At 66.2% G+C, this 115,343-nt stretch carries 82 protein-coding genes, 1 tRNA gene and 2 pseudogenes (1 of these 85 cut by a window edge); 62 read left to right on the top strand and 23 right to left on the bottom strand.

Features of this window, described 5'->3' with window-relative positions:
* The first annotated feature begins 281 nt into the window (after nucleotides 1-281).
* Together AB0C34_RS01740 and AB0C34_RS01745 are read left to right on the top strand one after the other, a co-directional pair.
* The gene (locus AB0C34_RS01740; RefSeq protein WP_357066426.1) at nucleotides 282-797 is read left to right on the top strand and encodes a hypothetical protein; all 516 of its coding nucleotides are present in this window, start codon (nucleotides 282-284) and stop codon (nucleotides 795-797) included.
* A 230-nt stretch (nucleotides 798-1,027) separates the two neighbouring features.
* Nucleotides 1,028-1,744 carry a helix-turn-helix transcriptional regulator gene (locus tag AB0C34_RS01745; RefSeq protein WP_357066428.1) on the top strand — a complete coding sequence of 239 codons (717 nt, stop codon included), beginning with the start codon at nucleotides 1,028-1,030 and terminating at the stop codon, nucleotides 1,742-1,744.
* A 74-nt stretch (nucleotides 1,745-1,818) separates the two neighbouring features.
* On the opposite strand, the gene AB0C34_RS01750 is transcribed toward AB0C34_RS01745, so the two are convergent.
* From AB0C34_RS01750 to AB0C34_RS01760, 3 genes are all read right to left on the bottom strand, one after another.
* Nucleotides 1,819-2,223: a VOC family protein gene (locus tag AB0C34_RS01750; RefSeq protein ID WP_357066430.1), complete on the bottom strand. Its 405-nt coding sequence runs from the start codon at nucleotides 2,221-2,223 to the stop codon at nucleotides 1,819-1,821.
* A 56-nt stretch (nucleotides 2,224-2,279) separates the two neighbouring features.
* Nucleotides 2,280-2,693, bottom strand: coding sequence for an arsenate reductase ArsC (locus tag AB0C34_RS01755; protein WP_357066432.1), 414 nt, complete (start codon nucleotides 2,691-2,693; stop codon nucleotides 2,280-2,282).
* 430 nt (nucleotides 2,694-3,123) lie between these two features.
* Nucleotides 3,124-4,035 (bottom strand): oxygenase MpaB family protein, encoded by a 912-nt coding sequence (locus tag AB0C34_RS01760; protein ID WP_357066434.1) that lies wholly within the window; start codon nucleotides 4,033-4,035, stop codon nucleotides 3,124-3,126.
* Nucleotides 4,036-4,144: 109 nt separating this feature from the next.
* Between AB0C34_RS01760 and AB0C34_RS01765 the strand changes: the two genes are divergently transcribed.
* Complete coding sequence (locus AB0C34_RS01765) at nucleotides 4,145-4,891, top strand: Sir2 family NAD-dependent protein deacetylase (protein ID WP_357066435.1); 747 nt, start codon at nucleotides 4,145-4,147, stop codon at nucleotides 4,889-4,891.
* A gap of 34 nt (nucleotides 4,892-4,925) precedes the next feature.
* Here AB0C34_RS01765 and AB0C34_RS01770 read toward each other — a convergent pair whose 3' ends face one another.
* Entirely contained in the window at nucleotides 4,926-6,224 is a 1,299-nt protein-coding gene (locus AB0C34_RS01770) for a D-arabinono-1,4-lactone oxidase (protein ID WP_357066437.1), read from the bottom strand.
* Nucleotides 6,225-6,277: 53 nt separating this feature from the next.
* Nucleotides 6,278-6,955, bottom strand: coding sequence for a TetR/AcrR family transcriptional regulator (locus tag AB0C34_RS01775; RefSeq protein WP_357066439.1), 678 nt, complete (start codon nucleotides 6,953-6,955; stop codon nucleotides 6,278-6,280).
* Nucleotides 6,956-7,072: 117 nt separating this feature from the next.
* Between AB0C34_RS01775 and AB0C34_RS01780 the strand changes: the two genes are divergently transcribed.
* The 6 genes and pseudogenes from AB0C34_RS01780 to AB0C34_RS01805 all read left to right on the top strand — a co-directional run bounded on the left by AB0C34_RS01780 (nucleotide 7,073) and on the right by AB0C34_RS01805 (nucleotide 13,650).
* The gene (locus AB0C34_RS01780; RefSeq protein WP_357066441.1) at nucleotides 7,073-8,572 is read left to right on the top strand and encodes an MFS transporter; all 1,500 of its coding nucleotides are present in this window, start codon (nucleotides 7,073-7,075) and stop codon (nucleotides 8,570-8,572) included.
* 595 nt (nucleotides 8,573-9,167) lie between these two features.
* A complete protein-coding gene (locus AB0C34_RS01785; RefSeq protein ID WP_357066443.1) occupies nucleotides 9,168-9,365 on the top strand; it encodes a hypothetical protein in 198 nt (65 codons plus the stop codon).
* Nucleotides 9,362-9,706, top strand: a complete 345-nt coding sequence (locus AB0C34_RS01790) for a fluoride efflux transporter CrcB (RefSeq protein ID WP_357066445.1) — start codon at nucleotides 9,362-9,364, stop codon at nucleotides 9,704-9,706. The genes AB0C34_RS01785 and AB0C34_RS01790 overlap by 4 nt, the downstream gene beginning before the upstream one ends.
* 47 nt (nucleotides 9,707-9,753) lie before the next feature.
* The gene (gene pgm, locus AB0C34_RS01795; RefSeq protein ID WP_357066447.1) at nucleotides 9,754-11,394 is read left to right on the top strand and encodes a phosphoglucomutase (alpha-D-glucose-1,6-bisphosphate-dependent); all 1,641 of its coding nucleotides are present in this window, start codon (nucleotides 9,754-9,756) and stop codon (nucleotides 11,392-11,394) included.
* Nucleotides 11,387-12,715 (top strand): annotated as a pseudogene (locus AB0C34_RS01800) (MFS transporter); the annotation flags it as partial. The gene pgm and the pseudogene AB0C34_RS01800, both read left to right, overlap by 8 nt.
* Before the next feature lie 233 nt (nucleotides 12,716-12,948).
* Nucleotides 12,949-13,650 (top strand): thioredoxin domain-containing protein, encoded by a 702-nt coding sequence (locus AB0C34_RS01805; RefSeq protein WP_357066449.1) that lies wholly within the window; start codon nucleotides 12,949-12,951, stop codon nucleotides 13,648-13,650.
* A 122-nt stretch (nucleotides 13,651-13,772) separates the two neighbouring features.
* On the opposite strand, the gene AB0C34_RS01810 is transcribed toward AB0C34_RS01805, so the two are convergent.
* On the bottom strand, nucleotides 13,773-14,693 hold the full coding sequence (locus tag AB0C34_RS01810; protein ID WP_357066451.1) for an NADP-dependent oxidoreductase: 921 nt from the start codon (nucleotides 14,691-14,693) through the stop codon (nucleotides 13,773-13,775).
* A 560-nt stretch (nucleotides 14,694-15,253) separates the two neighbouring features.
* On the opposite strand from AB0C34_RS01810, the gene AB0C34_RS01815 reads away from it, so the two are divergent.
* Nucleotides 15,254-15,326 (top strand) — tRNA-Ala (locus tag AB0C34_RS01815).
* Nucleotides 15,327-15,612: 286 nt separating this feature from the next.
* Here the strand turns inward: AB0C34_RS01815 and AB0C34_RS01820 are convergent.
* A complete protein-coding gene (locus AB0C34_RS01820) occupies nucleotides 15,613-15,879 on the bottom strand; it encodes a hypothetical protein (protein ID WP_357066453.1) in 267 nt (88 codons plus the stop codon).
* 284 nt (nucleotides 15,880-16,163) lie between these two features.
* Here AB0C34_RS01820 and AB0C34_RS01825 point away from each other — a divergent pair, with 284 nt between their 5' ends.
* The gene (locus AB0C34_RS01825; protein WP_357066455.1) at nucleotides 16,164-16,553 is read left to right on the top strand and encodes a transglycosylase SLT domain-containing protein; all 390 of its coding nucleotides are present in this window, start codon (nucleotides 16,164-16,166) and stop codon (nucleotides 16,551-16,553) included.
* A 406-nt stretch (nucleotides 16,554-16,959) separates the two neighbouring features.
* On the opposite strand, the gene AB0C34_RS01830 is transcribed toward AB0C34_RS01825, so the two are convergent.
* Genes AB0C34_RS01830 through AB0C34_RS01840 form a run of 3 tightly spaced genes read right to left on the bottom strand, consistent with a single transcriptional unit; the run spans nucleotide 16,960 to nucleotide 20,176 of the window.
* On the bottom strand, nucleotides 16,960-17,832 hold the full coding sequence (locus tag AB0C34_RS01830) for a sugar phosphate isomerase/epimerase family protein (protein ID WP_357066457.1): 873 nt from the start codon (nucleotides 17,830-17,832) through the stop codon (nucleotides 16,960-16,962).
* Nucleotides 17,829-18,989: a dihydrodipicolinate synthase family protein gene (locus tag AB0C34_RS01835; protein ID WP_357068395.1), complete on the bottom strand. Its 1,161-nt coding sequence runs from the start codon at nucleotides 18,987-18,989 to the stop codon at nucleotides 17,829-17,831. Before AB0C34_RS01835 ends, AB0C34_RS01830 begins: the two co-directional genes overlap by 4 nt.
* Before the next feature lie 23 nt (nucleotides 18,990-19,012).
* On the bottom strand, nucleotides 19,013-20,176 hold the full coding sequence (locus AB0C34_RS01840; protein ID WP_357066459.1) for a Gfo/Idh/MocA family oxidoreductase: 1,164 nt from the start codon (nucleotides 20,174-20,176) through the stop codon (nucleotides 19,013-19,015).
* Between the two features lie 175 nt (nucleotides 20,177-20,351).
* Here AB0C34_RS01840 and AB0C34_RS01845 point away from each other — a divergent pair, with 175 nt between their 5' ends.
* From AB0C34_RS01845 to AB0C34_RS01865, 5 genes are all read left to right on the top strand, one after another.
* Complete coding sequence (locus tag AB0C34_RS01845; protein ID WP_357066461.1) at nucleotides 20,352-21,392, top strand: LacI family DNA-binding transcriptional regulator; 1,041 nt, start codon at nucleotides 20,352-20,354, stop codon at nucleotides 21,390-21,392.
* Nucleotides 21,393-21,518: 126 nt separating this feature from the next.
* Nucleotides 21,519-22,391 carry an ABC transporter permease gene (locus AB0C34_RS01850; protein ID WP_357066463.1) on the top strand — a complete coding sequence of 291 codons (873 nt, stop codon included), beginning with the start codon at nucleotides 21,519-21,521 and terminating at the stop codon, nucleotides 22,389-22,391.
* Nucleotides 22,392-22,435: 44 nt separating this feature from the next.
* The gene (locus AB0C34_RS01855) at nucleotides 22,436-23,476 is read left to right on the top strand and encodes an ABC transporter substrate-binding protein (protein WP_357066465.1); all 1,041 of its coding nucleotides are present in this window, start codon (nucleotides 22,436-22,438) and stop codon (nucleotides 23,474-23,476) included.
* A 17-nt stretch (nucleotides 23,477-23,493) separates the two neighbouring features.
* A complete protein-coding gene (locus AB0C34_RS01860; protein WP_357066466.1) occupies nucleotides 23,494-24,297 on the top strand; it encodes an ABC transporter ATP-binding protein in 804 nt (267 codons plus the stop codon).
* Nucleotides 24,298-24,346: 49 nt separating this feature from the next.
* The gene (locus tag AB0C34_RS01865; protein WP_357066468.1) at nucleotides 24,347-25,510 is read left to right on the top strand and encodes a glycerate kinase; all 1,164 of its coding nucleotides are present in this window, start codon (nucleotides 24,347-24,349) and stop codon (nucleotides 25,508-25,510) included.
* A gap of 89 nt (nucleotides 25,511-25,599) precedes the next feature.
* Here the strand turns inward: AB0C34_RS01865 and AB0C34_RS01870 are convergent, their stop codons facing one another.
* From AB0C34_RS01870 to AB0C34_RS01880, 3 genes are all read right to left on the bottom strand, one after another.
* The gene (locus AB0C34_RS01870) at nucleotides 25,600-27,624 is read right to left on the bottom strand and encodes a polyprenyl synthetase family protein (RefSeq protein ID WP_357066470.1); all 2,025 of its coding nucleotides are present in this window, start codon (nucleotides 27,622-27,624) and stop codon (nucleotides 25,600-25,602) included.
* A gap of 205 nt (nucleotides 27,625-27,829) precedes the next feature.
* Entirely contained in the window at nucleotides 27,830-28,432 is a 603-nt protein-coding gene (locus AB0C34_RS01875) for a DUF2510 domain-containing protein (protein WP_357066472.1), read from the bottom strand.
* 247 nt (nucleotides 28,433-28,679) lie between these two features.
* Nucleotides 28,680-29,312, bottom strand: coding sequence for a glyoxalase (locus tag AB0C34_RS01880; protein ID WP_357066474.1), 633 nt, complete (start codon nucleotides 29,310-29,312; stop codon nucleotides 28,680-28,682).
* Between the two features lie 181 nt (nucleotides 29,313-29,493).
* Here AB0C34_RS01880 and AB0C34_RS01885 point away from each other — a divergent pair, with 181 nt between their 5' ends.
* The 4 genes and pseudogenes from AB0C34_RS01885 to AB0C34_RS01900 all read left to right on the top strand — a co-directional run bounded on the left by AB0C34_RS01885 (nucleotide 29,494) and on the right by AB0C34_RS01900 (nucleotide 34,635).
* On the top strand, nucleotides 29,494-30,879 hold the full coding sequence (locus tag AB0C34_RS01885) for a hypothetical protein (RefSeq protein ID WP_357066476.1): 1,386 nt from the start codon (nucleotides 29,494-29,496) through the stop codon (nucleotides 30,877-30,879).
* A 109-nt stretch (nucleotides 30,880-30,988) separates the two neighbouring features.
* Nucleotides 30,989-32,236 (top strand): MoxR family ATPase, encoded by a 1,248-nt coding sequence (locus AB0C34_RS01890; RefSeq protein WP_357066477.1) that lies wholly within the window; start codon nucleotides 30,989-30,991, stop codon nucleotides 32,234-32,236.
* Nucleotides 32,233-33,486: pseudogene (locus AB0C34_RS01895) on the top strand (VWA-like domain-containing protein). The gene AB0C34_RS01890 and the pseudogene AB0C34_RS01895 overlap by 4 nt, the downstream one beginning before the upstream one ends.
* A gap of 204 nt (nucleotides 33,487-33,690) precedes the next feature.
* The gene (locus tag AB0C34_RS01900; protein WP_357066479.1) at nucleotides 33,691-34,635 is read left to right on the top strand and encodes a YihY/virulence factor BrkB family protein; all 945 of its coding nucleotides are present in this window, start codon (nucleotides 33,691-33,693) and stop codon (nucleotides 34,633-34,635) included.
* 87 nt (nucleotides 34,636-34,722) lie between these two features.
* On the opposite strand, the gene AB0C34_RS01905 is transcribed toward AB0C34_RS01900, so the two are convergent.
* Entirely contained in the window at nucleotides 34,723-34,926 is a 204-nt protein-coding gene (locus AB0C34_RS01905; RefSeq protein WP_357066481.1) for a cold-shock protein, read from the bottom strand.
* Nucleotides 34,927-35,254: 328 nt separating this feature from the next.
* On the opposite strand from AB0C34_RS01905, the gene AB0C34_RS01910 reads away from it, so the two are divergent.
* The 27 genes from AB0C34_RS01910 (at nucleotide 35,255) to AB0C34_RS02040 (ending at nucleotide 88,771) form a co-directional block, all read left to right on the top strand.
* The gene (locus tag AB0C34_RS01910) at nucleotides 35,255-35,653 is read left to right on the top strand and encodes a hypothetical protein (protein WP_357066483.1); all 399 of its coding nucleotides are present in this window, start codon (nucleotides 35,255-35,257) and stop codon (nucleotides 35,651-35,653) included.
* A 22-nt stretch (nucleotides 35,654-35,675) separates the two neighbouring features.
* Complete coding sequence (locus tag AB0C34_RS01915) at nucleotides 35,676-36,212, top strand: DUF6301 family protein (protein WP_357066485.1); 537 nt, start codon at nucleotides 35,676-35,678, stop codon at nucleotides 36,210-36,212.
* A gap of 82 nt (nucleotides 36,213-36,294) precedes the next feature.
* The gene (locus tag AB0C34_RS01920; protein WP_357066487.1) at nucleotides 36,295-36,633 is read left to right on the top strand and encodes a hypothetical protein; all 339 of its coding nucleotides are present in this window, start codon (nucleotides 36,295-36,297) and stop codon (nucleotides 36,631-36,633) included.
* Between the two features lie 10 nt (nucleotides 36,634-36,643).
* The gene (locus AB0C34_RS01925) at nucleotides 36,644-38,092 is read left to right on the top strand and encodes a hypothetical protein (RefSeq protein ID WP_357066489.1); all 1,449 of its coding nucleotides are present in this window, start codon (nucleotides 36,644-36,646) and stop codon (nucleotides 38,090-38,092) included.
* Nucleotides 38,093-38,095: 3 nt separating this feature from the next.
* On the top strand, nucleotides 38,096-38,593 hold the full coding sequence (locus AB0C34_RS01930; RefSeq protein WP_357066491.1) for a YbaB/EbfC family nucleoid-associated protein: 498 nt from the start codon (nucleotides 38,096-38,098) through the stop codon (nucleotides 38,591-38,593).
* 39 nt (nucleotides 38,594-38,632) lie between these two features.
* On the top strand, nucleotides 38,633-62,050 hold the full coding sequence (locus tag AB0C34_RS01935) for a helix-turn-helix domain-containing protein (protein ID WP_357066493.1): 23,418 nt from the start codon (nucleotides 38,633-38,635) through the stop codon (nucleotides 62,048-62,050).
* A 162-nt stretch (nucleotides 62,051-62,212) separates the two neighbouring features.
* Nucleotides 62,213-63,877, top strand: a complete 1,665-nt coding sequence (locus AB0C34_RS01940; protein WP_357066495.1) for a hypothetical protein — start codon at nucleotides 62,213-62,215, stop codon at nucleotides 63,875-63,877.
* Complete coding sequence (locus tag AB0C34_RS01945) at nucleotides 63,874-64,611, top strand: ESX secretion-associated protein EspG (protein WP_357066497.1); 738 nt, start codon at nucleotides 63,874-63,876, stop codon at nucleotides 64,609-64,611. The genes AB0C34_RS01940 and AB0C34_RS01945 overlap by 4 nt, the downstream gene beginning before the upstream one ends.
* 191 nt (nucleotides 64,612-64,802) lie before the next feature.
* Nucleotides 64,803-67,109, top strand: coding sequence for a hypothetical protein (locus AB0C34_RS01950; RefSeq protein WP_357066499.1), 2,307 nt, complete (start codon nucleotides 64,803-64,805; stop codon nucleotides 67,107-67,109).
* Nucleotides 67,102-68,967: a hypothetical protein gene (locus tag AB0C34_RS01955; RefSeq protein WP_357066501.1), complete on the top strand. Its 1,866-nt coding sequence runs from the start codon at nucleotides 67,102-67,104 to the stop codon at nucleotides 68,965-68,967. Before AB0C34_RS01950 ends, AB0C34_RS01955 begins: the two co-directional genes overlap by 8 nt.
* Nucleotides 68,964-69,776: an ESX secretion-associated protein EspG gene (locus AB0C34_RS01960; protein ID WP_357066503.1), complete on the top strand. Its 813-nt coding sequence runs from the start codon at nucleotides 68,964-68,966 to the stop codon at nucleotides 69,774-69,776. The genes AB0C34_RS01955 and AB0C34_RS01960 overlap by 4 nt, the downstream gene beginning before the upstream one ends.
* Nucleotides 69,773-70,126 (top strand): hypothetical protein, encoded by a 354-nt coding sequence (locus AB0C34_RS01965; protein WP_357066504.1) that lies wholly within the window; start codon nucleotides 69,773-69,775, stop codon nucleotides 70,124-70,126. The genes AB0C34_RS01960 and AB0C34_RS01965 overlap by 4 nt, the downstream gene beginning before the upstream one ends.
* Entirely contained in the window at nucleotides 70,119-70,421 is a 303-nt protein-coding gene (locus AB0C34_RS01970) for a YbaB/EbfC family nucleoid-associated protein (RefSeq protein WP_357066506.1), read from the top strand. Before AB0C34_RS01965 ends, AB0C34_RS01970 begins: the two co-directional genes overlap by 8 nt.
* Before the next feature lie 439 nt (nucleotides 70,422-70,860).
* Entirely contained in the window at nucleotides 70,861-71,172 is a 312-nt protein-coding gene (locus tag AB0C34_RS01975) for a type VII secretion target (RefSeq protein WP_357066508.1), read from the top strand.
* On the top strand, nucleotides 71,169-72,428 hold the full coding sequence (locus tag AB0C34_RS01980; protein WP_357066510.1) for a hypothetical protein: 1,260 nt from the start codon (nucleotides 71,169-71,171) through the stop codon (nucleotides 72,426-72,428). The genes AB0C34_RS01975 and AB0C34_RS01980 overlap by 4 nt, the downstream gene beginning before the upstream one ends.
* Nucleotides 72,429-72,459: 31 nt before the next feature.
* On the top strand, nucleotides 72,460-72,777 hold the full coding sequence (locus tag AB0C34_RS01985; protein WP_357066512.1) for a PE family protein: 318 nt from the start codon (nucleotides 72,460-72,462) through the stop codon (nucleotides 72,775-72,777).
* 36 nt (nucleotides 72,778-72,813) lie between these two features.
* A complete protein-coding gene (locus AB0C34_RS01990) occupies nucleotides 72,814-73,794 on the top strand; it encodes a PPE domain-containing protein (RefSeq protein WP_357066514.1) in 981 nt (326 codons plus the stop codon).
* Nucleotides 73,791-74,579 (top strand): ESX secretion-associated protein EspG, encoded by a 789-nt coding sequence (locus tag AB0C34_RS01995; RefSeq protein ID WP_357066516.1) that lies wholly within the window; start codon nucleotides 73,791-73,793, stop codon nucleotides 74,577-74,579. The genes AB0C34_RS01990 and AB0C34_RS01995 overlap by 4 nt, the downstream gene beginning before the upstream one ends.
* Before the next feature lie 60 nt (nucleotides 74,580-74,639).
* Nucleotides 74,640-74,963 (top strand): WXG100 family type VII secretion target, encoded by a 324-nt coding sequence (locus AB0C34_RS02000; protein ID WP_357066518.1) that lies wholly within the window; start codon nucleotides 74,640-74,642, stop codon nucleotides 74,961-74,963.
* 39 nt (nucleotides 74,964-75,002) lie between these two features.
* Complete coding sequence (locus AB0C34_RS02005) at nucleotides 75,003-75,302, top strand: hypothetical protein (protein ID WP_357066520.1); 300 nt, start codon at nucleotides 75,003-75,005, stop codon at nucleotides 75,300-75,302.
* A 138-nt stretch (nucleotides 75,303-75,440) separates the two neighbouring features.
* Nucleotides 75,441-76,856, top strand: coding sequence for a type VII secretion protein EccB (gene eccB / locus AB0C34_RS02010; protein WP_357066522.1), 1,416 nt, complete (start codon nucleotides 75,441-75,443; stop codon nucleotides 76,854-76,856).
* 53 nt (nucleotides 76,857-76,909) lie between these two features.
* Nucleotides 76,910-78,370: a type VII secretion integral membrane protein EccD gene (gene eccD / locus AB0C34_RS02015; protein ID WP_357066524.1), complete on the top strand. Its 1,461-nt coding sequence runs from the start codon at nucleotides 76,910-76,912 to the stop codon at nucleotides 78,368-78,370.
* A complete protein-coding gene (gene mycP, locus AB0C34_RS02020; RefSeq protein ID WP_357066526.1) occupies nucleotides 78,367-79,842 on the top strand; it encodes a type VII secretion-associated serine protease mycosin in 1,476 nt (491 codons plus the stop codon). The genes eccD and mycP overlap by 4 nt, the downstream gene beginning before the upstream one ends.
* Nucleotides 79,843-79,865: 23 nt before the next feature.
* On the top strand, nucleotides 79,866-83,912 hold the full coding sequence (eccCa, locus tag AB0C34_RS02025; protein ID WP_357066528.1) for a type VII secretion protein EccCa: 4,047 nt from the start codon (nucleotides 79,866-79,868) through the stop codon (nucleotides 83,910-83,912).
* A 391-nt stretch (nucleotides 83,913-84,303) separates the two neighbouring features.
* Complete coding sequence (locus AB0C34_RS02030) at nucleotides 84,304-87,246, top strand: AAA family ATPase (protein WP_357066530.1); 2,943 nt, start codon at nucleotides 84,304-84,306, stop codon at nucleotides 87,244-87,246.
* Between the two features lie 60 nt (nucleotides 87,247-87,306).
* Complete coding sequence (locus AB0C34_RS02035) at nucleotides 87,307-87,912, top strand: TetR/AcrR family transcriptional regulator (RefSeq protein WP_357066532.1); 606 nt, start codon at nucleotides 87,307-87,309, stop codon at nucleotides 87,910-87,912.
* Between the two features lie 88 nt (nucleotides 87,913-88,000).
* Nucleotides 88,001-88,771, top strand: a complete 771-nt coding sequence (locus tag AB0C34_RS02040; RefSeq protein ID WP_357066534.1) for a glucose 1-dehydrogenase — start codon at nucleotides 88,001-88,003, stop codon at nucleotides 88,769-88,771.
* A 59-nt stretch (nucleotides 88,772-88,830) separates the two neighbouring features.
* Here the strand turns inward: AB0C34_RS02040 and AB0C34_RS02045 are convergent, their stop codons facing one another.
* Genes AB0C34_RS02045 through AB0C34_RS02055 form a run of 3 tightly spaced genes read right to left on the bottom strand, consistent with a single transcriptional unit; the run spans nucleotide 88,831 to nucleotide 91,598 of the window.
* Nucleotides 88,831-90,042 (bottom strand): hypothetical protein, encoded by a 1,212-nt coding sequence (locus AB0C34_RS02045; RefSeq protein WP_357066536.1) that lies wholly within the window; start codon nucleotides 90,040-90,042, stop codon nucleotides 88,831-88,833.
* A 49-nt stretch (nucleotides 90,043-90,091) separates the two neighbouring features.
* Nucleotides 90,092-91,342, bottom strand: a complete 1,251-nt coding sequence (locus tag AB0C34_RS02050; RefSeq protein ID WP_357066538.1) for an MFS transporter — start codon at nucleotides 91,340-91,342, stop codon at nucleotides 90,092-90,094.
* Between the two features lie 28 nt (nucleotides 91,343-91,370).
* The gene (locus AB0C34_RS02055) at nucleotides 91,371-91,598 is read right to left on the bottom strand and encodes a hypothetical protein (protein WP_357066540.1); all 228 of its coding nucleotides are present in this window, start codon (nucleotides 91,596-91,598) and stop codon (nucleotides 91,371-91,373) included.
* Between the two features lie 213 nt (nucleotides 91,599-91,811).
* On the opposite strand from AB0C34_RS02055, the gene AB0C34_RS02060 reads away from it, so the two are divergent.
* Nucleotides 91,812-94,616 carry an AAA family ATPase gene (locus tag AB0C34_RS02060; RefSeq protein WP_357066542.1) on the top strand — a complete coding sequence of 935 codons (2,805 nt, stop codon included), beginning with the start codon at nucleotides 91,812-91,814 and terminating at the stop codon, nucleotides 94,614-94,616.
* A 120-nt stretch (nucleotides 94,617-94,736) separates the two neighbouring features.
* Here AB0C34_RS02060 and AB0C34_RS02065 read toward each other — a convergent pair whose 3' ends face one another.
* Together AB0C34_RS02065 and AB0C34_RS02070 are read right to left on the bottom strand one after the other, a co-directional pair.
* The gene (locus AB0C34_RS02065; protein WP_357066544.1) at nucleotides 94,737-95,189 is read right to left on the bottom strand and encodes a hypothetical protein; all 453 of its coding nucleotides are present in this window, start codon (nucleotides 95,187-95,189) and stop codon (nucleotides 94,737-94,739) included.
* A 586-nt stretch (nucleotides 95,190-95,775) separates the two neighbouring features.
* Nucleotides 95,776-96,558, bottom strand: a complete 783-nt coding sequence (locus tag AB0C34_RS02070) for a serine/threonine protein phosphatase (RefSeq protein WP_357066546.1) — start codon at nucleotides 96,556-96,558, stop codon at nucleotides 95,776-95,778.
* Nucleotides 96,559-99,315: 2,757 nt separating this feature from the next.
* On the opposite strand from AB0C34_RS02070, the gene AB0C34_RS02075 reads away from it, so the two are divergent.
* The 7 genes from AB0C34_RS02075 to AB0C34_RS02105 all read left to right on the top strand — a co-directional run bounded on the left by AB0C34_RS02075 (nucleotide 99,316) and on the right by AB0C34_RS02105 (nucleotide 104,958).
* Complete coding sequence (locus AB0C34_RS02075) at nucleotides 99,316-100,386, top strand: N-acetylmuramoyl-L-alanine amidase (protein ID WP_357066548.1); 1,071 nt, start codon at nucleotides 99,316-99,318, stop codon at nucleotides 100,384-100,386.
* Between the two features lie 15 nt (nucleotides 100,387-100,401).
* Nucleotides 100,402-100,623 carry a hypothetical protein gene (locus AB0C34_RS02080; RefSeq protein WP_357066550.1) on the top strand — a complete coding sequence of 74 codons (222 nt, stop codon included), beginning with the start codon at nucleotides 100,402-100,404 and terminating at the stop codon, nucleotides 100,621-100,623.
* Nucleotides 100,620-101,060 (top strand): hypothetical protein, encoded by a 441-nt coding sequence (locus tag AB0C34_RS02085; RefSeq protein ID WP_357066552.1) that lies wholly within the window; start codon nucleotides 100,620-100,622, stop codon nucleotides 101,058-101,060. The genes AB0C34_RS02080 and AB0C34_RS02085 overlap by 4 nt, the downstream gene beginning before the upstream one ends.
* A complete protein-coding gene (locus AB0C34_RS02090; RefSeq protein WP_357066554.1) occupies nucleotides 101,057-101,362 on the top strand; it encodes a hypothetical protein in 306 nt (101 codons plus the stop codon). The genes AB0C34_RS02085 and AB0C34_RS02090 overlap by 4 nt, the downstream gene beginning before the upstream one ends.
* A gap of 420 nt (nucleotides 101,363-101,782) precedes the next feature.
* Nucleotides 101,783-103,009: an IPT/TIG domain-containing protein gene (locus AB0C34_RS02095; protein ID WP_357066556.1), complete on the top strand. Its 1,227-nt coding sequence runs from the start codon at nucleotides 101,783-101,785 to the stop codon at nucleotides 103,007-103,009.
* 124 nt (nucleotides 103,010-103,133) lie between these two features.
* Complete coding sequence (locus AB0C34_RS02100; protein ID WP_357066558.1) at nucleotides 103,134-104,144, top strand: hypothetical protein; 1,011 nt, start codon at nucleotides 103,134-103,136, stop codon at nucleotides 104,142-104,144.
* Between the two features lie 190 nt (nucleotides 104,145-104,334).
* Nucleotides 104,335-104,958 (top strand): hypothetical protein, encoded by a 624-nt coding sequence (locus AB0C34_RS02105; protein WP_357066560.1) that lies wholly within the window; start codon nucleotides 104,335-104,337, stop codon nucleotides 104,956-104,958.
* A 197-nt stretch (nucleotides 104,959-105,155) separates the two neighbouring features.
* Here the strand turns inward: AB0C34_RS02105 and AB0C34_RS02110 are convergent, their stop codons facing one another.
* Nucleotides 105,156-106,082, bottom strand: coding sequence for an alpha/beta hydrolase family protein (locus tag AB0C34_RS02110; RefSeq protein ID WP_357066562.1), 927 nt, complete (start codon nucleotides 106,080-106,082; stop codon nucleotides 105,156-105,158).
* 309 nt (nucleotides 106,083-106,391) lie between these two features.
* Between AB0C34_RS02110 and ilvD the strand changes: the two genes are divergently transcribed.
* Nucleotides 106,392-108,098, top strand: coding sequence for a dihydroxy-acid dehydratase (gene ilvD / locus AB0C34_RS02115; protein ID WP_357066564.1), 1,707 nt, complete (start codon nucleotides 106,392-106,394; stop codon nucleotides 108,096-108,098).
* Here ilvD and AB0C34_RS02120 read toward each other — a convergent pair.
* On the bottom strand, nucleotides 108,077-108,712 hold the full coding sequence (locus AB0C34_RS02120) for a hypothetical protein (protein WP_357066566.1): 636 nt from the start codon (nucleotides 108,710-108,712) through the stop codon (nucleotides 108,077-108,079). The two genes, ilvD and AB0C34_RS02120, sit on opposite strands and share 22 nt — an antisense overlap.
* Before the next feature lie 211 nt (nucleotides 108,713-108,923).
* Between AB0C34_RS02120 and AB0C34_RS02125 the strand changes: the two genes are divergently transcribed.
* The 6 genes from AB0C34_RS02125 to AB0C34_RS02150 all read left to right on the top strand — a co-directional run bounded on the left by AB0C34_RS02125 (nucleotide 108,924) and on the right by AB0C34_RS02150 (nucleotide 113,060).
* A complete protein-coding gene (locus tag AB0C34_RS02125) occupies nucleotides 108,924-109,562 on the top strand; it encodes a MerR family transcriptional regulator (RefSeq protein ID WP_357066567.1) in 639 nt (212 codons plus the stop codon).
* A 135-nt stretch (nucleotides 109,563-109,697) separates the two neighbouring features.
* Nucleotides 109,698-110,261, top strand: a complete 564-nt coding sequence (locus AB0C34_RS02130) for a type 1 glutamine amidotransferase domain-containing protein (RefSeq protein ID WP_357066569.1) — start codon at nucleotides 109,698-109,700, stop codon at nucleotides 110,259-110,261.
* A gap of 95 nt (nucleotides 110,262-110,356) precedes the next feature.
* Entirely contained in the window at nucleotides 110,357-110,599 is a 243-nt protein-coding gene (locus AB0C34_RS02135) for a hypothetical protein (protein WP_357066571.1), read from the top strand.
* An 81-nt stretch (nucleotides 110,600-110,680) separates the two neighbouring features.
* Nucleotides 110,681-111,400: a hypothetical protein gene (locus AB0C34_RS02140; RefSeq protein ID WP_357066572.1), complete on the top strand. Its 720-nt coding sequence runs from the start codon at nucleotides 110,681-110,683 to the stop codon at nucleotides 111,398-111,400.
* A 218-nt stretch (nucleotides 111,401-111,618) separates the two neighbouring features.
* A complete protein-coding gene (locus AB0C34_RS02145) occupies nucleotides 111,619-112,086 on the top strand; it encodes a YiiD C-terminal domain-containing protein (protein WP_357066574.1) in 468 nt (155 codons plus the stop codon).
* A gap of 644 nt (nucleotides 112,087-112,730) precedes the next feature.
* Nucleotides 112,731-113,060 carry a transglycosylase family protein gene (locus AB0C34_RS02150; RefSeq protein WP_357066576.1) on the top strand — a complete coding sequence of 110 codons (330 nt, stop codon included), beginning with the start codon at nucleotides 112,731-112,733 and terminating at the stop codon, nucleotides 113,058-113,060.
* Between the two features lie 441 nt (nucleotides 113,061-113,501).
* Here the strand turns inward: AB0C34_RS02150 and AB0C34_RS02155 are convergent, their stop codons facing one another.
* Both AB0C34_RS02155 and modB read right to left on the bottom strand, forming a co-directional pair.
* A complete protein-coding gene (locus AB0C34_RS02155) occupies nucleotides 113,502-114,551 on the bottom strand; it encodes an ABC transporter ATP-binding protein (RefSeq protein WP_357066578.1) in 1,050 nt (349 codons plus the stop codon).
* On the bottom strand, nucleotides 114,548-115,343 hold the 3' portion of the coding sequence (gene modB, locus AB0C34_RS02160; RefSeq protein ID WP_357066580.1) for a molybdate ABC transporter permease subunit. Its footprint extends 14 nt past the window's final position; 796 of the gene's 810 nt are visible here — the last part of the coding sequence; its start codon lies beyond the right edge, outside the window; its stop codon occupies nucleotides 114,548-114,550. The genes AB0C34_RS02155 and modB overlap by 4 nt, the downstream gene beginning before the upstream one ends.

Genomic DNA, 115,343 nt, shown 5'->3' on the forward strand with positions numbered 1-115,343 from the left:
GATCCTAGTCAGCCCGACCCGTCGAAGCGCGAGCCGTACGGAAACGTGGCGAGAATCGTTCGGTCGCACACCAATTGCCCGAGGTCGAGACATGGCCTCGGGAAGGGTTCGCGATTCGAGCTGAAAATTCCGCCATATCGGGCTTGTTCGGTCAGTTGCGGTCGAATTGCCGATTTCTACGGCGTGTGGCCACCATTTTCCACTTCGACGTTGTCATGCTCAGGTCGATCGCTGATTCGTACCCATCGCCCGGTGCGTGGGCGTGACGAGAGGTCTGACCTGTGAAAGTGATCTGGATGGCGGTTCCCGCGCTGGTCGCTGTCATCGTGACGGGGTGTTCTGACGACCCGTCGGCAAGCCGGGAAACGACATCGACGAGTGCCGTCGTCGCCGCGAGTTCGGTGAGCGCGCCGCCGGACACGCACGACGACGGTGCCGAGGTGAGTGGTGTCGTACGGATTTTGCTGGGCGAGACGAAACAAGTCCCGGTGCCGCCCGATGTGGTGTTGGATATCCGGGTGCCGGTCGCATGGGGCGAGGCGGCCAACGATATTCGCTGCACGGCGATCGAAAGTTCCGGGCGGAACGAAGATCTGCGGTCCTCGGACGTGCGGAAGACCGAGACTGTCGGTGGCACGGAGTGGATGACATTGTGGACGTTTTCCTCCGCGCCGATCGGTGATGTGACCGTCGGGTGCAACGATATGGAATCGAGAATCGCTGCGGCGCATCCCGATTCGTACATTCGGGTCGTCGCGCGCGGTGTCGCACCGGCAGCGCCGCAGCCCGTCGGCTGAGGTGTTCGCCGGCGATCGGCCGCCCGCCGCGAACAGCCGGACCGAGTCGGGCCGCACTGGCGTCGGTCGGTAGCCGCGGGGCGTGACTGCGCTGCCGCACGATCAGGCGGGTCCAGTTCGGCTGGAGCGTAGCCGGCTGCGGAGACACGGCGCAGCCGCACAGCGTCCCGGATGCCCGCGCGGCCCGACGAGGGGAAGGTTTGTCGGTCGCCGAGAGTAGCGTCGGCGAGGTGGACGAGGTCGATGCCGCGAGCGGGTACCGCGAGCGACCGTCGCGATTCGGCGGCGCCGTGTTGTGGACCAGGACTGTCGATGGTTCGGACGGGGGGTTCCCGGTTCTGCCCGACGGGTGCATGGATCTGATCTGGATGGGTGGGCGCTTGGTGGTCGCCGGGCCGGATACGCGCGCCCATCACCCTCCGGCGGCGAATGGCGCCCGGTACGTCGGCGTTCGGTTCTACCCCGGTACGGCTCCCGCCCTCCTCGGCCTCCCCGCGGACGAAATGCGCGATCAGCGGGTCGATCTCGCGCAGCTGTGGTCCGCGTCGGTGGTTCGGCGGTTTGTCGAGCAACTCGAGGACGCCGTCGATCGAGCCGCGGCCTTGGACGAGGTGGTTATGTGGCGTGCCGCCGAGGCCGAACCGGTTGATCCGCTCGTGCGGCGGGTGGTCGTCGCCCTGGACAATGGTTGGTCGGTAGCGTCGATCGCCGCCGCGTCGGGTGTGGGCGAGCGGACCCTGCGTCGCCGTTGTTCGGCCGCGTTCGGCTACGGCCCCAAAACCCTTGCCAGAGTGCTGCGCCTGCAGCGCGCCCTGGCGGCGGCGCGCGGTGGTATGCCGCTCGCCGAGACGGCGGCGCTGGCCGGCTTCGCCGACCAGCCGCATTTGTCCCGTGAGGTACGCACTCTGACCGGAATGTCGTTGGGAGAGTTGCTCGCCGGGGCGTAGCCATGCTCCGTGCGTCCGCGTCGGCCGCGTTCGGTCACGGAAGCGGTGCCCGTCGCGCCTCGACGACAGCCGGGCTACTTCGCGGCGGTCGGGAGCGCGGCGTAGAGGTCGACCCCATTGCCGTCCGGGTCGTTCACCACCGCGTAGCGCTGTCCCCAGAAGGCGTCCCATGGTTTCAGCTCACCGTGGTAGCCGGCATCCACGAGATCGGCGTAAACGGTGTCGACGTCGGCTGGATCGGCGCAGCGGAAGGCGATGCCGACCCGACCCCCACGTTGTGGCGGCGTCCAACCCGGGTGGAACGACGCGATGACGGCCTCGGTGTCGAGCGCAATCCGCAGGCCGTTGGGCAGCACGGCCTGCGCGTGCGCCTGCTGCTCGGAACCCGCGGGGAAGTCGATGCCGAGACGGCGGTAGAAGGCCACCGCGGCGGCCATATCGGTGACAACGATGCCGATGACGTCGAGTTGTGGAGTCATAACCGGCAGCGTAGTCAGCATCGGGCGGCTCGGTCTTGAACGAATCGGACAGACGCTCAGCGCGCGAGCACCGGGACCAGCTCGGCGATCAGGTTCTCCACCAGGATGCGGATTCGGTCGCGGATGGTGCGCACCACGTCGAGCGTTTGGGCGGAGGGGTCTGGCAGCACCCAGTCGCGATAACTGATGCCGGGGAAGTACGGACACGCGTCACCGCAGCCCATCGTGACCACGACGTCGGAAATGCCGATGGCGTCCATCGTGAGCGGCTTGGGGGTGTGCTCGGAGATATCGATGCCGATCTCGGCCATGGCGTCGACCACGGTGGGGTTCAGCGTCTCAGCGGGCGCGCTGCCTGCCGACCGCACGTCGATCCGGTCACCGGCGAGCGCGGCGAGTAGCCCGGCGGCCATCTGCGATCTGCCTGCGTTGTGCACGCAGACGAACAGCACACTGGGCTTGTGGGCCATGAGAACGCCTTTCGATGAGCAGAGCAGAGCATGAAGTGTGCTGTCCGCCGGGGCCTGCCGCCCGGCGTGGGTAGAGCTGAAACGCTGTCGTAGCGTACGAGATACGTATACCAGCGTGCCGCGGATCGTTACCGCTGACCGTGCGTTCGCCTTCTGGCGGATGTCGGCGCCACAGAGCAATCCCCAGGTCACGGGCGCAAAGCCAGTGTCACACAGCGAACGCGGCGGTCCGGGCGCCGGTCTGATAAGAGCGGACTGGACAGTATTGCCGCATCGTGCCCAGTGTTGTTCGGGCCGCCGGGAAGAGCCCATCGGGTCGAAGTCCTCGACTCGCCTTCTGCTGGAAGCCGTTGCCGTGCGGTAAGTTTCAGCACACGCGGCGCAACCAGCGAGCGCACTACCGTACTCGACAGCCCGGACCCGGCGCCGCTCAGATCGGGCGCATATCGATCACCTTGCGCAGCCGCCGGCGGTCGCGCTCGAGGCGGCGTGCTTCGTAGGCGATCGGGAAGTAGCGCAGCCGTTCCGGCAGCAGCGGGACGATCCGTGCGATCATCCAGCCGAGGCGGCGGAGCTTGCGTTCATCGGATGATGTCCAGGTCAGGCCCAGCTTCTGCCGGGCGATGTCGGGCGTGGTGCCGACCGTCACGAAGTGCTGGAGCCGGCCGATCGGCGCAACTGCCACTTTCCAGGCTGGTCGCAGCGCTCGCGGCAGCTGCTTCGGCGGGGCGACGGAGCGGATCACGCGCAGGTAGTCGCTGGCGGTGTCGGTGGCGATCAGGTGGTTGGCCACAGTGTCGGCGAAGAACGTCTCGAACTCGGCGTAGTTCGCCGGAATCTCCTTGGGTGCCACGGAGAAATTGCGCATCAGCTGTAAGGTCTCCTGAAAGTACGCTTCCTTGTCTTCCGCGCTGAGTGGACGGCGGGCGAAGTACTTGGCACTCTCGGTGAACGCGAAGGTGCCGGTGTGTAGCACCCAGGCCCACGGTCCGCTGGACAGTGCGGTGTGCCGGACGCCGTCGGTACCGGTGGTGCGCAACGTCGCGTGCAGTCGCCGAAGTCGATCGGCCTCGGCGAGTGCCTCGTCCCCGCCGTAGATCCACATCATCACCGAGGCGAGACTGCGCATCGCACGACCCATCGGATCGGTCCGGAAAGTGGAGTGCTCGTCTACCACCGCGGAGATGGTCGGCTCCATGGTTTGCAGCAGGAAGGCCGAACCGGCGGTGAGCGAGAAGGTGATCAGCCCGGTCTCGTCCCACATCCGGGTGCCCGGTTCGATCGGGCGACGGGACGGAAGGGGTCGTTCGCCGGCGGATTCGAGTGCGCCAGACGCGGTCATCGTGATCTCCCTTGATCGGCCGAGCTCAGTGCAATGAGATGATAACCTTAAAATTCTCTCATCGTCTAACTGCGCTGGCACGCGGCCGTTGCCTCTAGGCTTGGCGGGCATGACGAGTCAGTGGCGCACCCGCACCGGCCGGATCACGGTGCTCAGCGGCGCGGGCATCTCGACCGATTCCGGAATTCCGGATTTCCGCGGCCCGCGCGGCGTGTGGACGAAAGATCCGATCGCCGAATTGCTCTCGACCTATCAGAGTTACGTGTCCGACGCGGGACTCCGGGAGCGCTCCTGGCTGGCTCGGCGCGACAATCCGGCCTGGGAGGCGGTCCCCAATGCCGCGCACAACGCCCTTGCCGACCTGGAACGCGCCGGGCGAGCAGTCACCATCATCACGCAGAACATCGACCGCCTGCACCAGCGCGCGGGGTCCTCGCCGGACCGGGTGATCGAAATCCACGGCAATATGTTCGACGTGGTCTGTATCGGATGCGACTACCGGGCCACGATGGCAGCCACCCTGGCGCGGGTGGCCGCCGGCGAACCCGATCCGCCCTGCCCCGATTGTGGCGGCATTCTCAAGGCCGCCACCGTGATGTTCGGCCAGCAGATGGACCGATGCACCATCTCCGCTGCCGTGCTCGCCGCGGAGACGAGCGAGATATTCCTGGCCATCGGTACCTCGCTGCAGGTAGAACCGGCCGCATCGATGTGTGCGCTCGCTGTCCGGAGCGGCGCCGACCTGGTCATCGTCAACGCCGAGCCCACGCCCTATGACGTCATGGCGACCGAGATCATCCGCGAACCCATCGGGACGGCCGTGCCCCGGCTGGTCGCGGAAATCCTTGCCGCGTGACGGGTTTGTCCCTTGTTGTCGGAGCGGTTTGTCGTCAGCCGACCGGGCCGAGCACCCGATCGAGGTAGGCGTTGGTGAAACGGCCCTTCGGGTCGAAGCGGCGACGCACCTGCGCGAAGCGGTCCCAGTCGGGATAACGGTCGCGCAGCGTATCGGCGGTCTGGAAGTGGCGCTTGCCCCAGTGTGGGCGCCCGTTGTAGCGGTTGAACACCGCTTCGCACGCGCGGAAGTACGGCTCGAAATGCATGCCGCGGTATTGGTGTACCGCGATGTAGCAGGTCTCGCGGCCGCCCGCGGGGGAGAGGAAGGCGTCGTCGGGCGCGACCCACCGCACCTCGATCGGCAATGGAGTGTCGAATTTCTTGGCCAGTTCTTTGATCTCGCGGATCGCGTCGATCGAATGCTCGCGCGCGATGGCGTACTCCATCTCGGTGAAGCGGATCAAGCGCGGCGACGCGAACACCCGGTAGGAACGGTCGACCTGGCGTCGGTAGCTGCCGGCATAGGCGGCAGCGCGGTGCATCAACGGCACCAAGCGTGGTTGTCGACTGGTCAGCTTGCACATCGCATCGAGTAGGTAGTTCGACACCAGAATGTCGGCGAACCAGTCCATTGCCTTGCCGCGCGGTTGCTCCGGCAGTGCCACCCGGTTGTTGCGCTTGGTCATGGCCACTGGGCTGTGCGCGAACATGTAGAACTCGAAGTGCTCGTTGTCATCGATGAGCGAATCCAAGTCGGCGAGCACATCGTCCACCTGGACCGGTCGCTCGATGCCTTCCAGGACGAACGAGGGCACCATCCGTAGCGTTGCCGCGGTGACCACACCCAAGGCGCCGATGCTGACTCGCGCCGCCCGCCAGCCGTCGGGATCGGTCTGTGCGTTGAGCTCGACCCGGCTCCCGTCGGCAAGCATCAGCTCGATCGAATCCAGTGCGGCGGAAAGGTTTTGCCACTGGACACCGGTGCCGTGGGTGGCTGTCGCGGTGGCGCCGGCGACGGTCTGCGCGTCGATATCGCCGAGATTCGGGAAAGCGAGCCCGTGCTCGTGCAGTGCGTCGCTCGCGGCGCGCAAGGTGATGCCTGCTTCGAGTCGGACCGATCCGGTGGTGCGGTCGACATCGAGGATTCGATTCAGCTTCGTCAGGTTCAGTAGAATGCCATCGGTCAGAACGGCATCGGTGAAGGAATGACCCGTGCCGACGACGCGCACCGGTTGCCCGTGGGTCTCGGCGCTGCCGAGCAATTCACGCACTTCGTCGGTGGAGTGCGGCGTGGCGAGCGTCGACGGCGCGCAGCGCTGATCGCCGGCCCAGTTCACCCACGAGTTGGTCATGTGACCAAATCTACGGGAGTGAGCGAGATACGCGCTACATACACGAACTTTCGCTATCGCCGGCGGCCCGCGCAGGTGAGATGTTTCGCCTTCTCGACCTCATCGTCGGCCAACGGCGGGACTTCGAGATGCCGGCGGGGTGTGCCGTCCGCGCGGACGCCGTTGAGCGCGATGGCCATATACCGCTGCCAGATATCGGGATTGACCGGCTTCGCGAACTCGGCGATGCCGTCGACCATGTGCACCAGCGCGAAGAAGTCCGACGGTTCGATGCCTTCGGCGAGGGCTCCCGCGTCGCGCGCGCGCTCGCAGATGGCGGTGACGGTGGGCTTGATGCGATTACCGACGACGGCGAATCGGTTCGTCTCGACGTCTTCGAGCTCGAGGATCACCTCGCTGAAGCCGCGGTTGGTGGCCAGATGTCTGCACGCGTACTCGAAGAATTCGACGAGGCCGAACCAGGGGTCCGGGTGCTGGAGTGCGGCCTCGGCCGCGTCGGCGAACTCGTTCAGATTCTGGTCGAAGACTTCGACGATCAGTTCCTTCTTGTTCGCGAAGCGGCGGTAGACCGTGCCCACGCCCACGCCTGCGCGTTCGGCGACGTCGTCGAGGGTGATCTCGAGTCCGTGGTCGGCGAACAGTTCGCGCGCCGCGGCGATGATCCGCTGCTGATTGCGGGCGGCATCGGCACGCAGACGCCGAGGCGGGGGGACGACCGTGGCGTGATTCACACCGTCATCGTAGCAACGTGCGGGATTAACCGGAGGCCTTGACTCCGTTATTGTGATAGGTTCTTGCGGTAAGCGGAGGTGATATCTCCGCATCAGAGCTCGAGACAAAGGGGAAATATGACTACCGCGATCGAGCGTGGGGCGCCGGCCCTCGACAAGACCGGGGATGGGCGCCGCGGATCACACGCGCAGCGCTGGTGGGTACTGGCCGTGCTCGGCGTCGCACAACTCATGGTGGTGCTCGACGCGACCGTGGTGAACATCGCCCTGCCCGCCGCGCAACAGGACCTCGGCTTCGACGACGGTGACCGCTCCTGGGTGGTCACCGGGTACGCGCTGGCGTTCGGCAGCCTCCTGCTGCTCGGTGGACGCCTGAGCGATCTGTTCGGCAGGCGCAACACGTTCATCATCGGCCTGATCGGCTTCGCGGGCGCCTCTGCTGTCGGCGGTGCGGCCACCAGCTTCGAGATGCTCGTCGCGGCGCGCGTCGGACAGGGCGTTTTCGGCGCGCTGCTCGCACCTGCCGCGCTGTCGCTGCTCACCGTGACCTTCACCCAGCCATCCGAACGCGCCAAAGCGTTCGGCATCTTCGGTGCGGTCGCAGGCGCCGGCGGCGCGATCGGCCTGCTACTCGGTGGCGCGCTCACCGAGTGGGTTTCCTGGCGTTGGGTGATGTTCGTGAATCTGGCCTTCGCCGCCGTCGCCCTGGTCGGTGCGGTGCTGCTGCTGGCCAAGCACGCCAGTACCGAGCGGCCCAAGCTCGACATTCCGGGCACCCTCGTGGTCACCGCGGCGCTGTTCGGCATCGTGTACGGGTTCTCGCACGCCGAGTCGAACGGCTGGACCAACGGTGTGACCCTCGCTTTCCTGGTCGGCGGTGCGGTGCTGCTCGCGGCATTCGCCTGGCTGGAGACCAAGGTCGCGCACCCGCTGCTTCCGGTCCGGATCGTGCTCGACCGCATGCGCGGCGCCTCGTACCTGACGGTGTTCGTGATGGGCATCGGGATGTTCGCGATCTTCCTGTTCCTCACCTACTACATGCAGCTGACCCTCGGGTATTCGCCGATCATGACCGGCGTCGCGTTCTTGCCGATGGTTGCCGCGATGGTCGTCTCCTCGACCACCGTTCCCTCGCTGCTGCTGCCGAAGATCGGACCGAAGATCGTGGTCAGTGGCGGCTTCCTGGTCGCAGCGGCCGGCATGGCCTGGTTGACCCGAATCGGCCTGGACACCGGCTACGCCACGCACATTCTGCCCGCCCTGATCTTGCTCGGCCTCGGCCTCGGCGGTGCGATGTCGACCGCCTTCCAGGGTGCGACCGCCGGGGTGCGACACGAAGACGCCGGCGTGGCCTCGGCCATGATCAATACCAGCCAACAGGTCGGTGGCTCGATCGGTACCGCGCTGCTCAGTACGATCGCCGCGTCGGCCGCCGCCGACTATCTGTCCACCCGCAAGCCGGACCCGCTCATCGTCGCCCAGTCCGCGATCGAGAGTTACACCACCAGCTTCTGGTGGGCTACCGCGATCTTCGTGGTAGGCGCGGCGATCACCGCGGCCCTGATGCCGAGCACCGCGCCGGTACCGGCCGAGGGCGAGCCGGTACTCGCCCACTGAGATATTCGGTGTGCGGCGCTACGGCGGCGGCGCACCATCCCGACCTTGACGGGCACGCGGCCGAGCGGCCGCCGCAACCGCGACACAGTCGCGTGCGGCGGCCGCTGGGCCGTTGCCGCGACTCGAGCGAACCGAGTCCGGTCAAAGGCAAACGGCCGAACGGACTGGCGGCGCCGTAGTCGGTAGGCGTGGCACAACCTGCTCGGTCGATCGGGTCCGCCACCTGCGAACAGGAGTCGCGTTGGCGCGTTCCAGACGGCAGGAGGGTGCCCTAACTGCGGCCCACGGCAAATATCATGGAATGCTGTGCGATCGAAATGTCGATGGTTCCAGCCACCAGAGCATGGGTAGCCAACAGGCTGCTGCATTCACTTTTCGGGCTCGGCGTGCTCGGCGACAGCACCACCTTCTCCACCCGCATCCTCGAGGTTCGTAGACTCCTCGGATCAGGCGCGGCGGTCCACGCGCTCGGCCGCCTCAGGGAGGGGCGGTGCCGCCGCCGGGACAACCGCGCCCAGCGCGGGCATGGCACGGTGGAAACACGGCACGGCTCGGCGGTCAACCGAAATGGCACGCGACGGAAGGGGGTCAGGCGTTGGATGGTTCACCAGTAGGACACTGGCAGCCCGCGGCACGCCGCGCCGTGCTGCTCGACGAGGACGACAACTGGCGGCACGCTGCGGTCGACGAACTCGACCGGCCGCGCGCTTCGGTCGAGCAGAACGCCGAACTGTTCACCTCGAACCACCGCACGCTCGAGCCGCTCGAGCTGTGGCAGGGAGCCGCCCGATGACAGTGCTGCCCGTCGCCCGCGGAATGCTCGACACCTCCGCTCGGCATCCGCTAGACCGTGCGGTGCCAGCATGTTTCGATTCTCCGCTGCCGTCGTGCACGTCGACCGTTAATATTGTCGGTTCGGTGCGGCTCGACTATCCGAGTGGCGCGGGGGCGGGTGATCGGCAGTTCGCCACCGCGAGAAGCGGCTTGCACGGTGTGCCGATCACGTTCGCTCCGTTCGGCTGTGACATGCTCCGGCCGGTGGCCGCGGACGTCGGGCCCGGCGCCGAAGGCACCGTCATGATCGACGTGGCGGCAGGGTGGATCGTGGTCGGCGCGACCGGGCGGTGGCCATGATCCTGATGACGAGCCGGGCGCAGCCGATACGGAAGGGAGACCCGAGCATGGCCCACGATCGAGCTGGGCGTGCCGCGCGTCCTACCGATCTGGAAGACATCGCACGCCTGGTAACGGCGTACTACAGTCGCATCCCGGATCCGCAGGACCCGGCCCAGCAGGTAGCCTTCGGCACCTCGGGGCATCGCGGCTCCAGTCTGGACAGCGCGTTCAACGAGGCGCACATTCTCGCGGTCACCCAGTCGATCGTCGAGTATCGCGCCACTCGCGGCATCACCGGACCGGTCTATCTCGCCAGAGACACCCACGCCTTGTCCGAGCCCGCCTGGACCACCGCGCTGGAGGTACTCGCCGCCAACGAGGTGACCGCGGTCATCGACGCGCGCGATCGATACACCCCGACCCCGGCACTGAGTCACGCTGTGCTTCGCCACAATCGAGGCGGTGCCAAGCACCAGGCAGACGGCATCGTGGTCACCCCGTCGCACAACCCGCCGCGCGACGGTGGCTTCAAATACAACCCGCCGCACGGCGGCCCGGCCGACAACACCGCGACCGACACGATCGCCGCCCGCGCCAACGAACTGCTGCGCGGCGGGCTCGCCGAGGTCAAGCGGACCACGCTGCGGCAAGCGCTGCAGACCGGCGTGGAACGCTACGACTACCTCGACCATTACATCGGGGACCTCCCGAACGTGCTGAACCTGGACGCGATTCGCGGCGCGGGCATCAGGCTCGGCGCGGACCCGATGGGCGGGGCCAGCGTCGACTATTGGGAAGAGATCGGCCAGCGCTACGATCTCGAGCTCGAGGTCGTCAATCCGGTAGTGGATCCGACCTGGCGGTTCATGACGCTCGACAGCGACGGCAAGATTCGGATGGACCCGTCTTCGCGCTATGCGATGGCCGGACTGATCGCGATCAAGGACGACTACGACATCTCCACCGGTAACGACGCCGACGCCGACCGGCACGGCATCGTCACGCCCGACGGCGGACTGATGAACCCCAATCACTTTCTCGCGGTGGCCATCGAATACCTGGTCGCCAACCGGATGGGCTGGGACGCGCTGACCAAGATCGGCAAGACCGCGGTGACCTCGTCCATGATCGACCGAGTTGTCTCGGTACTCGGCCGGGACGTGCACGAGGTACCGGTGGGGTTCAAGTTCTTCGTGCCCGGATTGTTCAGCGGCAGCCTGGCATTCGGAGGCGAGGAGAGCGCGGGGGCGTCGTTCCTGCGCATGGACGGCACCGTGTGGACGACCGACAAGGACGGGATTCTGCTCGCGCTGCTCGCCGCGGAGATCGCCGCGGTGACCGGCCAGAGCCCCTCGGCGCGCTATGTCGAACTGGAACGCCGTTACGGCAGCCCCGCCTACGCCCGAATCGACGCACCCGCGACGGCGGAACAGAAACAGCTGCTCGCGCAGTTGACTCCGGACATGATCACCACCAAGGAGATCGCGGGCGAACCGGTCACCGCCGTGCTCACCAGGGCGCGGGGCAACGGCGCCCCACTGGGCGGGCTCAAGGTGACCACCGAGAACGCGTGGTTCGCCGCCCGCCCCTCCGGCACCGAGAACAAGTACAAGATCTACGCGGAGTCGTTCCACGGTGCCGAGCACCTGACCGAGGTGCAGACCGCCGCGGAGGAATTGGTAGGGCAGGCGCTATCCGGTGAGTAGTAGATCCAAGCCCCTGCCCACCGAAATCTGGGTGCTGGTCGGGGGCGCGTTTGTCATAGCCATCGGTTTCGGTTTGGTCGCCCCAGTACTGCCGCAGTTCGCGCGCGGGTTCGGCGTGGGCGTAGCCGCCGCCTCGGCGATCGTCTCCGCGTTCGCGTTGATGCGCCTGCTGTTCGCGCCGTTGAGCGGACGACTGGTGCAGCGGCTGGGGGAGCGGTCGGTCTACCTCGGCGGGTTGTTGATCGTCGCGCTGTCCACGGGTGCCAGCGCGCTGGCCCAGAGCTATTGGCAGTTGATGGTCTTGCGGTCACTCGGCGGGATCGGGTCGACCATGTTCACGGTGTCGTCGCTGGCGCTGGTCATCCGGATCTCACCACCGGAACAACGCGGGCGGGTGTCCGGACTGTGGTCGACCAGCTTCCTCGTCGGGTCGGTGAGCGGGCCGCTGGTGGGTGGCGCACTGTCGGGGCTCGGGCTGCGCTGGCCGTTCGGGATCTACGCGATCGCGCTGCTCGTCGTCAGCGTCGTCGTGCACGTGAGCCTGCGCAACTCGCAGCTGGCCGCGCCCGAGCCAGTCGGTGTGGTGCGGATGATGTCGCTGCGGGAGGCGGTGGCGCGGCCGGAGTACCGAGCGGTGCTGGTGTCGAACTTCGCCAACGGCGCCGCGGTCTTCGGTGTGCGCATGGCGCTGGTGCCGCTGCTCGTCGTCGAGGTGCTGCACCAGGAACCGGGCATGGCGGGTGTCGCGCTCACGGTATTCGCGGCAGGCAACGTCGCGGTCCTGTTCGCCTCTGGACGACTATCCGACCGCTGGGGACGCAAACCCTTCGTGATCGTCGGCTCGCTCGTGTGCGCGGCGGGCACCGCCGGACTCGGCATGGCGACCAGCGTGCCGTGGCTGCTGGCGACCTCCTTCGTCGCCGGCCTCGGCTCCGGCCTTTTCACCCCGACCCAACAGGCCGCCGTCGCCGACATCATCGGCCCCAAGGCCCGCGGCGGCCCCGTTCTGGCCGGCTTTCAGATGGCCGCCGACCTCGGCACCGTCCTCGGCCCGCTCGCCGTCGGCGCGCTCGCCCAACAGGCGTCCTACGGTCTGGCGCTCGGCGTGACCGGCGGCCTGCTCGCCCTCGCCGCGGCCGTCTGGGCGGTCGTCCCCGAACCGCTACGTCGACGGGGCTCCGGTGCCGACCCGGAGTGCGCGATCGACCGCCACCGCGGTGCGGACGGCACCGAACATGAAGTGAAGCGGGTCGATCACGTGGGGCGTGAAGTGATCGGCGCGCGGGTGGTCGATAGTCCGGTGCCGGTCGAGGCCGAGCCGTCGGCTGCGACGGGTGAACCGACTGCCGTCGAGGGCGAGCCCGAGGTGGTGGTGGGCGAGTCAGGTGCGGTCGGGGCAGCAGCCGGCGCGGCCGCGGCAGCTGCGCGATGCGATCGGGTAGGTGGGTAACCGCTGCTGAGCGGCCGACTCCGGGCCCGAAGGTGGCGGGGGCGGCAGGTTGGGGCAAAGTGTCGGGTGTGAGCGAATCGCGTTCGAAATACACTCCGCGACCGATGTCCAGCATGACCACCTACGCGCTCGGCGGGGTCGCTCTCGCGGTGATCGTGTTGATCGTCATCGCGGCGGTCCGCTGGGGTCGGGAGGACACGACCGTCCGCAACGACGGTTACGGTCCGGTGCGCGACCCAGGGGTGCACACGGTTCTGGAGCAGGACGGCTCGATTCTGCTCGCTCGTCCGGATGCGAAGAAGACCATCGATATCTTCGAAGACCCGCTTTGCCCCGGCTGTGGCAACCTCGAGCACATCTATGGCCAGGAGATCGCCCAGAAGATCGATGAGGGCACCCTCGCCGTGCGCTACCGACTCGTGAACTTCCTCGACGCCCGTTCCGGCAGCAAGGATTACTCCACCCGGGCGGTCGCGGCGAATCGATGTGTCGCCGAAGCGGGTTCCGGTCCGATCTACTCCACGTTCCATACCAAGTTGTTCACCGTCAAGCGTCCGAGTGAGGGCGGCACCGACCTGAACAACGACGATCTGGCCGGGATAGCCAGGGACGCCGGGGCGCCGGATTCGGTGCTGCGGTGCATCTCCACCGGCGCCAAATTCGACGTCGCACGTACCCTCGCCAAGGCGCAAACCGATGCCCTGGGCACTGCCCTCGGCGGTTCCGCGGCCACACCCGCGGTCTTCGACGGCACGACGAAAGTAGACGTCGACAACCAGGACTGGGTGGTCACGCTCACCCACTGATCGGCTGGTGCCGGCTGCTGCGCTGGAGCCGGCACCACCTTCGCCGCATCATCGCGGACGATCCCGGTCGGTACCCCATTTCGGCGTACTCGGTATTCGGTTTCGATCAACCAGTGCTTTCGTCAGTCCTCGGCGACTTGGATGATCGTCTTGCCTGGGCCACGGCTGCCGGACGCGAACGCCACGGGCGCGTCGGCCAGTGACCGCACCGCCCCGACCAGGGGGCGGATCCGCCCGTCTCGGGTCCGTTGCGCGAGTTCGGTCAGCTGAGCGCGATCGGTCTCGACGACGAAGAAGACTGCCCGCCCGTCCTCAGGCTGCGTCGACGGTGGGGCGGCGATGGTGACCAGCGTGCCACCGGGACGTACCAGCGCGATCGAACGGTCGAAGACCTCCCCGCCGATCCCGTCGAGTACGACATCGACCTGACCTGCCGCCTCGAGCTGGTCGGATTGCAGGTCCAGGAACACCCCCACGCCCAGGCCGAGCGCGATGTCCCGATCGCGGGCTCGACCGGTACCGATCACCCGAGCACCCACTTCGCGCGCGAGCTGCACCGCCAGCGACCCGACACTCCCCGCGGCGCCGTGGATCAAGACGGTCTGCCCCGGCGCGAGGTCGGCGTGCACGAACAGCGCCTGCCAGGCGGTCAGCCCCGAGATCGGCAGGGCGGCCGCTGTGGTGTAGTCGATATCGGCCGGAAGCGGTGCGAGATTGCGGACCTCGATCGCGGTGTACTCGGCCAACGAGCCGTCGCGGGTCCAGTCGCTCAATCCGAACACCCGCTGGCCGACGCTCAAACCAGTGGTTCCGTATCCCAGGTCCACGACGACACCGGACAGTTCGTGCCCGAGCACGCTGGGCGTGCGGTCACGCCCGACCCGGTCGGTCCACGTGCCCGGCCAGTCCAGCTCCCCGCGGGTGAACCCCGCCGCGTGGACCCGCACGATGACGTCGTTCTCGGCGGCATGCGGGTACGGCTTGTCCGATAGGGAAACGCCGTCGACACCGGCGGCGCGATCGCTCACGGTGATGGCGCGCATACCAATCCTCTCTGTGATCGGAGATATCGACGTGTGTACGGATCGGGGAAGTTCCAGCACAGTCGCAACGGCAGCGCCGGCCCGACATGACTCACCCGGTGACGGAGAGATCGCCTGTCGGTGACCTCGACTTGTGTTCTTCTTCATCAGGTAGACGAGAAGGCGCCCCCGACTGTGACAGCCTCTGAGGTGCGCGACCATGCCCGGATCGAGAACCCGCTGGCAGTGCTGACCGGACCGTCGGCGATCCGCACGGTATCGACGGTAGACCCGAACGTCACCTGTTCCGCTCGGCGCGCCGCGGATGATCGTTCGCATGGCCGACGCAGGGTTGCAAACCCCGAGAGCGACTCGGGCGGGCAACAAAGCCGTGCGCGGCACGGACGCGGGGGATGTTTTGCGCGAAGATCTGGGCAGGTCGACTGGCGATCGGGCCGCATCTTCCGCAGCTACCGTTTGGCGTGGGGCCATCACCCCCGAATCGAGGCGATTTGGTGGCCGATACACCGGTGGTGTAACTTCATTCAGGCGCACGGGGAAGCTCGGAGCGCAACCAACCAGGGGCTATGGCGCAGCTGGTAGCGCACCACACTGGCAGTGTGGGGGTCAGGGGTTCGAGTCCCCTTAGCTCCACTGGAAATGTCAAGGTCAGGACCGGTATTACACCAGTCCTGACCTGTTTCGTTATGGCCAAGCCTCACAAAACCCCACGTTTCGGTCTCATGTTTCGTTTCGGCCGGGTCCGTGCATCGGCCGGCGTGGGTTCTGTTACTGCGCCATGCGTGTATGACCACCCCAGATGTAGGTGCTGGCCTCCGTTTCCTCCCCGGTTCCTTGGCATTGCCGGGGACTGCGTGCGGTTTTCAGGTGGCGGTTGGTAATCGAAGCCGATTACCTGCTGTTGGGGGTAGTGCCAATGTCATGGCGGGCCGCCTATCATCGCGTCGCCCGGTAACGGCCGTGTCGAGCCCCGAATCGTCGACCATGATCCGGGCCATACTTCTGCCGCGTGATCAGTTCGCACGGCTGAACGGCGTGGTGAAATGATCGTCACGCCGCTCAGTGCCATGTCCACCAGCTCGGTTAGCACCGGCTTGCCATCGACCACAAGCACGGCGACGCGACTGCCGTCGACGTCCAGATGATCTGGCGTTGCCTCGATGTAGTGGCCACGCGCCGTGGCCACCTGGTCATCATCCGTGTAGTCGCTCCAGATCCGGTGCCTTGGTCTGTGAACTCACCGTTAGTCGATGTGGCGGATCTGCCGTTTCTCGGCAGCGCCTCCGACACTATTTGCAATTGTTCGGCTACTTTCGTTCTGCGGCGTTCGAAAACAGGTGTTGTCGAATGCGAAAGGACGAACAACCGATGCCGAATCGAACTCGCTCCGGTATATGCAGAGTCCTCCGAAAACTGACATTCCCCGTTCTCTTGTCCGCCTCGGTGGCGTCACTCTGTGTTGTCGCCCCGATGGCCGTGGCCACACCGGAAATCTACGGCGGCCCGCCGACAGTCGACACGGTGTCCACCCGCGTGCCGCTCGAACGGACGGTGGGTTCGATAGCGATAATACCGCTTGCCCTTCGGGGCATCGCCCTGACCATCGTCCCGCTCCATCAATTCGACTCGTTCGACAAAGTCATCACGCACGAAAGCAGCTGGAACGTATTCGCCACCAACCCGGATAGCGGCGCGTACGGACTGGGCCAGGCACTACCGCCGGAAAAGATGGCCACCCACGGCGTCGACTGGCGATTCAATCCGGTGACACAGATCCGCTGGACCTACGACTATATGAACAGGCGTTACGGCGGCCCGGACGGCGCGTGGAAATTCTGGCAAGCCAATCACTGGTATTGAGAGCGTGCGATCCTCTGCCCGCTGGTCGGGGGCCACACCGCTGACCTTGCCACTGTCAATACGAGATCGCTTTCACCGCAGGTACTGTCGCCGCCATGGTCCATTGCCCGGTGCGCGCACCCGAAGGACTGCCCGCCGAGTATCGGTGGATTCGCTCATCTGTTCCCGCTGGAGCACGACATGCGCCAAAGCGACCGCTGACCGGATGGGGGTACGCCAGCAGGCCTGTCGGACTCGTGCGCGACCGGCTCGAAGTGCCGTCGACCGGCAGATTTATCAGGGTGCGCGCCCCGACAGAGTCGCCCTATCGCTTTGCCTGGCCTCTGGTCGATCTAAGGCGGCAAGCAGGGATGCCCGGTCGGTCCCGGCCGAGGACGATCCTCGGCCGGGTAGACACGCGTCCCGCTCAGTCCACGAGGGACGGGAGAACCAGATCGCGGTAGCGCTGCTTCATCGTCTCGATCACCTCATGGCCGTCGCTGGACCATATTGCCGCATTGAAGATTTCGACTTCGACATCACCGCGATAACCGGCGTCGCGAACCCACTCGCCGATGGTCGCGAAGTCGACGACGCCGTCGCCCATCATGCCCCGGGAAAGCAGTGGATCGGCGGTCATCGGGTTCAACCAGTCACATACCTGGTACGAGCTGATCCGACCGGACGCACCGGCCTGCGCGATCTGTTCTTCCAGGGTCGGATCCCACCAGAGATGGAAGGTGTCGACCACGACACCCACGGTCTCCGCCGGATGCGGCTGCGCCATCGACAACGCCTGTGCCAGTGTGGAAATCACCGCACGGTCGGCACAGAACATCGGGTGCAGCGGCTCGAGCGCAAGGCGGACACCACGCTCGGCCGCATACGGGACCAGAAGTGCGAGCCGCTCGTGCACCCGTGCCCGCGTGGCGGCGAGGTTTCGGTCCGGCATACCGCCCACCACCATCACCAGTTCTCGCGTGTTCAGTGTGGCCGCGTCATCGATAGCACGGCGGTTGTCGTCGAATGCCGCCTGTCCGTCGCCCGGCTCGGTCAAGAATCCGCCACGGCACAGACTGGAGACGCGCAACCCGGCATCGGCGACAATCTTCGCCGCGGTGGCGGCACCGACCTCGTCGACCCGATCGCGCCACAGGCCAACCGCGCCGAGCCCGGCGCGGGCAGCGCCATCTACCGCCTCGGCGAGCGTCCATCTTTTGGTCGTTGCCGTGTTCAGCGACAGCGACCGGTACGGATCGGCGAGATCGAATGGTGTCTGCTGCGCCGCGACCGAAGTCATGAACTCAATCCGTTCAGTTCGAGGTAGACCCGCATGCGGTGTGCGGCCAGTTCCGGATCGGAGAGCAGCCCGGCCTTGTCCGCGAGCTGGAACAGTTCGGCCATATGCGGCACGGAACGGCCCGTGGACAGGCCCGCGACCATCGAGAAGCCGGGTTGTTTGCCGTTGAGCCAGGACAGGAAAGCGATACCCGTTTTGTAGTAGTACGTCGGTGCCGCGAAGATATGCCGTCCGAGTTCCTGCGTGGAACTGAGGATTTCCGACGCGCGCGCGATGTTCCCGTTGTCGAGTTCTTGTAGCGCCGTCGACGCGGCGGGATAGATCGCCGCGAAGATGCCCAGTAGCGCATCCGAATGACCTTGCGCATCACCGATGATCAACTCGGGATAGTTGAAATCGTCGCCCGTATACAGCCGTACCCCGTCGGGTAGTGCGCGGCGCAGCGTGACCTCGTGGGCGGCGTCGAGCAGGGAGACCTTGACCCCGTCGATCTTCGATCTGTTGTTCTCGATGAGCGCACGGAACGTCTCGGTGGCGGTCTCGATGTCGGCACTGCCCCAATATCCGTGCAGCGCAGGGTCGAACATGGTGCCGAGCCAGTGCAGGATCACCGGTCGATCGACACCGGCGAGCAACTTCTCGTAGACATTCACATAGTCGGCGGCCGACTGCGCGACCTGAACGAGTGCGCGCGACGCCATCAGAATCACCTGTGCGCCAGCGCCGGTCACCACGTCGATCTGCTCGCGATACGCATCGACGATTCTGGCGAGTCCGGCCGGTCCGGAGGGGAGTCCGGCGAGGTCGAGCTGATCGGTTCCGGCACCGCAGGCGAGCTTGCCACCGACCGATGCCGCCTCGGCGCCGGATCGCCGGATCAATTCCGCTGTCGCCGGCCAATCGAGGCCCATTCCGCGCTGTGCGGTGTCCATGGCATCGGCGACACCGAGCCCGTAGGACCACAATTCGTGTCGGTAGGCCAGGGTCGCTTCCCAGTCGATGGCGGCGGCAGCGCCCGGTGTGTTGTCCGCAGACACTCGCGGAATGATATGTGCGGCAGCGAATGCCACTCGGGAGGCGATCGGCCGTGTCGGCCGCGTCCAGACGCCGGGGTTACCGAGAACGTACGGTTCGAGTCTGCCATCGACGGGCAGCATGACCGACACGCCGGTGGCCGCGGTCACAGCGTGATCTCCGGAATCTCGATCCGACGGCCCTCCGCGGAGCTGCGCAGTCCCAGTTCGGCCAGCTGAACACCGCGTGCGGCGGAGAGTAGCCCATAACGGTGCGGCCGTTCGTTCACCACGTCGGTGAGGAACTCCTCCCACTGCAACTTGAAACCGTTGTCCAAATCCGCGTTCGCGGGGACTTCCAGCCATTGATCGCGAAACGGCTCGGTGACCGGGAGATCCGGATTCCAGACCGGCTTGGGCGTGTGCGAGCGATGCTGCGCGACGCATTTGCGCAATCCGGCGACGGCGGAGCCGTGCGTGCCGTCGATCTGGAATTCGACGAGTTCATCGCGGTACACGCGCACCGCCCACGACGAGTTGATTTGCGCGACGACCCCGTTCTCCATCTCGAAGATCCCGTAGGCGGCGTCGTCGGCGGTTGCCGGGTATGGCTCGCCTTGTTCGTCCCATCGGGTCGGGATATGAGTCGTTGCCTTCGCGGTGACCGTCTCGACCTTGCCGAGCAGCCCCTCGAGCACGTAGTTCCAGTGGCAGAACATGTCGACCACGATGCCGCCGCCGTCCTCGGCGCGATAGTTCCAGCTGGGACGCTGAGCGGGCTGGCTGTCGCCCTCGAATACCCAGTAACCGAATTCACCACGCAGCGAAAGGATCCGGCCGAAGAAGCCTTCGTCGATGAGCCTGCGCAACTTCACCAAGCCGGGCAGGTAGAGCTTGTCGTGCACGACGCCCGCGGTGACGCCGGAGTTCGCGGCCACCCTGGCGAGTTCGACGGCCTCCGCCAGCGTCTCGGCGGTCGGCTTCTCGGTGAAGACGTGCTTACCCGCCTTCATCGCAGCGGCGAGTGCCTCGGCGCGACGTGAGGTGACCTGCGCATCGAAGTAGATGTCGACCGACGGGTCGGCGATGACGGCGGCGGCATCGGTACTCCATTCGGCGATGCCGTGTTGTTCGGCCAGTTCGGCGAGCTTGGCGGCATCGCGGCCCACCAGGATCGGCTCCACCTGGACGCGGGTGCCGTCCTGGAGCAGCAGCCCACCGGCGTCGCGGATCGGCAGGATTGATCGCATCAGGTGCTGGCGGTAGCCCATGCGACCGGTGACGCCGTTCATGGCGATACGGAGCGTGCGCAGGGGTGTGGAATCGGGCATTGGTATGTGCCTCTTCTGATTTGCGTGGCTGACGACCGCAGAATGGGTCGTTGACGGTGTGGATGGACCCCCACACGGCGAGTGGACAAGACAGCGTCGGAATGCGCTTTCCAAGCTATGCTAGTCCCGGTGTCCGGTCAACCCCACGCGTACCGAAAGAACGAGGCACGAAGTTATGGCGGCTGTGAGATTGCAAGACGTCGCGATCCGGGCGGGTGTCTCCCAGGCGACCGCGTCACGCGTGCTCAACGGATCGTCGCGGATCCCGGGCGAGGGCGTCGCCGACCGAGTTCGCGCCGCCGCCGCCGAATTGGGTTATGTGGCAAATGCCCAGGCCCAGGCCCTGGCGCGGGCTTCGACCGGGCTCATCGGCCTCATCGTGCACGATATCGCCGACCCCTACTTCTCCTCGATCGCCCACGGCGTCCAGACGGCGGCGCACCAGGCGGGCAAACTCGTACTGCTGGCCAGTACGCAACGCGATTTCGATATCGAGCGCGAATCGGTGAGCACCTTCATCTCCCACCGCGCCGACGCGATCATCCTGGCGGGCTCACGCCAGAGCGGGGGTCTCGACCGCGACCTCGAGAAGGAGTGTGCGCGGTATCTGGACAACAACGGCAAGGTAGTCGTGATCGGACAGCCGCTGTCCTTCGGCGCCGCCGTAGAGCTCGAAAACCATGCGGCATCAGCGCAATTGGCACATGCCCTAGTCGGGCAGGGCCACCGCGATTTCGCTGTCATCGGCGGGCCGGGCACTATCAGGACCGCCGTCGACCGGCGCAACGGCTTCGTCGAAGCTCTCGCGTCGCGAGGCGTGACACCGCTGGTAGAGATCGCGGGGGACTTCTCCCGGGACGGTGGTTTCAGTGCCGCGCGCCGGCTTGCCGCCGCTTTGGATCTGCGTCCTGGACGCGCCGAAAGCAGCCCACCCTGCGTATTCGCTGTGACGGATGTCATGGCGATCGGGGCGATCGCGGCCTGGCGTGAACTCGGCCTTTCGGTCCCCGACGACGTCTGCGTCGCCGGATTCGACGATATCCCGACGCTGCGTGACCACGTGCCGAGTCTTTCGACGGTAGCGCTGTCGCTGGTCGATATCGGCGAGCGTGCCGTCCGGCTCGCGCTCGACGACTCCGCCACGGCATCGCACGCCCACGAACTGGTGCCGGGGCGGGTGATCCTGCGCGACAGCAGCGCGATACGCTGCCCCTGACCAGCGACAATTCTGAACCCTTGACACTGTGGACCCGGTCACACTAGCCTCGGTCCCAGCTTCGGAAAGCGCATTCCCAGCGGGTGCAGTTCGAACCCCGCTCCACTACTAGCTTTAGGACTCCAGATGGCGGTAGTCACGTCCGTCGAGGCCAGTTCCTCCGCACGGAAAGCGAACCAGCCCGTTCGCGTCCGGCGCCGGAAGCTCCCATCCCTATCCACCCTGTGGTCGACCATATGGCGCCCGCTCGCACTGGTGGTGGTGCTCGTCGTCGCATGGTGGGCCGTCACGAAGTTCGAGCTCGTCGAGCCGTACATCTTGCCGTCGCCGGCGGATACCTGGCGAACCGCTGCCGACAACTCGACATATCTGCTGCAGAACACGTGGGTCACCACCTACGAGACGGTGGTCGGTTTCATCATCGCCGCGCTGATCGGCGAAGTTGTCGCACTGGTGATGATCTACTCCCGCGGTGTCGAACGAACGATGTACCCCCTCATCCTCTTCGCGCAGGTCATCCCGAAAATCGCGATCGCACCGCTGTTCATCGTGTGGCTCGGTTTCGGCACCAGCCCCAAGATCCTCGTCGCTGTGCTGATGGCCTTCTTCCCGATCGTCATCTCCGGTATGGCCGGGCTGCGCTCGGTGGATCCCGAGATCCTCGAACTCACCTCCACCATGGGCGCGAGCAATTGGAAGACGTTCGTGAAGGTTCGGTTTCCCGCGTCGCTGCCACAGTTGATGTCCGGCCTCAAGATCGCCGCCACCCTCGCGGTCACCGGCGCTGTCGTCGGAGAATTCGTCGGCGCCAATGAAGGGCTCGGCTATGTGATTCTGCAGGCCAACGGAAATATCGACACGGCGATGCTGTTCGCTGCCCTGATCATCATGTCCCTGCTGGGCATCATTCTGTTCGCGATCATCGAAATCGCCGAACAGTTCCTCATTCCATGGCACGCCTCCCGCCGATCCACGACCTCGGTCGTCGGCGCGGCATGAGCATGTCGACCGCACCATATTCACGCCACAGCTGGAGAAAACGCATGAAATTCGGAACGCGCACATTAACGACGATCGGCGCTGCCACGGTGGCCTCGGTCCTGGTATTGACCGGCTGCGGGGGCGGCGGCAACAGCGCGAAGGACCCGGGTACCGACGGGAAAGCCACTCAGGTGTCGCTGATGCTCAACTGGTACCCGTACGGCGAGCACGCGCCGTTCTATTACGGGGTGCAAGAGGGCATTTTCGCCAAGCACGGCATCGACCTGAAGATCTCGGCCGGGCAGGGCTCGACCAAGACCGCGCAGGCCACCGGCTCGAAGCAGACCGACTTCGGCTGGGCCGACGCGCCGGCCGTCCTGAGCAATATCGACAAGGGCGTCAAAATCAAGAGCGTCGGTGTCTTCCTCCAGACCACGCCCTCGGCAGTGCAGGTATTCGCCGATTCGGATATCCGGACACCCGCCGATCTCGTGGGCAAGACGATTGCCGTCTCCGCGGGTGACGCACCGACCACGACCTTCCCCGTCTATCTCGAGAAGGCGGGCGTTCCGGCGGATCAGGTGACCCAGCAGAGCCTCGACTCGGCGGGCAAGATGTCGGCGATGCTCTCGGGCCGGGTCGACGGGCTGATCGGCTTCGCGCACGATCAAGGCCCCACTATCGCGAACAAGAGCGGCAAGGAAGTCCGCTACCTGCGGTATTCGGACCAGGGCCTGAACTTCTTCAGCAATGGGCTGATCGCCAACCAGGCCACCATCGAATCCTCGCCCAAGTTGGTTCAGGCCATGCTGGACGCGACGAGTGAGGCGTTCGCCGCCGCGGTCGCGAAGCCGGAGGCAGCGGTCGCCGCGATGGAAGGTAAGGATCCGCAACTGCCGCCGCAGCAGGTGTTGCTCCAGCAGTGGCAGCAGACCATCCCCCTGCTCAGCACGCCGGAGACCGCGGGTAAGGCACCGGGAACCAACTCCGCGGCGAACTGGCGCGCCACCATCGATGTCCTCAGCAGCACGGGGCTCCTCGACAAAGCGGAGGACCCGGCCAAGTACTGGGACTCGAAGTTCACGCCGACCAGCCAGCCGTGACCGGAGCAACTGACGATATGAGCACACCAACCAACACCATTACCCGCACCGATACCGCGGTCGCGGTGGACAACTTGTCCGTGCGGTTCTCGTCCAAACGGGGTGAGGTCACCGCGCTGCAAGACGTCGGATTGCACGTGCGCAGAGGCGAATTCGTCTCGATTGTCGGTCCGTCCGGCTGCGGCAAGTCGACGTTGCTGAAAGTAGTCGCCGGCCTCACCGACCCGAGCGGGGGCAGCGTCGAACTCGGCGGCGCCCCCGTGCGTGGACCGCAGCGCAATATCGGCTATGTATTCCAGCGTGCCGCGTTGCTGGAGTGGCGGACCGTTCGCAAGAACATCCTGCTGCAAGCCGAGATGCGTGGCATGGACAAACGAGCCGCCGCGGCCGAATGCGCACGACTCATCGAGATGACCGGGCTCAGCGGATTCGAGAACGCGCTTCCGCACGAACTCTCCGGCGGCATGCAGCAGCGGGTTTCGTTGTGCCGGGCCCTGCTGCACGAACCGGAAGTGCTTCTGATGGACGAGCCGTTCGGCGCACTCGACGCGCTCACCAGGGAACGGATGAATGTCGAGTTGCATCGGGTCTGGCGGGAGACCGGCACGACGGTGCTGCTGGTCACCCATTCGGTCGCCGAGGCCGTATACCTCGCCAACCGGGTGGTAGTGATGAGCCCGAGGCCGGGCAGGATCATCGAATTGCTCGACGTCGACCTGCCCGCGCACCGGGATTACGCCTCGACAATGGAGCAGCCGGAATTCATCACGGTCGCCAACCGCGTCCGGGACCTACTCGGCTCGGTGGCCCACGCGGACTGATATTCGATCACCACTGTCGAGCCGACTCGTTGATAAGGAAGTCAACCGCGTGAGGGTTCTGGTCGCCCCCGACAAGTTCAAAGGAAGCCTTTCCGCGGCCGAAGTGGCCGAACGGCTGGCGGAGGGCCTGGCGACTGCGGGGATCGACAGTTACCGGATGCCGCTGGCCGACGGCGGCGACGGCAGTGTGGATGCCGCGGTAGCAGCAGGGCTCGCTCCGCATTCGGTCACGGTGGCCGGGGCGGCGGGGACCCCGAGATACGGAAGAATCGCCGTCGGCGACGGCACCGCCGTGGTCGAGGTCGCCAACACCTGCGGCCTCGACACGCTGCCGAACGGCCGCCCGCTGCCGCTCGACGCGAGCAGTCTCGGCATGGGGCAGGCCATCGCGCAGGCGTTGCGATATCGGCCGCACCGGCTCGTCCTCGCCCTCGGCGGCAGCGCCAGCACCGACGGCGGGATGGGACTGCTCGCAGCGCTCGGCTTCACCTTCGCCGACGCGACGGGTAGACAACTGCGAGCATGCGGGCGGAGTCTGGGCCGAGTCCGCACCGTCGACGCATCCCGGGCGACGAAGCTGGCCGGGATCGAGATCGTGGTCGCCAGTGACGTCACCAATCCCTTGCTCGGACCGAACGGTGCGGCGGCGGTGTACGGGCCGCAAAAGGGAGCCACCGAAGCCGAGGTGCGGTTTCTCGACGCTGGTCTGAACAACCTCGTCCAAGCGTTCGCCCGCAGCGGCTATCCGGACGCGATGGCGGTCGCGGCGGCAGCCGGAGCGGGCAGCGCAGGCGGCATCGGCTTCGCGGCACTACTGCTCGGCGGCAAGATCGTGTCGGGCGCCGAGTTCTTTCTCGACCTGTTCGAGTTCGATCGGCACCTGCGCGGATACGACCTGGTGGTCACTGGGGAGGGGAGTATCGATGAGCAGACCGCCAACGGCAAACTGCCCACGGTCCTGGCCCGCCGTGCCCATCCCGTCCCAGTTGTCGCCGTGGCAGGTCGGAGCACGTTGTCTCGAGACCAATGGGGTCCAGCGGGTTTCGCGGAGATATACGCACTCGGCGACTACACCGACAGAGATACCGCCGCGGACCCCGAACTCACCCGGCGAGTGCTGACCCGGATCGGCCGGCAGATCGGAGTCTCGGGTGGGTATGCCGTATCGGCGGAGTGTGGTCGAGACGGGGTGTGGGCGACGCCGAGGGGCTGACCGATTGGTGTGCGTGACCCAGGCCAGAACGTCCCGCGCGACCATCGGTGCGGATCGCGCGGGACGCCTGGCTTCGCCGGGTGCGGGGCTTACGGCGCGGTAGGCGCCGGATCGGCGGCGGGATGGTAGTAGACCTCACGGCGCAGGCGTTCGAAGTCCGGCTCTGGCGCTTGGGAACTGGAGGTTTGTGTGTGCCGATCGCTGTCGGGCACCCGTCGCGCCATGTTCGTCAGGCTTTCGTAGATCGACTCGTACTTCTTCCCGAGGCCGGAGAGGCCGGGAAGGATCCGGAACAGTTTGGGGACGTAGCGGATCACCGCATCGAGTTCGGCGCGTTGCGCGGTCAGTTGGCGCTGCACCTGCTCGATGGCTTCGTCCCGGGTGCAACCTGTCTCGTGACGGATGGCTCTGACCAGGTTGTAAGGAACCTGATCTGCCTCGTCCTGATCGATTCCCACCAGGTCGTTCTTGACGAAGGCCACAGTGAAAGCAAGTTCTTCGAGACGGCGGATCACGTGGTGGTTGCGCACTGCCGGTGGCAGTTCCCGGTCGTGGTGTAACTCCAGTATGGCGATGGCGGTCTCGAATCCGCTGGTCGACTTCCGTAGTGGCAGGTAGTCGGCCGTGGTGGGGATGTAACCATCGAGGCGATGGTGTGTTTCGCGTTCGGCGGCTTCGAACCACGCCTCGATGTCGTCGAGGAACTTCTCCTGCCAGCGGGCGCTGCGGCCCTGCTGCAGGCGGGGCCACAAACTCGCCCAGGCCGTCGAAAGAGCGCCGCAACGCCATGGTTGCTCCGGATCCTGACGCAGTGTCGCCACCATGCCACGCCGCAGCGCGGTAATGGCTTCGGGGTCGGTCAGCTGCGGATCCTCGAACAGGTCATCCCATAGGAAGCACAACATGCCGAGCGCGGCGGCGGTCTGTTCATGGGCCACATCCGCTGCGGTCACGGATGAGAACATGACTGTCAAGAGCTGGAACGATCCTGCCCATCGGCGGTGGTCCAACTCGGCGGGGGAGACGACTAGGCCGGTGTCCACCAGCCAGTTCCGCAGCCATCGAGTGATCTCGTGCGGGAGTTCCGCACGGTTGGCCTGGGACGCCTGCGTCGAGGACCGGGAGACCGCCGGCAGCGGAGTTCGCCGATCGAGTACGGACCGAGCATAGGTGGTCATCACGTCGCGGGCGTGCGGGTCAGCGGCCAGCGCGGCGAGCTGAGCCTCGGCCTGGTCCATGAATTCGTCGGCCACCTCTTGTGCTTCGTGCACGGCGCCGGAGGCGATGACGCTCTTCCGGATGTGGGTGGCCTCCGCACCTGTGATCGCTCTACCCAGCAGGCGGGCCAGGCTTCGGTCACGGGCCGCCGCGCGGATCACGGGAAGTGTGTAGATGCCCTCGGGCAGATCCGCGTTGACCGGTTTGCCCATTTCTTCGGCGGTCGAGGTCAGGTCGAGAATGTCATCGCGCAGTTGGTAAGCCATCCCGAAGTGTCGGCCGAACAGGGCCAGCGCCTCTTCTTCCTGATCGTCGCGCCCGGCTTGCATCGCGCCCACCCGGCATGCCAGCGACAGCAGAGCCGCTGTTTTGCCGTCGATCGCGTCCAGGTAGGACTGCTCACTGCGGGAGGACACATACCGGTCGGTGGTCTCGATCACCATGCCCGCGCACATCTGCTCACCCGCTGTCGTTCCCGCGAGACCCTCTCGCTGGCCGAGTTCGGTCAGCATGCGCGCGCTCGCGAATAGCGCGGCGTCGCCACCCAATACCACCATCGGCGCACCCCAGACGGCGTTGGCACTGGGACGGCCTCGTCGCTCGTTGGCATGATCGATGACGTCGTCGTGGTACAGCGAACCCAGGTGCAGCAACTCCACCGCAGCAGCTGCGCGCACCACCCGGTCATCGGCCGGAACGGCCGGATCGGTGAGCAGGTAGTACGACAACAACGTCAAAGTCGGACGGACCAGGCGTCGCGGGCTGTCGGGACCTTCGTCTGTGAGTACGGTCAGCTCAGGCCTGCCCGCCAACTGCACGAGGCCGAGAACGTCACGGACGCGGTTCAGGTCCGCCGCCAGATGCGGGAAGGCAGCCGGATCTATCTCACGTGGCATACGGGCACTCCTGACTGATGACATCGGCCATCCCCGGCACTCTTGATCAGTGAAATTTCACACCGTTTCGGCCCGGAAGATGGTGATATCAGGCAATTTTGACGTGTCCGTCACAGAAGTTGTCGGTGCCGGAGCGCCATTGAGAACGAGTGGAGATCGCCCCGACCGGACGGCCGGGGCGATCTCGACTGTCTGGAGCCGGACGTCAGCGGTCTAGCGTCGCGTTCACCACGCAGTTGTCCACAGCCTGCACGAGTTCATCACTCAGCGAGATATTCACCGGTGCGGCTGAAACTTTCGGGAACGTCGTGTTGGTTCGTGCGCCTCCGGTCGACGCATACACCTGGCCATTGCGGATGATCCAAACGCTCGAGGGCTCTTTCACGACGCCGTTCTGGTCGACGATCTGAGCTCCGAAATATGTTGTGCTGCTGACGCTGATCACTGTGCCGTTGGTCAGTTGCCAATCGGCGTGCGTGAGTCCCTGCTGCACGGAATCGACGACGGATGCCGCCGCGGGCGCGCATTGCGAATCGGATGGCTTGAACGGGGCGCCTGGTGCCGCCAGCGACGGATTCGTGGCGGCCGACGGCGTCGGTGCTGCCGTGCTGGTCGTCGATAGCTCAGCGGCAGTGGCTGATTCGTCGCCGATGATCAGGCCCACCACTACAAGAATCACCGCGATCACTCCGAGCGCCACACTGAGCCCGACGAGGACCAGAGCTTTGGTTCTGTTCCGGTCCGGCTGCGGCGGCTCGGCAGGGGTCGGTCGGTCGGACGGTTGAGTCACGTGCACCTCGAATGTCATACGGACAGAATCGCTTCGAATGGAATCACGACAAGCCGGTGGGTGCTCGTCCGGCTACCCGGTTGCCGAGTTCATCGAGCGGGTACGGATCTCGGTGACCTGCTCGGCAGCGGTCGGTGCATCGTGAGCGACTCGCTCGTGTTCATGGAATGCGCCACCGCGCTCGGCGCCGCCCATGCTGCGCCGAGCCGCTCCCAGATGTCGAGTTCTACGCCGGGTATCTCGTCGATATCGAGTATCGACCGGTTCAGGCAGTGGCGACCTGCCAGGTAAACCTGTCCGGGTCGGCGAATGGCCCGATATCGCCGCCGATGACGATCCGATGCGATCCAGTGCCCTCCGGGGAGACGCCGGCGTCCTTGGCGGCGGCACGGCGCCCATAGAGCGCCAGCTTGACCGACGATGACGGGGCGTCGAACTCGACGTACTTGCTGCCGAAACTCTTGGCCACGCTCAGGCCGCGGTCGAGGTAGAACTGCTTGGTTGCCTTGACGTTGTCGACGCCGAGCAGCAGCACGAAATCGTCGACCTCGCGGGTGGCCGGGCCGGTGTCCTTCTTCGACGACGTCGCGACTTTCCAGATTGCCCCGTCCGGGGCCTGGACGACGCCGCCGTAGCCCCAAAAACTCTTTTTTGCCTGCTTCAGCGTCGTCGCGCCAGCTTCGACGGCAGTACCGAGGAGGCTGTCGACGGTGCTCGGCTGAGCGACCACCAGCGACAGGATGAAACCACGGAACCCGGTGGTCGGCTCCTGCGCGGCGCGTACGCGCAGCCGGTCGCCGAGACCGAACGCGGTGTCGTAGAAGACCGCGGCGGCCGCGGGATCGGGCACCTCGAGGATGACGGAGTCGATAGCGCTCTGGTTGGCGGTGCTGTTCATGGCAGTGACGCTAATTGCTGATCGGTGGCCGGTGCTTCTCGATTCCTGATCGGTGCGGCCAGCCCGCCGAGGTTCCCTGAATGCACGGATGGTCGGAATCGGAGCGAGGCGATATGATCCACCCCATGACGACTCATTCTGATCAAAGATTGGGGGTCCCGTTCGTGCAAGGTGAGTGCTGATGCGCACTCCGATCACGAACGAGGACGATTCTTACCTTTCCTTCTGGCAGCGCGTGCGTGAGTTCGCCGTGCCACCCGCCATGATCGAGACCGCGACTGCCCGACGTCGCGTCGGAGACTGGGCGGGGGCGTGTGCCACGGCAGGTGTCGATGTCGATGTCGATGTGCGGTCGCTGGCACGTAGTCACGGCTGGGAGATCGCAGCTCGGGTCCGGGCCGACCTGCGGCATTTTGCCCCGGATCTGTTGCGTTGGCATCTGCCGAGGGTCGCTCCCGACGGGCTGCTGCGGCCAGGTCTGACCATCGCATTGGCTCGGTACGGCCCGCGGGATTCCCGAAACCGTAGTGACAGAGCAACTTCCGCGCAGCTTGTGGTTCGTACTGCGCCGGCGTGGGCGGATGCCGGTCAGCGAATCAGCCTCGCGCTGTGGGATGGATCCCGCTGCACCGGCCTGCATCCGCATCCCCGTCCCAATCGGCGTTTCCGCCTCGATCTGCACCGTCACCTCTGGGATGCGCGCGCTGTCGAAGAACTTCGAATGCGGTCTGGAGCTGTTGTTTTCGTCGCCGACGCCCACCTCGATCCCGCGCTGCTGGAAATGGTTCCCGAGGGGTGCGCCGTAGACCGATGGGCAGCCGAAGTAGGGATCATGCTGCGTGCCGACGGGCGTCGGACCGGTCCCGTGCGGGTGCGGTTTGGGGCACGCCAGGAGGTGGTCGTGGATCTGGGTTCGGATGGCGACGATCCGCCGACGCTGCGGATTACGAAGGGGTACCCGCGTGGTGGGTTGTCCGCGCTGCCGATCCTGCCCGACGCGGCGACCTGGGTGTTGCCCGACCTGCGCCTGATCCGCGCCGGTGCGGTATCGGCAGACCAGCTGCATCCGCTGGTCGCCTCGGCACTGGTACCGGAATGGTCGCCGGCCGATTCGTCCCAGGGCGCGGACCGGGCCGACGGGCCGCGTCTGGTGTGGTGTCGGGGAGAGCGGCACCGGATCGGGCTGGTCGATGGTGTGCTGGCAGCGCTCGATCACGACCCGGCCGAGATTCGGCGGGAGGAACTGCTGGTCGCCCTGACCGGCGTCGCGTTGCCGTGCCTGCGGGCTATCGATCGAGCCCATCGTCATCCGGACTGCCTCGTCGACGTTCGTGAACGTCTGAACCATGGCGACACCGCCGGTGCGCTGGCCGTCGTCGAGGCTCTGCTCGGACCGGACGCCGTGCTGCGCGACGGTGCGTTACGGAAAGAGTTGGCGGCCTCGGCGCACCGGCGGATCACCTACGGACTGTTCCGGGCCGGGCTGGCCGGATCTGGGCCTCCCCGCATCCAGCCCGGTCGTCGTCGCGATCACCGCGCGCACCCGCGCAACGCGACCTTCCGCTGACTTTCGGTCCGCATTCACACAACGCGACCTCCCGCTGACCTTCGGTCCACAGCTACTCGACCCAACCCTGAGCCCCCTCAATTCTTCGCAACTCAAAGGTGATTCACACATGCCCGCACATACCCCGTGCGCTCCCCTCGCGGAGCGAGCCAACGCCGCCCAACTCGACCTCGCCGGCGACTTGCTGACCCTGTTGGGCGAGGTAACCATCGAACCGCGCCCCGACACCCAGCTGGAGGCCTTGACGCTGGCTGTGGCCGCGGACCTACCGGTGCTCCTCTGGGGCGAGCCAGGCATAGGTAAGACCGCCGCCCTGACCCAACTCGCCGAGTCCCTGGATCTCCCGCTGACCACCGTTATCGCGAGTGTGCATGAGCCGTCGGATTTTTCGGGTCTGCCCATCATCGGAGACGACCCCGCCGAGCACGGTGTCCCGATGGCGCCGCCGGACTGGGCGGTACGACTCGTCCGGGCCGGTCGAGGGCTGTTGCTCTTGGACGAGCTGTCGACAGCGCCGCCGGCCGTGCAAGCCGCCCTGCTCCGCCTCGTCCTGGAGCGGCGGATCGGTGCACTCCACTTGCCGCCGGGTGTCCGCGTCGTGGCTGCCGCCAACCCGCGCTCGTCGGCAGCCGATGGTTGGGAGCTGAGCCCGCCGCTGGCCAACCGGTTCGTGCACCTGCACTGGACCCATGACCACGACGTGGTCGTCCGCGGCCTCGGCGGGACCTGGCCGCGCGCGACACTGCCGCGACTCGAACCGGAAAAATTCTCGGAGGCAGTGGTTTTCGCCCGAAACGCGGTGTGCGGGCTCCTCGCGGCCCGCCCCAAACTCGTGCATCAGTTACCCAGCACGGAGACGCGTCGTGGCGGTGCCTGGCCATCACCACGGAGTTGGGATATGGCACTGCGACTGATCGCCTTCGCCACCGCCGCGGGTTCTTCCAGGGCTGTGCTCTCCCTGCTGGTCCGGGGCGCCGTGGGAGATGGCCCCGGCTTCGAATTGCTGGCCGGCATCGATCGGATGGATCTCCCGGACCCCGAGGTGCTGCTCGCCGATCCGGCCGCCGCCGTCCTGCCCGAGCGCGGCGATCTGCGCCAAGCCGTGCTCGATGGAGTGGTGGCCGCTGTCCGTCGACACCCGGTGAAAGCGCGCTGGGACGCGGCCTGGGCGCTGCTGGTCAAGGCGGTGGAAACCGGAGCACCGGATCTGGTGGTCGTCCCCGCAACCACCCTCGCCACGCTGCGCCGGGAGAACTGGGATGTGCCGGCGTCGATCGAACAACTCGCCGGAATGGTGTCGGTGTCCCAGGCGGCGGATCGGGCCGCGGCCCGCGTCGCCGCGAAGGCCGGCCGATGACGCCGAACCCTCCGAAGTTGGACTTCGACAAACTCTTCGCAGCTCGCCTGCACGCCGTTCGGGCCCGGCCGTACCTGGCCACCGCCCTGTACGCGCTGCACATCGTCGAGTCGCGACGAGTGCCGACGATGGGCGTCGACCGGCACTGGCGGTGCTACGTGTCGCCCACGTTCGTGGATCACAGGCCGGTGGAGGAACTGGCTTCGGTACTCGTGCACGAGGTGTCGCATCTGCTGCGCGACCACCACGGTCGTAGCGACCGATTCGCCCGCGAGCACGATCTGACCGGCCCGGCGCAGCGACTGCGGATGAACATCGCCGCGGACGCCGAGATCAACGACGACGCGTTCGATGACGGGTTGGTCCAGCCCGAGGGGGCCGTCGTGCCGGCGACGTTGGGTTTGCCCGAAGGAGAACTCATGGAGGACTACCTGCGCCGATTCCGCCTCGACAAGCATACGTACGAGACGGCCTGGATCGACTGCGGCAGTGGCGCCGATGGGCTGGACCGCGAGTGGGAGCTGGGGCCGGATGGCGCGGACGGACTGAGCGAACAGGAGCGCGACGCGGTCCGATTCCGCGTGGCGCACGGCATCGTCGGGCGTCCGGGGAGCGCGCCGCAGGGATGGCGGCGCTGAGCCGACGAGGCGTTGCACCCACCACAGCCATGGCGGGATCTACTGGGAGCGGCCATCCGCTCAGCGGCCTCCGCCCCCGGTGTCGGCGAGGACTATACGTATGCTCGGCCGGCACGGCGCTCGGCCGGGGTGCCCGGCGTCGTGTTGCCGAGCCTGCGGCGCACACCACCTCGGGTCAGCGTGATCATCGATACCTCAGCGTCGGTCAGTGACGCGGAACTGGGCAGCGCGTTGCTCGAAGTGGCCGCTATCTCCCGTGCCGTCGGCGGTCGGCGCGACCTTGTCACCGTGCTGTCGTGTGACGCCGCGGCACAAACCGTATATCCGCTGTGTCGTGCCGAGGGGATCCCCTTGGTGGGCGGTGGGGGTACCGATCTGCGCACGGGTTTCGCCGAAGCGCTACGGGCCCGCCCGCGTCCCGATGTGCTCGTCGTGCTGACCGACGGCGAGACACCGTGGCCGACTGGACGGCCAGGGTGTCGGACGGTGGTCGGGCTGTTCCGTCGGGAAAGTTCGTGTCGCGAATACGATCCCGATTATGTTCCGGACGACCCACCGAAATGGGCGCGGGTAGTCGAAATAGGGATATCCCGGCGCGCGCTGCGCGCGTGATCACGATCGAGTTCGCTCCCGCGCACCGCCGCGGTGGCGACACAAGTCCTGGCGTGCGGGCCATGCCGGCGGCGACGGGCACGGCCGAGCATTATGGGCCGAGCCGATCCGGGATCAAGGTGCCCGCGGCACGCAAACTACAGTCGGCCAGGTGTTTTGGATGACGGTGTCCGGGTATCCGCGTGCTGGCCGGGAGGTGCGGGAATGACTGTCGAGCGGGTATCGAGCCCGATGGATCTTCGATGGAGATCCTGGCGGGGTGCGCTGTGGCGGACGATTGGTGCGGTGTGGTCGGACAAACTCACGGACTGGGCCGCGGCGCTGACCTATTACAGTGTGCTGTCGCTATTTCCCGGGCTGTTGGTGCTCACGGCGCTTCTCGGCATGCTGGGACCCAGCTCGACAGAATCGCTGATCGATACCGTTGAGCAGATCGGACCGGGCAGTGGTACAGCCCTGCTCGTCGATGCGATCAAGAATCTGCAGAGTGCGCGTTCGCTGTCGGGGCCTTTGGCGATAGCCGGTTTGGCCGTCTCGGTGTGGACCGCCTCCGCCTACCTGGGCGCGTTTATTCGCGCCGCGAACTCGATCTACGAGATCGATGAAGGCCGTTCGATCTGGAAGACGGTGCATTTGCGGCTGGGATTGACCGTCGTGATGCTGGTCGTTGTCGCGGCGTGCACGGTCGGGGTGGTCGCCACCGGAGACGTCGCTCGTGAGGTCGGAGGGTGGCTGGGTGTCGGTGCGGTGGGTGTCCGTGTGTGGGACGTGCTCAAGTGGCCGGTGTTGGCTGTGTTGGTGAGTTTGGTGTGCGCGCTGCTGTATTGGGCCGCGCCGAACGTTCGGCATCCCGGATTCCGCTGGCTGACGCCGGGAAGTGTGCTCGCGGTCATCGTCTGGATCACCGCCTCAGCGGGATTCGCGGTCTACGTCGCCAATTTCGGCTCGTTCAACAAGGTGTACGGATCATGGGCCGCCGCGGTGGTCTTCCTGGTGTGGCTGTGGATCACGAATCTCGCGATGCTGATGGGCGCGGCGTTCGATGCCGAATTGGCGCGTGCCCGCGGCATCGAGCAAGGGCTGTCACCCGATGCGACGCCGTTCCTACCGGCGCGCACGGAACCCGGATCGGGCGGCGCCGCCGCGTGACGAGCTGTCGGGCACGGCGCGCGCCGCTACCCGAACAAGAAAGGCCCCGCACCTCGATGGTGCGGAGCCTCTACAAGTCACGCTGGATCAGATAGCGCGGACGTCCTGGGCCTGCGGACCCTTCTGGCCCTGGCCTACCTCGAACTCCACCCGCTGGCCCTCGTCGAGGGACTTGAAACCCGAGCCAGTGATGGCCGAGTAATGCACGAAGACGTCAGGGCCGCCTCCGTCTTGAGCGATAAAGCCGAAGCCCTTCTCGCCGTTGAACCACTTCACACTGCCTTGAGCCATGGTATTGACAACTTCTTTTCTGTAGGTGAGCCGTGCAGATCACTTCGATAAGCCCGATCTCAATAGACCACTATGCCATGAACTCCAGAATCCGCACGTGCCGGGGGCCCGTGGACCGCGGACTCGGCATCGCCGGCGGAGGAGACCCGGTGGTCGACGGGGGCCCCGCTTCCTCGCACAGCGCCGCCGATCTGTGTGCCCGACGGTGTCGGTGGGGGCGGCGATGCAGGGATCTCCCTACTGCCCACGCACGGGTCGCAGCCGCGAATCTGGATGTGTGCTCCCCGATTCCGCCGTCCCGTCCCCGAGTCGCACGAGACGAGAAGCCATGACTGCTCCGATGTCGACGCCGCCGTCCGGATTGCTACCGTGCGCCGAGCAGCCAGAACGATGGGATCTCGGCACCGGAACGTCCGAGACCTGGATGGAATCGAGGCAGATCTGCCTGCGGTGCCCGCTGCGTGCGCCGTGCGCCCGCCGTGCCGCGCACATGGTGGAACTGGGCTGGCCGCCGCGCGAGATGGTCTGGGCCGGTGTCGGGTATGACCGGGCCGGCAGAGTGATCCAGGATCTCGCGCGCTATAGCCGGCCCAGACCGCGCCGGCGTCGACGGCATTCGGTCATTGTCGGACCCAAGTTCGTCGACGATCTGCCCAGCGGCGCGACTGATCCGTCGACCCAGCACACCCTGGGTACACCTCGCACAATCGTCTTCGGGCAACGCTGAGCCAGACCGGAGGTGCAGGGCGTTGACTGATCGGGAAGCAGTGCGCCGCGCGGGCGGCTACGGTGAGCGGATGGACGCGAGGGTAGACCTCGACGCGGTGGCGGTGTTCGTCGCCGCGGCCGGGGAATTCGACTGGACCTGGGGATTGGCCGATGTCGAGCGACTGTGCGCCGCGCAGGGCTGGTCCCTGGCGGAGGTTGCCCGGCCAGGTGTGGTGGCCCGCACCGAGATAGCGGTGAATCGGCCGGAGGCCCGGTTCACCTTCTTCGGCAGTCGGGTGGGCATGGTGACCGTCAACGTCACCGACTCGTTCGAGCCGGATACCGATGGGGTATCGGAGTTCGTCGCGCAGGCGTATGGCACGGTGGGCGCCAGGGTGACCGAGGTATTGGGGGAGCCGACGCGGCGTGCGGAAGGCGAGTACCCAGAGCTGATCTGGGAGCTGAAACCTGCTGCCCTCGTGCACGTGTCGGCGTTGCTCGGCAGTGTCAAGCTGCGTTGTGTCAGTGCCGAATATCAGCGGTTCAACGACGATATGCGGGCCGCGGCCTCCCAATAGTGAGAACACTTGGCGGTCGTGGCGGGCGGGTGCTCCACTGTGCTCGACGTACTCAACTCATTGCCTGCCATGAGGAGGTCCGATGGCCGCCGACGTGAAGGTCACGATCGCCAAACTGCACAAGGCCGCCCACAGTGCCGAGGACTTGCGTGACAAGGTCGCCGACATTCTCGCCACCGTGAAAAACAATACGGAGGCGTTGGGCGAGCCGTGGGGTGACGACAGTTACGGCACCGAGTTCGCCAAGTCCTATGTGCCCAATCGCGACGAGCTACTGGATCGCAGCGGTGACGGAAAGCCAGGAGCGCTGCCGGGTCTGGCGAAGACATTCGGCGACATGTCCGACGCCCAGACCGAGTCGGCGCACTACCTGCAGGCATGGGAAGACAAGAACGCCGAAGGATTCCGGCGTAGGGCATGAGCGACGACCGATGAGCGAGGACCCGACTGCCGGCGAGCCGGATCAGAAATTCAGTCTAGGTGGCGTGGGTGCGGCGGATCCGGCCGAGAAGGCGCGCAAACTGTCCCACCGCATCGCCCGTGAGTTGGCGGCGATCGGCCCGGAGGGGTGGCAGCGTCTGGACGGCATGTTCGCGCTCACCGTCGCCGATGAGGCAGCCGAGCTGATCTACACCGACGGGGAGCGGTCGGTGCGGGCGGCACCACCGGAGCCGACGGTGCACGCGGTTCGCGAACTGCGTGCATTGTCTGCGGAATTGGGCGATGGTCCGTGGCTTCGGTTGGTGCTGTCGCTCACCAAGGGGGGTCGACTCGAGGTGGAGTACGACTATGGAGATACTCCGTTTCCGCCCGAGCAGCTGTTTCCAGCCGCCGCCTATCGTGCGGATCTGGCGGCGTTTCCCCGTCGGCTGCCGACCTGGCTCGCCGCGCACATCGACAACACCGGACACCAGGTCCGCACGCCCAAGCAAGCCGCGGTAGCCGCGGATCGAGCCGGCATGGCACGTTCGGTGGCGGGACTGCCGTCGTTGCGGGCGCTGTGGGCTCGCTGGGCAACGCTGACGGCCGCCCGCGTCGCCGCTGGGTCCGAGCACGGTCCGCGGATCCTGCCGTCGTTGGGTTGGTTCGAGGACGGCGACCACAACGGTGCGACGCTGTATCTGCTGTCCGGCGACCGGGCGGTGCTGTCCGGCGGGCGAGTGGACTCGCCCGAACTCGCGGCGGGTTATCACGGTGAGGCGGCATTGCCGGATCTGTACGCGGGGGCGCCGAGTTGGGTGACGAGCGCGGTGCTGAACCCGCGGGCGGCAACCGGAATGCTGTCGTTCTGTTACTGGTGGCAGTCCGGGGCGTGGCGCCGCGGCGAATCGCCGGAACCCGCGCCCGCACAGGTCGCGCTGCCCGACCTGTGGAACGAAGACACCGTGGTGGATCAGGTGGTCGACTTGGTCCGCGAGACAGGGGCTCCGCGTCCGGCGGACGAGATCCAGGATGCCGCCGTAACGGTCGTCGGATCGGCCGAGGTCGGCTCGGTTACGCGGGAGGCGGTGGTGGCGCTGTTCGTCGATGCCGAACGGTTCGACATCGACGCTGCCTATGCGCAATTCGACGCCGCGGGCCTCGCCACGGTGCGGTCGACCCCACTGCTGGAGGACGTTGCCATCGCCACTGTGCGCGACCACATCCTGGAACGGGGACTCGAGACGCCCGGTTACCCGGTGTCCGGGTTGGTGGCCAGCCGGGTCGGTGTCGGTTGGATGGTTCATGTCCCGGCGCCGGAGGAGGTCAGGTTGGGACGCGCGATCTTCTACGTCGCCGATGACGGTGTGCTGGAACGCTCCTCGTCGTCTACGCCACCTTCGGTCTACGCCGCAGGGTTCGAACAGCGCTTCCGATGGCGGATGGGCAGGGGCGGCTGAGCAATGACGAACGAACACTTCAAGTCTCAACTGGCCGACCTCGTGGAGGGATTTCACGAGCAGATGGGTGAGATCGCGCGGATTCAGCAACGCGCCGCCGCGGTGGTGGCGACCGGAGAGGCGCAGCAGCGCCGGGTTACCGTGTCTCTCAATGCCGAGGGCACCGTCATCGAGACGCGGTTCGCCGACGACATCGACGACCTCGGTTATGTCGAGATCGCGGCGGCGGTCACGTCTGCGGCGCAAGCCGCGAAGGCCGACCTGGCCCGACAGCTGGCCGAGATCCAGCGCCCGTTGCTCGAGCAGCGGGCCCGGCTGCCGAAGCTGACCGACATCGTCGCGGACCTGCCCGATCTGGGCAGCTACACGCCGGTTACCCCGAAGGTGTCGACAGCACCGCCGCGATCGGCCGAGCGGCAGGTCGACGAGGATCCCGGCCAGCCGCATGCGCAGCGGCACGACGGTCGGCGCGAGCTGGACTTCAAAGACTCGGCCTGGTGAGCCGGGATGCGCGGGTGGTTCACCTAGGCGGCGGCGATCATGAGCCTTGACTTGAACGAGGCGGGCAAAACGCTGCTCGGCATGGTCGGCGGGGCCGAATGGCCCGATGGCGAAGAGACGAAGATGTGGCAGCTCGCCGGCTACCTGCGCGAGGCGGCTGCCCAAATCGCGGAACTCGTGTCGGACGTAGCGAACGCGAAAACCATCGCTGTCGCGGCGTATCCGAGCGGCACCGGGATCGAGGCCATGACGGTGGCCTTCGACGGGTTCGCGGACTACCTCCCCAAGCTCGTCGACCAGTTCGAGCAGTTGGCGACCCAGGCCGACGACGCCGGCGGCAGCATGGAAACCGGAAAGATCCAAATCATCAGTTCGCTGATCCTGCTGGCGCTCGAACTCGCGGCATCGAAGTTCTTCCCGCTCACCGCACCGGCCGTCGACGCGGCGGCGATGGGCGCGACCCGGATCGCGCTGACCCGGGTCGCGCAATGGCTGTTCTCGAGGCTGGCCGGAGCGGGTGTGCCGAAGTTGACTGCCCGGCTCGCGGTGCAGCTAGCCGGTCATGCCCTGCTCGGCGGCGCGATGGGTCTCGGGCAGGACGCCGGCATTCAACTGTGGGAGATCGGTCACGGTCATCAGAGCACCGGATTCGACACCACGCGCGCGTTGTCCTCAGCGGCCGCGGGCGCGGCGGGCGGCGGCGCGGGCGGCGCGTTCGGGAAAGGGTTGCAGAAGCTCAGCACGACGGGATGGGGTCTCGACCACCTCACCCCGCAGCGCATGTTCGCCGCGAACGTGCTCGGCGGCGGTATCGTCGGCGGGCTGGCCGGCTGGGCGGGCGGCGCCGCCGTCACCGGAGACTGGACTTTCGACTACCGGATGGTCAGCTCAGGCATCATCGGCGCGGGCACATCGATGTGGGGGCATCAGGGCTTCGAGAAAATGGCGCACCGGAATCCGGACGGATTCTTCGCCAAGTTCAACAACCGGGTGGGCCCGATCACCAAGCTGGGGTTTGCCCTGGTCCCGGCCGAGACGCGCGGCACGCCGAGCGCACCGACCAGCACACCCCGAGCAGTCGATCGTGCCCCGGAAACCCCGACCCCCAGGCAGCCGGCGGAGACCGCGAACCAGTCGAGTGCGACCGGCGGTCGACAACACGAGCAGGAGGCGTCGCGCCCGGAAGCCCCGATGGATTCCGTCTCGGCAGTGCAGTCCGGGGCGGAGACCGGTGTCGGTACCGGACAACTCGCGACTGCCGACCCGGTCGACGCCGCTTCCGCGGCTGTCCCGGGCCCGGCGCGCGCTGGTATGGACGCCGGGCGGGTAGCGACCTCCGTGGGTCCGGGTACTGGTTCCGCGGAAAATCCCCCCCAGGTGTCCGAGCACATCGCGGCGGCGCATCCCACCGAGCCGGCCGGTCTTGCCGGGGTGGCCGGCTCCGCCGATGACACATCGACGCGCAGTCAGCCGACGGAGGCTCGAAGTCCGTCGAGCGAAACGCGCACTTCGACGAACGACCTGACGTCATCGCGACCGGCTGGGTTACCGGGCACTGGACCGGCCGATCGGTCCGGGGCGGGGGCTGGCGCGCGCATCGTGCAACCGGGGATCGCGCGACCGGACTTCGGTTCCGCGGCTGACTCTTCCGGACCGGCCGGATCCGCGGCGCGTGCGGGCGCGCAACCTGCGCCGAGCGCTGGTCGAGTGGCGAATGTGGATGCCGCTCAACACCACTCAGCCGTGCCACGGCAGACGGAGGATGGTCCGGCCGGGTCGGGTGACCTTCGTCCCCGACGAACTGCCGCTGCCGGCCCACCCGTTTCGTCGTCACCCGGTCGAGGATCGACCTCCGAGATGGTGTCCGAGGTGCGCACCGGAGCCGAGGCGGCGCAACACTCCGCAGGCGATGGTCGGCATCGTGGCGCCGAGAATGCCGCGACCACGACGCCGGGGTATGCGGGGCGTCGCCGTCTGGAGGAGGAGTCCGCGGGTGGTCGGCATCGGGGTGCGGAGGAGGCCGCGACCACGACGCCGGGGTATGCGGGGCGTCGCCGTCTGGAGGAGGAGTCCGCGGGTGGTCGGCATCGGGGTGCGGAGGAGGCCGCGACCACGACGCCGGGGTATGCGGGGCGTCGCCGTCTGAAGGAGGAGTCCGCGGGTGGTCGGCATCGGGGTGCGGAGAAGGCCGCGACCACGACGCCGGGGTATTCCGGCAAGCACCGCAACGGAGAACCCGACACGGTCCGAGCCGATTCCGCGAATACTTCCGATACGCCGATGGACGCGGCACGCACGTTCGAGCCGCGCAGCCATCGAGGCGAGGAGAAAGAAGCGACCACGACACTCGGGTACGAGGGAAGTCGTCGGAGCGACGAGGTGATGCCGCTCGTGGACGAGCTGCGTGCCCTCGGGATCGATCCGGTCGGCACGGAGCAGGTGCTGCGGGACGCGTTCCGTGCCTTGAAGCGCGAAGGGCATGTCGGCACGACCTACCGGAAATGGCTTGCCCAACTGTCGACCAGCAGTTTCACGAAAACCATATTCGGGCGACGAGTCGTGCTGGACACACCGGAGGCGTTCACGGAGGCGTACGAGCACGCGCAGGCGCGGGCATTGGACATGCGGCAGCCTGCCTACGCGCTCATGGGTGCGTTGAACAGCACGATATTCGACACCCCGGTCGACATGACGGTCGAGGTCCTCCGCTTGAACGTTGCGGCGGAATTGGGGATTCCGGACCCACATCGACTGACCGCGGGTGGCTGGCGAAGAGCCGTCGCCGACGTGGAACGGCAGGTGCACGAAGAAGGCGAGCAGTGGCCCGCGAGACGGGAGACGCTGTCCACCAGGGAACTCGCGGCTGCGCTGCAGCAGTATTCGCGCCGGGTGGCGCTGTTCCGGAAGTTGGTGGAACTCGTCCACGGCGTCCCGAGCACCGTCCCGGTGCCGCTGCTACACGGCTGGCAGCCGGTGCCCGGCGAGGACGAGGAGGATATGGACGAGCGCGATGACGCGGCGTCGGCGGACCCGGGTGACTTCGACCCGCCCGAGCGAGGCCCCGATGGAGTGGATGAGCCGAAAAGTTCGCCACAGCAGAGCGAGTCCGATGCGCAGCCGGGCAGCGAGGCCGGCGGCGGGCACCGTGGTCCGCACTCGCGTCTGGAAACGCCCGCGGAGGAGTTCGCGCAAACGCGCGGGCGCGGTCGTCCGGAGGTCAGCGCCGACTCGGAACAGCACCGCGACTCGGACGTGCGCAGGACCGAACCGGACGACACACACCAGCTGCGAGCGGAACCGGAAGTTCCCTCGACGCGGCCGAGAGCCCCGGACGCCCCACTGGAGTCCGACGCGCCGCGAGCGGAAAATCGTGGCGCGTCGGACGACGACCGGCTGTGGCCGACAGCGCAGTACGAGCACGCGCACAAACAAGCGCTGGTCGAGGCCCTCGAGCGGCAGGACGTCCAATTTTTCGGGCATCTTGCGCATGCCGTGCCGTCCGAGGTTCTGCGTGATGTGGTCGGTGCGGTCGAGGTGTTGTTGAAGCGGTATCCGGACGTGCCGTTGTCGAGTGTCCGCTTCGAGAATGTGAATCCGGACGTGCCGGAGGGCGATTTCTCCGGGCAAGCTTCGGACGTGCGGCTGTATCCGGTGCGGCCGCGGGGTTGGGGCGCCGAAATCGTGTTGGATCCACGGATTCTGGCGGATCCGGTCGAGCTGCGAGCACGCGCCAGGGTGGCCGTCGAGGCAGGCGACCACCTGCCGCTGACCGGGGATCCGGTGCGGGACTTGATTTATCGGCAGGTCGCCGAGGTGCTCGACATCCAGGGACACCGGGCGGCGTGGGAGACCGCGCAACCCTCCCTGGTCGAGCTGTACCGCTATCTGTGGTCGCACGGCTTGACCGACCTGTCGTTCCGCGCGTGGGCGGGGCAATTGTCCGGGGAGAGCTTCTCCCGGTCATGGGGGAGGCGGCAGTTGAACGCGGAAGCGGCGCTGAGTGAGGCATTCGCCTGGGTGGAGGCGCACGGGATCGACGTGACGCGTCCGGAATACGCGCTGTACCGGGCGTTGATGAGCGCACGTACCGGCGCACCGTGGGATACCGCCGCGGAGGTGCGCCGGTTGCGGGTGGCTGCCGAACTGGGAATTGCCGAGCCCCATCGATTCACCGCGGTCGGCTGGCAGCGGGAGCTGGTTCGGTTGCATATCCAGCTCACCGAAGAAGGCGTCGAGGTCCGAGCGGGGCAGGAGGCCCTCGGTCCGCACGCGGCGCAGGTGGCCGTCGGACTGCACCTCGGCCGGGTGGAGCACTACGCGCGGTTGGTGGAACTGGTGTACGGCGACCCGGTCTATGCCGATGACCTGCCGCTGGACGGGTTTCGGGATCTGGTCGGGGCACATGCGGATCCGAGCCTTTCGGGGGTGCTCGCCCGAAATGACACCGAAACGCAGACTTTGGCGGCACTGCGCGCATGGTTCGGCCCGGATGTCGACGTCCGCGTTCCTCGCCACGTCGGGTTGGACGGGATGTCGGCCACGGAGTTCCAAGCGGCGGCCCGTGGGCAACTGCGCGCGGTCGACAGCGACGAATCGATCGCAGCGCAGGTCGAGGGCATGCGGCCGGGTGCGGCGATGCTGGTCGTGGCGGAGTACGCCGGACCGGTCGACGCGCACGGTGTCGGGGCGTACGCCTATCTCGTCGTGAACGACAACGGAGTCGCGAAGATCCGCGACCGGCGCGGGCACCTACTGCCGTTCCCGCCCCGGGAGGGGCCGCACACGGTGCAGGGCAGGTACGGGATCGCCTACGACCACAACGGAACTCCGTTGCATGCACTGGGCGAGGACCGGATCCCGCCGGTATTGCCGGGCGAGGGCCCACGGTCCCGCATCAGTGCCGAGCCATGGCAGGGACCGGGAGGTGCGAGAGACGGACCGGTCGTATTCACCGAGTCGGGTGAGGTGGCACAACCGTCCCGGTCCGACCAGGGGTCGATCCGCGATTCGCCGCGGCTGCCGCGCCAGGATCCGGATAACGGCGTACCGGTGGCGGAGTTGCCCGCCGACTACGACCACGCCGCGGCGGTGCGGGCGAAGCGCGAGTTGCTGTCCGATCTGGCTCAATGGCATGGGATCGCGCTGGACGACGACGCGCGCATCGGTTTCCTGGATCCGCATGTGCCGGTGTGGGTGGTGGAAGACCTCCAACAGATGATCGACCGGCTGCGACAGAGGTTTCCGCAGGTGGAACTGGCGCGCATCGGAGTCCGCGAGTTCTCCGATTTCCGCTACGCGCAGACGGAATGGGTGCGCATGCCCTCGGGCCAGGGATATGGCGCGGAGATCACGCTGAACGCGGCCTGGGTGCGCAACCCAGAGGCATGGGCGGCCGCGATGGCCGCCGATGTCGAGTCCGGGTGGGTACTGCCGAAGACTGGCAATCCGGTGTTGGACACGCTGGCCTACGAATTCGGGCACGCGCTGAACTTCTCCCGCGACGGCATCGAGGCGGTCGAGGTGAAACACGTCTTGGAGGTGACCCACCGCCAGCTGCGTGATGCGCGGCTGATCGACATGAGTTACCGCAAGTGGGTCGGGCAGCTGTCGGAACACAGCTTCGAGCGGGGTTGGAAGAAGCTGCTGCTGCGGCCTTCTCCGTACACGGCGCTGCCGGAAGCGTTCGCCTCCATGACGGGCGGCGGGTTCGATCCGCTGCGCCCGGAGCACGCCCTCTACCGGCTGGTGACCGGCGAGGTGGGGCCGCCGCGTCTCGACGAGGCGAGGCTGCTGATCGAACGCAACTCTCTCGCGGCGGAGCTGGGCATCGACCACCCGCCCACGTTGAACAGGGCCACGTGGGATGCGGCGATCGGTCGCATCGACAACGAGCTGACTCGGCTCGGCAGGGATCTGATCCACCGGGTCGACGACAGCGGCGCCCGGGCCGAGCTGGCCGACTACGCGCAGCGGGCTTCGAAGCTCGATCGGCTCCGCCGCCTCGTCGAGCTGCACCGCGCGGTCCGGCCGATCATCAACGAGCTGGCCCGGTCGGGGGTGCGCGTCGGCGAAGGGTTTTTCGATCCCGAAGTGTCGGTTGACACGATCTCGGAATTCGCTCGGGCCGCGATGTTCTTGCGGGACAAGTTCCCCGACGTGGCGCCTCCGGTAATCGCTATCGAGCCGGTGGAGCGCGCCAGGACCGTCGGCCTGGCGACGCGGGTGGTCCTCGGCGCGGATCGGGTCGGCACGAAGATCGTGCTGGCCCGGCGCATGGCCGTCGCGCCCGAGTTTCTCGCGAAGGGCAAGGCGCGCAATGTCGAAATAGGATTTCACCAACGAGGAACCGGCCGACCGGTGTTCGACATTGTGGTGCACGAGTTCGGACATGTAATCGGACTCCAGATCGAACGGCCGACGGTGGAACAGGCCCAACGGATCCTGAACGACGCCTACGTCGGTCTGGCCGCCGCCGGGCTGGTGCAGACCGACTACGACACCTGGGTCAGGCAGCTGTCGGGGTATTCGTTCGTCGACGGCGATCCCGCCAAGGGGATCAACTGGAATGAGGCATTCGCTGAGGCGTTGGTGTATCTGGTGGTCCGGGGCCGCGACTGGGGGTCTCCGCACGATGCGGTGTACCGCGCGTGGACCGGGGATGACACGCAGGTCGACTCGGACAAGGTGTGGCGCAACCGGCTGGCTTGGGAGTTGGGGGTGCGCCGGCCCGCAGATCTGGACCGAGAAGGGTGGGACGCGGTCCTCACCTCGTTGCACGGTGAGGTGGCTGCGCAACGCGAGTCCGTCGTCCGACAGCTTTACACAGCCGACTGGCATGCCACGCGCGCGGCGTTGGCGGACAACGCGGCTCGGTCGGAGAAGCTGATCCAGCTCGCCGGGTTGGTCGACCCGCAGCGGCGTCCGGCTACCTCGCAGCAGGCCCCGGCCGCCCTGGGTATCGAGAACTTGCTCCAGCAGCAGGCTGGTGGAAACGGCTGGAGTCCCGAAGCAGTGTTCTACCCGGCACACAACAGGCTCGTCATCGTCGCCGCAGACGATCGGCACGCCGCGGCGCTGCACCGCCTGATCGGCTCGCACTGGGCACAGCTGGAGGCACAGGCCCACCATGGCCTCGAGGTCGAGTTCCTGCGGGTGGTGCCGGACGAGACCGGTACGCGGGTCACCCTGGAGCAGGGCGATATCGTGCGGGCCGATCCAGACCCCGGACCGATTCTCGCACAGCCATTGGGCGGCGCCGACGAGGCCGTCCGTGCCGAGAAGGCTCGCTTTGTCGCGCGTTGGGACGCGGCAGGGATCGCGGCCTTCGGCGTCGACCATCCCGCGGTCCCGGTCGAAGCCGTTCGGGACCTGCACCGGGCGATCCAATTCCTGCGGCATCGGTTTCCGGACGTCGCCATGCCGCGTTTCGGGTTCGACGTGCTGGCGAACCCGGACCCGCCGGCGCAGGTCCGGCGTGGTGCTACCGGCGAGCTGGAAGTGACGCTCGATCTGCGATCCGTCGCCGACCCGGAGCGCATGACGGACGACCATCCGAGGCGGATCGCTGACGGTCGACCGCACCCGGATACCGCTAAACCCGTTTTAGACGCCGTCATCGGCGCATTCGCTCAGGTCCTCGACCAGTACCACGGACCAGCCACCCGCTCCGACATCGACCTCGCCCTGCGCGACACGTATCGCCAGCTGCGCGAGGGCGGGCTCATCGCGTCGGCCTACGACGAGTGGATCAAGCAGCTGCGCGGCGCGGGCTACCTCGACGGAGTCCGAGATATCGACCCGGAGCGGGCGCTCGCCGCGGCGTTGAAGTACATGCTGCTGCGCGAGCCGGATGTGACCCGACCGGAATACGCGCTCTATCGGATGCTCGTGGGCGACACGGGGCCGCTGCCCCTCGACGATCTCGCGCCTCTGACCGAACGTGTCGCCCTCGCACGGGAACTCGGCGTCGATCTGCCGTGGCGACTGAACCGTCCGGCATGGGAGGACACCGTGGCGCGGCTGCACGACGAGCAGGCCGGGTGGGACCGCGAGTTCGTCGAGCGGCTGAATGCGCCTGCCGACGAAGCGACCCGGACGCTCTGGCGCGAGCGTCTCGCGCGGAAGACGCGCTTGGCGCGGCTGACCGACCTGGTGCGCGGCGTCGTGGATCCGAGCCCGGTCGAGGTCGCCGAACGAGAGGGCGCGATGCGTTCGGCGCTCGCCGCGCTGCGGGAGCGCGGGGGGCAGCAGTGGGCCGATACCGTGGTCTATCTGCCCGTCGAACGCAGGCTGGTGGTGCTCGCCGACGGCACGCACCTCCAGGCGCTGATGTCATTGCGCATGCGCAATCCCGAACTGTTCGCCCAGGCCGCGCTGACCGGCTGTGTGGTGGATTTTCGGCAGCTGACGAACAGTTCCGCCTCTGGCGCGGGAAACACCGACTCGGTCGATTCCTGGTTAGTCCCGGCGTCACCTGGAGCGGTGGCCAAGGCCCAACTGGTGACCGAACTGAAGGCAACAGGAGTCGACGCCATCGGGTTCGGGCACCCCGACGTCCCGGCCGCCGTCGCCCGCGACCTCGCCCGCGCGATCACGCAGCTGGCGGGCGAATTCCCGGCCGGCCGAGTGCGAGTGCGCATCGGAGAGCTGCCGGAGGGCAGTGATCCCGACACCGTGACGGTGACCCGCAGGGTGCGGGAGTCCAGGTGGCGGCGGCCGGTGACCGAGATCGTTTTCAACGGCAGATGGGCGACCGATCCAACCGGCCTGGCCACGGTCTACTCGGCGCGTGTCGCGGACGGGTGGTTCTTGTCCGCGGGCCGAGGAGCGGTCTTGGAGAGCGTGGTGCGCGCGTGGGGGGAGGCGGTCGATATCCGGGCGGGGACCTGGATCTCCCCGCTGTCGGACTCGACGCGGGTTCTCCCCTGGGTGCTGGTGGACACCCACCGGCAGTTGGTCGAGGCCGGCCTGGTCCGGATGAACTTCGACGACTGGACCAGGCAGATGTCCGAATCCAGTTTCGTGGAGAAAACCGGCGATATCGATCTGTCCGCCGCGGCGGCCGAGGCGTTCGTCTACGTGCGGACGCGCGGAGTGGACTGGACACGCCCGGAATACGCGCTGTACCGCGGGTTGGTCGGTGACCGCGCGCCGATGGACATGGCTCAGGTGGCCCGGGACGTCGAACGCGTTCGGCTGGCCGAGAAACTAGGTGTCGCCCAGCCGGCCGGGCTCGACGCCACCGGATGGCACGGAACCCTCGACCGGCTGCGCCAGGACATCATTTCGGAACGCCGGGACCTTCTGTCGGTCTCCTCGGACACGGTGAGCCCGGCCATGATCGCCGACCATCTCATCCGCGTCGACGCGGTCCGCCGGTTGACCGAACTCGTCCGTCCCGGCGAGGTCCCCGCACCGCAAGCGTCGCCCGTACCGCCGCAAGTGCGCGACGACCCGGCACCGGACGGTGCGTTGGCCCGCGCGCGTGCTTTCGCGGACCGAATCGACGCGGCTATCGCGACCGGTGAAGTCGAGGTAGAGCCGCTCCGCGGTGGCAGGCACCGGGTGGAGAAGGTGACCTATGCCGACGGCACCGTGGTGGTCCGCAAGCAATTCGGCGATCGTCTCGTCGACGCTCACGCCGAGTATTTGGCGGCGCTGGTCGGCATGGCCACGCGTGCGAAAGTGCCCGCGGTCGTTCTCGGCGAAGGCTTCGTGTACGTGGAGTACATCGAGGGGCAGACCGGAAAGCAGCTGCTGCGGTCCGGGTTCCATCCCTTCCTCGATGTGTGGCCGTACACCGACACCGTCGACGGACGCCGACTGGGTCGGTTGGATGCTTTGGTAGGTAACCTGGATCGTCGATACGCCCACGGAAACTGGATGACAGACGAGCGGCATCTGTGGGGCATCGACCATGAGATGACCTATCGACAGGACCAATCCAACAGTAACTTCGCTGGCCGCGCCAGGGAGAACATCGCCCGGTTCGGGCTGCGCTGGCTCGACCCGCTCGAGCCGGCGGACAGCGTGACGTCGCTGCGGTCCGAGTTGGAAAGCCTACGAACGGAATTCGAGCGACTCGATCGGGGCGACTGGCACGCGCAGACGATTCAGCAGCTCTCCGAGCTGGAGCGTGGCGCACGCGATGTCGGCCGCGCCCGTGTCGACTTGGCGCTGGAGCTCTCGCAGGCGCGCGACCGTGTCGTGTCCGTACTGGGAGAGGCGCTGGATGCGGCCGAATACCCCGGTGCGGCGCAACGCGAACTGCGCAGGGCGCTCGGCTCGGTGGGTCACCCGCATGATCCGCTGTCGCAGTGGCTGCTGCGCCCGTACGACACCCTGGTCGAGTTGCGAGCCGCCGGTGTTCCCGCCGATGTCCTGCACCAAGTGGGGACGGCACTGGTCGACCACGGTCGCGTTCTCCAGCAGGTGCGGCGTGCCGCCGAGGACGGCGCGTCGACCATGAAGGAGCTCGCCGACCGCGAAGCCGACCTGATCAAATGGCGTCGGCTGCTGCGCGATCAGGGCGTGCAGGTCGGTTTGGCACCGTCCCCGGACAACCCCGCCACGCTTCCGCACCTGCCGGGTGACGCGCTGTGCGATCCGCTGACCCGCCTGGCGGCCAACGACTACTACTTCGCGAAGCGGGCGGGGGTGCCCGTATTCGAGATGCCCTCGGAAGCGGTGGATCTGGGCGGTACGCCGCGGACCGCGCTGGGGTGGGCGGCCCGCGCTCGGTACGACGCCATCGGCAGCGACGAGCGCGCGCACGCGGCGATCGCGGCTCGCCTGCTGGGGGCCGCGAAAGGCCAGACGTATCTCGAGGTGGACGAGCAGACCCGTCAGGCGAACTCCGGGCGCGGCATGGTGGTCGTGGACACCCGCCACGCCGACCCGGACGATCCGACCCCGGCCCATTCGTACTTCGTGGTGAACCATGACGGCGAACTGCTGATGGTCGACTTCGGCAACCGCTCGATCACCGAATTCGACCCCGTCCATGCCCCCGCCGGTCTACGCGATGTCCGCGTCATAGAGCTCGCGGATAACGGCGATCCGGTGCATCCGCTCGTCGAAGATTTCGACGCCGAGCCCGACTCGCCGCCCGCGAAACGACCACCACGCCCCCCGGACGGCAATATCGGCAGGCTCCCGGACGAGCCGGCAAACTTCAGGCACACATCGGAATCAGCGCGCGACGACGGCCCGGTCCCCGAGCCGTCGTGGTTCGCCGGCCGGGTTCGCGAAGCTCTGGCCTCCGGCGAGCCCACTGTCGAGGTACTGACCGAGGGGCACACTCGGGATCAGGCACAACGGGTGGAGAAGCTCACCTTCCCCGATGAGACGGTCCTGATTCGCAAATACGTGCACCAGACGCGGCATGCCGATGCCGAATATCTCGCGTCACGCACTGGGGCGGCGCTCGGCGCTCGTGTCCCGGCGGTTCACGTCGAGAACGGTGTCGTCTACATGGAGTATGTGGCCGGACGCACCGGGTTGGATCTCTATACCGATATTCCCGTGGAATTGCGAATACCGTTGGGTCAGGCCGGCATCCATGCGTCGACGACCGAGGGCCGATGGCTGGGCCTTGTCGACCTGCTGGTCGGCAATCGGGACCGTCTCAATGACAAGAACTGGATGGTCCATCCCGACGTGGGTGTGTACGGGATCGACCACAGCCAGTCATTTCATGACACGACCAACAGCATCTTCGGTAAGCAGCTGCGAAAGTTTCTCGGGCAGTTCGGAATTCGCTGGCTCGACTCCGACTCGTCCGACTTCGGACCGATCCACGCGCGCCTGGCCGCCCTGTGGCCGGAATTCGAACGACTCGGTCGCGGCGACTGGCACTATGACATGGTCGGCCGCCTCGCCGATCTCGAAGAGCTCGCGACCGACAAGGTGCGGTTGCGGTTGGAGTACGACCTGGCACGGGCGCAGGCCCACGAGGAGGGCGACGAGCGAGCTCACCGTGACCTCGACGCGACGATCCGGCGCGCCGACCGAACCTGGGCAACACAGATGCAGATCACGGCCGACCAGCAGGCGGCCGCGGTCAAGGCGGCCCGTCGAGGTCGGCAGCTGGGCGTACCGCTCGGTCCGTTGCACCGGCCGAACAACCCGCTCGAAGGCGCGCACGATCCCGGGGACGCGGCCTGCGGCTTGTTGGCCGGTCAGGCGGCCAACGACTACTACTACGGCGTCCGTCGCGGAGAGCGGGTCTTCGACATGCCCGCCGTCGCCCTCGATGCCGACGGTCTGCCATGGGCAGCGTTGCCGTGGCAGGTAGGCGGACACCTCGAGTTCTTCGGGCACGGCGCGGCAGGCCACGAAGCGGTTGCCGATCGTCTGCTCGGTGCGTCGGCGTCCGCGTCCGCGCGCTATGTCTCCGAATCGACACGGCTGACGAACTCCGGGCGCGGCATGTTGCTCGTCGACACCCGGCGGGCGGACGGGTCGCCGACCCCGGCCCATTCGTACTTCGTGGTGAACCATGATGGCGAGCTGCTGCTATTCGACTACGGTGGCAGATTCATCGGCGAGTTCGACCCGGAAATGCCCTTGCCTGGTCTGCGGTATACGCATGGCGTCGAACTCGACGCGTCCGGAAACCCGGTGCGTCCCATTGTCACCGTCCTCGACACCGAGTTGCCCGCGCCCACACCGGGCGAGCCGCGCGGGCGGCAACTCGGCGATGTAGGCCGACTGCCGGAACCGGAAGACGCGGCGCGGCAGTCGATTTCGTCGCACGACACGGAGGGCCCGCCGTCTTCTCGGGCCGTCGGTCGACTGCCTGAGTCGGAAGAGCTGAAGAGAACGCGTACCGGCGTGCCGGACGAGTCACGCGGAAACAACTCGGATGTAGCGGACGAGCCGGATAGTTCGCTGCGACAGGGCCATTCCGAGCTGGAGACCAGTGGCCGACATCGTGATCCGGGTTCGGGTGCGGATGCCGAGGAACTGTCGCGCACGGCGGCAGCGTCGTGGGAGGAGATGGATCCCACGGTCCCCGACGGAGACCGGTCCGCCGGCCCGCCGCGGTATCCGTCTCCAGACGACGCGGCGCGGGCTGAGTTCTGGGACAGGATCGGGCGGGTGGATCCGGCGGCATTGTCGTACGAAGCCATCGCGGATGCGGTTTACCAGCGGGTGCCGACGGATGAGATCACCGGTCTCTATGAGGGCCGGGTTTCGGGATTCAAGACCGGTGAGGTGCTTCGAGCGCAGCTGCATGTCGCTGCCACCCTCGACAACGCCTGGTTCGTGTCGGCGGACATCGCCAACCTCCGGGGCCTCAACAACGCGTGCGCCGATCGGGCCGAAGCAAACGCCCACTACTTCGCTCTGGCCGCCATGTTCCGTACGGCATTCGAGAAATCGGGGGCAGTGGTAGTCCCGATGCGGGTCGGCGGCGACGAAATGGCCGCTGTCGTGGTCGGCAACATCGACCACGGCATTATTGCCTCGGCAGTCGCGACGCTCGATGCCCAGGTTCGGGAATACGCTCGACAGCACCACTTGTCCGACCTCCCGCACCCGAAACATCCAGGGCAACCGGAATACAACGGTGTCGGACTGCACATTGGATACACCGAGATTCTGCCCGGCCTGGCTGTCCGTGACATCTTCGATGCCGCGGACCTCGGCGTGGATCGCAGCAAGAGTAGGAGAACGGATGTCGCAGGAGAACCGGGACGAGCGGCTGGGGCTGACGGGACTGACTCCGGAGCAGCGGCTGCGGCGCATCGAGGAGCTGGAACGCGACCTCGCCGAGAAACAGCAGGCGGCGAAGGCGAAGTTGCTGGCCGAGCGGGCGCGGACGGTGCACCCGGATACCCGCTGAGCGGCCACGCCCGCTACCCGCAGCCCGAGGAGGTGAAACACACCAGGTTCATGAGCGAGGTGGCCCGAATCGGGTATGCGGATCCGACGGCGTTCGTCGCCTTACACGAGCCGCTCCGCAAGGACGAGGTCACCCACTTCTATGAGGGTCATGGTTCGGGATTCGTGACCGGCGAGCTGGCCCGGGCTCGCCGATGGGTCGCCGATACCGGAGAATCCGGCTTCTTCGTGTCGGCTCACCTCATCAATCTCTCCGGCCTCAATCAATACGCTCAGAATCGGTCCGAGGTCGCCAACGGCCATTATCGTGCGGTCGCGGAAATCTTCCGCAGCGTGTTCGAGGCGACGGGGGCCATGGTCGTTCCGATGCGTACCGGCGGCGACCGGATCGCGGCGGTCGTGGTCGGGACCATCGAGGTGGCGGCCATGGACGCCGCGATCGCCGCGATCGACAGCAGAATCGGCGCATACACCAGACACGAGGCGCTGGCAGACATTGCGAATCCCTCGAACCCCGAGCAGCCGGGGGTTCATCTGCGCCTCGGATATGTGGACATCGCAGCCCATGACGGCATCGGCGACATCATGGTTGCCGCCGAGCGGCGGGTGGTCGGGCACGACGATCCGCCCGCTGGTACCGTCGCACCCCGCCCTCCGTCGCGCTCCATGCCGGGGCCTCGCGATATAGGCGATGACGGCGAACCAGAAGTACGGCAGGGGCCCACAATCGCGGGCGAAGACCCGACCATGATCGACACCGCCGATGGTGGCCGGACTGGTGACAGCGCGTACTCTCGGCGGTTGCCTGACGGACGTCAGATGTGGATGGTTTCTGACAGGTTCGCAATGGGTTTGCGTCGGCCGAGCGATGAAGCTGTGCAGCTGTTCCAGGAGATTCTCGCCGCGGAGCAGGCCGGTGATCCCTCCGCGCAGCAACTCCGAGCCGAGGCCGCGCGGCGCATCCCGGACGACGGGCATCGCGCCTTCGCCGAGCGTTATGTCGGCAATGCGCGCCGTACCGCGGCGTTGGCCGCGGAGTTGGGGATCGCGCCCGAAGAGCTTCGTGTGCGGATGACAGAAGAGTTGACGCGAGTATTCAGCGGCGAGATCGTGATTCGCACCAGAGCCATAACTCTGCAACAGGTTCTGGTGAGCGGGGGATTCAAAACCCTGTTCGAAACTGCCGGAAGGAGCCGTATCGGAAAATACCAGCTGGAAAATATGGCGCAGTTGGAGCAGGCGATGTTCGGCTTCGCGCTGGACCATCCGGTGGAATCGCGGCCGGTTTATGCGCGCGCCCGCCTGACCCGGGGGCACTGGGGTCGCGAAGCCTCGGTCGCTCTCGAACACGGCGACGTGGATGTCGTGCTCAAATCGACAGTGGCCGAACGAGCGACAGCATGTGTCGGCGATCCGTGGGGCGTGAAGTCCATCCCGAGCCCGGTCACCGATCCACAACCCGAGTCGTTCGGCGCCACTCCGAGCCACCACGGCGAACTCGGCTATTTCGGTCTCGAGGGCATTGGTCGCCACTACGCCGGAGAAAGGTTCCTCGACAACAGCTCCGTCGAGGTGCAGATTCATGCTGTTCCGGGCCCCGGTGGCAGTATCCGCCGGGTCGAGGTCATCGACATCGACTACGTCGTCTTCCATCGCGACCCTCCTGGCGAGCGACTACGGGAAATGCTGGACGGGGCCGGCATCTTGTGGTTGACGTCCTCCGAGGACCAGGGACGGTTGTCGCGACAGCCCGACCCACCGAGATCTGCCGCGCCGCAAGCGGCTGCCATCGCTCGCGATGACGATTCGGCCAGGGCCGATCCCGCCGTGGAGGTGCACGTGGCGAGGTCCGGTGCTGCGGACACGCTGTCGGAATCGTCACGTACCGAGTTCATGGTGCGCGCGGATGGTCCTGATCCGAGTGATGAACGTGCCCGGGGGCGTGCGGGCGCGGTGGCGTGGGACTGGCTGAGCGAGCGGCTATTCGACTGGCCGGCCGACAGGATCGATGACGCTGGATTGGAACTCGCCGAACATGTTGTGGCAGCACTGGCGAATGCCGCCGAAGGTGCGGTCCTGGTGGTGGTGGAGGAGACAGGTGAACCGGGCTGGCGCCACGCGCGGGTCACCGTGGGCGATTCGAGTTTCGAGCTGACTGAGGCGTACGAGTTTCCACAATGGTTGGCCGATGCGATAGCCCCAGTACGCCATATTCGGTTGCACGTCCCAGGTGAGGTTGCCATTGCGGTGAGCTACCGGCATATCGCGCAGATTGCAGAAGCTCTCGCACCGTACGGTGCTGCCGCCAGCCAGCGGGAAGTCGCACAGGACAATATCGATCACGGCCTGCGTCATCGATCGACCAGGAATCGCGCGCGATTGCACGACTTCCACACCGATGTCGAGGCGGAATACCACCAGTTCCGGTTTGGTGCCTCGGTGGTGGAACTGAGCATCTATCCCTTCCGCGATCAGGCTTTCCGGGACGCTTTGCGTAGCTTGGAACTCACCGGCCGCGGCGACCGGGTGGTGGCGCTCGAGGAGTTCACCACTGCCATGGTCGAAGCGTGGCGGCAGCGTCAACAGCCGCAACCGCAGCCCTGCACAGTCGACCCGAGTTCCGGCGACGTCGGGTCATCGCCGGACACGCAAGTCTCGACTGGACCCGCCCGTACAGCCGGGCGGCAAGTCGTCGCGGGACTCGACCAGCGACCGGACGCGCTCGAGCACTCGGACGCCGAGTCGTCGAGTGCGGGGGAGGCATCGAGTGTGCAGTCGCTGATAGTGGTGTCGGTGGTCCCGCACGACGAGCTGACGGCAGCATTCAGGACATACGGCAACATCGGCGACGGCGGCTGGACCGGTGGGGACAGCACATATTCGCGACGGCTGCCCGATGGGCGTTCGGTATGGATGTTCTCCGACACATTCCTCGGACCTGTGCATTCGGATGGGTCACGCCCCAGTGATGTTCCGTTTGTGAGCAACAGTTTCGTCGTCGACGATCATGGCACGATGTTCACCGTTCTCGGCGGTACAAGAGACCAGCCGCGGGCTCTCATGCCGCCGCGCGACGGCGAATTCTATTGGCTTGGTGGCGGACATGTCACCGAGAACACGCTCGATGTCATGTTCATGAGGTTCTCGGGTGATTCCCGCGTCATCGACACCGGCGGCGATTTCGACGCCGCCCGTCTCCACGCCGCGCTGACGCCGGGCGGTGGCGGTGAATTGGAGTTGCGGGAGAACGTGCTGGTCCGGTTCGACACGAGTGACCTGAGTGTGATCGACGCCAGTCCGATGCCATCCACGACCGGAATCCATTGGGCGTCTTGGGTGGATTTCGACGGCAGCCACACCTATGTCCACGGGGTGGAGGATCTCGGCGGGACCAAGTACATGCACGTGGCCCGGGTACGCGGCGACGATCTTCGCCGATCGTGGGAGTTCTTCGCCGGTCGAGACGGACACCGCCTCAGGTGGTCACCACGCGAGACCGATTCGGTGCGAGTCATGTCCGGCGTCTCCAACGAGTACAGCGTCACCCGGTGGAACGGCCGGTACTTGCTGATCACTCAGGACACAACTCAACCCTTCAGTGCCGATATTTTGGCATACGTGTCGGATTCGCCTACCGGGCCTTTCACCTCACCGACGCTCCTTTACCGAACCCCTGAGACCGGTCGCTTCGGTTCCTATGGTGATCCGAACGCGTTCACTTACAACGCTCACGAGCACCCTGAGCTGCGACGCGGTAACACGCTGATCATCAGTTACAACCTCAACAGCACCGTCCAGGATGTACTCGCCGACGTCACGAGATACCGACCGCGTTTCATCGCGGTCGAGTTGAACGATCGAACATCAACCGAAGCTGAGCAGCCGAGGTCGGCCAGCAGGCCACAAGCGGATGAGAGCCGTCGGCGTGACGGCGACGATCGCTTGCCGAGGACCGACGGCGCATTGCCGGAATCCGCGCCGCGGCCGGCTCGGCGTGATGACGTGGCCGAAAGCGCACACAGGGTTGCGGCCGAGGCGGGACGGGAGCCAATCGTCGGCGATCCGTCATCTCTGGTGGGCGCGTTCGAAGATGCTAGGGAGCGCGGATCCGACCTGCGGCCCGCGGCCACGACTGACCAGTCCGTCGGTTGGCGCCGGTACCGCATGCAGGACGAGGTCGAGTTGGCGCGCGACCTGTACAACCGACCGCAGAGCAGGGCGGCGGCGGTCGCGATGCTGGACCGGATCCGCGAAGTGAACTCTCGCCTGTTTCCGGACAAGACGCCGGAGGAGATCGACGCGGCTTTCTACGCGAATTCCAAGCCACGATGGGGCGGCATGGTGCTTCCGACCGTGTCACTGGAAGAGCTGCGACGTGACGGGAATCTTCGCGAGATCATGGCAGCCGTGTTCAACGCGCGGTTTCGAAACTCGATGACCGGCAATGCCTCGGGCACAACATTTTCCGAAGGCATCGCGCGATTGCTGAACCAAGCCGGATGGGAGCGGCATGCCGCCGAGTTGGGGCTCGATGTCGCCACACTGGGCGCTCTCCGGGACGCGATATCGACCGCACGTCCTGGCCGGCCGATCATTGCGGCGGTTGTCAACGATGAAGGGAATTTGGGCCGCAGCCGGGCCGCGGATTCCAGGTTGCTCCACGAGTACGAGCAAAGCCGCGTCGCGCGTCGCGATCGAACGCCGGAAGAGAAGCGGCGCAAGAACCTCACGGTGCAAGACTGGGATCTGCTGGGAATGCCACTGTCTCGCCGCGAGCTCGAGGCGATTCCCGGCGAACTGGAAGTGTTGCGCATCGACACGCTCGACGCAGGCCATGAGCTTCCCAGGGACACCAACGGCCGCGTCGACACGGACGCACTCGAAGTCCGGATACGGTCCGAAGACTCCTCGGTCGAATACGCACTGCCCATCTACACCTATGACCAGCGAGGCCAACGGATCAGAGACGACGACGGCTTCTGCCTAGTCGACAGGGTCGAGGTATTCCGCCGTGCCGGAACGATCGAGCCCGCCGACGCCCCGCTGCTCGACCCCAGGCACTACGCCGTGCCGCTGCCCTGGGAACCCGGTGCAATCTATGTCGACTTCCATCCGGACAGTGAATATTTCCAGAATATCGCGGTCGAGCGTGGAATTCCGGTCACCGCGGCACTCTCGGGCTCGGCCGCCCGGATGATGCACACGTTCTGGCTGCTGCAGCCGGTTGACGTGTCGGAGCGCGACTACATCGCCGCGGTGATGGCATTTCTGATACCGCACCATCATTCGCTGTTCGAGACCGTGCAGGGGATGCGCCTGGTCGGATTCCCGGTCGTGTCCGAATCCGTAGCGGCCGACCGCGGCGCCGAGGGGTTTTACCGGGCCGTCGACGATGCGGTTCGACGCAGGAACGAATGCCTCACCCATATGGCTCGAACAGTATGGGCGCTCGGGAACGACGGGGGACGGATGCCGAGGAGCGGTGAAAAGGATTGGCGTGCCTTGGAGGCCGCCATCAATGCCCGACTGACGAGAACCGAGTTACAGCCCGGAGCCCGCGATCCCCTGGTATCGGTTGTGGAGGCTGTTCGAACGGGACGCGACGGAGCCGACACCGCCGTCGTCGTGGTGGATGACGGTCACAAATCGCACGGCTACGTGATCACAAAGGTCGACGAAACGATCTTCGTTTCCGACACACTGATCGAATCATCTATCGATGTCCCGCGCATACGCGCCTACGAAAACGGGTCCAACAGCTGGATACCGCCCTACCGTCACGTCGAAGATGCATTCGTCGCCTATCTTGCCGACGATGACGGCGCGCTGACCGCTCGCCATACACAGATCACCATCCGCAGCGATCGCGACCTTCCGCGACATGACATCGAAGGCCCACCGGCCAGCCGAGGTCACCGGGACGACAACCATCGCATGGCAGTCGAGCCGGGGCGTTTCGTCCAGTGGTGGCGCAACCGTGCGGCCACCGACGGGCCACACCAGAGCCTGGCTCAATACGCCGAAATGCACAGCCTCACCTGGACACAGCTGCACCGTTGGCTCGCCGAAGCGGGCATCGCCGACGCCCCCGTCGACGCCGGCGCACAGGTTCCGCGCCCGGCCCGACGCGCCGCCGACTGGGCTCGACGTCTCCGCGACTATCTCGCCCTCACCCCCCACGAGATGGACGCTCTCACCGACGCCCAGCCCGGAACGTGGATCAACGTCGAAAACGATGACCAACCCTTGAGTACCGGCCAACTACGCGCACTCCTGCGCCGCGTACCTGACGCCCGCGAGCACTATTCGATCCTCGCCGACACATTCGCCCCCCAACTCGTCGATTCCGACCGTAGGGCCCGCTACCCCGAGGCGTACCCGCACATCGGCGCATACTTCCGCTATCTCCGCACTGCCCAAGGACTCACCCTCCGGCAGCTCGCCGAACGGATGCCGGGTGTGGCGCACTCCGCCATCAGCGCACACGAGTCGGATCGTCGATCCCCGACGAGACATCTGGTGGACCGGTACGTGCACGCCCTGCAGATCGACGATGTCCGGAGTTCCGAGCTGGCCGAATGCTTTCCACATCTACCGCACGACCCGCCGCGGTATCCCGATCCACGCGCTGCCGAGTCCGTTCGCGAGTACGGCGAACTCTTCCAGCGCGTCAATCATCTCGGCTCCGACGAGGCCGCCCGGATTATGGGAATCAGTGACCGGACATGGAAGGAACTCGCGGCGGGACGCTTTCACCCCAGCGAGCTGTTCGTACTCGGGCTCTACGACAGAGTTTTGCATCGCGCCGGTCCGTGGAATCAGATCGCGCGGGCGTGGGGATATCGCTACCGCATGGACCCCACCGGGGAAACCGCGCCCACGCCTCTCCGATACCAGACGATCGGGGACTGGGTCAGGGACAGCAGGTGGCACCGCCGTCTCACCAGGCGGGAACTGGCCGCACTGATGGACCGCTCGCACCAGAGCCTTGCCAACGTCGAGAATGGCTCCAAGGGCGTCACGCGCAGCTTCCTCGCTGAATTCGGCCACGCGCTGGGGATGACATCCGAGACGGTGGAGGCTGCCCGCAGCCATTTCGATGTGTACCGCGACTACCGGCGTGCGGACACTGATCCTCATGACTCGCTGGCTTTTCCAGATTTTCGTGCGGTCGGGTCGTTCGGCGACTATATCCGCGCGCTACGCGAGGAGAACGGCCTCACCCAGGCGGAAGTTTCCCGGCTTACCGGGCTTGCGCCGTCGACGCTCCGGCATGCCGAAACCGGCACTCGGCTGCGCGAACTCGAGCTTCTGCATGCCTACGACCACTTTCTCTATCAAGGTGGATCGTGGAACGGACTCGCCGAGACATGGGGATACCGGTACCGGATGGATCCGGCGGGCGAATCGACCCCGAATCCGGAGTGGTACGCGTCGATACACGACTGGGCTCGCGCCCACCGACTCAGGTCCAGGTTGACCGCGGTAGACCTCGCCGCATTGATCGGCCGATCCCAGCGTGGCGTCGAGTTCGTGGAGAGTGGTGGACGCCCCAGCGCGGCTTTCCTCTGGGATCTTGCCGATGGCCTAGGTATCCCCGACAGCGCGCTGCGCGCCGCGGTTGGACACTTCTACGGTCACGAATACTCGCTCGGCGCCCGGTCGAGGCTCTCCGAGTCGGAGCGGTTCGTGCAGTGGTGCCGTACCCGCGCGAGCACCGCGGGGCCGCACCAGAGCCTGGCCCAATACGCCGAAATGCACCGCCTCACCGCAACGCAACTCGACCGCTGGCTCGTCGACGCGGGCGTCGACACCGCGCCACTGGACACCGGCGCACCCGTCCCACACCCGACCGGTCCTGACGACGCCCCCGCTTGGGCCCGACGACTCCGGGACTACCTCGCCGTCACCCCCCGCGACATGGACACCCTCACCAACGCCCAACCTGGAACCTGGATCCGCATCGAAAACGCGGACCAACTCTACGATCCCAGTCGTCGGCGCGAATTCGTGCGCCAACTGCGCACCCTCATGCGTCGCATCCCTGACGCCCGCGACCACTATCGCACTCTGGCCGACACCATCGCACCCGAACTCGTCGATTACGACAATAGGCCTCGCTACCCGGAGGGCTATCCGCATATCGGCGCATATTTCCGCTACCTTCGTACCGCCGGCGGACTCACCTTGAAGCAGCTCGGCGAACAGGTATCTCTTTCGCTGGAGGCCGTCTCGCAGCGCGAAGCGGACGAAATCCGTCTTTCCAAGGAGGTAATCAGGGACTACTTGCGCGTCCTCGCACCCGATGACGTGACTTATGTCGAACTGGCCGAAGGCTCGGCGCATCATCCGCGGACACCTCTACGATTTCCGGCTTTCCACACCACGGATTCCTTCGGCGAGTACCTGGCATATCTGGTGCGTCTCAACAACCTCGGTAACAGCGATGCCGCCCGACTTATCGGAGTGACCGACCAATCCGTGCGAAATATCGCCCGGAGACGGCATCAGGTCGGCGAGCTGTTTCTCCTGCGGGTGTACGACCGCTTCCTGCATCGCATCGGCCCCTGGAACGAGATCGCTGAGGCGTGGGGATATCGGTACCGCATGGACCCCGCAGGCGAAACACCGCCCATTGCCACTCGGTTCGACTCGATGCAATCCTGGCTGCACGCGTATCGGATGTACCACAGAATGCCCCAGCGGGCCGTCGCCGATCTGACCGGCTGGTCGATACCCACCGTTTCGAAGGTCGAGGCAGGTGCGACCGTCGCCATCGGGTATATGCGCGCCTTCCGCACCGCTCTCGATTTGCCGTCTGGAAGCGCGCGGGAAGCGCTGCTGCATTTCGGCGCCGCGCGTGACGGCCGTCCCGAGGACGCGCTGTTCTGGGACCTGATCGATACCGACCCGGGGTCTCCGCAGGAAGCCGCGGTTCGCGATCGGATCTTCGCCGAGCACGGCTGGATCGCGGCGATCGCCGCGCGCCGCTGGCGAGGTTTCGGTGAATCCACCGACGAACTCGAACAACGCTTCCGTGTGGCTATAGACCGTGCCATCCTCCACCACATTCCGGGCGTAGCACCGTTCTTCTCCCATGCCTGGGGAAGCTGCCACGGAGCCGCTCTGAAAGCCTATTACGAAGCTAGATTTCCTGGACTGAACGCGCTGACTCTCAATTTGGTCAGCAAGGTCAACGGGCACATTTCCAGGCACATCCGCGACAATTCTCCGGTGCCCGACCAGCCGACGATCGCCGAAACTCTCGGGCTTTCGCTCGAACAAGTCAGCACGGCGCTGCTGATCATCGAGGGTCGGGTGGTAGCGATCGACCCGACACCGGAAGACGGCGGCCCCGCCCTGGATCCGGCTGCTCCCACCGATATCGCCGCCGGTACCACCTTCGACCTGAACCTGCGCGCCGCCCTCGCCGGGTTCCCGGATCCCGCGCTCGCTGAGCGGCTGGTCAGGCTGCATCTCATCGACGGCGTACCGATCGCGGAGGCTGCAGCAGAGTTGCGATTGGCACCATCCGAGGCTGTCGATCTCTTGGCCTCGGCCGTCCCTCGATTAAGGGCCGCGTTCGATGACCGGACACACACCGACTGAACTCCGCCTGCCGTGGCGGGGCGGGCCCTGGCGGAAATTTCTGGTCTGGTCTGGTCCGGTGCTGTAGCGATGTAGGGATCTCCCTACTACCACTCACGAGTCGGAACGCCGAATCTGGAGGGTGTGCGGTGGCAGCGTGTTCTCGTGAAGTGAGGCGAAGGCATGGCTGGCGAGGACTATTTGTGGGGCCGGGTGGCTTCTGGCGCCGGCGCGGGAAATCTTCAATTCGACCGGCAGAGCGTTGTCGACCTCATGCACGGTGTGCGCGATCTGGTCGCTCAACTGAAGGGAGTCCAGCAGCTCGTGGACCGAGACCAGTTCGGTCCCGTCAGCGCCGTTCGTGACGGCAGCGATGTGTCGGCACGGTTTCGGAAGAAGGCCACCGACGAACTGGCCGGAGCCCTGGACTCGCACCTGACCGTGCTCGACGACCAGGCCGCGGCCTTCCGGGCGGTGGGGGTGCGCTTTCACAACACCGAAGTCCTCAGTGCCGAGGAGTTCGCGAAGATCCGCCCGAAGGCGTTGTCGGTATCGAAGGAGGGATTGCTCGGTTCGGGGACGGTGACGACTGCCTACCGGGGCGGCGTGGCTCCCGAGTACGCCGATATCCGCTGGGTGGATCCGATGAACAAGAACTATCGCCAGCTCTACGAGTGGGCGATGAGCATCAATTGGTATCCGGCGCTTGCCGCCGAGGCAATGTGGACGGACGTGGCCGGCCACGTGCGGCAGGGCTTCCAGACCTATCGTGGGGTACTGGACAACGCCATGAAGGCCGGGCCGGGCGGGGACGGCGGGTGGGAGGGCAGCGGCGCCGACTCGGCGCGCGAAGCTGTGCATCGATATATCAACGACATCGACACGCTCGACACCGCGATGACAGGTGTGGGAGAAAAGCTTTCGACGACCGCACAGGTGTTGCAGGGGGCCTATAACGCCTTCAAAGATCTACCGCACCCGGATCACCTCACCGAGCAGCAGCAACAACAACTCGAGGCCGGCGGTCTGCAGGCCTTCCGGATCCTCATGAAGGTGAATTACACCTCTGGCCTGCAGGACACTACTTCCGGTGTACCCACGCTGCCGCACCCCGTCTCACCGGTGACCAGCGGCGTCGATACACCGAGCCGACGGTCCGCGACGCCGCGTCAGACCATCGCAGAGGACCGCGACACCAGGGTTCGTATCCGCCCACTCGAGGAGAAGTACCGGATCGAGGGATTCAGCCCGCCCATCGAGAGCGGTCCGGTGGATTTGCGCCTCGGTCCGGACGTCGACAGGATACAAACGTTCGAATCCGGCGAACCGGACAACCTGTCCGGCTATCCGGGCGGCATCCCCGATCAGTCGGTCGGGATGTCCGATCAACCGCGCGACCTCGGCCAGGCAGACAACTCGGGTATGGCGGGTCCGGCATTCATGGGCGCCCAAAAACCACAGGCGCCGGCCGGACATGGCGGGGCGAGCCTAGCCGGACTTCCCGCACAGACGACTGCCAAACCTGCTCCACGCTCGGCCGGCGGCGCGGCTCCGGGCGGCGGCGCTGGTGCACGCGGCGGCGTACCACGAGCGGGCGCACTGACGAATCGGCCGGCGGCGCAGCTATTTCCACGGGTAGCAGCGCCATCGGCGGAGCCCGTGGGCCGCGCTGGTCCACGTGTGGGGGTGCCCGGTTCGCCCGGCGCTCCGGCACCGGCGGCGCGGCGGGCAGCGGATCATGCGGAGGACAAAGAGCACAAGCCTGCCGAGTACCTGAACTCCGAAGAGCATCTGGGCGAGGCGATCGGGCACATTCCTCCGGCATACCGCCCGGTGGTGGACCGATGAGACGAACCTGGGACCTCACCGACCTAGAGTTTGCGGCGGCATGGTCCGCTGCGGGGGAAGAGCAGTTGCCGCAGCCACTGCTCTATACGTCGCGCACCGAACTGCTCGCGGATTCCGAACGCGAGCTACGACAGGCTGCCGTGCGAGTACGCGCCACTCACGGTGCCGCACTGGATCCGGTGCTGGCCGTCCTCGGCAGACCGGACATCCGCGTTGTCGTGCATGGCCGAAGTCCAGGCGATCCGGACAGTCCGAATGGGCAAATCCGGCTGCACGCCTGCCGACTCCGCCGCACCGGCTATCTGGTGACCCAGCTTCCTGGTGAAACTCGATGGCACAGTGGGGGTTACACGATCGTTGAGTTGGACGCACTCGACCTCGCGAAAGCAGTCGTCGACGCGCTGCCGACGGTGGGCCCGGGGAGGTATCGCGATATCGTGCTGCCCGAGGGTGGCATCGACCATGGCGAGGCCATCCGAACTCGTGCCAACCGCTTTCTGGCTCTGCCCGCGGCGATGACCGGGTCTGTCACCGTGCTCCAGGGCCACTCCGCATTCGGACCGCGCGGCATCAGCAGTCGGACCGTGCGCTGGCGCGATCTCGCCGATGATGGCCGGTATGTCATCACCGGAAGCCCTTCCGCTGCCAATGGTGCGGACGCGCGCCGGATGGCCGCGGCGATCAACAACGCCATCGCCCACATTGTTGCCGCGATACAGGAGGAACGCCGGTGAGTTCTCTTGCACGTGTTCTGCCATTGTCCGGTGTGTGTGTCGGCCGAGTGCGCGGACATGCTGTCAGCGCACAAAAATCGAGCTCTCACCATGACCGTGACCTGAGGTGGGGGCGACTTGGTATATATCGCGGCTGCTGCCCGAGTTCTCTCGGTAGTGGGTGGGGCAAACGGTGAGGGGGAGAAGGCGGTATGGGTAGTCCTGATGTTTGGGGGCAGTTGAAACGGGCTGGTGGTAAGGAGTTTTCGGTTCGGGGGGATACGGCGTTCGAGGCTGCCAAGGCGTTGGCTGTGGCGGAGGGTGCGTTGAGTGCGATCGGTGGGGTTGTGGGTAAGAATGGGCTTCATTTCGCTGCGGAGGGGTTCGGTAGGTTGCCGGGGGGTAAAGGTGTCGAGTTGGGGCGGAAGTTTGTGGATCGGGCCGAGGATTTGGGCACGATGTTGCGGGGTCATCGGGAGACGGTGCGGGGTATGCGGGAGGTGTATGTGAAGGCGGGTGATCTTTTCGAGGTTACGGAAAGTGATAGTGCTCGTCGTTTCGCTATCGATCGTCCGGCGGCGTATCGGTGGCGTTTCGAGGGGACTGCGAAGACTATTACTGCTGGGGTTTTCGATAAGGGGCGTAATTCGAAAGAGCATAAGTTGGAGGTTTTTGATCCGGAGAGTGCGGGGGTGCGGTTTCTTGGTTCTGGTGTCGCTTGGGTGCCTGCTGAGGCGATGACGTGGTATCAGTTGTGGGATCTGGGGCGGTCGATCAGGACGGGTCCGGTCCGCGCGGCTGGGCAGAACTGGATTTGGCTTGCGCATGAGCTCAGGGCGTCGGTGGAGGATCTCAAATCTGGTCTGGAGAAGGCGTTCACCGGGTGGAAGGGGGAGTCGCCGAAGGCGGCGGTGGCGGCTTATGGTCGCTTTCAGGCCGAGTTGGCGGCGCTGCACAAGGGTATGAGTGTGATGGGGATGGAGTTGGCGTTCGCGGCTGGCTGGTTGGAAGGGACCCCTTATGGCATGCCGGTGGAATCGGCTCCGACCAAGGGTGAGGAGAATATTGATTCGCCGGACGAGGTGACCGGAGGAATGAATGGTGGCGGGTTCTTTTTGACCTCGTTGGCCGAGTTTCGGGAGTATTACGCTCGTTCCTATTTGGCTGGGTTCAAGATCAGCCGGGACCGGATCCCGCAGTTCACGCCGCCGAAGGTGACTCCCCGGACTGATCCGAACACGAAGACCGACCCGCGTACCAGGATCGATCCGAAGCAGAAGACCGATCCGAAAACGACGGGTGAGCGTCCAGGGCAACGGGGCGGCGGCGAGCAACAACAACCTGGTGTGCAGCGAATCGGACAGGGATCCAAGACAATTCAGCAGGGCGTCCAGGACGTCAATAAAGGCACGAAGACCACCCAGGAGGGGATAGCCCAGGTCGGCCACGGTACCGCTCTGATCGAGCAGGGACGAGCAGACCTCGCGCGCGGTCTCGTCAGCCAGGGGCAGCAGAATATTGCCCAGGGGGAAGCGCAGGTCAAGAAAGGTCAGGAGCTGATCGAGCGGGGGGAGCGAGAGGTCCGGACCGGGCAGCAGAAGATCAAGCAGGGGCAGCAGCAGATCACTGATGCGGAAAAGGTGCTCAGCGATACGAATAAGCATGACCCGCATACCGCGCAGGCGATCAAGCAGGCCGACCAATACCGAAACATGGCGAACCAGGTGGTTGCGGCCGGCGAGCAATATGTGCGGGCCGGCCAGGACGCCATCAGCGCGGCTGACAAGGTGCTGTCGGGCGGCCAGCGCATTGCCGAGGTCGCGTCCCCTCAATCCGGCCCCGGTGACACCGGCGTTCAACAAGTCGCCGGTCCACAGACGACAGGATCCACCGGTCAGCAGACGATGGGGTCTATCGGTCAGCAGGAAAGTGCCGGGTTGCCCGGTCAACCGCAATCGAGCGCCCAGGACGCTACGGCGGCGCTGGCTGGAATCGCGCTGGCGGCGGGTGCTTTTGCCCAAGCCGCTGGACAAGGAGTGCAGGCGATCATCCAGGCGGGGGTTGCCGCCGCGAGCCAGATGGAGCAACTGGGGATGCCATCTCCTGACGTGGCTTCCAGCGAGCCGCGTCCTGCCGACCCGGTTGATGTTCATGAACCGAAAAACTCGGATGAGTCGAAAGTTCCGAACCAGCGGCATGAACACGGCGGAGGTGCCGCGTCCAGCCCGTCTGCCACGGAACCGCCGGCCGACCGCCGGACGAACTTGTTCCCGAAGTCGGATGATCCTCCCGAGTCGCTTCCTCCCGCGCCGGTGATCGAGCCGCTGGTGCTGCCGCCACAGGAGCACCCGCTCGCCGCCGCACCGTATGCGGGCAGGTCGGCTGAGACCGAACCGGACGGGGTGCACGATGGTGGGTCTTTCGTGTATTCGGCGGCTCATTCGGGTGAGCCTGTGGGTGATGGCTTGCGTGTATCGCCCACTGATCGACCGATGACGAGGAGATCGCAGGATGGTTGATGTTTGGGGGCAGTTGAAACGGGCTGGTGGTAAGGAGTTTTCGGTTCGGGGGGATACGGCGTTCGAGGCTGCCAAGGCGTTGGCTGTGGCGGAGGGTGCGTTGAGTGCGATCGGTGGGGTTGTGGGTAAGAATGGGCTTCATTTCGCTGCGGAGGGGTTCGGTAGGTTGCCGGGGGGTAAAGGTGTCGAGTTGGGGCGGAAGTTTGTGGATCGGGCCGAGGATTTGGGCACGATGTTGCGGGGTCATCGGGAGACGGTGCGGGGTATGCGGGAGGTGTATGTGAAGGCGGGTGATCTTTTCGAGGTTACGGAAAGTGATAGTGCTCGTCGTTTCGCTATCGATCGTCCGGCGGCGTATCGGTGGCGTTTCGAGGGGACTGCGAAGACTATTACTGCTGGGGTTTTCGATAAGGGGCGTAATTCGAAAGAGCATAAGTTGGAGGTTTTTGATCCGGAGAGTGCGGGGGTGCGGTTTCTTGGTTCTGGTGTCGCTTGGGTGCCTGCTGAGGCGATGACGTGGTATCAGTTGTGGGATCTGGGGCGGTCGATCAGGTCGGGTCCGGTCCGCGCGGCTGGGCAGAACTGGATTTGGCTTGCGCATGAGCTCAGGGCGTCGGTGGAGGATCTCAAATCTGGTCTGGAGAAGGCGTTCACCGGGTGGAAGGGGGAGTCGCCGAAGGCGGCGGTGGCGGCTTATGGTCGCTTTCAGGCCGAGTTGGCGGCGCTGCACAAGGGTATGAGTGTGATGGGGATGGAGTTGGCGTTCGCGGCTGGCTGGTTGGAAGGGACCCCTTATGGCATGCCGGTGGAATCGGCTCCGACCAAGGGTGAGGAGAATATTGATTCGCCGGACGAGGTGACCGGAGGAATGAATGGTGGCGGGTTCTTTTTGACCTCGTTGGCCGAGTTTCGGGAGTATTACGCTCGTTCCTATTTGGCTGGGTTCAAGATCAGCCGGGACCGGATCCCGCAGTTCACGCCGCCGAAGGTGACTCCCCGGACTGATCCGAACACGAAGACCGACCCGCGTACCAGGATCGATCCGAAGCAGAAGACCGATCCGAAAACGACGGGTGAGCGTCCAGGGCAACGGGGCGGCGGCGAGCAACAACAACCCAAGGGGAACCAGCGGCAGACCGACCCGCAGCAGATCGAGCCGGTAGGACCGAAGTTCGGCGATGCGGTGCCGGAGAGCCTGCCGAAAGGTGAGCGACTCGATCCGAATACCGATCCGTATATCGCTCCAACGCCATACAAGGTGCCGAATCCCACGTCCACGCAGGAGTATCCGGTCCCGGACGGCACCCAACAGCTCGGTGGGCAAATGCCGGTAACAGGTAATCCGAGCCCGCAGCTGGCGGGCCAGAATCAACTCGGCCAACTCGCGGGTATGGCGCAACAGGCGGGCAATCTCGCGCAGCAGGCCGATCGTGGCCTGCCCCAGGCCGGCCACCTGGCGGATCCTGCCAAGGCGCTGAATTCTGCGTTGTCCGGTGCTGAAGGCAAGACGCCGACCGGCGGAGGCGGCCGTGGAGCTGGGGGTGGCGGGGGCGGTGGTCCTCTCTCCGGTCCAACAGCCGCCACCCCGATGCGGGACTATCCGGCGAGCCTTTTCCCCAGGGCGAGTGCGGAACTGACAACGGGCGAGGCGGCGCCCCGCGCCGGGCTGGCCCCCGGCCCGCAGCCCATGGCGGGAACGCCGGGATCTCCTGGTGCCGGCGCCCCGCACGGTGCGCAGGGCGCCGGCCAGGGCAAAGGCGGTGACCACAAGCCGCCGAAGTATCTACAGTCCACCGAGCATCTGGATGAGGCGCTGGGTGAGGCTCCGACGGTGTTCAAGGCGGTGCTGGACAGATGATGCCCGAAAGGCGCTTCGACGATCTCGAATTCGTCGTCCGCTGGGAGGTCGCCACCGGCGACCGACTACCCGCCCCGTTGATCTTCACCACCGATATCATCGATGGCGACGAGTACGAGGCGACCAAACGGCGGGTGCGCGATCGCCTCGCGTCCGAACCCGACGAGACGATCGACGGGCCGCTCGCGGCACTCGCCCGCCCGGATCTCACGGTACAGGTTACCGGCGTCGATCCGCGTGCGCCCGAGAACCCGGCGACAGCGATTCGCATCTACGCGGCGTCCTGCGGTGATCGAGCCTTCGTGGTGCGACAGTTGCCGGGTAGAACCGTCTGGCATGCCGCCGGTTTCGTGGTGACCGCCTGTGACCCGGCGACAGTGGCCGATGCTGTGGTGGGCGTGCTGCCTCGGATGGTCGCGGGCAGGCGGCCCCATACCGAACTTCCCTCGCAGCGTCGAGAGAACGCGGGCGATGATCTGGACTATTCCTATGGTCGTTCCCGCTTCCGCGACGACGATGAGGACTCGGTAGCACAGCGGGCCGAGGCATTTTGGCGCCTGCCCACATCGGCGGCTGGGCGGATCGACATCGTCCAAGGGGAGTCGGCCTTCGGGCCGCGGGGGCGCACACGCCGCAGACTGCGGTGGCGCGACATCCTCGACGACGGCAGATACGCGATCGTCGGCGACAACCGGGCAATCGCCAAGGGCGTCGACGCGAAAGGCCTGGTCCATCTCATCAACGAGGAGATCGAGGAAGTGCAACTGGTGATCGACGACGAGAACCGGGCCGTCGGGCGGCGAGTATGACCACGACACCCCAGCCCGCCTATTTCACTGCCGCCGCGACGTCCACCGCCGGCTCGATGACGGTAGAGGCCACGGAAACCGGGCTGCCCACAACGATTTCGATCGACCGCGCCGAGTTACGCCGCCATCCGGACGAGGTGGCGCGCGAGATCATGAAGTTGACCGCTCGGGCCGCCAACCGCGCCAAACTGGCCCGCCGGACCGAACTGGCCGAGGCGGGCGTCGACGCGGAGGTCATGGCGCGGCTCGGGCTGCCCACCGCCGAGGAGGTCGCTGACGCCGAACTCGACGAGGACGAGGACGAGATGGAATACCACCCAGGTAGTTGGCTTCGGGGGGGATATGAGTAGCGACGGGTCGGCTGGAGTCGACGTCGTCCAGGCGCAACTGCGTAGTCACGCGGAGCGACTTTCCAGACTTGCCGACAACTTGACGGCGATCCGGGCGACGCGCGTGTCCGCCGAGGGGGCAGTCACCGCGGTGGTCGACGGAAACGGTTCACTGCGTGAACTGCGTTTGTCCGGCGCGATTTCCGCGATGACCCCGGACGAATTCGAGCGGATTGTGGTGGATACCGCGCGGTCTGCGGCTCGGGAGGCGTTTGCTCAGCAAGCGGCGATGATCGAGGCGTTCAACACGGTCTAGCCGGTCGACAACCATGTCGGAGTTCCCGCCGGCGGCCAGCAGCGGGCGAGGTCCGGCCTACCAGCAGGTCTACCCGTGGCCGTGGACCATCGCCACAAGCGAGCCGCATCGGTGCCGACGGGGGCCGAGATCATCGGGGACGCTGCCGAGCCCACGATGTCCGGACCACTATGTTCGGTTGTGGCGGCCACCGCCGTCACCGTTTCAACCGCTGCGCCGGGGAGTAAACCCGATGTAGGGATATCCCTACTGGTTGGATCGGGGCGGGGTATCGCACCATCGAGAGGTGGGCTTCCCGCATCGAAATTCACGGTGATTCAACTCTTTTCGACATTCCGAGTTCATGTCGATCGCTTGAAAAGGACAGCGAGTTAGTCCGCGGGTGCCGCGCACCGTATGCCCGAGATAACGAGCCGCTGCTCGGTGAGAGAGGTTTGCCATGAGCGATGTTGTGGTGATTCCCACGGTTTTCCGTCAGTTCGGCGCGGTGAACGCGACCCAGGCCGCGGCGGTGGCGATGTCGGGCGCGGTGGACCAGGCAGCCGCCATCGCCGCCGCGGCGCCGGTGTTCGGGCCGATCGGAGCGGACTTCCTGGCCTCGTTCGCGCAGGCGCAAGCCAATCACCTGTATGCCGTGGGCCGGCTCGCCGAGGTGCACGCCGCCTCTTCGGTGGCGGCGGAGCTTGCCGCGGCCTCCTATGAAGCCACCGAGTCGGCCAGTGCGGATGAGTTCACGAAGTTGCGAGCATGATTGCGCCCGGCCCCGCACCCCTGGATCCGGCGGTGCAGGACACGCTGCGCCAGTTCGCGGCCGGACCGCTCGTGGCGCGACCGGTCGACCAGGTGCTGGCCGAAATCGGCTCGGCGCTACCGCAATTTCCGCCACTGCCGCCGCTACCCGGGCTGCCGCCGCTGCCGGTCCTCGACCCTGCGACGCTGTTGAAACCGATCACCGACCTGCTCGGCCAATTCGGCACCGGACGCCTCGGTGATATCGACGGGGCGAATCCTCAGCAGATCCTCTCCGGTGTGGCCAACGGGATGAGTCAAGCGATATCCATGGGTACGCAGGCGCTGGGGATGCTATCCGGAATGGCCGGGCAGGGAACGCAATCAGCAGCGAACAAGGCCACCGCGGCGCAGGCCAATGCCGGGGAGGTCGCTACGCAGGCAGGTGCGATCGACTCGATCGTCACTCAGGCCGCCATGACGGTCCAGGTGGGCAACGCGGCGCTCGCCGCGATCGCGGCGAAGACGGCGTCGACATCGGCTGCGCTGGCGGCGGTGCCAGGCGGCCAGCCCGCCGTCGTCGCAGTGGTGGCAGAAGGCGCCGCGGAGTCCGCGGCGGTGGTGGCGGCGGTGCGTGCGCAATTGAGCATCCACACCGCCGAAATAGCAGCGGCGGGCCAACCTGTGTCTGTTACGTCCGCGCCGAACGCGGCGGGCGGTGATCCACAGCAGATGCTTCAGCAGGTGCTGCAACTCGTACAACCGCTCACCCAGATGTTGCAGCAAGGCAGCAGGGTATTGCAGCAGGATGTGTCCCGGCAGGAGCTTGCCACGGCCGAGGCCGTGAAACCGTCCGCGGATCAGGGCACCTCCGCGGCATCGGGCGAGGCGCCCTTGGCAGGTTATGTCGGGGGCGCGGTGGCGGCAGGTGGTGGCGCCGTCCAGCATCGGACCCTGCAGGCGTATCAGGCCGGCGGTCTGCGTGTGGCGGGCATTGCCAATCCGATGACGATGGGCGGCGGCACGTCGTCCTCGGGATCGGTCACCGGGGAAACCGTCATGCGGTCGGCGAGCGCTGCCGCACCGATGATGCCGATCGCACCCCTGGCCGCGGCGGCACGCGCGGGAGATCCCGGCAGCACCGCGGTGCACGATCCGCTGGTGACCGGACAACTCGACGACGAGGTCGTCGCCGCCCCGGAGGCCGCCGCGACACCCGTGGTGGGCGCGGTGGGTGACGATCTGAGCGAGCCACCGGACAAGGCCCTGACGTTATGAGCCGACACCGGAAGATCCCAGGAGAGAACCGATGAACGGAACAGTCCAACTAGATCCGGCCGCGATCCGCGCCGTGGCGGCGCGGCTCGATGCACTGTCGGCGCGTTTGGAACGCGACCTCGAGTCCACCCGTGAGGACTTGACGTTGGCGCCCGCGGGCGCCGACGAGGTGTCCGGACGGGCCACCCAGACGGTCAACGCCGTCAGCGCCCAGTATCAGCAGATTCACGACAGTGGTGCGCAAGAGCTGCGGAAGTTGGCTGCCACGTTGCGCGCGCACACCCGGTCTGTCGAGCGTGTCGAGGACGACAACGCCACGATGTTCGAGCCGGGCACCCGCCGGGTTTAGCGAATCCGCGGCAGCGTCGGCCGAAGGCAGTATTCGATGACGGAAGCACACGAAGCCGGATTCACCGGTCGAATATGGGAGGCGGTGCCCCCGGACAAGCTTGTGCGCGACCTGGAGACGGGGGCGGGAGCCGCGCCTATGGCGCACGCCGCATCGGCGTTCGCCCGGTTGGCCGCCGGGTTGGCCGAGGCGGCTATCGAATACGAGCTGATCCGCGCCGAACTCGGCCGGGTATGGACGTCCGACCATAACGAAGGGAATATCGGCCGGCTCGCGGAGCTGGGCACGTGGTTGGTCGACGCGGCCGCCGCGGCGGCCACCAACGCCGCCAAGGCGCAGGCGCAGGCGGCCGCGTATGAGATCGCCCGGATCGCCATGCCGAGCGGGTCCGCGCTGGCCACCCTGGAAATACTGAAAGACGCATTGTTGCAGGGGAATATACTGGGATCGCCGTTGCATGCGGTCTCCGCCGAGCTGGAGGACGAGACCGATGTCGCCAGAGCGCACGCGGCCCGGGTGATGCAGGAATACGAGAAGGCGACCACTCCGCTGGCCGAGCCGTGGACCCAGCCCGAACCGCCGAGGCTCACCAGCGACATCGCTGTGACGGCTGAGCGTGCCGCGGCCGAGCAGCCGTCGGCCGGGCCACTCTCACCGCCACTCGGCTCGTCCTTGGCACGGATCAATCCGCCAGGTGCGTTCCCGCGGGCGAAAACCGCGTACCGAGCGCAGGCGATCGCGCGGACGGTCACCGAGCCGGTGGTGGTCGAATCCACCACCCCGGTCACCGTGGCGCCGGCACCGATCACGTCGCTACCACCGCTCGCGCCGCTGACTGCCGCGGCGAACGCACAGGACGAGGAGCACACCGATCATCTCGGCGCGGGTGCCGCCGCGGCAGCGGACGATCCGGACCGGATCGGGCTCGACGCCGGATACCACACCGCGCCCGCCGTCGTCGGCGGACAGTCGGCGCCGCGTGCGCGCCGGATCGATGCGCCGGAGGTGAGCACGTGACCACGGTGACCAATGACGGATTACTGACGGTGGCCGAATTGCTGGGCGTGCAGACGTTTCCCGTGGCTCTCGCCGTGGTGCAGCCGCACGATCACATCGACGCGTGGCGGACGGCGCGCCGAGAAGCTCGGGCCATGCTGATCGGTTCCGGTGTGATCGACGATTACGGCGATGTCGACGCCGAGCTGGCCGGCGCACTGCACGTACTGGCCCGGCCCGACCGGCAACTGGTCGCCCGCGTCCATCGGCCGGACGGAACGCGTCGAGTGTGCCTGGCGCGCCGTGGACTCGAGCATGCGGTGGCGGTGCGGTCTGGGAACGAATTCGACATCCGGCAGGTCTGGGGCGACGAAGACCATGCCGTGCTGGCGCGGCCTTTGCTGGCTGCCCTCGGTCCCGGCGCCGCGGCCGGCATCACGGCCTTCGGCGGGCTCGCGGGCCGGCTACGCGAGCGTATGGACGCCGCCCACAGCTCCGGCGATTTCATCGACATCGCTTTCCATTTCGGGTGCGCCGAGCGCGAGGCCGTCGAGTTCGGAATGGCGATGGCCGGATGCCACACACACGCTGAGATCGCCGCTTACCACCACCGTGACGGGTCGGCCATTCGGATCGCCGCCGCGGTCGCGGTCTACGACACCGCGCGCGGCCGGATCGTCGCTGCCCCCACCCAAACCGGCGACGGCCAGTTCTGGACCACCTTCGCGCCCGGGACGGACCACCGTGTGACGCAGAGTATCTCCGCGTTGATCGGCCTCCTTCCGGGAGAGAGGTGGATGCCGTAACGCAGTGCAGCGACACACAGCAGACATCACCAGACACGCGACAACGAAAGGATTACGGAAGTGGCCAAGACAACACAGGTTGATTCCCCCGCGCTCATCAAGGCCAAGACCGACATGGAACAAGTGGTCGAGGACATCGCGGGTACCGCGAAGCGGCTGCTGGAAACCGTTGAGACCGGGCACCAGTGGGCGGGCAAAGGCGCCGAGGCGTTCAAGGCCATGCACCGGGAACTGAACGGTGAGATCAAGACATTGAACGACCGACTCCGGGATGTGAGCGATGCGCTGCACTCCAGCGATCGCACCTTCCAGACCCAGGAAGACGAAACCGAGGCGGCCATCAGGGATTTGTCGAACAGCATGACGAACCTCAGAAGCAAGTAGCCGTCCCAGCGATCACTCAGCGAGAAACCGAGGACAACAATGCCAGGCGAGGAATTCACCAGATATAACGACAGCGACATCCACCAGCTCGTCACATTTCTGGACAAGTACTACGACGAGATCACCGGTCACGAGCACGCCACGACCTCTAATCGGGAACGGCTGCGGGAGACCTGGATCGGTGACGGTTTCGAGTCGTTCTCCGAAAAAGTCAACCGAATGATGAGTCAGCTGCAGGCGATCCAGGACACCCTGAAGCAGGGCACCATCAAGGTGATGGAGGCCAACACCATGATTCAGGGCGCCGACAAGAAGGTCGCGGCGCTGTTCGAGGCCTGACCGCTCGTCGTGCGAAGCCCCATCCCAGGACCGGGATGGGGCGTTCGCCTGGGTGCGGCGGATTTCAGCACCCATCGGCCCACCGGTGTGCCGTTACGCACCGCGTGCGGTCGCGCGGCACCGGGAGAGGAGGTTTCCGTGCCAGCTCAGTTGACCACCCGAGCCCAGGTCAACGGCTATCGCTTTCTGTTGAAACGCATTCAGCACGCATTGGTGCGTCGCGATGTGCGAATGCTGCACGACCCCATGCGCGCCCAGTTCCGGTCCATGGTTGTCGGCGCGGTGTTGGCGACACTGGCTGTGGCGGGCTGCGCGATTCTGGGATTGCTCAAACCGCAGGGCGCGGTCCGCGACGCGAAGATCATTGTCGGTAAAGACAGCGGCGCGCTGTTCGTCGTACGGGACGACGCACTGCATCCGGCGCTGAACTTGGCGTCGGCGCGGTTGATCACCGGGTCGGCGGAGAAGCCGACCTCGGTGAAGGAGTCCAAGCTGTCGTCGCTGCCGCGCGGGCCGATGCTCGGCATCCCCGGCGCACCGAGCGCGTTGCCGGGGCCCGCGGTGGCGGGGAACAGGTCGGCGTGGAGCCTGTGCGAATCGACCACCGTCATCGCCGGAGTTCAGCGGCTCGTGATGGCGGGAGACCCTGAGCTGGGCGATCCGATCCGCCCGCTGGCTGCCGACGAGGCGCTGCTGGTGTCGGCCGGCGACAAAACCTACCTGCTGTACGACGGCAAACGCGCCGAGATCGACCTGGGCAACGACGCGATTGTCCGTTCCTTGCAGGTGCAGGACATCGAGGCGCGCCCGATCGGTGCCGGGTTGCTGAACGCCGCTGTCGCGATCCCGGCGCTGGCGCCGCCCGCGATCCCGGAGGTCGGTGCGCCGGGCAAGGTGCCGGGCACCAAGGTCGGCAGCGTGCTCAAGGTCGCCGGTGTCAGCGCGACCGAGCTGTATGTCGTGGTTCCCGCGGGAATCCAGCGGATCTCGCCGTTCGCCGCGGAGGTCATCCGCAACGCGGATTCGCTGGGCACCAGCGACATCGCCGCCGTCCCGCCGGACACGCTGCGCGGCGTGCCAGTGGTGAGCACGCTGCCGATCGACAAGTTCCCGACCACCAGGCCGCGCATCGTCGCTGCCGACCCGCTCCCGGTGACGTGCGCGTCCTGGGTGCAGCCCGACGCTGATCACGCCGCCACCCTGACGTTGCTCGTCGGTCGCGACTGGCCGCTGCCGGGATCCGCCAAGCCCGCGGTGTCGGTCGGCTCCGGCCTGGATGCCGACCATATCGACGCCGCCTACATCCGGCCGAGTTCGGGAGAGTTCGTACAGGTCGGCGGGATCGAGCCGGGCAGTGTGCGCCTCGGCTCGCTGTACTACATCGCCGACACCGGCATCCGATACGGCATTCCCGACCTGGCCACCGCCGAAATCCTAGGGTTGGGCGACCGACCGAAACCCGCTCCGTGGCAGATCATCGGTCAACTGGTCCCCGGCCCGACCCTCGCCCGGCCGCAAGCTCTGATGGCCTATGACTCGGTCCCGGGAGCTTGATTCGACTGCATGCTCCTCATCCCCCTCGACAGTCCCGACGAACCGGAGAAGCGATGGATTCTGTCCTGAATGGGCCAGGCGCTGATGAAACCGAGGTGTGCCGCGTCAGCGTGATCGGCGGCAACACCCAGCTCGATATGGGACTGCCGACCTCGGTTCCGGTTGGAGTATTCATCGGCGAGGTGGCCGCGCTGATCGAATCGCGCAATCCCGACCTGTCGGAGCCGGAAGAAGGCGCCCCGGTGGTGTCGCGGCACTGGACCTTGGCGAGGCTGGGGCACGAACCGATCCCGCCGGATTCGACCCTCACCGAAGCCGAGGTGTTCGATGGTGAGTTGCTGGTGTTGCGGTCGGTCCGGACGAAGGAAGTGCCGGCGCTGTTCGACGACGTCATCGACGCGGTGGCTAGGCTTACCGAAAGCGCGTTCGGCGGTTGGAACGCCAGTGCGGCACGGTGGGCGGGACTTGTTGTCGCGCTGGTCGCGTCGGTGCAGGCGTTGGTGTTGCTGGTGCTGTCGAGCTTTCCGCTGGGGGCAGGCGCGGTCGCGCTGGCCGGCGGGACCGCCGCATGCACGGCCGCGGTCATCACCGCACGCCGCTACGCCTTGACCGCTGTCGCCACCGGGCTGTCGTTGTGTGCGCTGGTGCTGCTCGGCCCGGGCGTCGCGCTGCTCGTTCCCGGCCGTCTCGGGAGTCCGCACGCCCTATTGGCGTGTGCGGTCACGCTGGTGGTCGCCGCCGCGGCCTATCGGATGACCGGCGTCGGCGCCACGCTGTTCGCCGCGGTGGCGACGGCGGTTGTTTTCGGCGGGGTAGCCGCCGGCCTGATCATGGCCTTCGACCTGGACGCCACGAAGGTGGCCGCGGGCGTGCTGGTCGCGGCGGTCACGTTCATCACGCCGTCGGCGCAGTTGGCGGGTTCTGCCGCGAAACTGCCGGTACCACCGGTGCCCACGGCGGGCGGCGCGATCGATCCGGCCGATCATGAACCGCGCCCGACCATCGAGGGCATCGGCGCGATCGGCGCGACCGCGCTGCCGTCGGCAGCTGGTTTGGCCGAACGCGCTCGCGTGGCGAACCAATTCCAATCCGGCATGATCATCGGCGCGACCCTCGCCGCGGTCGCCGGGGCGGTGGTGGCGGCCGACCCACTCGGCTCCCGACCGTGGCAGGGCGTCGTGCTGGCCGTCGTCGCCGGACTGGTGCTGTGTCTGCGCGGGCGGTTCTACGCCGACATCACTCAGGCGGGCACGCTCATCGGCGGTGGCAGCCTCACGCTGATCGCGCTCGCCGCGGGATTGGGACTCGGAAGTCCCAGCGCGCTGATTCCCGCGGCGGCCGCCTCGCTCGTCCTAGCCGCCGCGGCGGTGTTCATCGGTGTCGCGGGTCCTGCCACCGATATCTCGCCGGTCACCCGCCGGGCCGGGGAACTTCTCGAATACGCACTGATCATCGCCATGATCCCGCTCGTCGTGTGGACCATGGACCTCTACTCCGCCGCACGAAACATATGACCGCCTTGTCGTCTGGCGAGCCACGCCGTTTCGCGCGTGCGGTGTCCAGTGCCGCCGCGGCCGGTCGACGGCTGCGCGCGCTCGCGTCGCTGGTCGCCGCCTTGGCGCTCGTGCTCGGATCCGCCTTCGTGCCGGCCGCGGCCGTTCCGGCGCGCACGATCGGGCCGCCGGTCGTCGATCCGGGCCTGCTGCCCCCGCCGAACCTCCCGCCGCGGCCCTCGGAGGAGACCGAACAGAAGTCGGTGTGCCATCGTCCCGTGCTCACCGGCCCGCCGCCGCGCACCGCGCCACTCGCGCAGCGGCAACTCGACCTCCCCGCGGCCTGGCAGTTCAGTCGCGGATACGGCCAGACGGTGGCGGTGATCGACACCGGGGTGAATCCCCATCCGCGCCTGCCGATCCTGATTCCCGGCGGGGACTACGTGTCCGATTCCGACGGGTCGGTGGACTGCGACGGTCACGGCACATTGGTGGCAGGGTTGATCGCGGCGCGGCCGAGTCCCGGCGACGGCTTTTCCGGGGTCGCGCCGGACGCGGCGGTGCTCGCCATCCGGCAGCTGAGTCTGGCGTTCGAGGCCAAGGACTTCCACCGGCGTCAGCAGCAGGGCGATCTGGCGGGCAGCGGCTACGGTCATGTGCTGACGCTCGCGTTCGCCGTCATCCGAGCGGTGGAATTGGGCGCGACGGTGATCAATATCTCCGAAGTCGCCTGTGCCGTAGTGGGCGAACCCATCGATGACGGGGCACTGGGCGCGGCGGTGAAATTCGCCCACGACCGCGATGTGGTCGTGGTGGCCGCTGCGGGCAACCTCCAGCAGAACGGACCTTGCAAGGCGCAGAACGACGGCGTCGGCTGGCGCGCGGTGCGCACCGTAGCGACTCCGGCGTGGTTCAGTCAGTACGTATTGTCGGTGGCCTCGGTGGACCCAGACGGCGCGGGGTCGCCGTTCTCCATCCACGGCCCATGGGTTTCCGTCGCAGCCCCCGGCCGCGGCATCATCTCGCTGGACAGTGGGCCCGGCGCAGTCGGTGTGGTCAACGCGACGCCAGGGGAGCGGGGCGAACTGCATCCCATCGACGGCACCAGTTTCTCCAGTGCCTACGTCTCCGGTGTCGTGGCGCTGGTTCGGTCCCGGTTCCCGGCGTTATCCGCGCGGCAGGTGATGGACCGGATCATCCGCACCGCGCACGCACCCGGCGCCGGCCGTGACGACATCATCGGCGCGGGCATGATCGACCCGGTCGCGGCACTCACCGCACAGTTGCCCACACGACCGGTGGAGATCGGTGCGACTGTCCCGAAACCTGTCGCGGCCCCGCCGCCGCCCGCTCGGGAAGACCCGTGGCCCACTCGGATCGCGACCGCCGGCACGCTCGCCTGCCTCGGCGCGCTCGGCGTCGGCTACGCCGTGTCGATTCCCTACCGGCGTGATGCCCGCCGGCGCAAGTTCTCCGAGCACGTCGACTACTGACTACCGAAGCCGAGAGGACCACAGTGAGTACCGAAGGCTTTGTGCGCCTGACCCGGATCGCCCCGCCCCGCGTACCTGGCGCCGAGGTCATCCTCAATCCGCCACCGGAGCTACCTCGCCCGGTGCCCGGGGGATTACTGATGAAGTTGATGCCGGTGGTGCTGATCGTCGCGGTCGTCGGCATGATCGCACTGATGATCACCTCGGGCACGCGGTCATTGCTGAGCAACCCGCTCACCATGATGTTCCCGGTGATGATGCTGATGTCGATGGGCGGCATGTTTTTCGGCGGCGCGTTCGGAAAAGGGGCGAACAAGAGCGCGGCCGAACTGAACGAAGACCGCAAGGACTACTTCCGTTACCTCGACCAGCTGCGCAAGGACGTCCGCAAGACCGCGCTGGTGCAGAGCGAGGCGCTGGAGTGGTCGCATCCGCATCCGACGGACCTGTACTCGTTGGTCGGCACGCGGCGAATGTGGGAACGCAGGCCCAACGATCCCGATTTCGGACATGTTCGCATCGGCGTCGGTAGCCACCGCCTCGCTTCCAAACTGGCCCGTCCGGAGACCGGACCGGTGGAGGACCTGGAGCCGGTGTCGACGGTGGCGTTGCGACGGTTCGTGCGCACCCACTCGGTGGTGCACGGGCTGCCGACAGCCCTGTCGTTGCGCGCCTTCCCCGCGATCAACATCGAAGGCGACCGTGTCCAGTCACGAAAGCTGCTGCGGTCCATGATTTTACAGCTGTGCACCTTTCACGGACCCGACCACTTGGCGCTGGCCGTCGTCTGCGCCGACCCGGACGGACCGGACTGGGCGTGGGCGAAATGGCTACCACAACTCCAGCATCCCGCGCTGCGCGACGGAATGGGCTCGGCGCGCATGATGTTCGACTCACTGTCGGAGTTGGAGACCGCGCTCTCGGAGGAACTCCTGGAACGCGGCCGGTTCATGCGCAACGCTCAGCCCACCGCCGGGCGAGTTCACGTCGTGGTGGTGATCGATGACGGATACGTCAACGGCACCGAGCGGATCATCAGCGACGCGGGACTGGATTCGGTCACCATCATCGATGTGACGGCCCCGCAGGCGGGGCTCGCGGTGCGGCGCGGACTGCAACTCGTGGCTACTGACGACGGTATGGTGGCGGCCAAATCCGCCGGGGGCGTGGAGAAGTTCGCCACAGCGGATGTGGTGAGTCGCACCGAGGCCGAGACGTTCGGCCGCGCGGTCGCCCGCTTCCGCGTTGCCACCGCAGCCCAAATCGTCGATCTCGGCGACGATGTCCGCACCGATCCTGGCCTGATGGCGCTGTTGAAGATCAACGACGCTGCCGAGATCGACCCGCAGGCGGTGTGGCGCCCGCGCAGCGCGCGGGAACGCCTGCGGGTCCCGATCGGCGTGTCGCCGGATGGCACACCGGTCGAGATCGACATCAAGGAGTCGGCCGAGAACGGCATGGGGCCCCATGGGTTGTGCATCGGCGCCACCGGGTCGGGCAAGTCGGAGTTTCTGCGCACGCTGGTGCTGTCGCTGGTGACCACCCATTCGCCGGACCTGCTGAACCTGGTCCTGGTGGACTTCAAGGGTGGCGCGACCTTTCTCGGTCTGGACCCGCTGCCGCATGTGGCGGCGGTCATCACCAACCTCGAGGAAGAGCTGGCCATGGTCGACCGCATGCGCGACGCGCTGTCGGGAGAGATGAACCGCCGCCAGGAACTGCTGCGCGCCGCGGGCAATTTCGCCAATGTCACCGAGTACGAGAAGGCGCGCGTCGGCGGTGCTCAGCTCGACCCGTTGCCCGCGCTGTTCGTCGTGGTCGACGAGTTCACCGAACTACTCGCGCAGAAACCGGATTTCGCCGAACTGTTCGTGATGATCGGGCGGCTCGGCCGGTCGCTGCGGGTACACCTGCTGTTGGCATCGCAGCGGTTGGAGGAGAACCGGTTGCGCGGACTGGACAGCCACCTGAGTTACCGGATCGGGTTGCGGACGTTCTCGGCGGGCGAGTCCCGCCAGGTGCTCGGCATCACCGACGCGTATCACCTGCCCAGCGTGCCGGGCTCTGCCTACCTCAAGAGTGACGCCGACGACCCGCTGCGGTTCAACACCACCTACGTCTCGGGCCCGTACGTCCCGCCCCGCGGCGCGCGGCGCTCGGTGGACGGAACAGTGGTCGGCGCGCAACCTGTGGAGATCTTCACGGCATCGCCCGTGAAGATCCCCGACCAGCCGGAACCCGCAACGGGGGAGCTGCCCGACCTCGACGAGCTGGCGGCGATGCTGTCGGGCGAGCCGCCGGGTGGTCCGGAGAAGACGCTGCTGCAGGTGGTGGTGGAGCGGCTGACCGGACATGGCCGGCCCGCGCACGAAGTGTGGCTGCCACCTCTGGACGTCTCGCCCTCGGTAGACATGCTGCTGCCCGACCCGTACTGGCAATCGCCCGCGAACCGGCACGGACAACTGTGGCTGCCGATCGGCGTCATCGACAAGCCGTACGAGCAGAAGCGCGACGTGCTGACCGTCGACCTGTCCGGCGCTCAGGGCAACGTCGCCGTCGTGGGTGGCCCGCAGGCGGGCAAGTCGACCGCACTACGCACGATCGTCATGTCCGCGGCCGCTACACACACCCCTGATCAGGTGCAGTTCTACTGCATCGACCTGGGCGGCGGCTCGCTCGCCGCGCTCAACGGGTTGCCGCACGTCGGCTCGACGGCGGGTCGGCTGGAAGGCGATCGGGTGCGCCGCACCATCGCAGAATTGACCACACTGCTGCGGCAGCGCGAGGAGCGATTCCTGACGCTGGGCATCGAGAACATGGCCGACTTCCGCAGGCGTAAAGCCGCGCTGACGCAGCGGAATGCGGACGAACGCGCCGCCGACCCGTTGTCGGCGGACCTGTTCGGCGATGTCTTCCTGGTGATCGACGGGTGGGCCGCATTCCGCGAGGAATTCGAGCCACTGGAGGGCCTGGTCAACGCTATTGCCGCACAGGGGCTTTCCTACGGCGTGCACGTGATACTCGGCGCGTCACGCTGGGTGGAGATCCGTCCAGTGGTCAAGGACCAGATCGGAACCAGGCTGGAGCTGCGGCTCGGCGATCCGTCGGACTCGGAGATGGACCGCCGCGTCGCCGTGCACGTGCCCGTCGGGCACCCGGGGCGCGGGTTGACACCGGACTGCCTGCACATGCTGATTGCACTGCCACGTCTGGATTCCCAACTGGAGCCGGAGACGCTCGCCGACGGTGTGGCCGCGGCGAAGGAGCAGTTGCCCGTGTTATATGGCGACTGTCGCGCTCCTGCGGTGCGGATGCTGCCCGCGCGGGTCGACCGGGCTCGAGTGATCGCGCAGGCGCAGGCCGATGGCGCGGATTTGGGAGCGACTCGGGTCGCGATCGGATTGGGGGAGTCGGCATTGCAGCCGATCGTGCTGGATTTCGACGCCCAGCCGCATCTGCTGATCTTCGGTGATGTCGAGGCGGGCAAGACGACGGTGTTGCGCACCATCGTCGAGGGCATCGTCGAGCGGACCACGCCGGAGCAGGCACGGGTGATACTCATCGACTACCGGCGCACGATGCTCGGCGTCGTCGAGGGCGACCACCTCGCCGGGTATGCGACATCGTCGCAGACGTCGGTTCCCATGCTGAAGGAAGTCGCCGAATATCTGGAGGAGCGGATTCCGGGTCCCGGCATCACCCCGCAGGAGCTGCGCGAGCGCAACTGGTGGTCCGGGCCGGAAATCTATGTCGTGGTCGACGACTATGACATGGTGTCGTCGCAGAACCCGCTGACGGCTCTGCTGGAAATTCTGCCGCAGGCTCGCGATATCGGTCTGCACGTGATCATCGCCCGTCGCGCGGGCGGTGCGGGCCGCGCGTTGTACGACTCGGTACTCGGCCCACTCAAGGACATGTCGGTGGACGCGTTCTTGATGAGTGCGCCGAAGGACGAGGGCGTCATTCTCGGCGGTGTGCGGTCCTCGAAGCTCCCCCCCGGCCGCGGCCACCTCGTCTCTCGCAGCCGTGACACGGAAATGGTCCAGATCAGCTATCTCCCATTGTTATGACCGGCGTCCGCCGCGGCCGCGATGTTGCGGAGCGATCACCGATACGCCGAATCGGTGTGCAATTTTCGCGCAATGAAAGTTTCGTTGAGCAGTCCCGGCGTCGAACGCAGTGGTGGTGAGCTGACCGGAGAACCCGATATCGCCGAACTGTTCGATTCGAATTGATCTGTGCGCCACTGTATTTCGAACCCAGCCACGACGTGGTGCCGAATTGACTACTTCGGTAGACAATTCGTTTGCGACACTAACCGCAGCGGTGAATTCCCTCCTTCCGCAGAACCACAAGCTGTTCTGCTGCGCTGAGCAGGACACCGCCGGGTGGCCGGGTTAGAATTCATCCGAAATTCGCAGGGACACTTCGCGAATACTGCTGTCGGTATTGGGATGTGGCATGAGGTCGCCAGGTAGTTTTATTCGGCCGCTCGTAGGCCGTCTCGAGGAAATGCGCACACTCAACGATGCGCTGGACGTCGCACAACAGGGAGGTACCGCCGTAGTCGCGGTGACCGGGGAGCCGGGTATCGGCAAGACTCGATTGGTGCAGGAGACATCTCGGGAAGCGATCACGAGAGGCTTTCAGGTGCTCGACGGTCGCGGGACGGAACTCGAACACGAGGTCCCTTACGCCGTCCTGATCGACGCGCTGGACGAACCACTCGGGCTGTTGTCTCGCATGGAGAGGACCGCGCTCGACGCCGAGACCTTGTCGGAGCTGGGCGGGGTACTGCCGTCATCGCATCGACATGCGGCAGGACTGGCGCCACCTGTTCGCGTGGAACGGCACCGCTTTCACCGCAGTGTGCGGGTAGCGCTGCGGAAGTTGGCGGCGCGGCGGCCATTGCTCCTGGTGCTCGACGACGTGCACTGGGCCGACCATGCCTCGTTCGAAGTGATCGCCCACCTGCTGCGAAACCCGGTGCAGCGGTGCGCTCTCGTGTTGGCGCATCGCTCCGGACAGTTGCCATCGGTGGATGCCACCGCCCTGTTCCGGGCCGCGTACGAGAATATCGTGACGCAGTTGGAACTTGGGCCGTTGTCGCTACGCGAGACCGTCGAACTGCTCACCGGGCACGGTGACGAGGCCGAACTGGCCGACCTGCATCGTGAGTGCGGCGGCAATCCTTTTTACCTGCAGGAACTTTCCCGCGTTCGGAGGCATGGCGACCACGGGCCCGGCTCGCTGGAATCCGGTGGCACTTCGACGAGCAGGGTTCCCGCGATCATCCAGGCTGCTCTGGAGCAAGAGATCCGAGCGCTGTCCGCGAGCGCGCGTACGCTGCTACAAGCCGCGGCCGTCGTTGGTGAACCCTTCGACCTCGATCTCGCCGCCGAGATCGCCGACCTGGACGAGGTCGATGTGGGCCGTGCCACGCACGAGCTGATGGAGACCGGGCTCGCCCACGAGTCCGGAGTACCGGGGCGACTGGGCTTCCGGCATCCCTTGATCCGCCGTGCGGTCTACGAGCGAATCGGATACGGATGGCGTAAGCAGGCGCACCAACGGGCCGCCGAAGCCCTCGCCGACCGTAGCTCCACCCTGGCGCTGCGCGCGCATCATCTCGAGCACTGCGGCACCGTGGGGGATGCCGCGGCCATCGCTGTGCTGACCGACGCGGGGGCCGCCGTCGCCCCGCGCGCCCCGGTCGCCGCCGCCAGATGGTTCCGGGCCGCATTGCGTCTGCTGCCGGACAGTGCCCAGACCGAGCAGCGGATGGCGCTGATGTTGGCGCTGGCCGAAGCGCTCCGTGCCTCCGGCCGCCTCCGGGAGAGCAGGGAGGTGCTCGGAGACGCATTGACGCTGGTTTCGCCCGCGGCGCCCGAGGACCGTGCCCGGATGATGGCGATGCTCGCCGTGACCGAACAGGGTCTCGGCAACGCGGCGGAGGGCCGGCGCCTCCTGACGAGCTCGCTGGCGCTCACTCCCCCCGACACCGTGGAGGCAGCCGCGCTAGAGCTGGAGCTCATCAAAAACCATGTGATGGTGTTGGACTGGGCCAGTGCGGTGTCGGTCGCGTCGGAGATCCGGCAATCCGCCCGCGCGCTCGATGATCCGCGGTTGTACTTCCTGGCGACCGCGGCCGCGGCCTTCGTGGGTATCAGCCAGTCCGGTGACATGCTGCTGCGTGGGCAGTTCGATCTCGATGAGGCCGTGAAAACGCTCGATTCGCTCGACGACCGTGATGTCGCGCCCGCGCTGCTCGACGGACTGACCGACGTGGCGATGGCCGAGACGAATCTCGAGCGGTGGGAGGACGCGGTCGAGCACGCGGATCGGGGAATCCTGCTGTGCCGTACGAGCGGGCATGGCCGGCATCTGGTCGAGTTGGCGCATCTGAAAGCCGTCTCTCTGCTGGTGCAAGGCCGACTCGAGCAAGCACTCGCCGCGGCCGAGGACGCCGTCGAAACGGCGCTGCTGCTGGATAATCCGCCGATGGTCGCGATGACCGAGGCGACGCGTGCGTGGGCGCTGTCGCTGTTGGGGCGTACCAGTCAGGCGCTCACCGCCGCTGCCGACAGTGTTCGAGTAGGCGCCCAAGCGCCCACCGGGATGAGTTCGTGGCTCGCTCCTGTCGTGTACGGCGGCGTGCTGATCGAGGCGGGCCACTATCAGCGTGGCCGTCAGCAGATCGTCCAACTCGGTGGTTACGCCGGCGACTACCTCACCATGCTCGACATGACGTCCATGCCGCATTTCTTTCGGCCCCTCGTCGACGCGGAACTGGCACTCGGGCGAATCGACGCCGCGGAGACGTTGGCTCGGCGAATCGAGGCCATCGCCGCCGCCGCGCCGATGATGCACATGCGCATCGGCGACGCCCAGTACGCGCGCGCCCGTGTCCTGCTCGCGCGGAAGGATGCCGACGCCGCTGTGCGCAGCGCCGAGCAATCCGTCGCCGAGTACCGAATCAGCGGAACCGTGGTGGAGGCCGCTCGGGCGCGGCTGGTGCTCGGTCATGCGCTCGCAGACTTGGGCGTGGAGACGGCAGCCAGACACGAATTCGCCAGTGCGCTGTCGACATTCGAGAGCCGCGGTGCCGAGCAGCTGGCCGAACGAGCGCGTCTGGCGCTGCACCGGGTAGGCGAACGCCAGACTTCGGGCCGGCGTCGTCGATCCCGCGCGACCGCCGTCGGCTTCAGCGGGCTCACGGAACGCCAAATCGAGATCATCAGCCGTGTCGTGCTCGGCATGACCAACCGCCAGATCTCCAACGAGCTCTATTTGAGTGAGAAGACAATAGAGGCACATCTGAACCGCTTGTTCACCAAATTGGGGGTCTCCTCCCGAACCGAACTCGCCGCCCTGGCCGCCGAGCAGGCGCAACGGCACATGTGATGCCGCGGCGAAGGATTTCACCCGTACAATGGACCCTCTAGTCCACTGAGGAGGTGTGCGGTGCGTGCTGCGTTGACGCCGAAGGGGCTGGCAACGCGGGCACGTATCGTCGAGGGAGCCGCGGGGGTGTTGCGCGAGAAGGGGGTCGTCCGCGCAACCCTCGACGATGTGATGGCCCGAACCGCCACCAGCAAGAGTCAACTTTTCCATTACTTCCCGGACGGGAAGGACCAGTTGCTGCTGGCGGTCGCACAGTACGAAGCCGACCGAGTGCTCGATGACCAGCAGCCCCACCTGAGTTGCCTGGACTCATGGGATGCCTGGTATCGGTGGCGTGACGCGGTGGTGCGTCGATACGAGGAGCAGGGTGACCAGTGTCCGCTCGGGGCATTGTTCTCGCAGGTCGGGCGGACGAATCCGGGGGCACGCGGGATCGTCGTCGAACTGATGCGACAGTGGCAGCAGAGCCTGGCCGCGGGAATCGAGGCGTTGCGAGACCAAGGCCTGATCGGCGCGGTCGACGTCGAACAGACCGCCGCCGCGCTACTGGCCGGCATCCAGGGCGGCGTGTCGATCATGCTCTCGACCGGGGAGTCGGCTCATCTGCGCGCCGCGCTCGACGTCACGATCGAGCAGTGGCGGACCTCCGCCCCGACTGCTGGGTGACCCGTTCACCAGGATTATTGGACTTGACAGTCCATTTTTGTGCTCCCATGATCGACACAAATGTCCGACCATTCGGGAGAACACCATCATGCGTAGTCGACTACACCACAAAACCGCACTCATCACCGGGGCCACCAGCAATATCGGACGCGCCATCGCTCTGGCCTACGGAACGGAAGGCGCACATGTCGTCGTGTCGGGACGCAGCCACGAGCGAGGTGCCGAAGTCGTCGAGGAAATCCGTGCCGCCGGCGGTCGCGCCGATTTCGTCGCCGCCGATCTCGACGGATCCGCCGCCGCGTCCCGCGCACTGGCCGAGCAGGCCACCCGCGTTCTCGGTGGCCGCATCGACATCCTGGTCAACAATGCGGGCATCTATCCTGGCCCGACCACATTGGACACCGATGAGGAGACTTTCGATCGGGTCTACGCCCTCAATGTGAAGGCGCCGTTCTTCCTGACCGCGGCAGTGGCGCCTGCGATGGTCGACGCGGGCGGCGGTGCGATAGTCAACCTCGGGTCGTGGATCGCGCGACTCGGTATCCCGGTCGGCGCGCTATACAGCTCGACCAAGGGCGCGGTCGAAACTCTCACCCGCGCATGGGCCGCCGAGTTCGGTCCGGGCGGCGTCCGGGTCAATGCCATCTCGCCCGGCGTGGTCCGTACCTCGAGCCCCGAGGAAACCGCACTCGCACCCGGCGACGTCATGATGGTCGGGACCCCGGCGGGCGCCATCGGCTCGCCGGAGTCCATCGCGGCGGCCGCGGTCTACTTGGGCAGCGACGAAGCCTCCTTCGTCTATGGCGCAGTCCTCGACGTGGATGGCGGACGAACCACTGTCGCCGTTATCGCCGCCTGAAGCCGGCGGTTTCGATTTTCACTGACTGCCGCCGGCCGCCGAATTTTATGCCGGCCCGGTCAGACGGCAGCAAAGAAGTCGCCAACCCTCTTCCGGACTTCGGTGCATCGGAAATCCAGTTCGTCGGCGCTGTCCGCGACGACGAAGGCCAGTCCCAGCGCAACCGAATCCATCATCGACTGGGTCGGCGGGTACGTCTTACCCGGCACGGCCGCCACCCGGACCTCTTCGACGCCCGCAAGCCCCATGAGTTCGCCGGCGGCCCCACCCAGATATCGGGATTGTCGATCGATGCTGAAGAGCACAAGTGCGCCGCGTCGGGACAGCGAATAGCCGACGTGTCGCTCCGGTGCCGGAGTGCGAATCCCGAAAAGCTCTGCGATGTACTCGCACTCGCGGTGGATCTGTGAGTTGCCGGTGAGCAGATAAGTCTGTTGCGGATGGCCGATCCCGTGTGCCCGCGCGCCGAAATCGATCAGGCGGGGCCCCAGCGCACCGGACATGATCTCCATGTGCGCAGGTCCGACGAACATGCCCAAGGCATCGAGCACCTGCCGTGCGTACTCGGTCAGCTCGGCGACCACCGGGTCATCGTGGTCGAGCCACCTACCCCGCTCATAAACGAAGTCGCCGGAGCCTGACACCCACTTGTCATACACACTGACGCACAGAAGTTCATGACTGCCGTCAGCGGAGAAGGTGTCCACGGCGTATTCCACCCTCGGGGCGGGATACATTTCCTGGATCAGAGCGGCGGAGTTGCCCCCGAATAGTCCGGCGCTGTCCGTGATCGCGGATACGGCATCGATCAACTGGGCGGGGGTTTCTACCAATCGAACGTCCACGGAGGCGGCGCCCCGAGCCGGTTTGACCACCAGCTTCCGTCCTCGGCGTAGCTCCGCAACCGCCTCTGCCGGAACAGTATTGTGGCCTGCGGCAACTGATCGTGTTGCCAGACTGGGAACTCCAGCAGCCGCCAATGCCTCGAACATATGCTGTTTGTCCCACCGCCGCATCGGCAGAGCTGGACTGTTGGCGGGGCAATCCGCAATGTCGGCACGGAGGCGATCGCACAGTTCGACTCCGGGCTCGGATCCGGCGATGACATATTTCACCGATCGTTCCACGCACATCTGACGAAGCAGCTGGTAGGAAGCTCCGAAGTCTGCGGTGAAATCCAACGCGCCTGGAGTGGGCGCGCTACGGAACTCGGACACCAGGGCATGGTCGGTATCCAACAGGATCGTGTTGATCCCGTACTTCTCGAGCACGGGAGGATACAGTTTTCCCGAGCTTACTGGGTCTACGATCAAGACCGAATTATCCGACACGATTCGGACTCCTATCCTTATTCATCCCCGCCGCGACCGCTACTGCCCCGGCGGCCAACGAGATCTGGACGACGAGAGCCCAGTACAACGCACCATCGTGCAAGACTCCGAAGGCTCCGATCCCCGGTCCCACTGCGAAGCCGATCGACTGAGCGGCCGATAGATACCCTTGATACCTGGGGTTTTCCGAAGAAGACGAGAGCTTCGCTATCGACGCGCTCGCCAACGGTATGAAGATGGCCTCCCCCAGGGAGAACAGCACGAATCCGAAAATGCATACGGTCCAGCTGGTTCCCGCTCCGCAGACGGCGAGACCGACGCCTGTGACGGAAATTCCGAAGCCCAGCGCATAGTTCCATCTCAGCTTGGCGATGATAAAGCTGAGCGGCAACTCGAAGGCAATGATGAAGAGAGAGTTGACGATAAGTAGGACGCTAAATAGTTGCGTGCCGTCGGATAGTCGTGCAACGGATAGCGGAGTTCCGCTCATACTCTGCGCATAGACCGTCATCGCTATTCCGAAGACGACGACGATCGCCCACAGCCGAGCCGTTGGGGAGCGGCTTTCTCCGGTGCCGACGGGGGAGTGTGCATCGAACTCCTTCGGGGATGCCGATCCTTTCCGAGTTGCCGCGCGCTGCTCTGCGGCCCGAAGTCGCGGGCGCTCACGCAAGAGCAATGCCGCGGTCGATAGCGAGCCGAGCGACGACAGGAAGAACAGCAACGAGAAGTTGTCTTCGCCCACCAACGCGACAGCAATAGGGGCAACGGTGACGCCGCTGCTGAGAAAAATTCGATGGAAGGCGACCACCGTCACGGTGTCGCCTCGGTAGTTCGAGCCGGTGACCAATGCCGCCGCGGGCCCGGCGAACGACTGCGTCACCGCGACACTGAACGATGCCAGCACAATCGCGGACGCCGGATTCGTCGACATCAGTGCAAGTGCGAACAGCAAGGGAACATTGAGTACGGCGCCGGCGATCAGGACGTCGGTCGACCCGAACCTGGTCGCAGACCACCCGCCGGCGAGCGACCCGAGCACGCCGGCGAAACCGGCGGCGAACAACGCCAGAGACAGGGCCGAGGCGCTCAACCCAATCGATGTGTAGAACACCGTCGAATACAGCGCCAGAAATCCCACCGATCGAATGAGAAACGTGGCGACCGAAATGATCCACACTTCGGCGGGAAAAGATCGCAGATTCGGCCTGCCGATTACCGCGACAGTCAACGAGGACACCGCCTCGCATCGGGGAGAACATATCCGTTCACGCGGGGACGCTTCCCGTATCTATCCGCAACGACAGCTGTCGAGGCCAGCGGCCCGACACGGTGGTGGGCCACTCAGCCGAGGCCGCCTGGTCGGCGTCCGGCAGTTCGGCAGCGCCGATGTTCGGCGGGCGAGCGATGGTTTCCGTGACGACCTGCGCACCGATGCATGTGATTCCCCGCACCACCTCCGACGTGGGGTGGCGGGTCGGTGCCTCGGATTCCACCGGGTTCTCCTTCGCTCGGCAGCGTTCGAAACGCTCTGTGCCCGGAGTATTTCCGAGTATCAGGCTGCCGTAGTTCCGGACTCTAAATCAGGTGCGCAAGGAGAACATCCGTCATTCCAGACAGGAATATCCGCATCCGATCGCCGCGTGGCCGATGGCCGTACGCCTTTGGCGTCGCCCCGTCTTTCCTGGTCAACACCTAGTATCCAGTTTGTGCAGGACTCTCCCACCTCGGTGTTCGTCGGTCGCGGTGCCGAGTTGGTGTGTGTGGAGGCACTGGGGCGGCGCGCCGCCGCGGGGCGGGGGACGGTTGTCCTCGTCGAGGGTGAGCCCGGGATCGGCAAGTCAGCGCTGCTCGACGCGGCCGTACCCCGATATACCGCCGCGGGCATGTTCGTCCGCAGGGCAACCGCGAAGGAATTGCAACAGGGTGTGCCGTTCGCGGCGGTCGGCTCGTGGCTGGATGTGGACAGTGTCGAGCCCGATCCGACGTCGGACACGATTCGTGCGCTGTTGCGCAGCGGGAACAGAGCCGGCGACGGCGCGGCGACCCACGAATTCGCCATCACCGAGGCGATCCTCGATTCGGTCGACGCGTGGTGCAGTGCCGGCCCGGGCGTGTTGATCATCGATGATGTCCAGTGGGCGGATCGGCAGAGCCTGGTGATGCTGCATCGGCTTTGCGGTGTCCTGGACGATCTTCCGCTTCTGCTGATACTCGCGGCCCGGCCACTGCCGCAGCCCGAGGCCTACACGGTGCTGGCGGCCGATCTGGTGGAGCGCCGTGCCCCGACGATCCGTCTCGAACCGTTGGCCGAATCAGGCGCCGCGGAGCTGGTTCGGCACATGGTTGGTGCCACCCCCGGCGCGGAATTGATGCGTCAGGTGGCCGGCGCCCGCGGCAACCCGCTCTACATCACGGAATTGGTGGCCGCTCTGTTACGTGAGGATGCCATCACGATCATCGCCGACCTTGTCGACCGTGCGCGAACGGCGGCTGAGCGCCCGCCCGCTTTGCTGGCTGCGGCGATCTCGCGGCGGCTGGCATTGCTCTCCCGTACGGCACGGCACGTGTTGCCGATGGCGGCCGCACTGGGACCGACCGTCGATGTCGGGGAACTCGCGGCGGTCCTGAGCAGTTCGATTCTCGAAGTCTGGGGCGCGGTCACCGAGGCGATGGACGCCGGGCTGCTCACCCGGGTCGACTCCGAGTTGGTGTTCCGGCACGACCTGATCCAGAAGGCGCTTGCCGAACAACTGCCCGCCTCGCTGCGATCGGATGTGCTCCGCCGGGCCGGTCAGGTTCTGCAGACGACTGACGTGCCGATCGAGCGGATCGCGTATTATCTCTCGGCCGGCGACCACGAGCTGGACACAACCAGCCTCGAGTGGCTGGTGGCCGTGGCCGATAAGCTGATCGTGCGTGCGCCCGAGATAGCAGTGCAGCTGCTGGGTCGCGCGGCAGCGGTCGCGGACCTCGACCGCCGGACACGCGCGATCCTGACCAGCTTGCAGGCCCAAGCATTGTTGTGGAACGGCTCGGCCGCCGAGGCCGAGTCGGTGGTGCGCGCGGCGCTGCGCACTCGACCGGAAACCGGCGACGAGGTCGAGCTGAGCTGGCGACTCGCGGCAGCCTGCCACGCACAGGGCAAGTTGGCCGACGCGGTCGATATCGCGGAAACGGCACTGGCCACCGCTGATCTGAGTGCCGAGGCCGCGGGTCGCTTCCTCGGCCTGTGCGGACTGGACAATTTCTTTTTGGGGCGACTCGATGCGGCGGCGGCGGCCGGCCGACAGGCGCTCGATCTGGGCGAGGCCACCGATAATCCGCTCGCCACCGCATACGGTCTCCTGAGCCTGGGCGCCGTGCGCTACACCCAGGGCAATCTCACTGCGGCACTGGACTCGAGCAGCCGAATCGTCGCCGTATTCGAGGACGGATTCGGATCGGACCAATTCGATCCGTATGTATTGCATGCACACTGCCTGATCGAACTCGATCGGCTCACCGCCGCCGAGGAGACCTTGCAGACCGCCATTGTCCACAACCGCAGGACGAACGGTGCGTATCTGGCGCCGAACCTGGTTGCGAAGGCGCGGCTGCATCTATTGGACGGTCGCTGGGACGATGCGATCGCCGAATGCGCCTCTGCTATGGGTGCGCCCGACGTCTTCGGTTACGCGCCGGTCGCACACAGTTTCGCCGCGCTGATCGGAATCCGGCGCGGTACATTTCTCCCGGCCCCGGATACCGTTCCCGCACCGGACGGACAACTGGGCAGCAGCGGTTACGCGCAGCTCAATCCCTGGGTCAACGCGCTTATTCACGAGACGCGCGGTCGGCCGGACCTGGCATTGCAACTCTTGGTCGATGCTCAACATCGCCTGGCCGATGGGCTGTCCGCGCCCACGCTGCACTATGTCTTCCCCGACATCGCCCGACTGGCCGCCGCCGTCGGTGATCAGGACGCAGCACAATCGGTGCTGGCCGACGCTGACGCTCTGGTGGCGCGTGAGCCGACCGCGGCCAGAAACGGCACTGCCCTGCTCTGTCGCGGACTCGCCGAACACGAACCTGCTGCCCTCGCCGCGGCGGCGGCCGCATTCCGGGAGGCCGGGCGGCCGCTCTATGAAGGGCAGGCTTTCGAGAACGCAGCCGTGGTGCTCGCCGTAGCGGGACGCGGCGCGGAAGCCCGCGTCGCATTGGACGCCGCCGTGGATCTGTACACCCGGCTCGGAGCATCGTGGGATATCGCCCGCGCGGTCGCGCGTGTGCGGCCCTACGGAATTCGGCGCGGTGTCCGCGGACCGCGCAACCGTCCCAAATCAGGCTGGGCGGCGCTGACCGATACCGAACGAAAAGTCGCGGGCCTGGTGGCAGAAGGCCTTTCGAACGGCGACATCGCGACCCAGATGTTCCTGTCGCGCCGCACAATTCAATCTCACGTGTCCAATACCTTGGCGAAACTCGGACTCCGCTCGCGTCGCGAAATCGCCGCGGCCATGCGCGGCCACTGAAAGCGAAAATCGAGCCGACATATGTCGGCGTCATCTGTTCCCGCGTTACGGCTACCGCCGGTCGCTGGGCGAACTGTCAGCGCCACCGACGATGCGGTCGAACAGCTCGCCGGATGGCGGTCAGCCGCCGTCGTTGCCGCGGGCTTCGACAGCTTTGACGGACTTTCGAAACGCGTTTTCCAAGGTGCGCTTGCCGACGGTCCCGACCACGGCTTCGAGCGCCCGTCCGGTGAGATTCTTGCCCTCGCGTACCACGACGACATCCACATCGGTCGTTCCGTCCGGCCGGGACGTGAAGGTGTAGGTGTGGCCGGAATGGCCGCCCCACACATTGGAGTCGGTTGTCGTCATGACGACGCGGTTGGGGTCCGACCAGTCGTAGTGCAGGCGTTCCCAGATGCCGTGCGACCCTTCGGTCACGTCGGCCTGACCAGGGCCTCGGTTGTGCACCTCGAGGAATTTGTCGGCGCTGTTGCCGAACACTTTCGAGCGGCCGGGCCCGAAGTCGGTGAGCGCGGCGACGAACTGCTCGGGCGTCGAATTCGTCTTCTCCTTGAAGTGGAGGGTGGACATCTTTGCTCCTTTGTCTGTGTGGGCACGGTTCCCAGAGGGTGACGGTTCGAACGTCACCGGTACGCCTGCGGTACTCGGGCGCTGTGCCGGGTACCCGCGGATACCGCATCGGCTCGCCATTCGGAAGAGGGCCATCGTCTCGAGGCGGCGAGTGGTCGGCGAGGTTCTCGATCGAGTTCACGATGGTCCGCCGTCCAGGCGTGCTGTGTTCTGTGATCGCTATGGGTACCTCCTGAGCTTGCTGTCGCTCGAGAAAGCGGCGGGATTCGACTGCGCGTCGCGCAGGTGTGCTGTCGGTCCCGATCACAACCACCGGTCGGAGTCAGCGAAACCATCTCATTGCTGACCAGGCGCTACGCGAACGTCGCTGTTCTTCGCGCTAGTTCTACTTTCGCCGCCGATCGCATCGGATGCAAACTCGCTCCAGTGGGGACTTGCGGTCGGACGGGGTCGGCAATCGCGGCCGGTCCGGAGGCTGCGGGACGAACCACCGTATTTCTGCCGACAAACGCTTGGCAGTGGATCGACCGGCTCCCGGGGTCGATCCACTGCCAGGTGGGTTCCCTCAAGCAGACCTGACGGGCTGCTAACCGCGTTCGTCGAGAACTGCTGGCGCTGCGGGACGGCGCGACGGTAGGTCCACGACCAGCGCGGTGGTGTTGTCGGTTCCTCCGCCCTGGAGGGCGGTGTCCACCAGGGAGTTCGCGATGGTTCCTGCGGTGTCGCCGTCCGCGAGTAAGGCTTTGATTTCGGCGATACCGAGTCGCTTGTGCACACCGTCGGTGCTCAGCAGTAGCCTGCCCGTGCTCGATCCGGTCGCGGCATAGCCGATATCGGTCGGCCGCGTGGTGCGCGCCGAGGTGGTGACGACATTGTCCATCCTTGCCGGGGGAATGAGCCCGCGGGCTCGCCACATTTCGGCGAGCGTGTGGTCTGTGGTGATCTGGTGCAGCACTCGTCCATTCCACCGGTAGGCGCGACAGTCGCCGACCCATGCCACCTCGCAGGGCCCATCCGGGCGACCGTCGGCCGGTAGCACCGCGACGACGAGCACACTGTCGGCCGACGGCTCCGGAACCTCGCGCAGCAGTTCCTGGTGCGCCGCGAGAATCCCCGCCCGGGCGCCGTGGCGTGCACCCACTCGCGCCGCTACCGAAGCAACTGTGCGTGCGGCCCTGGCAGCCAGCAGATGATCCCCGACACCGTCGGCGACAACGAACGCGGTCGACCCGGTCACCGTGTCGGTCTCGATGGCCACCGCGTCGGCGTTGATCGTCCGCGATCCACGCCGAGTCGCCCAATTCGCCAACGGTTCGGCAGGTCCGGGTAGCTCCAGGCGTGGCATGCTCGGGGTAGTGGCAGAATGCATGGGCTTGACCTCCCCGAGCCGGATTCGTCCAGGTGCTGCTTGCTGATCAGCACCTGTTCAGGACATCGCCTTACACCGTGCACTTCACCAGAATCGCCCGTGTACTTGCTGTGAATTCGCTTTCGATCGGGTCACGGCGGATGCCGCCGCGGGCCCCTGGTCCTACCGGTCACGCGACTCACCATGTCTTGACGCCCTGCGTCGCAGGGGAGCCCGCCGGTGTGACGCGGTGCCGCTCGGCGGCATTATCGCGCGGCCGACGAGCGACCCCGAGCTGATGGGAGGCCGCGCCAGGTCGGATCCGTGGTCGGTGTTCGGGCACCCGAGGGCTCCGATCGACCGAATGTTTAGCGTCCTGATCTAACTACCGAAGCTCTCATAGGCGGTCGTATGGCCATCGGACGACATCTACCGGCAGCGGTCGCCGCGGTGTGGCGGTGTCAGCGCGTGTTGACCGGTTCGGGATCTACGTCGGAATCGCCGAGCCGGTGAACGTCGAACAGAAGGCGCCGTCCAGTCCGGCATCATCCGGCCGTGCTGACCATTGGTGAAATTCGCTCCCGCCCCGCGGCGTCGGCCGAGGCAACCGGACGGACGCGGGCAACGCGGGCGGCTGGTGTCGACGATCCCGACCGATCCGTGTATCCGACTGCGGCCCAAATCATCTCGCGGTTCTTATTTTTGGTCCGATACCATCGGAATTGTTCGGGTCGCCTTGCGGCATTCTACGACCGTTCGGCGACATTGGTTTTCGCGCACCTTCGGTCGAAATTTCCAGAGTCGGCTCCGCTCTTGCGAATCCATACTGTCGCGCTCGAGTGCGAATTGGGCGATCGATGATGACATGCGTTCCTGCGGCTCGGATAGCTGTCGATCAACTGAGGTCGATCACTGTCCTCGCGCCCGGCTAAGCCTCGATTTGCTGATCGATATCTGGTTAGGATCTGATCTCGCGATGGAGTGGATTCGACCTGCGTAAGTGACCTGATAACCAGAACATTGCCTGTCCTATCCATCGTGCCACTGTCGCGCGTACACTTCGGCGACAAGTCGCATATTCGAGTGGCGTTTGACTGCTTGTCTCACGAAAGAGGTGAGGACATGGCCTTCGGGACGTTCTCCTACCAAAACGGCTCGGGATACTCCGACCGGATCGACAATCCGGACGATTACCGAACCTTTAATATTCAGATCGGGAAGGGCGCGGTGGATAACCAAACGAACGCCACAGTCAGGTTGTACACAGGCCCCGATGGCCGAGGGGACTCCGAATACGTGAATCCGCACAGCAGTAAGTATTTGAGCGGAAGTTATCAAAGCTGCATGTTCTCGACCTAGAGCCGGACGTGTCCGGGGATCGCAACGGACGGTCGTCCACGGGGCTATCGGCGAAGTGTCGCCGGGTGGGCCGAGCCCGCGCGGATGCGGGGCCGTCGGACTGTCCACCGATGCCTTGCCGACAAGGTGAATGGTGATGAACTCGGCGCGCCGAGCATCGACCCGATCGACCAGCAGAGGAGCAGCCAGGCGGCCGGCTGCGGCGGCACCCATCCGCCGATCAGCCGACGGGCACCGTCAGAGGGGCGGCCCTGCGGCGAGCAGCGCAGTGCGCGGTTGCCGCACCGAGACGAAGAGCCGCTGGCCACGGGGCGTGTCCGCTCGTGAGACGGCCGGCCTTGCCGGGCTCATACCATCACCGTGGTGGCGCGCGACAGTGAACCGCGTCGAACTACGCCGTCCTCGGCAAGTCATTCGTCGGTGAACTCGCCACCCGCCAGCGGCCTCGAAGTCCTCGGCCGTCGGCGTCCCGCTGCCGCTGACCGATGACGACGCCTCATCGCTGAAATCCGTGCTGCGGCAACGCTCGGATTTTCCTTGCCGCGGGCATCGATACCGAAAATTTCTCGCAATAATCCGAAAACGGACGAAAACGGATCGGAAAACCATTGCCCGAGTGTCGATCCAGGGTGTTAATGGAAGTAGCCGGGCCATCACTGGAGTCGGGGCACCCCCCGGTGTAGAGGAATATCTCGTCACGGCAACAAGGAGGCAGCGATATGCCTACCCATACCTCCCTCGCACCGAACTCGTGGGCTACCGCGGGCGCGGCGATCGGGATCGCCCGCAGGTCAACGACACCGACAGCGAACTCTGGAAGAAACTGTCGGGCGCTCGTCGAGCCCACCGGTCGCGAAAGCGCCGTCGACACCATGCGTGCTGTTGTCTGTGCGCCGCCGGTCGATATCCTCGCACCGCCGACGCAGGCCCCCGAAGCCGTCGAAAGACCGCGCAGTACCACGGCGGGACTGTAGCGACCTCGACGACGAGTTCCGGCACGGCAGCGCCCGCGTGATCGGCGCGGTGCCGACCGCGGGCAAGCCATCGGTGCGTACGGACGTGCGGCACAGCGACTCCGGTTCGCCGCCGAGCGAATCGGCCGAGGAACGCAGTTCGTCTCCCGCCGCCGGTCGACCTGGCCGCTGTCGGTGATCGAGTTGCCGGGCGAAGACGGCGAAACCCTGCCAGCCGAGGCCCTGTCGCGCTGCGGCGTGCGCATACGGCTCGACCTCCGAGTCGGGCTCATGGCGCGGAAGAGACCGGCGGTGCGCGGCCAGGCCGTGCGGCGAATGTGGCGAACCGATTGGCGCAGCAGTCGGCGAACGGCGACTTCCTGCTCGAAGCGATCGAGATCGACGACGCGCACACGGATGAAGGCCGTGCGGCGCACAGCTGGACGCATGGGAAGGAAAGAAGAAGATGACGGCACCGGAGTACACAGAACTCGACCGCATGGGGAATTCGGCATCGTCGCGGCACGGCGCACGGATCACCAACTTCCTGCTGCACACACAGGAGGGAAATGGCACCGCGGAGAGTCTGGCGAACTATCTCAACGATCCCGGGCACGGAGCCAGTTACCACTACACAGTGCGCGACGGCATCGTATGCGATGTCGTGGATACCGATCTCGCGAGTTGGTCGGTGCTCGACGCGAATTCGTACACGATCAACCTGTGTTTCGCCGGAAGTCGGGCCGGCTGGGGGCCGGACGACTGGGCGCAGATCGACCGAGATATCCGGATCGCCGCCTGGCTCGGCGTGCAGGACGCGAAGAAATACGGGTTCGCCACCGATGTCATCGTGCCGCCCTACCAACGGCGGGACGGGCTCAGCGATCACAAGTACGTGACCGAATGCCTCGGTATCGGCAACCACACCGACGTCGGCTACAACTTTCCCTGGACCCGGTTCCTGGGCTATGTGCGGGAATACGCGGCTGGTACACCGCAAGGACCGCCGCCGAATGCGATCGACGACGCCTACGCGGCGAATTCGTGGCTCGGTCGCCGAATCACCGATGGTGAACTCAGCACTCCCGATGGCGCCGGCCGATTCGCGCAATTCGAGCACGGCTATATCTACTGGCACCCCTCGATCGGCGCGCACCCGATCCCGGCGACGCTGTGGGACAGGTTCGAGGAATTGAGGTGGGAGGCCGGACCACTCGGATACCCGGTCACCGACCGTGCCGTCCTGAACGGGCCCGACGGACATCCGTGGGGTGAGGTGCAGGGCTTTCAAGGCGGTGCGCTGTATCGGCGCGATGGCAAGGCCATCCACTGGGTGCACGGCGCGATCCGCGATCGCTGGAACCGCGGTGGGTCCGAGAACGGGGTGCTCGGCTGGCCGGTATCCGACGAAATCCCCTGGGACACCGGTACATATCAAGATTTCGACCATGGCCGCGTCTATTGGACGCCGCGCCAGACGCTGGCCACGGTGACCGCCGAGGGCATCGACAAGCCTCTGCACGACCCGCAGAGCTGAGAAAAGGAGAATCCGATGAAAAAAGTGTTCATGACCCTGCGCAGTGAGCCGGTGCGCGCTCTGCTGTATCCGGTGCTGGCGGCGCTGGTCGGATACCAGGTCACCAAAGGGGTTGTCTCCTCCGACCTGTCGGACTTCATCCTGGCCGTCCTCGCGGCCGCACTGGGGCTTCCGGCAGTGGAGACCGCACGCGGCAGGGTGATTCCGGTACCTCCGGGTAGCGGTGAAATCGCATGAAACGCCCGGGGGGGACGGTACGTCACGATCCATTCGAGGTGGTGCTGTGCGCTGTCTTCGGTAGCTCGGCGCTGCTGCAGTGTTTCTACGGCCAGCCATCGGGTTCCGCCACGGCGACGCTGTCCTCGGGATTCCGCATGCTGTGGCTCGTGCTGATGCTGATCGGGTGTGTGGCGACGCTGGTCGGTGTGTTCTCGGCGCGAGTCTGGGGTTACCTGATCGAACAAATCGGTTTGGGAGCGCTCGGCTGGTCGCTGGTCGCCTACGGTGCACAGTTGTTGTTACTGCAAATCCAGCACAGCACTCTCAGTCCGGCGACGGTTCTCGGCGGGCCATTGCCCATCGCGCTGGGTGTGGCGTTCCTGTGGAAGCGCAGGCAGGTATGGCGAGACGTGAAGACGCTGCACGAAGTGAAGTTGAGGGAGGAGGCACCATGAACGCCTTCCAACAGTCGTCGGTGTTCTCGGCGCTCGTGCTCATCGCCGGCTCCTCGGTGCTGTCGGCGGTCGTGACGGCGTGGTTCAAACGAGGTGATGTCGACGCCCATATGACGAAGACGAAGGCCGACGCGGCAAAGGTATTGAGCGACCTCGCTATTTCGCAGACTCAGCAGATGTCCGAGCAGATGGGTGAGTTCCGAATGGCGTTACGGGCACACCGTGAGTGGGACCGAAAAATGGTGCGGCGTGCACGCCAAGCCGGCTTCGAATTCGAGGACCCGCCCGAGCTGTACCTTTGAGCCGCGGCCGATTTTCAAGCTGGATACACGGGGGCAATTTCATTTTCGGAGCGCCGGGTCGGGCGGGTTGACGTGCACAGATACGCCCGTCTCGGGGTTCAGGTCTGCGGTGAGAAACCTCCACGTGGACACTGCTCGCATTTGCAGTCATCGAGGCACCGTCGACCGGCCTCCGGCACAGCCGCGTTGTGTGCGACTTCGCATTGACGAAAGTCCCACAGCGGTAACGACTTGTCGTGTCCGCTTGCCTCGAATCGCAGTCGGTTGGGACAACAATCCGAAAACGGACGAAAACGGATCTAATTTTCGTTGCCTAGGTGTCGGTCCACGGGGCTTAATGGAAAGAGCCGGGCCACTAAGCGAGTCGGGCACCCCCCGGTGCAGAGGAATTATCACCACATCAACCAAGGACGCAGCACCATGCCTACCATCACCTCCCTCTCACCAACCTCGGGTCCGACCACCGGGGGTACCAGCGTCACGATTACCGGCACCGGATTGACCGGTCCCGCAACCGTGAAGTTCGGCGCCACCGCAACCACCTTCACCCTCGACTCCGCGACACAGATCACCGCGGTCGCCCCCGCCGGATCGCCCGGTGCGGTGCAGGTCACCGTCACCAACTCCGGCGGCACCAGTAATGGGCTTCCCTACACGTATCTCGCGGTTCCCGCGTTGAACAACGTCATTCCCAACCAAGGCTCCACTGCGGGCGGGACGGTGGTCACTCTCACGGGCACAGGTCTGACGGGAGCCACCGCGGTCAGTTTCGGTAGTGCAGCGGCGACTTCGTTCATCGTCAACTCGGATACGCAGATCACGGCTGTCAGTCCCGCCGGAACGGGGATCGTTCCGGTCACCGTCACCGGCCCGGGTGGCGTCAGCGGTGCGGTTCCCTTCATCTACGTCGTGATCCCTACCATCACGTCCATCTCCCCGACCTCGGGTCCCGCGTCGGGAGGGAATAGCGTGACTATCACCGGGACCGGGTTCACCGATCCGCTCACCGTGAAGTTCGGTAACACCGCGACCGTCTTCACCATCGACTCCGCAACGCAGATCACGGCTGTCGCGCCTGCCGGAACGGGTACCGTGCAGGTGACGGTGACCGGCACGGGCGGCAGCAGCAACGGCGTCGCCTACACCTATGCCGGAGCGCCGACGCTGACGACGGTGACTCCGAATGTGGGGTTGGCGTTGGGTGGTACACCGGTTGTGTTGACCGGGACGGGTTTGTCGGGTGCTACCGCGGTGACTTTCGGCGCTGTTGCGGCGACTTCGTTCACTGTTTTGTCGGATACTCAGATTGCGGCTGTTGCGCCTGCTGGGACGGGGACCGTGCAGGTGACTGTGACGGGTCCGGGTGGAACGAGTAATGGTGTGGCGTTCACGTATCTCGGGGTTCCTACCCTGGTGGTCGCGGTGCCGAATGTGGGACTTGCGTTGGGTGGCACGCCGGTTGTGTTGACCGGGACGAACTTGACGGGGGCTACTGCGGTGACATTCGGCGCCACAGCGGCAACCTCGTTCACGGTCGATTCCGCTCTGCAGATCACGGCGGTCGCACCTGCGGGGACGGGGACCGTGGCGATCACCGTCACGACCGCGGGGGGAGTGAGTAACGGGCTCTCCTTCACCTATATCTGACGGCGGATGTGACTAGGCCGTCGACGGGTTGCCGGCCGTCGGCCCAGTCGCGTCGCTGTCGAGCGAATAGCGCAGAATCTCCGCCGCAGCATGGACGGAGGTTGGCGGGGTAAGGGGGTTTTCGTTGGCGACCGTGTTGAAGATGCTGCTGGCGGAGCGGCATCTCAAGAGTCATCCGGAATTTCTGGCCGCATACGACAGGTGCGCGGCCCAGCTCGATCCGCCCATCCCGCCAGGGCATGGGCCGGCGAAGGCGCAGTACTACCAGTGGCTGTCCGGCCGCATGATCGGGCTGCCGCGGGACTACCACTGCCGGGTACTCGCCAAGATGTTCCCGGGCTGGACGATCGAAGGATTGTTCCAGATGGCCGATTCCGCACCGCCTGGCATTCGAGCGCACGAATCCGGTCTTCCGGTCGCCGACCTCGAGCTCGAGGCGTTCCTCGGGACCGAGATGGTGGTTGGCGGCGCGACTTTGGTATACCCGACCTTCGAGCTGACCAGCAAATCCCTCGACGCGCTGCGCGTGGCCGGAATTTCCCGTGAGCGCATCTTCGGGAAGCAGGAGGGTGAATTCACGTCTCGACATCGCCCCGGCGTCCCGGTCATGTTGGCGGAAAATGATATTCGCGGACTGCTGTACGTCTTTTCCCTGCTGCAACGCCACACGGGTATTCCGACCGAATTCAAGAGCGACCGAGAAATTATCGGACGGTGCGACCGCCCGTACATCAGTTTCGGACTGAGCGGCAACGACTGCACTCATTTATATCTCGCAAGCGTCGACCATCCCCTGTTCACAATCCACGTCGACCCAGTGGAGGACGGCACCTATGTGGAGCACCTGGAGCTGACCGATGGCAGCCGGTACGACTCGAACGACAGCCGCAATATCGGCATCATCGCGCGGGTACGACCGAGTCCGGATCTGCACCCCGATCGATATTGGATATTTTGCGCGGGATTGGGCCCGCGCGGCACCGCCGGAGCGGGTTGGTTTCTTGCCAACTATTGGAGTTCTTTGCAACGGCGGGCCGGTGATCGCGAGTTCGTCGCGGTCATCGGCGTCCGAACGTACTCCGATCGGACCGCCAGTCTGGAGAATCTTCTGATCAAATCGACCGAGCGGTCGTGAGCCGCATCGCGGTCGCGCCGAAGCCGTCGAGTCCACTGTCTGTCGGGTAATTGAATCAACAATTTCGAGATGAACCGGCCCCCACCGGCACGAATTCCACCACGATTGCGCGCACGTCGACGGGGGAGGAAGGTGAGTATGTCCGGTGGCGCCACCGGGGCGTCGCCCTCACCAGGGTAGGAGGTGGCCCGTGTACGCACGCTCAAGCACAATCGCGGCCCAGCCGTCGTCGATCGACAGCGGGATCGAATACCTCCGCGATGAAGTGATGTCGAACTTGCCCCACATCGAGGGGTGGGTGGGCCTGTCGTTATTGGCCGACCGGGCATCAGGGCGCTGCATCGCCACGACCGCGTGGGAATCCGAGGCGGCGGTACAGGCCAGTAGAGAGCGGGTCCAATCACTTCGTGACGGCCTCGCCCAATCGCTCGAAGGCATGGTCCAGCTGGTCGAAGAATGGGAAATCGCGGTCGTGCACCGCGATCATCCGGCCGGTGACGGCGCGTGCACTCGGTGCACGTGGGTTCAGATCGATCCGAGCGAGGTCGATCAGATGATCGACACTTACAGGGCGACGGTGCTGCCGGAGGTCGAGAACCTGGAGGGATTCTGCAGTTCCAGTCTGTTCGTCGACCGGGCAACCGGCCGGGGGGTGGGCTCGACCGTCCTGGCAAGCCGCGAGGCGATGGACAACACCCGTGCGATGACAGATCGGCTCAGAACAGCGGCGACCAGACGGGCGGGAGCCGCAGTGCTCGAGATAGCGGAATTCGACCTGGCATTCGCGCACCTGCGGGTGCCCGAGATGGCGTGAAATCAGCTGATATCCGGCCGTGGAGCGGAGACTTCCCGGCCGGGTGTCGGCATGCTCGCGGCCGTAACCCGGCCGGCCGCCGTCCTCGACGTCAGGGTGCAGAAGCTCACCGGCCGAAGGCCGTAGTCGAGTTCCGCTCCCACCGTGGTCGAGATGGTGCACCGGCAGCGCCCGATTCCATTCGGCGGGAGCGTGTTTCACGCACCGAGCGCGTGAGCCAGATGCGGCCAGGAATCGTGCAGATCCGTTTCGAACTGACCCCAGGTGTGCGATCCCTCCGGGCGGTTGACATGAATCGCGGGCAGGCCGAGTTCGGTGAGCCGGTCCGCGAAGGCCGCGGTGCACGTGCTCGCGATCGCCTCGATCGGCGGGAAGGGGAGTCCACCTCGATCGATCGCGCCGGGGGTGCCGGAAGCGGCGGAGAGATAGATGGTTTTTCCCGCGAGGGCGGCCGCGTTGGCGAAGGCGTCGTGCGCCTGCCAGATCGCTTCGCCGGGGTCGCCCCACATATTCGCTGGGTTGGCCCCGCCGCGGATCACCTGGGCGCTGGTCATCGCCACACCGACGGGATCCGACGCCCAGGGGCACCCGCTATATGCCGCGACGGCGCTGTACACATCGGGCGCTTGGATGGCGAGGTCGACCGCGGAGGCCGCACTCATCGAGACTCCCGCGATCCCTTTCTGCCGTGTGGTGTCGAGCCGAATATCGAGGACTGCTGGGAGTTCTCGGGTGAGATAGGTCTGCCACCGGTTGCGGCCGACCGCCGGGTCGTCGGTGAGCCAGTCGGTGTACAGGCTGTAGGCGCCTCCGATCGGCATCACCACGTTGACGTCCTTGTCGGCGAAGAACTCTCGGACATCCGTGTCGTCCCACCACGAGATCCCGTCCATACCACCACCGATACCGGTGAGCAGATACAACGTGGGCGCCGGGCCGCCAGCGGCCCGAATCACCCTGTTGCTCACGATGCGATCCATCGAAGGCGAGTAGACATCCATCCGTGATGCGGAGCCGCCCAGGGTTATCTCGTCGACCAAGTGCGCGCCCGTCGGGGCGGCCGCGGCAGGGCGAACGGACAGGCCGGACACCGCTGCACAGGCCGTGACGACGCTGACGAACACAGCCAAACACCTTGAAGCCCTCACGATTCCGTTGTACCGGCAGAAGGCCGCCTCCGCATCTCGGGGCGACCGCACCGCGCGCGGTGGACTGCGCGCGACATGGTGTGGCCGATCCTTTCGATGTCCTGCGCAACCGGCCGATCTCGGCACGCGGCTGGGCGCGCCGCCGGGGCAGCCGTCGCGGGATAGCGCGTCGGGGCGAACGGTCCGATCGGCGCCGGCCGACCGAGTCCAGCGCTGTTGGAGCGAGGGTCGGTGATCGGCGTGGTCGGCACCATAATCCGGTGCGAGCGGGAATGATGAACAGCCGTGGCCACTGACCCGAATGTCCCCGACCTCAAGCCCCGCAGTCGCGACGTCACCGACGGCCTGGAGAAGACCGCTGCCCGCGGGATGCTGCGCGCGGTCGGCATGGGAGACGACGATTGGGAGAAGGCGCAGATCGGGGTCGCGTCCTCGTGGAACGAGATCACCCCGTGCAACCTCTCGCTGGACCGGCTCGCCAGAGCGTGCAAGGACGGCGTGTTCGCGAGCGGCGGTTATCCCCTGCAGTTCGGCACCATCTCGGTGTCCGATGGCATCTCCATGGGCCATGAGGGGATGCACTTCTCCTTGGTGTCTCGCGAGGTGATCGCCGACAGCGTCGAGACGGTGATGCAGGCGGAGCGTCTGGACGGCTCGGTGCTACTCGCGGGGTGCGACAAGTCACTGCCCGGGATGTTGATGGCGGCGGCCAGGTTGAACCTGGCGAGTGTGTTCCTGTACGCCGGTTCGATCCTGCCCGGGGTTGCGAAGTTGTCCGATGGCAGCGAGCGCGAGGTGACCATCATCGACGCGTTCGAGGCGGTCGGAGCCTGCTCGCGCGGCCTGATGAGCCGCGCCGACGTGGATGCCATCGAACGGGCCATCTGTCCTGGCGAAGGCGCCTGCGGTGGGATGTATACCGCCAACACCATGGCCAGTGCCGCTGAGGCGATGGGCATGTCGTTGCCCGGCAGCGCGGCGCCGCCCGCGACCGACCGGCGCAGGGACGGCTATGCCAGGAGCAGTGGCGCGGCCGTCCTGACGCTGATCCGACGCGGGATCACGACGTCGGACATTCTCACCAAGGAGGCTTTCGAGAACGCCATCGCGGTGGTGATGGCATTCGGCGGTTCCACCAACGCCGTTCTGCACCTGCTGGCGATCGCGCACGAGGCGAACGTCGATCTGTCGCTGGACGATTTCGCCAGGGTCGGTCGCCGAGTGCCGCATCTCGCCGATGTCAAGCCCTTCGGCCGACATGTGATGACCGACGTGGATCGGATCGGCGGCGTGCCGGTGATGATGAAGGCGCTGCTCGATGCCGGACTCCTGCACGGCGAGTGTCTGACGGTGACGGGCCGCACCGTCGCGGAGAACCTGGCCGATATCGCCCCGCCGGATCCTGATGGCAAGGTTGTTCGGGCGATGGGGTCGCCGATCCACCCGACCGGCGGTATCACCATTCTCACCGGGTCGCTCGCGCCCGGCGGCGCCGTTGTCAAGTCGGCGGGATTCGACTCCGACGTGTTCGTCGGTACAGCACGGGTTTTCGACCGCGAGCGGCCCGCGATGGACGCGCTCGAGGACGGCACCATCTCGGCGGGGGATGTGGTGGTCATCCGATACGAGGGACCGAAAGGTGGCCCGGGAATGCGCGAGATGCTGGCGATCACCGCGGCCATCAAGGGCGCCGGACTGGGCAAGGATGTCCTGCTGCTCACCGACGGCCGTTTCTCGGGTGGCACGACGGGCCTGTGCGTCGGCCATGTCGCCCCGGAAGCGGTCGACGGCGGCCCCATCGCGTTCGTGCGCGACGGCGACCGGATCCGGCTCGATGTCGGCGCGGGCGCCCTCGACCTTCTGATAGACGCCGAGGAACTCGCGCGGCGTGCACAGGGCTGGGAACCATTGCCGGCCCGCTACACCCGCGGCGTGCTCGCCAAGTATTCGAAGCTGGTGGGCTCGGCATCTTATGGTGCCGTCTGTGATTGACCGACCGGCTGGTCGACGCTTGGTGACGGTGCGCCGGAATGCCGGGTGCGGTCCGGTTCGGTACTCGAGATCGATAACGCCCGCACTTCTTCGGTGCCGATCACTGTTCGGTCGGACGGTTCGGCGCTGCCCTTTCGCGGCAACCGCGGTACCCCGGCTGCCCAAAGTGCGACGCCGATGTACACCATCTGCTCGGGAATCCGCGCCCACAACGGGGTGGCTGGTGCGCCGTTGAACGAGACGACGGCGACGGCGATGTAGATGTTGGCTGGCAGCATCGCCAGCAACAGCGCGGTGAGGCCGAGCCCAGCCGGTCGGCGAGTGCGCGCCAGGAACAGACCTATCGCGCCGAGTAGTTCCAATACGCCGGTCAGATAGATCATCAGGCTGGGAAGCGGGACGAACGGCGGCACCATCGGAATGAAATCCGCGTGGGTTGGTGCGGGGGAGTCGGCGAACACTTCGGGGAGGAAATGCGTTGTGCCGGTCATGATCAGCATCACGCCCAGGGCGTAGGCGGCGCAGGTGCGCCATACGGCGAATCGGCCCGCGCCGAGCGCGCCGGCCGCACGCAAGACGAGCAGGGTGACCAGCGCAACGATGAGGGTTTCCATCATGCCTCCGTGGGGCGGTTGGATTCCGGACGCGGTGCCGGGTGGATCGGATGAGCCGGGTGGACCGGGACACCGAGCGGGGTGAACAGGATCGGGGCCGCGGTGCCTCGGATTCCATGGGGACTCCATGTATCGATAGTTGCACTATCAGTATTAGTATCGATAGCTGTACTTCCCACTGTCAATACGTGGACCGATGTCGAGGAGTCCGATGCGCATCGCCGAACTCAGCCGTATCAGCGGCGTCCCTGCCGCGACGATCAAGTTCTACGTTCGCGAGGGCCTGCTGCCCCCGGGCGTGCGGACCCACCACAACCAGGCTGAATACAGCGGCGATCACGTCGGCCGCCTGCGCCTGATCCGTGCGCTGGTGGATATCGGCGGCCTGTCGGTGGGGGCGGCCAAGGAGCTGCTCGCCGTGCTGGACGGCGGTAGCGTGTCCGCGCGGGACGCGATCGGCCACGTGTTGTACGCGTTGGGCGGGCGCCGATCACCGGTCGGCGACGAACAGCGCGAGACCGCTGCCGGGGACGTCGCGCAGTTGCTGAACCGGCGGGGCTGGCACATCGACGAGACCAGCCCCGCCCGTGGCACCCTCGTCGAGGTCTGTGCCGCGCTACGCCTGCTCGGCCACGCCGACGTGGTCGCCGCGATGGACGACTACGCCACTGCTTGTGAAGCCATCGCGGCGACCGACCTCGCCCTGGTCGGCAAGAAATCAGGTCTGGAGCGCATGACCGAAACCGCGATCGTGGGCACCATCCTCGGCGACACTGTGCTGTCAGCCCTGCGTCGTCTGGCCCAAGAGCACCTGTCGGCCACGTTGTTGCCTCCGTCGGCGGGGAGGTGACCGCGGGGACCGGCATCCAGCGTCGTCGACCGGTGCGCGGGTGAAGTCGCGCCATGATTCCGGTCCCGTCGGGTTTAGCCGGTCTCGTTCGCGGCATGACCGGGGGAGGACACCCCGATCGCAAAGGAGTTGCTCATGCCCGATCAGCTGAACAGTGCGCGGGTCCTGATCATCACCTCGAATGCGGGGGTGGAACGGGACGAACTGCTGATGCCACGCGACGAACTCCGTAACCGAGGCGCCCAGGTCACCCACGCCGCGCCGAAGCCGGATCCGGTCCAGACGGTCCGACGCGACGTGGACAAAGATACTGTCGTGCCACCGGATTCGTCGCTCGATGAGGTCTCGGAAAACGATTTCGACATGTTGGTCGTGCCCGGTGGCACGGTGAATGCCGATCGGCTGCGAGTGACCGAGCGGGCCGTCGAACTAGCCAAGCAGTTCGTGGACGCGGGCAAGCCGATTGCCGCGATCTGCCACGGTCCGTGGCTGCTCGTGGACGCGGGCCTGCTGCCGGGCAAGACGCTGACCTCGTACTTCTCGCTGCGCACCGACATCACCAATGCCGGGGGAGCGTGGGTCGACGAAGCGAGCGTGCAATCGCCGGAAGACGGTTGGACGCTGATCACCTCGCGCAATCCGGGCGACCTCGTCGACTTCGTCGACGCCATCACCCAAGAGTTGGTCCCGGCTTTGTGATATTCGCCGGTCGACGCATGAGCCGCGCGAGCGCGGCAGACAGTTCCTGAAGCGGATTTCAGGCGGCTTCAGGCTGGCTTCAGTCACCTCCTGCGATGGTGGTGTTCGTCTTCGAGAACATCACTCCCGCAGGAGGTTTCACCATGGATGCCATGCTTCGCCGCACGCTCGCCGGTCTGCGCTGGCTGCTCGTCGGCGCCGCTGTCGCCGCCCTGTTCGGCGGCACCGTAGCGCTGGGTTCCGCCGTCGACTCGCCGGGGCACGACCGATCTGTCGCCGCCTTTGCCTCGCCGGATGACGTCCGGGGGATCATCGCCGCGCAACTCCCACAGCGATGAGCCTGTCGGTTCACGCGTTCGCCGATCGCTGAATCGCCACGTAATCGCGCCATCCGAACAACCGAGTAGGGTTCCCAGAACATGCTTCTGCGCAAAATCGCCACAGTCACGACGCTTGCGGTCGCCATTGCCGGTGTCATGGCCGGAACCGCCGCCGCCGCTCCATCGGCCACCGCGAGCGGCATCGTCAATTACACCGCCACCACATCCGAAGAGAACGTGGTCGTCCATATCGATTCGGGTTCGATGAAGGTCGAGAACGGGATATTCGAAGTCGAAGCCACCAATGGCGCCGTTCTCGCGGGAACCCCGTTGGAGTTCCGGGTCGACGATTTCATTTTCCCTATCGCCGCCGCGATCGAGGGTCGAACCGCAACGCTCAGACCGCAATTCGATCTCGAGCACGCGGCGTATCGGCCGGTTGCCCTCCCCTTCGAGGACCAGGCGCTGTGGCGAACGCCGTATGAGCGGGAAGTCGCGGCTTTCACCCGGTTGAAGGAGACCATTGCGACGGGTGCCACGATCGCCACCACAGTGGGCGGCGTCGGTGGCGGCATCGTCGGTTGTGTACTCGGTGGTCTTGCCGGTGCCACCATTGCCGCCGCGACCATCGTCGGTATGTTCGGACCATTCATTCCGGCTGCTGCGGTCGGCTGTCTGGGCGGCATCATCGCCGTGGGCGCACTCGGAACTCTGGCGGGTCAACTCTTCGTTACCGCACCCATCGCCATTGCCGCCTTTGTCCAATACTTCACCACGATCAACCAACCCTTCACCCCGGCGATCCAGCCGCCCAGGTGAGGCGGTGCCTCGTCCGGCGTCCAGGACACCGGGCGCGAGCCGTCCGTGCGTGTCGTGCCTTTCTGGACGCCAGATCGCTCCCCGTCGACCCCGGACGGGGAGCGAACGCTGTCGGGGCGTGGTATCGAGGGCATACAGTTCGGTGAGGTCCACCGCGGTGGCCGCGGCAGAGACGACGAGGTGTCAGCCACCTCCGGCGGGAAGGGACGGTTGTGGACATGGGTGAGGTCGAGGAGACTCCGCCATTCACGGACATTGTCAACGGGGCATTGGAGTTCGCCATCCCCGTCGCGCACAAGATGGGCGCACGGGCGGTGGAAGTGCGACGCGGATTCGCGGCCACCACGGTGCCGGTCGCGGGCAACGGCAACCACTTCGGCGTGATGTACGCGGGCGTGCTGTTCACCGTCGCCGAAATTCTCGGTGGTGCGATCGCTGTCGCCACCTTCGACAACTCGGCGTTCTATCCGCTGGTGAAGGACCTGCGCATCTTCTTCCGCAAGCCCGCGAAGACCGACGTGCGGGCGGCGGCGACGCTGTCGGAAGCGGAGATCGCGCGGATCACCGAGGAGGCCGCGGAGCGCGGCAAGTCCGACTTCGCGCTGCGGGCGGTGGTCACCGACGCCAACGGGGTAATGGTCGCCGAAACCGAAGGGCTTTATCAGCTGCGAGCGCACGGCGAATAGTCCAGCGGCGGGCTGCCGCGTTACCGCCGGCTCGGGATGGAGCAGGCCGTAGTGCCGCCGAGCGCGGGTCTACCGGCCGTCCCAGATCCCGGCATTGCCCGGGGGCGTGCGCCTGCGGACCCTTCCTGGCGTGGCGACAAGACGCGTCCGGTCGATCGGTGTTCCCACCGCGAGTTCGTCGTCGCGTGCCTGGTCACCGGGCTGCTCGCTCGACAGGTAGCGATCTGATCTCGCCGGGTCAGCGGCTGCCCCGAACGGTCGACACCTGTCGGCGGATGCGCGGAGCGAGTCGAGTCGAACATACTGGTCGCACCCGGATGCACGATCCGCAAACCTGATATCTCTGTGATCTCGAACACATAACGGAGCTATCACGGAACTTTGATATCGACAATATTGTGGGTTCGACCGGGGTGGATAGCAATAGTCTCGATCAGTGATTCAGGTTATGTGTTCGTTATTCGTCCGTGATCTGTCGTGATTTTTCCGCTAACGTCGTACTCGGCTCGGATCAACGCCGAGGCCGAAACTCGAATCGCTGAACGCCGGAAACCCTGCCCCACGGTTCGAGTATCCCCGACCTTCCTGGGGGCAGGGACGCGGCGGACGCACCGCCGAGCCGGTGGGCGCAGGCGGGAAATCACATGTCGCAAAACCGCAAGTTCAGCACTCGTGTCCTTGGCTTCACCGCAGCGCTCGGCGCCCTCGTCGCCGTGCCGTTCGGCTTGTCCACCGCCACCGCGTCGGCCCATAACTGGGATGCTGTCGCGCAGTGCGAGAGCAGTGGCAACTGGGGCACCGACACCGGAAACGGCTTCTCAGGCGGCCTGCAGTTCACCCAGAGTACCTGGGCGGCCAACGGCGGCTCGGGCAACCCGTCCAATGCGAGCCGCGAGGAGCAGATTCGCGTCGCGGAGAACGTGCTCGCCACCCAGGGCCCGGGCGCATGGCCCGTATGCGGCGCCTACCTCTGATGCTTAACCGGCGCCTGCTGTGAAAATCATTAGGCGCCAGGATATTTCGCAGCGATGACGCTGTCACTTCGCAGCAATGATGCTGCTCATACGCAGCAATGACGCTGCTCGCCACAGGCGCTGATCGCGGATCGGCGCCTGTTTGGCTTTCCATCTGTCAACCGAGCGAAATTCTGGCGTGGTTGTCGATAATCCAGCATTCCTCTCCCGTAATTCCGAATCGGAATCCGTTCGAGTCTCGTACTCGGAATGGTCTGCGAATAGTGATGCGGAATAGCCGCTCGCGGCCGCCCTGTTGCTTGCCGGCATCGCGGTCTCGATCCGGATACGCGATCGCCTCGGCTTCGGATCGCGAGTACACCCGGCGTCCTTCCAGGCGGCGAGCCGTGTCCGCCAGGCAGGAGTCCAAGGCCGACGTCACCGTCCGCGCCGCCCCGAGTCTCACGCCGGATAGGTGTGGGTTTCGGTGGCTTTGACCGCGGCCCACAGCTCGCTGCCCGGCCCGAGCCGGAGTTCGGCGACGGTGGCGGGGGTGACGTCGGCGAGAACCGGCGGGGTGCCGTCGAGGCGAACCCGGATGGTGTGGGCGTGTTGCTCGATACCGGCGATGGTGACCGGCCACGCGTTGCGCGGGCTGCCCGCCGGAGCCGCGGGGTGCAGGCTGACCGCGGTCGGCGGGAAAACGACGTGGACCGGGCCGCGCGCGGGTTCGGCGATGGTGAGCATGCCGCCCTCGGCCAGGTCGACGGTGGTGCCGCGGGCCGTGCCGCGATAGAGGTTGAGGCCGACCAGATGTGCGACATAGTTCGAGCGTGGGCGGCGTGCGACCTCGGCGGGTCGTCCTTGTTGAATGATCGTGCCGTCCTCGATGATGACGAGGCGATCGGCGAGCACCATCGCATCCAGCGGATCGTGGGTGACCAGCACGGTGTGGCCCGGGTAGTCGGCCAGGTGCCGGGCGAGATCCGACCGGACGAGCAGGCGTGTGCTCGCGTCCAGCGCGGCAAGGGGCTCGTCGAGCAGCAGCAGCGCGGGGTCGGTTGCCAGCGCCCTGGCGAGCGCGACTCGCTGTGCCTGGCCGCCGGAGAGGGCGCGGGGTGTGGCGGTGGCATGATCGGCGAGGCCGACGCGGCGCAGCCAGTGCGCGGCGCGGTCGCGGGCGATAGCCCGGCGGTGTCCGCGGGCCCGCAGGCCGAAGGCGACATTGTCCAGCGCGCTCAGGTGGGCGAACAGAAGGTAATCCTGGAAGACGACACCGACTCGACGATCCGCGGCGGGCCGGAAGAGCTTCGGTGGCGCGTCCCAGGTGTCGCCGTCGAGCCGGATCGCGCCACCCGTGAGCGGCGTCAGTCCGGCGAGGGTGCGCAGCGCTGTGGTCTTGCCCGCCCCGTTCGGGCCGAGCAGGGCGACCACTTCGCCCGGCGCCACGATCAGCGGAACATCGAGATCGAACTGCCCGCGGGTGACCCGCAGATGGGCATCCAGCGTCATACCGGGCCCCGAATCCAACGCTCGCGTAAGGCGACCAGGACCGCGACCGAGACCGCGAGCAGCACCAGGCTCAGCACTATCGCATCGTCGGGTTCGTGCTCCAGCGCCAAGTAGACCGCCAACGGCATGGTGGTCGTCTTCCCCGGAAAGTTGCCGGCGAAGGTGATCGTCGCGCCGAATTCGCCGAGTGCTCGCGCCCAGCACAGCACTCCGCCCGCGACGACACCGGGCAATACGGACGGCAGGGTCACCCACCGAAAGGTCAGCCAGCGTGACGCGCCGAGCGTGGCGGCGGCCTCCTCGAACCGCGGGTCCGCCGCGCGCAGCGCACCCTCCACCGAGATCACCAGAAAAGGCATCGCGACGAACGCTTCCGCGACCACCACTCCTGCGGTCGTGAATGGCAAGGCGACACCGAACCAGTCGTACAGATACCGGCCGACCAGTCCACGCCTACCGAGCACGAGAAGCAGGGCGACGCCGCCCACCACCGGCGGCAACACCAGCGGCACGGTGACCATCGCTCGCAACAGCCCGCGCCCCGGAATCTCCCCGCGCGCGAGCAGCCAGGCCAGCGGAACGCCCAACAGCAGGCAGATCACGGTTGCCAGACTCGCGCACAGCAGGGAAAGCCGCAGCGCCGCACCGACTTCGGTGGTCAACAAGCGGTCGGGCAGCGTCCGCCACGGCGCTCGCAGGGCCAGCCCGAGCATCGGGGCGAGCAGGAATGCCAGCGCGCACACCGCGGGTAGCACCAGAATGAGCGGTCGTCGTCCCGAGACTGCCCTTCGT

This window comes from Nocardia sp. NPDC049220 (assembly GCF_040647855.1).
In the GTDB taxonomy this organism is placed as follows: Bacteria; Actinomycetota; Actinomycetes; order Mycobacteriales; family Mycobacteriaceae; genus Nocardia.

Excerpts from the sequence above, each read along its gene's own strand:
- AB0C34_RS01990 (WP_357066514.1), top strand. The coding sequence starts at position 72,814 with ATGACGGAAGCACACGAAGCCGGATTCACCGGTCGAATATGGGAGGCG.
- AB0C34_RS01835 (WP_357068395.1), bottom strand. The coding sequence starts at position 18,989 with ATGCTGCCCGTCGATGGCAGACTCGAACCGTACGTTCTCGGTAACCCC.
- AB0C34_RS01985 (WP_357066512.1), top strand. The coding sequence starts at position 72,460 with ATGAACGGAACAGTCCAACTAGATCCGGCCGCGATCCGCGCCGTGGCG.
- AB0C34_RS01950 (WP_357066499.1), top strand. The coding sequence starts at position 64,803 with ATGGGTAGTCCTGATGTTTGGGGGCAGTTGAAACGGGCTGGTGGTAAG.
- AB0C34_RS01900 (WP_357066479.1), top strand. The coding sequence starts at position 33,691 with ATGACTGTCGAGCGGGTATCGAGCCCGATGGATCTTCGATGGAGATCC.
- AB0C34_RS02120 (WP_357066566.1), bottom strand. The coding sequence starts at position 108,712 with ATGGAAACCCTCATCGTTGCGCTGGTCACCCTGCTCGTCTTGCGTGCG.
- AB0C34_RS01790 (WP_357066445.1), top strand. The coding sequence starts at position 9,362 with ATGACAGTGCTGCCCGTCGCCCGCGGAATGCTCGACACCTCCGCTCGG.
- AB0C34_RS02030 (WP_357066530.1), top strand. The coding sequence starts at position 84,304 with ATGAGGTCGCCAGGTAGTTTTATTCGGCCGCTCGTAGGCCGTCTCGAG.
- AB0C34_RS01825 (WP_357066455.1), top strand. The coding sequence starts at position 16,164 with ATGGCCGTGGCCACACCGGAAATCTACGGCGGCCCGCCGACAGTCGAC.
- AB0C34_RS02095 (WP_357066556.1), top strand. The coding sequence starts at position 101,783 with ATGCCTACCATCACCTCCCTCTCACCAACCTCGGGTCCGACCACCGGG.
- eccD (WP_357066524.1), top strand. The coding sequence starts at position 76,910 with ATGGATTCTGTCCTGAATGGGCCAGGCGCTGATGAAACCGAGGTGTGC.
- AB0C34_RS01890 (WP_357066477.1), top strand. The coding sequence starts at position 30,989 with ATGCCCGCACATACCCCGTGCGCTCCCCTCGCGGAGCGAGCCAACGCC.
- AB0C34_RS01905 (WP_357066481.1), bottom strand. The coding sequence starts at position 34,926 with ATGGCTCAAGGCAGTGTGAAGTGGTTCAACGGCGAGAAGGGCTTCGGC.
- AB0C34_RS01830 (WP_357066457.1), bottom strand. The coding sequence starts at position 17,832 with ATGACTTCGGTCGCGGCGCAGCAGACACCATTCGATCTCGCCGATCCG.
- pgm (WP_357066447.1), top strand. The coding sequence starts at position 9,754 with ATGGCCCACGATCGAGCTGGGCGTGCCGCGCGTCCTACCGATCTGGAA.
- AB0C34_RS02135 (WP_357066571.1), top strand. The coding sequence starts at position 110,357 with ATGGTGGTGTTCGTCTTCGAGAACATCACTCCCGCAGGAGGTTTCACC.
- mycP (WP_357066526.1), top strand. The coding sequence starts at position 78,367 with ATGACCGCCTTGTCGTCTGGCGAGCCACGCCGTTTCGCGCGTGCGGTG.
- AB0C34_RS01850 (WP_357066463.1), top strand. The coding sequence starts at position 21,519 with ATGGCGGTAGTCACGTCCGTCGAGGCCAGTTCCTCCGCACGGAAAGCG.
- AB0C34_RS01910 (WP_357066483.1), top strand. The coding sequence starts at position 35,255 with ATGACTGCTCCGATGTCGACGCCGCCGTCCGGATTGCTACCGTGCGCC.
- AB0C34_RS01980 (WP_357066510.1), top strand. The coding sequence starts at position 71,169 with ATGATTGCGCCCGGCCCCGCACCCCTGGATCCGGCGGTGCAGGACACG.
- AB0C34_RS01940 (WP_357066495.1), top strand. The coding sequence starts at position 62,213 with ATGGCTGGCGAGGACTATTTGTGGGGCCGGGTGGCTTCTGGCGCCGGC.
- AB0C34_RS01840 (WP_357066459.1), bottom strand. The coding sequence starts at position 20,176 with ATGCCCGATTCCACACCCCTGCGCACGCTCCGTATCGCCATGAACGGC.
- AB0C34_RS01930 (WP_357066491.1), top strand. The coding sequence starts at position 38,096 with ATGACGAACGAACACTTCAAGTCTCAACTGGCCGACCTCGTGGAGGGA.
- AB0C34_RS01860 (WP_357066466.1), top strand. The coding sequence starts at position 23,494 with ATGAGCACACCAACCAACACCATTACCCGCACCGATACCGCGGTCGCG.
- AB0C34_RS01780 (WP_357066441.1), top strand. The coding sequence starts at position 7,073 with ATGACTACCGCGATCGAGCGTGGGGCGCCGGCCCTCGACAAGACCGGG.
- AB0C34_RS02140 (WP_357066572.1), top strand. The coding sequence starts at position 110,681 with ATGCTTCTGCGCAAAATCGCCACAGTCACGACGCTTGCGGTCGCCATT.
- AB0C34_RS02080 (WP_357066550.1), top strand. The coding sequence starts at position 100,402 with ATGAAAAAAGTGTTCATGACCCTGCGCAGTGAGCCGGTGCGCGCTCTG.
- AB0C34_RS01765 (WP_357066435.1), top strand. The coding sequence starts at position 4,145 with ATGACGAGTCAGTGGCGCACCCGCACCGGCCGGATCACGGTGCTCAGC.
- AB0C34_RS01935 (WP_357066493.1), top strand. The coding sequence starts at position 38,633 with ATGAGCCTTGACTTGAACGAGGCGGGCAAAACGCTGCTCGGCATGGTC.
- AB0C34_RS01960 (WP_357066503.1), top strand. The coding sequence starts at position 68,964 with ATGATGCCCGAAAGGCGCTTCGACGATCTCGAATTCGTCGTCCGCTGG.
- AB0C34_RS01750 (WP_357066430.1), bottom strand. The coding sequence starts at position 2,223 with ATGACTCCACAACTCGACGTCATCGGCATCGTTGTCACCGATATGGCC.
- AB0C34_RS02085 (WP_357066552.1), top strand. The coding sequence starts at position 100,620 with ATGAAACGCCCGGGGGGGACGGTACGTCACGATCCATTCGAGGTGGTG.
- AB0C34_RS02145 (WP_357066574.1), top strand. The coding sequence starts at position 111,619 with ATGGGTGAGGTCGAGGAGACTCCGCCATTCACGGACATTGTCAACGGG.
- AB0C34_RS01955 (WP_357066501.1), top strand. The coding sequence starts at position 67,102 with ATGGTTGATGTTTGGGGGCAGTTGAAACGGGCTGGTGGTAAGGAGTTT.
- AB0C34_RS01885 (WP_357066476.1), top strand. The coding sequence starts at position 29,494 with ATGCGCACTCCGATCACGAACGAGGACGATTCTTACCTTTCCTTCTGG.
- AB0C34_RS02090 (WP_357066554.1), top strand. The coding sequence starts at position 101,057 with ATGAACGCCTTCCAACAGTCGTCGGTGTTCTCGGCGCTCGTGCTCATC.
- AB0C34_RS01755 (WP_357066432.1), bottom strand. The coding sequence starts at position 2,693 with ATGGCCCACAAGCCCAGTGTGCTGTTCGTCTGCGTGCACAACGCAGGC.
- AB0C34_RS02155 (WP_357066578.1), bottom strand. The coding sequence starts at position 114,551 with ATGACGCTGGATGCCCATCTGCGGGTCACCCGCGGGCAGTTCGATCTC.
- AB0C34_RS01855 (WP_357066465.1), top strand. The coding sequence starts at position 22,436 with ATGAAATTCGGAACGCGCACATTAACGACGATCGGCGCTGCCACGGTG.
- AB0C34_RS02065 (WP_357066544.1), bottom strand. The coding sequence starts at position 95,189 with ATGTCCACCCTCCACTTCAAGGAGAAGACGAATTCGACGCCCGAGCAG.
- AB0C34_RS02005 (WP_357066520.1), top strand. The coding sequence starts at position 75,003 with ATGCCAGGCGAGGAATTCACCAGATATAACGACAGCGACATCCACCAG.
- AB0C34_RS01965 (WP_357066504.1), top strand. The coding sequence starts at position 69,773 with ATGACCACGACACCCCAGCCCGCCTATTTCACTGCCGCCGCGACGTCC.
- AB0C34_RS01810 (WP_357066451.1), bottom strand. The coding sequence starts at position 14,693 with ATGCGCGCCATCACCGTGAGCGATCGCGCCGCCGGTGTCGACGGCGTT.
- AB0C34_RS02075 (WP_357066548.1), top strand. The coding sequence starts at position 99,316 with ATGACGGCACCGGAGTACACAGAACTCGACCGCATGGGGAATTCGGCA.
- AB0C34_RS01925 (WP_357066489.1), top strand. The coding sequence starts at position 36,644 with ATGAGCGAGGACCCGACTGCCGGCGAGCCGGATCAGAAATTCAGTCTA.
- AB0C34_RS01880 (WP_357066474.1), bottom strand. The coding sequence starts at position 29,312 with ATGAACAGCACCGCCAACCAGAGCGCTATCGACTCCGTCATCCTCGAG.
- AB0C34_RS02125 (WP_357066567.1), top strand. The coding sequence starts at position 108,924 with ATGCGCATCGCCGAACTCAGCCGTATCAGCGGCGTCCCTGCCGCGACG.
- AB0C34_RS02040 (WP_357066534.1), top strand. The coding sequence starts at position 88,001 with ATGCGTAGTCGACTACACCACAAAACCGCACTCATCACCGGGGCCACC.
- AB0C34_RS01870 (WP_357066470.1), bottom strand. The coding sequence starts at position 27,624 with ATGCCACGTGAGATAGATCCGGCTGCCTTCCCGCATCTGGCGGCGGAC.
- AB0C34_RS02070 (WP_357066546.1), bottom strand. The coding sequence starts at position 96,558 with ATGCATTCTGCCACTACCCCGAGCATGCCACGCCTGGAGCTACCCGGA.
- AB0C34_RS01875 (WP_357066472.1), bottom strand. The coding sequence starts at position 28,432 with ATGACATTCGAGGTGCACGTGACTCAACCGTCCGACCGACCGACCCCT.
- AB0C34_RS01920 (WP_357066487.1), top strand. The coding sequence starts at position 36,295 with ATGGCCGCCGACGTGAAGGTCACGATCGCCAAACTGCACAAGGCCGCC.
- AB0C34_RS01805 (WP_357066449.1), top strand. The coding sequence starts at position 12,949 with ATGTCCAGCATGACCACCTACGCGCTCGGCGGGGTCGCTCTCGCGGTG.
- AB0C34_RS02150 (WP_357066576.1), top strand. The coding sequence starts at position 112,731 with ATGTCGCAAAACCGCAAGTTCAGCACTCGTGTCCTTGGCTTCACCGCA.
- AB0C34_RS02130 (WP_357066569.1), top strand. The coding sequence starts at position 109,698 with ATGCCCGATCAGCTGAACAGTGCGCGGGTCCTGATCATCACCTCGAAT.
- AB0C34_RS01760 (WP_357066434.1), bottom strand. The coding sequence starts at position 4,035 with ATGACCGCGTCTGGCGCACTCGAATCCGCCGGCGAACGACCCCTTCCG.
- AB0C34_RS01970 (WP_357066506.1), top strand. The coding sequence starts at position 70,119 with ATGAGTAGCGACGGGTCGGCTGGAGTCGACGTCGTCCAGGCGCAACTG.
- AB0C34_RS01945 (WP_357066497.1), top strand. The coding sequence starts at position 63,874 with ATGAGACGAACCTGGGACCTCACCGACCTAGAGTTTGCGGCGGCATGG.
- AB0C34_RS01770 (WP_357066437.1), bottom strand. The coding sequence starts at position 6,224 with ATGACCAACTCGTGGGTGAACTGGGCCGGCGATCAGCGCTGCGCGCCG.
- AB0C34_RS01975 (WP_357066508.1), top strand. The coding sequence starts at position 70,861 with ATGAGCGATGTTGTGGTGATTCCCACGGTTTTCCGTCAGTTCGGCGCG.
- AB0C34_RS01845 (WP_357066461.1), top strand. The coding sequence starts at position 20,352 with ATGGCGGCTGTGAGATTGCAAGACGTCGCGATCCGGGCGGGTGTCTCC.